Source organism: Rathayibacter sp. AY1F8 (assembly GCF_002932165.1).
GTDB lineage: Bacteria > Actinomycetota > Actinomycetes > Actinomycetales > Microbacteriaceae > Rathayibacter.
The window spans coordinates 1-111,661 of record NZ_PSVB01000004.1; the positions used below are offsets into that span (position 1 = coordinate 1).

A 111,661-nucleotide genomic window follows, 5' to 3' on the forward strand; every position below is an offset into this window, starting at 1 on the left:
CCCGCCCGACCCCGTCGCCCCCGCCCGGCCCCGCGTACACTGGAGCGTCCTCCCGGCCGTCCGTCCTCTGGAGCCCCCGTGACCACGCCCCCCTTCGATCCGCCGTCCGAGCGCGACATCGCGGTCGTCTCCGCCCAGCTGGGCCGTCCCGCCCGGGACGTCGTCGGGATCAGCGCCCGCTGCGTCTGCGGCGACCCGACGGTGGTCTCCACGAGCCCCCGCCTGTCCGACGGCACGCCGTTCCCCACCTTCTACTACCTGACCCACCCCGCCGCGACGGCCGCGATCTCGCAGCTCGAGGCCACCCAGGTCATGGTCGAGTACAACGCGATGCTCGCCGAGGACGAGGAGCTGCGCGAGGCGTACGCCGCTGCGCACCGGGCGTTCCTGGCCGACCGCGAGAGCGTCGGCTCCGTCCCCGAGATCGCGGGCATCTCCTCCGGGGGCATGCCCTCGCGGGTGAAGTGCCTCCACGCCCTCGCCGCGCACGCCCTCGCGGCGGGCCCCGGCGTCAATCCGATCGGCGATCTGGCCCTGGCCCGCGCCGACTGGTCTCCCGAGCGCTGCGCCTGCAGGCCGCTCGACGCGTAGCCGCTCCTACCGGAGCCACGGAGGCGCCACCACCGGCGCGCTCTTCGCTAAGCTGATTCCCAGTCGGGGTCAGTGCTGCCCACCGCATCGAGAGCGGGCACTTCGCATTGCGTGAGGGTGTTCGCATTGTCCATCCCTCTTGGAGAGTCAACCGTGCCCAGAATCCTGATCGTCGGAGGCGGCTACGCCGGCTTCTACACCGCGTGGAAGCTCGAGAAGCAGCTCCGCCCGCACGAGGCAGAGGTCACGATCGTCGACCCGCTGCCCTACATGGCGTACCTGCCCTTCCTCCCCGAGGTCGCCGCGGGGTCGATCGAGCCGCGCCACGCGATCGTGTCGCTCCGCCGCCACCTCAAGAAGACCGCGATCCTCGCCGCCAAGGTGACGAAGATCGACCACGCGAACCGCACCGCGACGATCACCCCGACCGTGGGCGAGCCCTACGAGTTCGAGTACGACCAGATCGTCGTCACCGCCGGCTCCGTCTCGCGCACCTTCCCGATCCCGGGCGTCGCCGACAACGCGATCGGCCTGAAGACGATCGAGGAGGCGACCGCGATCCGCGACCGCATGCTCACGAACTTCGACAAGGCCGCGTCGCTCCCCGCCGGCCCCGAGCGCTCGCGCCTGCTGACCGTCACGGTCGTCGGCGGCGGGTTCGCGGGCATCGAGGTCTTCGCCGAGCTGCGCTCCTTCGCGAGCGCGCTGCTCAAGCGCTACCCCGAGATCGACTTCGAGGAGACGCAGTTCCACCTCATCGAGGCGATGGGCCGGATCATGCCCGAGGTCGCCCTCGAGACGAGCCACTGGGTGCTGAAGAACCTCGACCAGCGAGGCGCCACCGTGCACCTCGACACGCAGCTCAAGTCGGCCGAGAACGGCGTCATCCAGCTGTCGACGGGCGAGAGCTTCGAGTCGGACCTCATCATCTGGACCGCGGGCGTCATGGCGAACCCGTCGATCAAGAACTCCGACCTGCCCATCGAGGAGCGCGGCCGCCTGCGCGTGCGCGCCGACCTCCGCGTCGGCCACGACGACGTGCTCGTCGAGGGCGCCTGGGGCGCCGGCGACGCGACGGCCGTCCCCGACCTCACCGGCGGCGGCGTCGGCGGCTTCTGCGTGCCGAACGCCCAGCACGCCGTCCGCCAGGGCAAGCTCATGGCCAAGAACATCACCGCGGTCCTCCGCGGCGAGGAGCCGGTCGACTACGTGCACAAGAACCTCGGCGCGGTCGCGGGCCTGGGCATCGGCATCGGCGTGTTCCAGTCCGGCAAGATCGCCGTGAAGGGCTTCCCCGCCTGGGTGATGCACCGCGGCTACCACGGTCTCGCCATGCCCTCGTGGGAGCGCAAGTTCCGCGTGGTCTGGGGCTGGTGGAACAACCTCTGGCTCGGCCGCGACATCGCCTCGATCGAGGCCCGCGAGTACCCCCGCGGCTCCTTCGAGACCTACGCGTCGCGTCCGCGTCCGGCGGCCCCGGCCGCCGAGGCTCCGGCCGCGCAGGCCCCGGCGCAGATCCCCGGCCAGGCCGGTGCTCCGGTCCCGGTCGGCGGCGAACCCGCCAAGTCCTGACACCGCCGCCGGGAGGGTCGCTCCACCCGGTGGTCGCCCCCATAGCCCAATCGGCAGAGGCAGACGACTTAAAATCGTCTCAGTCTGGGTTCGAGTCCCAGTGGGGGCACTCCGTCCGACGTGCCGCTCTCTAGGCGGCGCGGGCGTGCGCGCTGCGTCGAGCGGGCTCGAGCAGCCCGGCCTCGAGAGCCTGGGTGATCTCGCCCGGGGTGCAGTCGGCGCAGAGCACGACGAGCTCCTCCTCGGTGTCGCGGCCGCCGGAGCGGTCGAGGACGACGGCGTCGGTTCCGCAGAGTGCGCATTCGATCATGCGGGTACCGTACGTCCGACCTCCGACATGCGCGCGGCAGTGCCCCGGCGCGTCTCGCCCGGATCCGACAGGGCGCCGGGTGCGCCTCCAGACCGGTCGTCCTTCCGGCCGGAGGGGCCCGGTGTTCGGGAATCGGACGAGGATCCCGCGCGCCCGCGCCGCCTCGCCTAGAGTCGTCACCGGGCGGTTCCGCGCCCGGGCGCCCGCGTCCGGATGCGAGCCGCCCGGTCCACGGCGGGCGCCGGAACGGTCCCGCTTCTCGTGCCCGCGGGCACCGTCATGCACCGCCCGGCGACGGGCGGCCGGGAGGCCCCCATGGGGAAGCTGCTCTACGGAGCCTCGGGAGTCGAGATCGAGTTCGACGACCGCACGCTCACGCACGTCCAGATCGTCATCGCCAACAAGCTGCGCCGCCGCGAGAGCTTCTTCTTCTCGTGGCGGGACGACCCCGCGGTCGGCGACGGCCGCTCGAGCATCTGGCTCGACCCCTCCGTGCCCCTCTACTTCAAGTACTTCGGCGGACGGGTCCCCTCGATCAACCGCACCTGGATCGACCTGCTGACCGTCTCGGCGAACTCGTCCGGCGGGCTGCAGCTCGTGCAGGAGCCGGACGCCGCCCCCACCCCGCCGCCGAAGGGCGAGCAGGGCGCCTGACCCCCACCCGCCACGCCCCGGAGAAGAGCCCCATGCAGCGCGACGTCTCGGCCCACCTGACCCTCGACGTCGCGGCTCCGGCCGCCCTCGTCCTCTCGATCGCGGTGGCCGACGCGTACGGGGCGGAGGAGTCGCTGACGCTCACCGTCGACGGCCGCCCGCTCGCCGCTCGCGAGGTGATCGACCAGCACGGCACCCGGCTGCACGTGCTCGACGCGCCGGTCGGGCACCTCGTCGTGGACTACTCCGCGCGCGTCCTGGGACGCCTCGATCCGCTCGAGGGCGACGAGGTGGACCGGCTGCGGTACCTGCGGCCGAGCCGCTACGCCGAGTCGGACGTGCTGTGGGCGACGGCCCGGGCCGAGTTCGCCGGCCTCGCCGGGGCGGACCTCCTGCACGCGGTGAGCTCCTGGGTCGGCACGCGGCTGGCGTACGTCCCCGGCTCGAGCCTTCCGACGGACGGGGCCGAGCGGACGCTGCTCGCCCGCCGCGGCGTCTGCCGCGACTTCGCGCACCTCGTCGTCGCCCTCCTCCGGGCGCTGGACGTGCCCGCCCGACTGGCGGCCGTGTACGCCCCGGGACTGCAGCCGATGGACTTCCACGCGGTCGCGGAGGCCTGGATCGAGGGGGAGTGGCGGGCGGTCGACGCGACGACGCTCGCGCCGCGGTGGAGCCTCGTGCGGATCGCGACGGGACGCGACGCGGCCGACACCGCGTTCCTCGGCGTCTACGGCGGCATAGCGACGCTGCGCGAGCTGACCGTCGGCGCCGTGGCCGACGTGCTGCCGGGCGACGACCTCGACCGGCCCGTCTCGATCGGCTGAGCGGGCCCCCGAGCCCGGCTACTCCGACTCGACGAAGCGCCGCCAGGCCCAGATCGACGTGCACACCGCGCTGAAGGCGACGACGGCGAAGAGCACCGGACCCGCTCCGCCGTCGGTCGACCAGGACGCGATGGTCGGGGTGAGCAGCACGAACAGCACGGTCGTCGCGAGGAGCGTGAGCCCGAGCCAGAGCAGCGGGGACCAGCGCAGGATGCTGCGGCCGGCGGAGCGCCCGACCGGGAACAGCAGCACCACGCTCGAGCCGACCGAGATCAGCGTGGTCGCGCTGAGCACCTCCGCGGCGAGCACGGAGCCGAACGAGCCGTCGGGCGGGACCACGGCGGAGGCGCCCCAGGCGAGTCCGGCGAGACCCAGCAGCGAGACGACGCGGACGGCGGAGAGCTTCGCGCGGTCGACGGCGGACGCGCCCTCGGGGAGGACGAGGCCGATCACCACGCCGAAGAGGAGCGCCGGGTCCAGTCCCGCGAAGCGCGAGACGAGAGCGGCCGCCGCGACCAGGAGCAGCGCGCGCGGAGCGGCGACGACGCCGATCCCGCTGACGCCGATCCGCCGGCCGACCAGCGCGGGGACGGCGGCGGCGACCGCGTTGACCACGGCGACGGCCACGATGACGGCGATCAGCAGGCGCAGGTAGGCGGGCTGGCCGTCGACGCGTCCCGAGAGCAGGACGAGGCCGGCTGCGCAGCCGATCATCCCCACGACCATCAGGCGCGGCGAGGCGGGACCGGTGTCCGGCTTGTCGTCGTACTCGACGGCGGCGCGATTGCGGCCCGTGAGGTGCCAGCTGCGCTCGGCGCGGGGCGCCCGCCCGGCCGCGGCGAGGCGGGCCGGCACGACGACCAGGGCGAGCGAGAGCAGAGCGAGCGCGAGGGAGCGCATCCAGTCGGCCATCGAGACGACGGGCGATCCGGCGGACAGCGCGGTGGTCATCCCGGTCGCCGCGCTCCAGCCGCCCGGCTCCGATCCGGCGTCGGGGGCGGGCTGCGGCGGCACGTCACCGCCGTCCTGGTCGGGAGCCGGGACCGGTGCTGCCGTGGGCTCGGCGGTCGGCTCGTCCTCGGGCGCGGGCGCGGCCTCTCCGGGGCGGACGGGCGACGGGGACGCGGTCGGCGCCGCACTGCTCGGAGCGGGAGACGCGGCGGCCCCGGGCGCGGTGGCCGCGGCTCCGGGGGCGGCCGGCGTCGTCGCGCTGGGCGTGCCGGTGGGAGCGGTCGTCGCCGCCGCGAAGGTCACGTCGATCCAGGGGCTCGGCGGGCTGTAGTTGCCGGCGCTGTCCCCGGCGATGGCGGAGACCCGGTGCGCGCCCGCCGTGATCGTGCCGCCGGTGCAGCTCCAGGTGCCTCCGCTGACCGCCGCGTCGCAGGTGTTGACCCGGTCCACGTACACGTAGGCGCGAGTGCCGTCCACGCCCGTCCCGGAGTAGGACGCGCCGCTGAGCGGCAGGGCGGCGCCGTTCGACGGCGAGGTGAGGGCGGGGGCGGCAGGAGCAGCGGTGTCGACCACGAGGGTCACCGGCGCGCTGGCCGGCGAGGCGGCGCTGCCGGCGAAGGAGGCGGTCTGCGTCGCGGTGACGCGGTAGCTGCCCGGCGCCGGAGTGGGGGCGAGCTGGCAGAACCACGCGCCGCCGGAGTCGGCGGTGGCCAGGCACGCGGCGCCGCCGTTCGAGACCGCGGCGACGCTCGCGCCGGGGTAGGCCGTGCCGCGGACCGAGCCCGCCGAGGTCGCCGAGCCGTCGACCGACTCGATGACGGGGGCGCTGAGGACGGCGATCGGGACGGCGGCCGAGGTGGTCCCGCCGCCGGCGAGGAGCTCCACCGCGACCAGGGTCGCCGGCCCGTCGTCGAGGGAGACGGCGCAGCTCCAGCCGCCGTCGGGGCCCGCGGTGGTGATGCAGAGGGGGTCGCCGCCGCCGCGGAGCCCGATCTGCACCTGGTCCCCGGCCGTCGCCGTGCCGGTGACCGTCGTCGCTCCCGTGCTGAGGACCGCGCCGGAGGAGGGAGCGGTGATCGCGAGAGCGGCGGCCTGCGCGGCCGGCGCGGCCAGCCCGGAGACGGAGGCGACGGCCGCGAGGAGCACCAGCAGCAGGGCGGCCGTGCGCCGCGGGGATCGGCGGAGTCGGGGCACCGGCACGACCGGTGAACCCCCCGGTACTGCCACGTCGACGCCCGATTTCACGATGCGTCCATTGCACGGGGGCAGGGGGGAGCTGTCAAGCGCGCCGCACCACTGTTCCCGGATGTACACCATCCGGAGGAGGCGTCTCAGTCGGTCGGGGGAGTCGGGGAGATCCGGGAGAGCGCTTCCGCGAGAATATACCCGTCGATCAGATCCGGAGGACAGTGGAATGCGCGAAGACGAGGCCCGCGGGCGCGATCGGCGGGAGGTGCGCGTCGAGGCTGCGCGCTTCGACGATCCGCGCGAGCTGGGCGCACTCCTGCCGCCGGGCCTGCGCATCGGACTGGCGCAGAGCGCCTTCCAGACGGAGGGCTCCCTCGAGACGGGCGGCCGTGGCCGGTCGGTGTGGGACGACTTCGCGCTGCGACGGGGGACGATCGCCGAGGAGGCCACTCCCGAGATCGCGACGGACTTCCTCCTGCGCTGGCGCGAGGACCTCGCGCTGCTGATCGATCTCGGCGTCGACGAGCTCCGGCTCTCGGTCTCGTGGCCCCGGCTGCAGCCCGACGGCCGCGGGCCGATCGACCGCGGAGGGCTCGGCTTCTACGACCGCCTGCTCGACGGGCTCGCCGAGACGGGGATCCGGGTCGCGCTGACCCTGCACCACCGCGACACCCCGTCGGCGCTCAGCGGCGGCTGGATGAACCGCGACACCGCGTTCCGGTTCGGCGATCTCGCCTTCGAGCTCGGCGGGCGGTTCGGCGACCGGGTCGCCGACTGGATCACCCTCGACCAGCCGTCGACGGTGATGCTCGAGGGCTACGCGCTCGCGCGGCAGGCGCCGGGCGCCGGCCGGCTGTTCAGCGCCCTGCCGGCGCTGCACCACCAGCTCCTCGGGCACGGCGTGGCGCTGGAGGCGCTGCGGGCGGCGGAGGTGACCGGGAGGATCGGCCTCGTCGACGCGCTCGCGCCCGTCGAGCCCGTCTCCGACGACGACCGGGACCGCGCCTTCGCCTCCCTGGCGGACGTCCTGCGGAACCGCCTGGTGGCCGACGCCGTGCTGACCGGGTCCTACCCGGTCGGACCGGAGGAGCTGCCGCCGTTCCTCGGCGCCCTCGCGCAGGCGGATCCGGTCGACCTCGCCCGCATCTCGGCTCCGCTCGACTTCTACGCGGTCGCGCCGCTGCCGCCGCTGCGGATCGTGGCGGGCCGCGACCCGGCGCTGCCGACCGGGGTGGGCGCTCCTCCCGCGCTCCCCTTCCACACGGCGCCCTGGCCGGAGCTGGACCGCACGGGCGACGGCTCGCCGGTCGCACCCTGGGCGGTGGTCTCGGTGCTGCGGTCCCTCGTGGAGCGCTACGGCGACGCCCTGCCGCCGCTGGTGGTGACCGCGCTCGGCGCGAGCTACCCCGACGAGCCCGATCGCGAGGGTGCGATCGTCGACACGGAGCGGATCCGCTGGCTCGGGGCGCACCTGGCAGCTCTCGCCGAGGCCGTCCACGACGGACTGCCGGTGGAGGCCGTGCAGCTCTGGACCCTGGTCGACGCGTTCGAGTGGCAGCACGGCTACAGCCGCCCGCACGGGCTCGTGGCCGTCGACACGCGCAGCCGGGACCGCGTGCCCAAGGCGTCGTTCGACTGGCTCCGGCGCGTCCTCGACGCCCGCTCCTGACGCGGGGGCGTGCGAGACTGCCGCCGTGCGCAGCATCCTCGCCCTCGCCTCCGTCCTCCACGCCGACCCCGCCCCGGTGCTCGCCGCCCTCGCGGACGTCCTCGCCGCCGACGGCGCGTACGAGCGGCGGGGGAGCGGGCTCGAGCGCCGGCTCCCCGTGCTCGGCGTCGAGCAGTGGCGGGTCCTGGCGGACGAGGAGGGGGCCCGGGTCGAGTGCGAGCTGGTCGCCGCACCCGCCTCGTCGGCGCTCGCCGGGGTCCTCCTCCGGCGACGGATCCGCGAGGCGCCGGACCGGTTCCGCGCGGTCGTGACCGCGGTCGCCGACGCGGTGGAGTGACGCTCCGGGGACGCCCGCGCGGGTCCGCTCCGCAGCCCGCTCTCCGCTCCGCCCGCCGCCCCGCCTCCACCCCGCGCCAGCGCCCCCCGAACGGGGAATGCGCGGGCGCTCGCCGCTGTTGTCTACCGATGACGGGACGGGGCTCGGCGCCCCGCCCACCGGACAGCTCGGAGGAGCCAGAGGCAGATGGCAGGAACAGGGATGAACAAGGGTCGAGGGGCGCGCGGCAGTGACGACGAGATCGTCTACCGCCGCCACGCGAACGGACGCGGCATGGTCGCTCCCGGATCGCGCGTCTCGGCGACCGCGTACGTGGAGACCGGCGCCTACGTGGAGCCCGGCGCGACCGTGGGCGAGCGCGCCTGGATCGGCGCGGGCAGCTGGGTCGACCGCGACGCCATGATCGGGCACAGCGCCTTCATCGGCGCGAACGTGCACGTCGGGCCCGAGGCGATCATCGGACCGGGGGCGCGGATCGGGAGCTACTCCCGCATCGGACGCTCGGCCGTGATCGCGACCGGCGCCCGCATCGACCGCGACACCGTGGTGCCCGACGGCGCCCGGAAGGGCATCGACGAGGCGAGCGAGAGCGGCCGCCGCGCGGCCTGACCCCCACGACCCTGTTCCGCCGGCTCCCCGGAGCGGCGGAATAGGGTCGTTCCATGTTCGAACTCCACCACCTCAGCGCCCAGGAGCAGTGGGACTGGCTGCAGCGCGGAGAGGTCACGCCTCTCGAGCTCGCCGATCACTACCTCGCCCGGATCGAGCGCTGGAACGGGGAGCTGGGCGCCTTCGCCACGGTGACCGCCGATCGGGCGCGGGAGCGGGCATCAGCGCTCGGCACCGGGCCCGGCACCGCTCCGCTCTGGGGCCTGCCGAGCGGCGACAAGGACCTCTGGCGGCGCGCGGGCGTGCGGACCGCATTCGGATCCCGGCTGCGCGAGCACCACGTGCCCACCGCCTCCGACGAGATCGTCGAGGTGCTCGACGCGGCGGGAGCGGTCAGCCTCGGCAAGACCGCGACGCCCGAGTTCGGGATGCCCTCCTACACCGAGACGCGCATCGGCCCGCCCGCCGTCACGCCCTGGGACACCCGCCTCGGGGCCGGCGGATCCAGTGGAGGAGCGGCGGTCGCCGTCGCCGCGGGACTGCTGCCGTTCGCCCCCGCCTCGGACGGCGGCGGGTCCATCCGCATCCCCGCCGCGGCCTGCGGCCTGGTAGGACTGAAGCCCTCCCGCGGACGTGTCGCCGCGCTCTCCGGCATCGGCGGAGTCGGCGGCCTGACGGTCGCCGGGCCGATCACCCGCTCGGTCGCCGACGCGGGCCTCCTGCTCGAGGGCATGCTGGAGCGGACGAACGGCCGCCTCCCGCAGCGCTGGTCGCTCGGCGCGCCCGGTGACGGCGACGGCTCGTTCCTCGGCGCCGCGGTGCGCGGAGAGGGGCGCTTCCAGATCGGCGTGCTGACGGACTCGCCCTGGGACGAGGAGTACGAGATCGCTCTCGCTCCGGAGGCGCGCGCCGCGCTGGACGAGGGGATCGCCGCGCTGGCCGCGCTCGGCCACGGGCTCGAGGAGGCGTCGCTCCCCCCGAGCGCCCCGTACCCCGCCGCGTTCCGGACGCTGTGGCAGAGCGGCGCCGCGACCCTGCCCGTCGAGGGCGCGGACCTCGATCTGCTGGAGCCGCTGACCCGCTGGCTGGTGGAGGAGGGACGCCGGCGCTCCGCCCGCGAGATCGTCGGGGCGGCGTCCTGGCTCTCGGGCTACGAGCGCGCGGTGATCGCGGCGTTCTCCGGCGTCGACGCGGTCCTGACGCCGTCGCTGGCGATGACGCCGCGTCCCGTCGGCTGGTACGACCTCGATGATCCCGAGCGCAATTTCGAGCAGCAGTGCCTCTACACGCCGTACACGTCCTTCGTGAACGTGAGCGGCCTCCCCGCGATCACCCTTCCGCTGAGCACCACGGAGGAGGGCCTGCCGATGGGAGTCCAGCTGATCGGGCGACCCGGCGGCGAGGCGACACTGCTGGCGATCGGCGCGCAGCTCGAGCGGCGGGCGCGCTGGCAGAGGCGGCACCCGCCGCAGTGGTGACGGGGGAGGCTGCAGTGGTGACGGGTCCGGGCGCGGCCGCACGGCGGATGGTCAGGGTCCGGCTCTGGTCACTGAGGTAAGCCTTGCCTATACTCGAACACGATGTGCATGTTCGAGGACCGCGACGGCTCCGCGCCGGTCGACGTGAAGCAGTTCCTGATCGCGGGCGACGAGACCGTCGTGCCGTGGATCCAGAGCATCCTCGACGCCCTTCCCGCGAACGCCCGCGGCCAGGTCTTCGTCGAGGTCGACGACGCGCGCGGACTGCCGCCGCTCGCCGCCCCCGGACGGGTCTGCGTCACCTGGCTCGGCCGCTCCGAGCGCTCGGGCGCCCCCGGCACCGGTGAGCGATGCTCCCGCGGAGTCGCACTCGACCGCGCGGTCCGGGCCTGGGTCGGCGAGATGTCGGTCGTCGACGGCGACTACCCGTGGGCCGACGGCCGCCACGACTTCTGCGCCTGGATCGGCGGGGCCGGCCCCGTCGTCGCCGAGCTCGCCGCCGACGTCGAGGCGCGCCTGCGCACCTCCGCCGAGCACGCCGCGCGCTGACCGTCCGCCGGGCGTCCCGGCTGAGTGTTAGGCAAGGCTTACCTTCTGTGCGAGACTGAGGCGATGCCTCTGACGACCGCCGCCCCCGCCCGACCGGCCTACCGGCCGTACCTCGCGACCGTCGCCGCAGCGACCCGGATCGCCCCGCACTTCATCCGCGTGACCCTCACCGGCACCGGCCTCGACCACGTCGGCTGCACCGGCCCCGACCAGCGCATCAAGCTCGTCGTCCCCACCGCAGCCTCCGACGCCCCCGCCTTCCTCGCCTCCGTCTCGGACCCCGACGGACCCGACGGACTCGACCCCGACTGGTACGGCCGCTGGCGACAGCTCCCCGACGAGCTCCGGAACCCGCTCCGCACCTACACCATCCGCGCCGTCCGCCCCGAGGACGCCGAGGTCGACATCGACTTCGCCGCCCACGGCGACACCGGACCGGCCTCCGCCTGGGTCGAGAGCGCCCGCGCCGGCGACCAGATCGTCATCATCGCGCCCGACACGCGCTCCGACCTCCCCGGCGGCGGAGTCGAGTTCCACCCCGGCGCCGCCACCTCCCTCCTCCTCGCCGGCGACGAGACGGCCGTCCCCGCCATCGCCGCGATCCTCGAGAGCCTCGACGACGACGCCACCGGAGCCGCGTTCCTCGAGGTCCCCACCGCCCACGACCGCCTCCCGCTCCGCCACCCCGCCGGCGTCGACGTCACCTGGATCGTCCGCGCCGACGCGGCAGCCCCCGGAGCGGCCCTCGGCGACGCGGTCCGCGCCTGGGCCACCCGCTTCCTCACCGCCCACCACCGCGGCGTCGACGTCAGCGACATCGACGTCGACCACGAGATGCTCTGGGAGGTCCCCGACGAGAGCACCGACCCCGGCCTCTACGCCTGGATCGCCGGAGAAGCCGGCGCCGTGAAGCTGATCCGCCGCTGCCTCGTCACCGAGCTCGGACTCGACCGGAAGCGGGTGGCGTTCATGGGGTACTGGCGCCTCGGCCGCCAAGAGTCCAACTGACCCGGAGCGCCGCAGGGCGACGTTCTGCGGCGTTGTCGTCGGGCGCGATACCGCCGGTATCGCTTCCTCCTCCGCCTTGCAGAACGACGCCCTGCGACGCTCCGGGCGCTGCTCGTAGAGGATCGGCGCGCCGGGGGCGCGGCCGCAGAGGATGCGGCGCGCCAGGGGCGCGACCGCGGGGGACGATGCTGATCGAGTGGATCTCGCAGAGGGCGTCTCGAGATCCACTCCCGACGGACGTCGCGCGTGATCGAACGGTCCTCGGGTGCCTGGCGAGCCGGGCGACCGCGCCCGGACATGCTGATCGGGCAGCCCTCGGAGAGGGAGTTTCGAGATCCACGCCCGACCGATCTCGCGGCTGATCGAGCAGCTCGCGGGCACAGACCGAGCCCGACGACCGCGCACAGACCTGCTGATCGGGCAGCCCTCGGAGAGGGTGTGTCGAGATCCTCCCGGCGAGCGGGTCGGGTACTCCGCGCCGCCCCCGCGTCGAGTCGGCGGCGGCGGGGAGCGGCAGCGGGCTACAGGGTGGGGGAGACGCCCACGAGGCGGCTGGAGAGGGTCCAGAGGTCGTGGGCGAGAGCGCGGTCGCGGGCCTGGGGGTTCAGGGAGCCGTGCGGTGTCAGCTGGTCGAAGTAGGTGCCGCTGGCGGCACCGACGTCGGGCTCGGAGGCGAGGGTGATCAGCGGCACCGCACCCGCCTCGGCGGAGATCCCGAAGGAGCCGACCGAGAGGCTCGTCATCAGCTTCATCATCGTGCTGCCGGCGCCGAAGCTCGTCGAGACGACGCCCGGGTGGAACGAGTACGCGTCGACCGACGTCGTCAGCAGCCGCTCCGCCAGCTCGCGGATGAAGAGGATCGTCACCAGCTTCGACGTGCCGTACGCCCGCCAGCCGCCGAGCCACGGACCGCGGCGGTTGTCGAGGTCGTCGAGCCTCAGGCGACCGAAGCGGTTCGCGAGGCTCGCAGTGGAGACGACGCGGACGCCGGCCCGCTCCCTCGAGGTCTCGATCATCCGCGGGAGCAGGAGCCGCGTGAGCAGGAACGGCGCGAGATGGTTGCTCTGGATCGTCCGCTCGTGGCCGTCGACCGTCTCGGCGCGGTGGGAGACGAGCCCGCCCGCGTTGTTCGCCAGCACATCGATCCGCTCGTAGCGCTCGAGGAGGCCGTCGGCCAGGGCGCGGACGTCGTCGAGCCGGTCGAAGTCGGCCAGGAACGCGTCCCCTCCCACGTCGGCGGCGACCGCGCGGGTGCGCTCGGGGTTCCGCCCGACCACGGCCACGTGGGCACCGGCGGACGCCAGCGCTCCGGCCGCGACCCGGCCGATGCCGGAGCTCGCTCCGGTGAGGACGACGACGCGCCCCGTCATGTCAGTGACCACGGAGATATCCGCCCTTCTCGAGACCGGCTTCGATCTCGAATCGATTGCGCAGCGGATCGCGACCCGCCACCGTGTACGCGAACGGGAACCACATCCCGTAGAGCCGCCACTGCTCCTTGTGCACGGCCTCGTGCTCGAGGACGCTGTCGGAGACGTTGGTGCCCGTGAGGTAGCTCGTGCCGACGCAGGACCCCCCGCGGCCGAACGCCCAGGAGGGCAGACCGGTGAAGACGACGAGGCCGTGGCTGCGCCGGATCGGGCCCGTGCTCCACAGCGCGCCCCAGGCGAGGCCGACCGCGCACGCGAAGAGGTAGCCCGGCCGGGTGATCGCCGGATCCAGGGCCACCGTCGCGACGGCTCGACGGAGCGCGCTCACGCGCTGTCGCGTCCGTAGGTCTCGAGCAGCCGCAGCCAGACCTCGCTGATCGTCGGATAGGAGGGGACCGCGTGCCAGAGGCGCGAGAGCGGCACCTCGCCGACGACGGCGATCGTCGCGGAGTGGATCAGCTCTCCGACCTCCTTGCCGACGAAGGTGACGCCGAGGACGACCTTCCGGTCCTCGTCCACGACCATCCGCGCGGTGCCCGTGTAGCCGTCGGCGGCGAGGGCGGCGCCGGCGACCGAGCCGATCTCGTAGTCGACGACCCGGGTGCGGTAGCCGGCCTTCTCGGCGGCCGCGGCGGTCAGGCCGACCGACGCGACCTCGGGGTCGGTGAAGACGACCTGCGGCACGGCCTCGTGGTCCGCGGTCGCGACGTGCGCTCCCCAGGGGGCGTCGTGGACCTCGGCACCGGTGGCGCGCGCGACGATCACGTCGCCGGCCGCACGGGCCTGGTACTTGCCCTGGTGCGTGAGCAGTGCGCGGTGGTTCACGTCGCCGACCCCGTAGAGCCACGGACGCCCGCCGCCGAGGGGAGCACCGTCGCCGCCCAGCACGAGCATCGTGTCGTCGACCGTCAGCGAGGAGCCGGGCTCGAGGCCCACCGTCTCGAGGCCGACGTCGCGGGTGTGCGGGGCGCGGCCGGTCGCGGCGAGCACCTGGTCGGCCTCGATGACGTCGCCGCCCTCGAGCGTCACCGCCACGGTGCCGTCGGACCGGCGCTCGACCGAGACGGGCGAGTCGCCGAGGCGCAGGTCGACGCCGAGCTCCTGGAGCGCCGAGCCGACGAGCTCGCCGGCGAAGGGCTCGAACGGCGCGAGGAGTCCGCTGCGGGCGACGAGCGTGACGGAGGAGCCCATGCCGGCGTAGGCGGTCGCCATCTCGGTCGCGACGACTCCGCCGCCGATGACGACGAGGCGCGGCGGCACCTCCTCGGCCGAGGTGGCCTCGCGGCTCGTCCAGGGGGATGCCGCGCGCAGGCCCGGGATGTCGGGGACGACGGCGGTGGTGCCGGTCGCGACGGCGACGGCGGAGCGGGCGCGGAGCACGCGCACCTCGCCGTCGGGTCCGGTCACGGTCACCTCGCGCTCGCCGCTCAGGCGGCCGTGCCCGCGGACGAGCTCGATGCCGGCGCCCTCGAGCCACTGCACCTGGCCGTGGTCGTCGAAGTGGCTGGTGAAGGAGTCGCGGCGGGCCAGGAGCGCGGGCACGTCGACTCCTCCGCTCACCGCCTGCGCCGCGCCGGGGAGATCACGGGCGGCGCGGAGCGCCATCGGCGGCCGCAGCAGCGCCTTCGAGGGCATGCACGCCCAGTAGGAGCACTCGCCCCCGACGAGCTCGCTCTCGACGACGGCCGCGGTGAGGCCGCCCTGGACCGCGCGGTCCGCGAGGTTCTCGCCCACCGGCCCTGCTCCGATGACGATGACGTCGAACTCGTCCGTCGTGCTGCTCATGCTGTCTCCCTGGGGTTCTCGGAGGCGTCGAGCCCCGTCGTCGGTGGGTGCCCGGCGCTCAATGCGCCGGCACGATCTCGGCCCGCCAGCCGTCGTAGCGGCCGCCGTGGCTCTCGACCGCCTCGATCACCTGGCGGAGGAACGCGGTGGTCGACTCCTCGTCGACCGCGGCGTGGTGGCTCGCGACGAGGACCTGCCTCAGCCTCAGCCGCGAGATCGCGATCTGGAAGCCGGAGGCCACGAGGACGCGCCCGGCCCGTCGTGCGGTGCTGCGGCGGGAGAAGACGGCGAAGTGGTCGACCTCGCGCAGCTCCCACACCTGGTCGCCGTAGCGGAGCCGGATCTCGAGCTGCTGCGCGGCGCGCTCCTGCTGCGCCTCGAGGGAGGAGCCGCCGGGCGCCGTGACGGTGGTGCTCTCGTCGCTCATCGTCCGGTGAACTCCGCCGTCGTGCGCTGGAGGAAGGCCTCGGTGCCGATGCGCGCATCCTCGGACGCCGCGAGACGCGCGAGCGCCCCGGGGAGCGCGGCCGCGGCCTCGGCGTCGGACGCGGCGACCGCGAGCCGGGCACTGGCCAGGGCGGCCTGCACGGCGAGCGGCGCCTGCGCGGCGATCCGGGCGGCCAGCGCCCAGGCCGCCTCGGCGACCGTCCCGTCGGGGACGACCTGCTGCACGAGGCCGATGCGGTGGGCCTCCTCGGCGTCGAAGAGGTCGCCGGTGAGGATCCAGCGCATCGCGTCGCCCCAGCCGACGGCGCGGGGGAAGCGCAGCGTCGCTCCGCCGAAGGGCAGGATGCCGCGGGCGACCTCGATCTGGCCGAAGCGGGTGGACCGCTCGGCGAGGACGACGTCGCTCGCGAGCGCGAGCTCGATGCCGAGCGTGAGGCAGGTGCCCTGGAGGCCGATGACCACCGGCTTGCTCACGGGGCGGGTGCGCAGGCCCCAGGGGTCGAGACCGCCCTCGGGCACGAAGTCGAGGCCGTCGGAGCCCAGGCGGGGCCCGATGTCGGCGAGGTCGAGCCCGGCCGTGAAGTGCCCGCCCTCGGCGAGGACGACGCCGGCGCGCAGCTCCGGGTCGCGGTCGAGCTCGCCGTACGCGGACGCCAGCTCCGCGAGCAGCCGCAGATCGGCGGCGTTGCGCTTCTCGGGCCGGTCCAGCACGATCGCGAGCACGGTCCCGCGCCGCTCGGTGCGCACGCGCGGTCTCTCGTCGCTCATCGTTCCTCCGCTCGGTCCCGTCCGACCATCTTGCCGGGTGCCGCCGACACGCGCTCGGGCTTGCGCGCCGATGGCAGGGCTCTCTCAGGCCCCGCGGGACAGAGCGCCGAGGAGGCGGAGGATCGTGGGCAGGTCGTCCTCGGCCGCGGTCGGCGACGACGGGGCGAACGAGGTGACGCCGGCGCCCGCGAGCGGGAAGCGGGACCGGAGGGCGTCGAGGCTCGCGACGAGGCGCGAGGCGGGAACGCCGAAGGGCACCGGGTCGAACAGCCCGGCGAGATCGGCGGGGTCGAGCACGTCCAGATCGAGGTGCACGTAGACGGAGGCGGCACCGGTCGCCTCGACCGCCGCGACGAGCGACTCCGGGTCGAGGGCGTCCGCGGGCAGCACCGCGGCGCCCCGCTCGACCAGCCGCTCGAGCTCGCCGTCGTCGGCGGAGCGGACACCTCCGAGGACGACGCGCTCGTCGGCCACCCGCTCCTCGGCGCCCGCGCTCAGGAGGCCGACGCCGCGTCCCAGCGCGGCCGAGAGGACCATGCCGCAGAAGGCGCCGCTGGGGGAGGACTCGGGAGTGTGCGCGTCCGGGTGGGCGTCGAGCCAGACCAGCGCGACCGGGCCCGGTGCCGAGCGCACGGCGTGCCCGATCGCCGCGAACTCGACGCCGCAGTCGCCGCCGATCGTGATCACGGGACCGGTGCGGCCCGAGAGGGCCTCGCGCACCCGCTCGGCGACGGTGGCGACCGAGGCGTAGCGGCGGATGCCGGTGTCCTGGGCGTCGCCCGCCTCGGCGGGGATGTCGAGGGTCGTGGTGGCGGAGGAGGGCAGATCGCCCCGGATCGCCTCGGCTCCGTCGACGAGGCGCATCGCGCGCGTCGACGCCGAGCCCTGCCACTGGGGGACGACGAGGAAGGAGGCCATGTCCCTCACTATGGCACGCGCGCCGGTGCCGGGTGCCTGCGTGCTCAGGCCGCGGGCAGGCCTCCGGGGACGGCCGCGGGGCGGAGCGACGGGGGTGCGCCGTCGAGGTCGACCAGGGCCTCGTCGAGTGCGGAGCGGGCGCGGTCGGCGGCGGCGCGGGCCTCGTCCAGAGCGCCGGCCGGATCGCCTGCCGCACGGCGCACCGCGGTGTCCAGCTGCCCGAGCGTCTCCTCCGCGAGGATCCGGGGTGCCGCGGTGATGCGCTCGCCGTGCACGGCGGCCAGGAGCAGCACCGACTCGGCGCCGAGCCGGGCCGCGGTGCGCGCCGCCTCGAACAGGAGGAGCTGGCGCTCGGCCTGGGCTCGCGGCTCACGGTACCCGGAGACGACGGCGTCCAGAGCGGAGTCGGCGTCGAGCAGCAGGACCAGCAGCGCGGCCGGATCGTGGCGGGCGCCGGCCGACCGGGCGTCGTCGGCGTCGAGGAGGAGCGACCGTGCCGCGGCGCACGCGACGGCCACGTCGGCGGCGGAGGCGAGCTGCGCCGAGGTGCGCAGGTCCGAGAGGGTGGCGGCCCGCTCCAGGTCGTCCCGCACGGAGCGCTCGACGCCGCTCAGCTGCACCTCGGCGCGGGTCACGAGCCCGACCAGCGAGTCGACCGCGTCGAGCAGGGCGCCGGGATCGGGGGAGCCGCCGGCGGCGACGTGCTCGACGGCCTCGCGCAGCGGTCGGACCCGGCGCTCGGGAGTGGTCCCGGCGAGGACGGAGACCTCGGAGCGCGCCTGCTGCACGCGCTCCGGGAGGGACGGGCTCGGCGAGGTCACTCCGTGATCGTACGGCCGGAGTGTGACACCGCGTGACACGGCGGTTCGACCAGCGGCGGCGGCGTGCCCAGGATGGAGTCATGACCCGCTCGCTCGCCATCGTCGAGGTCGCCCGCGTGCGACCGGGCCGCGAGGAGTACCACGCCTACGTGCAGATCCTGAACGGCCGCATCCTCGCCCTCGCGCACGAGCGCGGCTGGCGGGCGGAGCGCTTCGCCGCCGAGGAGCTGGGCACGGAGGAGCTGCTGGCGCGCACGGCGGGGGCGGATGCCCTCGTCCTCGCGGGCGGCGAGGACATCGCTCCCGAGCAGTACGGCGCCGACCGCGGCTACCCTGCCGAGGGTCCCCACGCGGAGCGCGCCGACGCCGCCCAGATCGCGCTGGTGCACCGGGCGCTGGCCCGCCGGACCCCGCTGCTGGGCATCTGCCGCGGCCTGCAGATCGTCAACGTCGCGCTCGGCGGCACGCTGGTGCAGGACCTGGGGCCGGAGGCGGAGCACGTCAACGCGGCGGCCCCTGCTCACCAGCGCATGCACCGGCACGAGGTCGGGCTCGCGGCGGGCTCCGTGCTCGGCGGGCTCTTCGGGTTAGAGGCGCTCGCGGTGCAGAGCGCGCACCACCAGGCGGTCGACCTGCTCGCTCCGGGGCTGCGGGTCGTCGCCCGGGCGGAGGACGGCGTGATCGAGGCCGTCGAGCACGTCGCGGCCCCCCTCGTGGGCGTGCAGTGGCATCCCGAGGACCCGGACGCTCCCGCCGGTCAGCTGGCGACGCTGCTCGACGGGCTGGCGCTCGCCGCCGCCCGCGGGGAGTTCGCGCTGCCCCTCGCCGCCTGAGCGGCCGGGGCTCCCCGCGGGCGACCGTGCTCAGCGGGCCAGTCGGGCCATCCACGCCTCGATGTCGTCGGCCGAGCGCGGGATGCCGGCCGAGAGGTTCTCGGCGCCGTCGGCGGTGACGAGCACGTCGTCCTCGATCCGGACGCCGATGCCGCGCAGCTCCTCCGGGACCGTGAGGTCGTCGGGCTGGAAGTAGAGGCCGGGCTCGATCGTGAAGACCATGCCCTCCTCGACCAGTCCGTCGAGGTACATCTCGCGCCGTGCCCGGGCGCAGTCGTGCACGTCGAGCCCGAGGTGGTGGCTGGTGCCGTGGACCATGTAGCGGCGGTGCTGCTGGTTGTCGGCCTCGAGCGCCTCCTCGGCGCTGACCGGCAGCAGGCCCCACTCGGCGGTGCGCCGCGCGATGACGGCCATCGCCGCGGCGTGAACCTCGCGGAAGCGGATGCCGGGTCGGACGATCGCGAACGCGGCGTCGGCCGCCTCCCGCACCGTCTCGTGAACCTGGCGCTGGGCGTCCGTGTAGCGGCCGTCCACCGGGAAGGTGCGCGTGATGTCGGCGGTGTAGTAGCTGTCCTGCTCGACGCCGGCGTCCAGCAGCACCAGCTGGCCGGGGCGCACCGGCCCGTCGTTGCGCGTCCAGTGCAGGATGCAGGCGTGGGGGCCCGCCGCGGCGATGGTGTCGTAGCCGACCGCGTTGCCGTCGGCGCGCGCGCGTCCGTTGAAGACGCCCTCGATCAGGCGCTCGCCCTTCTCGTGGGCGATGATGCGCGGCAGGTCGGACAGGACGTCCTCGAAGCCGCGGCCCGTCGCGTCGACGGCGGCGCGCAGCTCGGCGATCTCGTAGGCGTCCTTGACCAGGCGGAGCTCGGCGATGTCGCGCTCGAGCGCCGCGTCGCGGTCCGCCCGCTCGTCGGCCTCGACCGCGTCGAGACGGCCGGTCACCGCCGGGTCGGCCTCGCGCAGCACGGCGAGGGGGACGCCGTCGTGCGCGTCGAGGACCGCGTCGAGCTCGGCGATCCCGCGGGTGGCGAGGCCGAGATCGCTCGCGACCTGCGCGAGCGACGGACGCGGCCCGATCCAGAACTCGCCGATCTCGGGGTTGGCGTAGAACTCGTCGGAGTCGCGGCCCGCGCGCTCGCGGAAGTAGAGCGTCGCGCTGTGGCCGGACCCGGCGGGCTCGAGGACGAGGACCGCGCCGGGCTCGGAGTCGGAGCCCCAGCCGGTGAGCCAGGTGAAGGCCGAGTGCGCACGGAACGGGTAGTCGGTGTCGTTCGCGCGCTGCTTGAGGCGGCCCGCCGGGACGACGATGCGCACGCCGGTGTGCAGCGCGGAGAGGCGCTCGCGGCGGGAGGCGGCGAAGGACGCCTGCTCGCGCGGAGCAGGCAGCGGCTCCTCCCGCTCGGCCCAGCCGGACGCGATGAAGTCGCGGAAGCGGTCGGAGGCGGGGGTCGTCGAGCGGTTCGCGGTGGCGCGGGGGCGCGGGGCGGCGGCGGGGTCGGGAGTCTGAGCGGCGGTCCGCTCCTCCGTGTTCGTCATGACTCCCATTGTCCTCCTCCGCACGGCCGCGGGGGCCGCACGGGCCGGGCGGGGGAGGAGGACGGGGAGTCGGTGCCGGGGAGGAGCGTCAGGACGCGTCCTTCACCATCCCGCGGACCGAGAGCTGGACGACCAGCGGCCGGTGGTCGCTCCCGGCGTCGTCGCGGTCGTCGACGACCTGGTAGCCCGAGACCTCCCAGCGTCCGGAGAAGAGGACGTGGTCGATCGGGGCGCCGAGCGCGGGCGGGACCGAGGACGGCCAGGTGCCCAGGGCGGCGCCGCCCGCGACGGTCCCCGCGTCGCGGCAGCCGCCCAGCGCGGCCGAGCCCGGCAGCCCGGTCCAGTGGTCGACCGTGGAGTTCAGATCGCCGAGGACCACGACGTCCTCCTCCGCGGAGCAGAGCGCGGAGACCGAGAGCAGATCGCTCCGCCACTCCGCGAGGCGCGAGGGGATCGGCGCCATGGTGTGCACCGCGGCGAGGACGGGGCGCTCGGGAGTGTCGGGGCGTGCGACGAGGGACGGTGTCGATCCGGTGACGACCGCGGCGGTGTCGACGCTGTAGCCGCCGAGCGAGGGGGAGAGCAGCAGGGCCGCCCCGTCGTCGGCGCCCGACCCGGCGTAGTGGAGGGTCATCGACATCCCCTGGGCGCTGAGCGCGTTCACGACGTCCTGCGCGTGCGTCTGCGAGACCTCGAGGAGGGCGATGCCGTCGACCGCGCTCTCCCGGGCGAGCGAGGCGATCGTGTCGACGGGCACGCCGTCGTGCAGCACGTTCCAGGTCGCGAGGCGCACGTCGGCGAGGCGGTGGGCGCGCGGAGCGGCGGAGTCGTAGCCCCGCGCTCCCTGCACTCCCGCGAGCACGAGCGCGAAGACGACGCCGAGCGCTGCGAGGGCCAGCGCGAGGCGCCTGACCGGAGCGACGAGGACCGCGATCACGACCAGGACAGCGGCGAGCCCGACGGCCGCCGCGCCCGTCGCGAGCCGGAACGGCACCAGCTGGGCGAAGGGGGCCTCCCGGGCGATCCCGAAGAAGCCGGGCGCCGCGACCACCAGCAGAGCGATCGCCACGATCGCCGCCACCGCGGTCTTCACCAGTCTCGTCCCCATCGCCGCCTAGGCTACTAGGGCATCGGAGGGCTCGCAGGCGGCGCGTCTACGATGAGCGCATGCATGTCGACGGGGGCCGTTACGACCTCCACACCCACTCCGTCGTCTCCGACGGCACCGAGGCTCCGGCCGTCCTGGTGCGGGCCGCGGCTGCGGCCGGGCTCGCCGGAGTGGCGCTCACCGACCACGACACGACCGGCGGCTGGGCCGAGGCGCTCGCCGCGGCCGAGGAGGCGGGCATCGACCTGCTGCCCGGCATGGAGCTCTCCTCCCGCGTCGGCTGGGCCAGCGTCCACGTCCTCGCTTACCTCGTCGATCCGGCGGATCCGGGGCTCGTGGCCGAGACCGCGCGCATCCGCTCGGCCCGCACGCACCGCGCGGAGGCGATCGTCACCGCGATCGCGGCCGACTACGACCTCACCTGGGACGACGTCCTCGCCCAGACCAGCCCGGGCACGACCATCGGGCGTCCGCACATCGCCGACGCGCTCGTCGCCCGCGGCCTGGCCACCGACCGCTCCGCGGCCTTCGCGGGGATCCTCGACTGGCGCGGCGGCTACTACCGCCCGCACTACGCGCCCGACCCGGTCGACGCCGTGCGCCTGGTCCGCGCGGCGGGCGGGGTCCCGGTCATCGCGCACCCGGCCGCGAGCGCCCGCGGGATCGCGGTCGAGTCGATCCTCCCGCAGCTCGTCGACGCCGGCCTGTTCGGCCTCGAGGTCGAGCACCGCGAGAACACGGCCGACGGCAAGCGCCGCCTGCGCGAGCTCGCCGAGCAGTACTCGCTCGTCACCACGGGCTCGAGCGACTACCACGGCACGGGCAAGCCCAACCGCCTGGGCGAGAACACGACTGCGCGCGCGACCGTCGACGCGATCCGCTCCTCCGCCCGCTGAGTCGCGGAGAGCCGCTGACAGGCGGAGAGCCGCCGGATCACCGTGACCGCTGAGGGGCGGAGAGCCGCTGAGTCGCGTGGGGACACCGCCGAGTCGCGGGAGAGCCGCTGAGACGCCGAGAGCCCGCCCTCCCGCGACGGATCGCGGGGGGACGGGCTCGGGGCGCGGAGGCTCAGGCCTGCGCGTCGGGGCGCGGCGAGCGGCGGCGCGACCGGGTGCGGCGGCGCGGCTCGCTGTTGCCGTCGTGGTGCTCCTTGCTCTCGCTCGAGGGAGCGGGGCCGGTCTGCTGCGGAGCGGTCGAGTCGGCGGAGTCGGAGCGGGTGCGGCGACGCGGCGGCCGGTCGCCCCGCTCGGAGCGCTCGCCGCGGTCGGAGCGCTCGCCCCGGTCGGGTCGCGCGTCGGCCTTCGCCTCGGCGGGGATCGGGGTCGGCTTCAGCCGTCCCTTGGTCCCCGCGGGGATGTCGAGGTCGGTGTAGAGGTGCGGCGACGACGAGTAGGTCTCGACCGGGTCGGGCTGGCCGAACTCCAGCGCCCGGTTGATGAGGGCCCACTTGTGCAGGTCCTCCCAGTCGACGAAGGTCACCGCGATGCCGGTCTTGCCCGCGCGCCCGGTGCGGCCGACGCGGTGCAGGTAGGTCTGGTCGTCGTCCGGGATCGTGTGGTTGATCACGTGGGTGACGTCGTTCACGTCGATGCCGCGCGCGGCGACGTCGGTGGCGATCAGGATGTCCTTCTTGCCGGCCTTGAACGCCGCCATCGCGCGCTCGCGCTGCTCCTGGTTGAGGTCTCCGTGCACGGCCGCCGCGTTGAAGCCGCGGTCGTTGAGCTCCTCGACGATGCGGGCCGCGGCGCGCTTCGTGCGGGTGAAGATGACGGTCTTGCCGCGGCCCTCGGACTGCAGGATGCGCGCGATGACCTCGTCCTTGTCGAGCGAGTGCGCCCGGTAGACGATGTGCTTGATGTTCGCCTGCGTGATGCCCTCGTCGGGGTCGGTCGCGCGGATGTGGATGGGCTTGTTCATGAAGCGGCGCGCGAGCGCGACGATCGCGCCCGGCATCGTCGCCGAGAAGAGCATGGTGTGGCGGGTGGGCGGCGTCTGCGCGAACAGCTTCTCGATGTCCGAGAGGAAGCCCAGGTCGAGCATCTTGTCGGCCTCGTCGAGGACCATCACCTGCACGTTGGCGAGCGAGAGCAGGCGCTGCCCGGCGAGGTCCAGGAGGCGGCCGGGGGTGCCGACGACGATCTGCGCGCCGGCCTTCAGCTGCTCGATCTGGCCCTCGTAGGCCTTGCCGCCGTAGATCGAGACGATCTTGGTCGGCCGGTTGGAGGCGGCCAGCTCGATGTCCTCGGTGACCTGCACGGCGAGCTCGCGGGTCGGGACGACGATGAGCGCCTTGACGCCCGGCTCCGGGTCGGTGCCGAGGGCCTGGATGAGGGGGAGGCCGAAGCCGAAGGTCTTGCCGGTGCCGGTCTTGGCCTGGCCGATGATGTCCTGCTTCTGCAGGGCCAGGGGGATCGTCTGCTCCTGGATGGGGAACGGCTCGAGGATGCCCTTGGCGGCGAGTGCGGCGACGATGTCGTCGTCGATGTTCAGATCGGAGAAAGTCACGGAGTGAAGCGCCTGTCGTGTCGAACGGTCTACGCCCCTGTACGACTCCGGGCGCAGGGTCACCGATCCAACGCCGGTGACATCCCGGCGAGTCTACTGCTCCCGGCCCCGCCGGCCCCGGAACCCCGCTCCTCCGGCGCCCTATGCTGAGGAAATGGCTGCCTGGTTCCGACGTCGACGTCCCCTGCTCGAGGTGCCCCGCCTGACGCCCCGCGGGGAGTCGAGCCAGAAGCGCGACCGCGTCGACCTCGCCGACCTCACCCCCGAGGTGCTGCCCTACCTCGGCCAGGTCGCCTACCTCCAGCTCGCGGTGTTCGAGGTGCTGGCGCGCGCCGTCGCCGAGACCGACGACCTCGCGGACAAGGAGGCCATCTCCTCCGCCGCCGGCACGGCGCTCGCGAAGCACCACGCGGTCGTCGCCGAGCTGCGCCGCCGCGACGTGGAGCCCGGCGAGGCCATGACTCCGTTCCGCCCCGCGATCGACACCTTCGAGCGGCTCACCCGCGGTGCGGACCTCCACGAGACGCTGCTCTCGGCGTACATCACGGCGGGCCTGCTCGACGACTTCTTCATCCGCCTCACCGGCGGGCTGCCCACCGACGTGGGGCCGCGCATCGCGCAGACGCTCGGCGCGGACACGGGCGTCGACGGCGTGATCGCGATCCTCCGCCGCGAGATCGCCGCGGACGAGCGCCTGGGCTCGCGCCTGGCCGTCTGGGGCCGCCGCCTGGTGGGCGACACCCTTCTCGTGGCGCGCTCCGCGCTGATGGGGTCGGGCAACCACGACTCCGACGAGTCGCGGATCGAGCCGGTGTTCACCGAGCTCATCGCCTCGCACACGCGTCGGATGGACGCGCTGGGGCTCACGGCCTGACGGTTCGCGGCGTCGCACTGCCCCGGAATCCGGAACGACGGAGGCGCGGAAGTCCGAGGACTCCCGCGCCTCCGGCTCGGATCAGGGGGCGACGCGTCCCGAGAGCATCGCCTGCAGGGAGGCCTCGTCGCGGCGGGCGCGGCTGCGCCCGAGCGAGAGGCCGACCGGGACGACGACTACGGCGGTCGCGACGAGGGACAGGACCCAGATCAGGCCGCCGTCCCACGGCAGGCCCGCCCAGGTCAGTGCGACCCAGACGACTGCGGCGACGAGGCCGCCGATCGCCGGGACCAGCACGGAGCCGTGCAGGTGCCGGTGCGGCAGCCCGTAGCGCGCGGCGAGACCGATCAGGACCCCGAACAGGGTGATGAAGAGGAGCTCCACGACGTGTCCGCCCGGGACGCTCTAGGCGACGAAGCCGACGCGGCGCGACTCCTCGGAGCCGACCTCGACGAAGGCGATGGTGGCGGTCGGGACGATGTAGATCTTGCCCTTCTCGTCGCGGAGGCGGAGGACGGCGGTGCCGGCCTCGAGAGCGGTGGTCACCGTCTTCTCGACCTCGGTCACGGACATCGACGACTCGAAGTTGAGCTCGCGCGGGGTGTTGACCATTCCAATACGGATTTCCACCAGCAGTGCCTTTCGGGAGGGGACGAGGGTGTCAGGATACGGGACCGCGCTCGGACGACCGCGCCGGTTTCGCGGTGAGCGGAGCGGGCGGCCGGGGCTCCCGGCGGGGACGGGCGGGAGTGTCGGACCCGGTGGCTACCGTGGTCGTGTGACCGCTCCCGCGACCCCCGCTCCCTCCACCGCAGCCTCCGTCGGCGAGGCGCTCCCGGGCGAGCCCGCGGTCGTGCTGGACGACTCCCAGCGCGCGGTGCTCGCGCTGCCCGAGGGCCGCAGCGCCGCCGTGCTCGGGGCGCCGGGGACGGGCAAGACCACGACGGTCGTCGAGCTGGTCGCCGAGCGCGTCCTCGAGCGGGGGTACCCGCCCGAGTCGGTCGTGGTGCTCGCGGCCAGCCGCACCGCCGCCACCGCCCTGCGCGACGTGCTCGCCCTGCGGCTGGGAGTGCCGACCCGGGGCCCGCTCGCCCGGACCGCGACCTCGCTCGCGTTCGAGGCGGTCACCTCCTCCGCCAAGGAGCGAGGCCTCGAGCGGCCGACCCTCCTGACCGGCGGCGAGCAGGACGCACTCCTGTCGGAGCTCGTCGAGGGCCACCTCGAGGAGGGGACCGGCCCGCGGTGGCCGGAGGAGTTCAGCCCCGAGGTGCTGCGGCTGCGGACCTTCCGGACCGAGCTCCGCGAGTTCGGGATGCGGGCGACCGAGCACGGGCTCGACTCGGACGCGATCCGCGCCCTCGGGATCGACGCGGAGCGAGGGGAGTGGAGCGCGGCGGCCGACGTGCTCGACGAGCTGCGCGAGGTGGTCGAGTGGATGGCGCCCCAGGCGGGGACCCGCCTGGACGCTGCGGAGTTCGCGGCCTATGCGGCCGAGGCGATCCGCGCGGGCGAGGGCGGCGAGCGGATCGACGCGCTGCGTCTGGTTGTCGTCGACGACCTCCAGGAGGCGAGCGAGTCGACGCTCGTGCTGCTGCGGGCGCTGACGGAGCGCGGGGTGACCGTGATCGCGCTGGGCGATCCGGACGTGGCGACCAGCGCCTACCGCGGCGCGGCCTCCGACACGCTCGGCCGGTTCGCCGCGAGCATCGGCGCGTCCGACGTCGAGACGCTGGTGCTCGCGCGCGTGCACCGCCACTCGGCCGCGCTGCGGGCGGTCGTGTCCGCGGCCACTGAGCGGATCGGCACCGCGGCGGCCGGCCGGCAGCGGGCGGCGGTCGCGGCTCCGGCCCCCGAGGCGGGCCCGGCGCCCGTCCTGGTGCTGCACGCCCCGACGGCGGCGCGGGAGGCGGCGACGGTGGCGCGGCTGCTGCGCGAGCGGCGGCTGCGCGACGGAGTGCCGTGGCGGCGGATGGCGGTCGTCGTCCGCTCCGGAGCCGCGGTCCAGCCGCTGGTGAAGGCGCTCGCGGTGGCGGAGGTGCCGACCCGCTCCGTGCTCGCCGGACGGGCGCTGCGCGACGATCACGCGGCCCGGGCGCTGCTCGTGCTGGTCGGCGTCGCGATCGGCGAGCGGCCCCTCGACGCGGAGCTCGCGGCGGAGCTGCTGCTCGGCCCGTTCGGCGGGGTCGACCGGCTGGGGCTGCGCAGGCTCCGGCTCGCGCTCCGGGCGGAGGAGCTGGCCGGCGGCGGCATCCGCGCGAGCGACCCGCTGCTGGTCGAGGCCCTCGCCGCGCCCGGCCGATTCGCGACCATCGACTCCGCTCCCGCCCGGCAGGCCGAGCGGCTGGCCGTGACGATCGACCGGGTCCGCCGCCTGCACGAGGAGGGGGGCTCGATCGAGGAGCTCCTGTGGTCGGCGTGGGAGTCCAGCCGCGTCGCGTCCTCCTGGCGCGAGCTCGCCCTCGGCACCGGCCTGACCGCCGCCGAGGCCAACCGCAACCTCGACGGCGTGGTCGCCCTCTTCAGCGCCGCGCGCCGGTTCGTGGAGCGGGCGACCGGGCACTCCGCGGTCGGCTTCGTCACCGAGATCCTCGAGGCGGAGGTCCCCGAGGACACGCTCGCTCCGCGCTCCGTCGAGGACGCGGTCCTCATCGGCACGCCCTCCTCCGTCGTCGGCCTCGAGTTCGACGTCGTGGTGGTGGCGCGACTGCAGGACGGCGTCTGGCCCAACCTCCGCCAGCGCGGCTCGCTGCTCGATCCGGACGGCCTGCTGCGGCACGCCCGCGGCGAGGGCGGACTGCCGCTCGACGCCCGCAAGGCCACTCTCGACGACGAGCTCCGGATGTTCGCCCTGGCCGCCTCCCGCGCCCGGCGGCAGCTGGTGCTCAGCGCCGTCGCGGGCGAGGACGAGACGCCCTCCCTCTTCTTCCGGCTCACCCCGCCGGACGCGCCGCGGCTCGATCCGGCCTCCGCAGTGCCGCTCACGCTGCGCGGGGCGGTGGCGGCGCTGCGCCGGACCGCCACCACGCCGGACTCGACCGAGGCTCCCGCCGCCATCCGAGGGCTCAGCGCCCTGGCGCTCGCGGAGGTCCCGGGCGCCGACCCCTCCTCCTGGTCCGGGGTGCTCGAGCCCTCGACCACGGAGCCGCTCTTCGACGTCGGCGACCCCGAGCGGCCCGTCTCCGTCTCGCCGAGCCGGCTCGAGGCCTTCGAGCGGTCTCCTCTGGACTGGTTCGTCGACGCCGTCTCCGGCTCCACGACGAGCACGGCGATGGGGGTCGGCACCCTCGTGCACTGGGTCCTCGAGAACGCCGAGCGGCCCGATCCGCAGGAGCTGTGGGCGGCTCTTGAGTCGCGGTGGCCCGAGCTGGTCTTCGAGTCGCCCTGGCTGGGGGAGCGGCAGAAGCGCGTCACACGGCGGCTGATCGACGGCCTCGCGGGCTACCTCGCCGACTTCGAGCGCGGGGGAGGCGTGGTGCTCGGCCGCGAGCAGCAGTTCGAGCTCGACGTCCCGCCCGCCCGGGTGCGGGGCTCGATCGACCGCGTCGAGCGCGCGGCCGACGGCTCCGTCACGATCGTCGATCTCAAGACGGGCCGCAGCACCCCCCGCAAGGACGACATCGCCGAGCACGCGCAGCTGGGCAGCTATCAGCTCGCCGTCGCCGAAGGGGCGATCGAGGCGGCCGACCCGGCCGACGGGGGAGGCGCGAAGCTGCTCTTCGTGGCGACGGGCGTGCGCGGGAAGCCGTACCGCGAGGTGGTCCAGGAGCGCTTCGGCGAGGAGGAGCTGGAGCGGCTGCGCGATCGCGTCCGCGCCGCGGCCCTGGGCATGGCGGCGGCGGGCTTCTCGGGCCTGCTCGACGCGACCCCGTTCTCCCCCGGCGACGCCCTGCGGTACCGCATCCACGCGGTGCCCGAGGTCCCGGGGGACGGACTCCTAGCGATCGACGAGGTCGACGAGACAGAGGACCCGGAGGACTCCGAGGAGCCGGGTCCCGATGCGCCGGCCGATCCATCCGGCCCCGCCGACCCCGACCCCTCCGCCGTCCTCGAGGAGGAGCTGCCGTGATCGACGCCCTGACCATCGCCGAGCGCCTCGACCTGCGCCCGCCCACCGCCGAGCAGCGCGCCGTCATCGAGGCGCCGCTCGAGCCTGCCCTGGTGGTCGCCGGTGCCGGCAGCGGCAAGACCGAGACGATGGCGAACCGCGTCCTCTGGCTCCTCGCGAACGGCCACGCGGCGCCGTCGGAGGTGCTCGGCCTCACCTTCACCCGCAAGGCGGCGGCCGAGCTCGGCGAGCGCATCGGGCGGAGGATCGACCAGCTCGGCGCGGCGGGCCTGCTCCCGCTCGCGCCCGGGCAGTCGGCGCCCGACCCGTTCGAGGCCGCCACCGTCTCGACCTACAACGCCTTCGCGAACACGATCTTCCGCGACAACGCCGCCCTGATCGGCCGCGAGGGGGACGCGACCGTGCTCTCCGAGGCCTCCGCCTGGCATCTCGCGCGGGGAGTCGTGGCCGACACGGCCGATCCGCGCATCCTCGAGGTGGAGGCGGGGATCGACCGGCTGACCGACCTCGTCGTCTCGCTCGCGCACGACCTCGCCGACAACCTCGCCGATCCGGCCGCGGTCGCCGCGTTCGCCGAGGACTTCCTCCGCCTGGGCGAGCTGCCGCGCGGAGGCAGCGGCTCGGGGCTCTACCGCGAGCTCGAGAAGGCGCTACAGGCCGTGGGCGCGCTGCCGGTGCTGACGGCGCTCGCCGAGCGGTTCCAGGAGGCGAAGGCCGAGCGCGGCTTCGTCGAGTTCTCGGACCAGGTGGCCCTCGCGCTGCGGATCGTCGACCGGGTGCCGCGGATCGTGGACGAGCACCGCGCGAGGTACCGGGTGGTGCTCCTCGACGAGTACCAGGACACCTCCGTGCTGCAGACCCGCCTCCTCTCGCGGCTCTTCGCCGGGCAGGGAGTGATGGCGGTGGGCGACCCGCACCAGTCGATCTACGGCTGGCGCGGTGCGAGCGCCGAGGGGCTCGGCCGCTTCGGCACCGATTTCGGGGGAGCGGGCCGCTTCTCCCTCAGCACGAGCTGGCGCAACGGCCGCCGTGTGCTGACCGCCGCGAACGCGATCGTGGAGCCGCTGTCGGCGGGGAGCGCGGTCGCGGTCGACACGCTGAGCGCGGGGCCTCAGGCCTCCGAGCACCCGGTCGAGCTCACCTTCCCCGAGACGATCGAGGAGGAGGCGGACGACGTCGCCGCCTGGTTCGCCGGGCAACTGCGCGAGAACGCCGAGCCGCCGTCGGCCGCGGTGCTCTTCCGGGTGCGCGCGCACATGGACCGCTTCGCCGCCGCGCTGGCGAAGCACGGCGTCCGGTACCACATCCTCGGCATCGGGGGCCTGCTGCGGCAGCCCGAGATCGCCGACCTCGTCGCCGCGCTCACCGTGGTCGAGGACCCGGCCGCCGGCAGCGAGCTCGTCCGCCTCCTGGCCGGCGCCCGCTGGCGTCTGGGCGTCCGCGACCTCAAGGCGCTGCGCGACCTCGCCTCGTGGCTCGCGGCGCGCGACCACGCCCACCGGCTGCTCCCGGAGGAGGTGCGCGAGCGGATGCGCGCGTCCGTCACCGAGGGCGAGGGCGGCTCGATCGTCGAGGCCCTCGACTTCATCGCGGCGCGCCGCCCCGGCGACGACGGGCGGATCGACCACTCCGCGCTCGGCGGATTCAGCGCCGAGGGCCTGCGGCGCCTGCACGAGGCGGGCGCCCTGTTCGCCCGGCTGCGCGCCCGGGCCGGGCTCGACCTCCTCGACTTCGTCACCCTGGTCGAGCAGGAGCTGGGCCTGGACATCGAGGTCGAGGCGAACGAGTCGCGCGGGGACGGCCGCGCCAACCTCGAGGCCTTCCGCGAGGCGGTGGCCGGGTACCTGCAGACGGACGACCGCGGCGCCGGCACCGGCTCCTCCCTCCGCGGATTCCTCCGCTGGCTCGTCCTCGCGGACAAGCGCGACGGCCTGGCCCCGCGACCGGAGGACCCGGAGCCGGGGACGGTGCAGCTGCTGACGATCCACGGCTCCAAGGGTCTGGAGTGGGACCTCGTCGCCGTCCCGCGGATGGTCGACGGCGAGCTCCCCGGCACGCCGGTCGAGGGCTTCCGCGGGTGGGTCAGACTGGGCGCGATGCCCTACGCGTTCCGCGGCGACGCCGCCGAGCTCCCCGATCTCGCCTGGCGCGGCTGCAGCACGCAGAAGGAGGTCGTCGACGCGATCGGAGCGTTCGGCGACACCCTCCGCGAGCGCAACGAGGCGGAGGAGCGGCGTCTCGCCTACGTGGCCGTCACGCGGGCGCGTCACCACCTCCTGCTCAGCGGCTCGTGGTGGGCCGGCCAGGCCAAGCCGCGCGGACCGGGCGTCTTCCTCCGCGACCTCGAGGAGGCCGGCACGATCCCGCCGCTGCCGACCGAGCCCGCGAACGAGGAGAACCCGCTCGAGCGGGCCCCGCGCACGTTCCGCTGGCCCCACGATCCGCTCGGCTCCCGCGGCGACCGGGTCCGCGCCGCCGCCGCCCGGGTCCGCAGCGCCGAGCCCGCTCTGCTCGGAGCGCGCGGCGACGACATCCGCCTGCTGCTCGCCGAGCGGGCGGTGCGGCTGGCCGGGGGCGAGCGCACGCCGCTGCCCACCCGCATCCCCGCCTCCCGGTTCAAGGACATCGTCAGCACGCCGGACGAGGTCGCCGCGCAGCTGCGCCGGCCGATGCCGGAGCGCCCCTACCGGCAGACCCGGCTCGGCACGACCTTCCACTCCTGGGTCGAGAACCGCTTCGGCGTCCAGGGCGGGGCGGAGGCGGTCGACACCTTCCCCGACGAGCTCGACGACGCCGGCCCCGCGTCCGTCGAGCAGGAGCGGCTCGACGCCCTGATCGCCACGTTCGAGCGCTCGGAGTGGGCCGACCGGCGCCCGGAGGCGGTCGAGATCGAGATCCACCTCCAGCTCGCCGGCCACGTCGTCGTCTGCAAGCTCGACGCGGTGTACCCGACGGAGGACGGCGTGCAGATCGTCGACTGGAAGACCGGGCGGGCGCCGAAGGACGCCGCCGACCTCGAGCTCAAGCAGTTCCAGCTCGCGCTGTACCGGCTCGCCTACTCGCGCTGGCGGGGGGTGCCGCTCGAGAGCGTCGACGCCGTGTTCTACTTCGTCGCCGACGACCTCGTGCTGCGGCCCGAGCGGTTCTACTCCGAGCGCGAGCTCGCGGAGTCGCTCTCCTCGGCGACGGGAGCGAGCCCGCGGCCGTGAGCGGAGGAGCTCGTGCGGGCTCCCGGCGTGCGGTTGAGCAGCTCCTCGACCTCTGAGACCGCCAGCACCGGGCCGGTGTCGGTCGAGAGGGGCGCGGAGAGGTCGCCGAGCACGCTGTCGACCAGCGTGTCGAGCATGGCGACCGCGTCGTCCACGATGGCGGAGTCGTCGGTCTCGGTGCCGTGCAGCAGCCAGCGGGCGAGTTCGAGCTCGGCGTAGAGCTGGGCGCGCTGGCGGATCGTGCGGTCCACTGCTCCCGCGCGCATCCGGGAGTAGGCGGAGAGCGCCGTCTCGGAGCCCGGGGCGCTCAGCAGCCAGTGCAGGTCGCGGGCCGGGTCGCCGACCCGCAGCGCCGCCCAGCCGAGCACGGCCGCGACGACGTCGCCCGAGCGGAGGAAGGAGTCGGCGGTCATCGAGCCGTTCACCACGGTCGGGTCGAACTGCCAGAGCGCCTCGTCGGAGGAGGCCGACTCCCAGCGCGCGACGAGCGCCGCCGGGACGTGGCCGGTGTCGGCCGCGCGCTCGATCACCGCGACCGTCTCGTTCACGCTGTCGCGCGCGGTCGCGATCGGCAGGCCCGCCTCCTGGACGAACGACACCGGGAGCGAGTGGATCGCCCCGACGGCCCGGCCGATCGAGTCCGCGAGCCCGCTCTGCGCGGCCACATCGTCGATGAGGACGCGATCTCCCTCGAGGTACTCGTAGACGACCGCGCGGGTGCCGTCGAACGGCGTCTGACCCACGCTCTCCTGCAGATCGAAGGGCAGGCGGCTGCGGATGCCGGCGGTCAGCGCCCGGAGCGCGACGAGGTCGCCGAGCTGCTCCTGCTCCGCGAGCGCGGACGTGGGCACGCGCACGACGAGGCGGGCGCCTTCGCGCGTCGTCAGCAGGGCGGAGTCGAAGTCGCCGTGCGTCGAGGAGGTGAAGGGGCGCGCGGAGCGGACGTCGAGGCCCTCGACGGCCGAGGTGGCCAGCGCGGCTAGAGTGAGATGGGATCTGGCCATGGTTTCCAGGGTAGGCGGCTCGTGCCCGGCCGGCCCGCCGCCACGCGCTGTCCCGCCGATGCCGTCGAAGGCCCGCGACAGCGGTCCTCGCGGCCCCCGTCACGAAATGAGCCCCGGATGTCACTGCCCTTCGCCGATCGCCTCCCGCTCTCGCGACAGGCGGCCGACCGCGACGGCGTCGGACGCTCGCGGCCCGCGCTCTTCGACGAGCTGCTCGCCGATCCCGCCACCCGCGTGCTCGTCCTGCACCACGACCGGACCCTGGTCGAGGCCGACCGCCTCCTCCTGCGCCGCCCCGAGGACGTGACCGCCGGCACCCTCCGGATCTACCTCGGCCGCACGCTCGCCGAGGCCCCCGGCGAGCCGGTCGGAACCCCCGTCATCGCGACCGTCCTCACCGACGCGGCCGCCGCCGAGCTCGAGCCCGACGAGGAGCGGTGGAGCGGCCTGCGCCCGATCGCCGAGCGCCTGAGCGACCGCGACGCGGGCCTGTTCACCGAGGCTCTCGCCATCGCGAACTGGCACGCCTCGCACGGCTACTCGCCCCGCAACGGCGACCCGACCGTCGTCGAGCAGGGCGGCTGGGTCCGCCGCTCGCCCACCGACGGCAGCCAGGTCTTCCCGCGCACGGATCCGGCGATCATCGTCTGCGTCCTCGACGCGGACGACCGCCTCCTCCTCGGCTCGAACGCGATGTGGGGCACCGGCCGCTTCTCCCTGCTCGCCGGCTTCGTCGAGCCGGGCGAGTCGCTCGAGGCCGCCGTGATCCGCGAGATCGGCGAGGAGTCGGGCATGCGCGTCGTCGACCCGCAGTACCTCGGCTCGCAGCCCTGGCCCTTCCCCGCCTCCCTCATGGTCGGCTTCATCGCCCGCCTCGCCGAGGACCAGTCCCCGGAGGATCTGCTCCCGGACGGCGAGGAGATCGTCGAGCTGCGCTGGTTCACCCGGCAGCAGCTGCACGACTCGCTCGAGTCCGTGCTGCTGCCCGGCCGCTCGTCGATCGCCCGCGCGATGATCGAGGACTGGTATGGAGGCGAGCTGGAGAACGGCCCGATCGCGTGACCCTGCTCGACGGACTCGACGAGGGGCAGCGCGAGGCTGCGGAGGCGCTGCTGGGGCCGGTCTGCGTCCTCGCGGGAGCGGGCACCGGCAAGACCCGGACGATCACGCACCGCATCGCGCACGGAGTGGCGACCGGCGTCTACACGCCCGGTCGCGTCATGGCCCTGACCTTCACCAGCCGCGCCGCGGCCGAGCTGCGCTCGCGCCTGCGGGTGCTCGGCGCCGGGGGCGTCCAGGCCCGCACGTTCCACGCAGCGGCTCTCTCGCAGCTCGGCTACTTCTGGCCGCAGCTGGTGGGGGGCACGATGCCCCAGCTGCTCGACGGCAAGGCCCGCCTGCTCGGGCACGCGGCCGAGCGGCTCCGCCTGAAGCTCGACACGGCGACGCTCCGCGACCTCTCGGCCGAGATCGAGTGGCGGAAGGTGTCCGCCCTCTCGCTCGAGCAGTACGCCGTCGCCGCCCGCACGCGCCCCCTGCCCGGACGGCTCACCCTGGAGCAGACGGTCGCGCTCGTGGACGAGTACGAGGGGCTGAAGGACCAGCGCCGCCAGATCGACTTCGAGGACGTCCTGCTCGTGACCGCCGGGATGCTCGAGTCCGAGCCCGCGATGGCGATGCAGGTGCGCGAGCAGTACCGCTTCTTCGTCGTCGACGAGTACCAGGACGTCTCGCCGCTGCAGCAGCGGCTCCTGGAGCTCTGGCTCGGCGACCGGAGCGACCTCTGCGTCGTCGGCGACGCCAGCCAGACCATCTACTCCTTCGCGGGTGCGCGGGCCGACTACCTCCTCGACTTCCCGTCCCGCTGGCCGGCCGCCACCGTGGTGCGCCTGGAGGAGAACTACCGCTCGGCCGTGCCGATCGTGCAGACCGCGAACCGCCTCATGCGGGGCAGGCCCGGCGCCCTCTCGCTCCACGCCGTCGCCGCCGCCGAGGCGCCGGAGCCCGCGATCGACGCCTACCCGGACGACATCGCGGAGGCGCGCGGGATCGCGGCGCGGGTCGCGGCCGACATCGAGGCGGGGGTGCGCCCCTCCGACATCGCGGTCCTCTTCCGCACCAACAGCCAGTCGGCGGTTATCGAGCACGCCCTGCACGAGCGGGGAGTGAGCGCGCACATGCGCGGCGGCAAGCGCTTCTTCGACCTCCCCGAGGTGAAGCAGGCCGTGATGCAGCTGCGCGCGGCGTCCGTGTCGATCAGCGGCGAGCCGCTGTTCAAGTCGGTGAGCGACGTCCTCCGCTCGCTCGGCTGGAGCGCCGAGCCCCCGTCGGCGCCCGGTGCGGTGCGCGACCGATGGGAGTCGCTGGACACGCTGGCCCGCCTCGTCGACGAGGCCCCTGCCGGTTGGACCTTCCGCCAGTTCACCGACGACCTGATCGCACGACAGCAGATGCACCACGAGCCGGACCGCGGCGCGGTCACCCTCGCCACGCTGCACTCGGCGAAGGGCCTCGAGTGGGAGTCGGTGCACCTGATGGGGCTCGCCGAGGGCCTGCTGCCGATCTCGTACGCCGCCGGCCTCGAGGCGATCGACGAGGAGCGGCGCCTCCTCTACGTCGGCATCACCCGGGCCCGCCGGCGCCTGCGCCTGTCATGGGCGCGCTCGACGGTCGGCCGCCTCACGCGGAGGGAGCCGTCGCGCTTCCTCGAAGAGCTCGGCACGCGCACTCGGGGTGCGGCTCCCGCTCCCGCACGGTGAACGCTCCGGAGGCGTCGCTGTAGACCCGCTCGGCCGCGCGCAATCCTCGCCAGCCCGCGAGCAGCCGCCGCAGCACGGCGTCGGCGGCCGCCACGGCGATCGCGGCGCTCGCGAGCGGCGTGCGGGTGGGGGCTGAGCGGCCGAGCACCTGGATCACGAGGCGCGCGCGATCCGGGTCGAGGTCCATCCGGTCCCGCTCGGCGCAGTGCAGGCACGGTCCCGAACCCGGCTCGACGAGGGGTCCGAGGCGCACCGATTCGTCGCCGAACACCACCGCCAGGTGCGGCACATCGGCCGCGAGCCAGTGCGCGGCGCGGGCGGGGGCGACCGCGAAGTCGGCGATCAGCACGGCGAGGTCCGGCGTCCCGTCGTCGGCGACCAGCGAGCAGCCCTCGCTCCGGAGCAGCGTGCGCAGTGCGTCCGGTGCCGCGCCCGTCCCCTCGACGACGACCCGCGGTGCCGGGGGAGGGTCGCCGGGCTCGACGCTGCGCAGCAGGACCGGCCGGAGCGCCTCGAGCACCTCGTCGACCCGCGCCTCGCTCGCTCCGGCGCGCGCCGCGATCAGGCGGACGGTGCCGGCGCTGGTGCCCACGCGGAGGGCGTCGAGCAGCAGCTCCTCCGGGTAGCCGACGCCGTCCAGGACCGCGTGCGGCCGGTCGAGGCCGAGCTGCACCGCGGTCGCGGAGCGCCAGAGCAGGGGGAGTCGGGGATCGAGCCGGAGCACCATCCGGCGATCATGGCCGAGACCGGCCCGGCGCCGCGCGAGTTGTCCACAGGTGGGCGCCGGACGGGGGGGTCAGACGGGGCGGTCGCCCGTGGGGGAGGAGCCGCGGTCGTCGTCGTCCGGCGAGCCGGCGTCGTCGGTCGTGTCCGGAGCGTCTCCGGAGGCGCCGTCGCCCTCGCGCGGCATCGTGCCGTTCAGCAGGTCCTCCAGCGCGCGGTCCATCTCGTCGGGCTCCGGGGTCTCGCCGCGGGCCTCGGCCGTGAGCCGGGCGACGAGCGCGCTCGGGTCGTCCAGGTCCTCCGAGCCGGGGAGCAGGTCGGGGTGCGACCAGAGGGAGTCGCGGGCCTCGGGCCCGACGGCGTCGGTCACGGCCTGCCACATCGCGGCGGCCTCGCGGAGGCGGCGCGGGCGCAGCTCCAGGCCGACGAGGGTCGCGAAGGCGGACTCGGCCGGGCCTCCGGAGGCGCGACGGCGGCGGACCGTCTCGGCGATCGCCCCGGCGCTGGGCAGGCGGGTGGTCGCCGCCGCGGTGACGACGTCGACCCACCCCTCGATGAGGGCGAGGACGGTCTCGAGGCGGCCGTGCGCGGCGAGCTGCTCCTCCGTCTTCGGCGGGATGAGCGCGCCGGAGGTCATCGCGTCGCGGAGCTCCTCGGGGTTCGACGGGTCGAAGCCCTCAGCCAGCTCCTCGAGGCGGGTGGTGTCGATGCTGATCCCGCGCGCGAAGTCGGTGATCTGCGAGATGAGAGCGAGACGGAGCCACTTGCCGTGCCGGAAGAGGCGGGCGTGCGCGAGCTCGCGGACCGCCAGGTACAGCCGCACCTGGTCCAGCGGGATGTCGAGGCCCTCGCCGAACGCGGCGACGTTCTGCGGCAGGATCGCCGCGTCGTTCTCCTCCAGCAGCGGGATGCCGATGTCGCCGCCCGAGACGACCTCGGCGGCGAGCTGCCCGACGACCTGGCCCAGCTGCAGGGCGAACAGGGTGCCGCCGATCCCGCGCATCATGCCCTCGGCACCGGCGATCATCGCCTGCATCTCCTCCGGGGCCTGCTCGCGGAGCACGCGGGTCAGCGCGTCCGAGATGCTCAGCGCCACCGGCTCGGCGAGCTGGGTCCAGACCGGCATCGTCAGGGAGATCCACTCGAGACGGCTGATCGAGCGCGGCGTGCGGCTCAGCTCGGAGACGTACGCGACCTCGTCGAGCCAGAGCGCGGCGACGCCGAAGGCCGCGTCGATCGGAGCCCGCACGGAGTCGGACACCGGCGCGGACTCGGCGCGCGCGAGCTGCTTCGCCTGCTCGAGCGAGAGCGTCCAGTTGACGCCGCCGTCGCTGTTCTGCTGCATCGCGCTCTGCAGCTGCGAGAGCAGGTTCTGCAGGGCCACCGGGTCGTTCGGCAGTCCCGCCGCTCCGGCGAGCTGCGAGGGGTCGACCGGGCCGTTCCCCGAGAGGAACTGCCGCAGCATCTCCCGGAACTCGTCCTCGGAGCCGCCGCCCGCTCGGTCCGCACTGTCGCCATCGGCCATCGGGATCAGCCCTCCGTCGCTCACGTGAATCCGGTCGCCGCACCGCCTCCGCGGCCCTGCACAGGGCGCCGGTTCCGGCGCGACTCCCAGTCGTGCAAGCTACGTTAGCCCGAGCGCCCGGGGCCTCGGCGTGCAGAGCACCGCTCGGGCCCAGCCCGCTTCCGCCCGCCGCGAACATCCCGGCGGAGCCGCTCCACCCGTTGCCAGAAAGGCCCCCGTGTCGCTGTTCTCCGACGACCCGCGCCCCTCCTCCTCCCCGCGCCGCCCGTGGGTCGGACCGGTCGTCCTCCTCTCGGGTGTCGCCGTCGTGGTCGGTCTGGGCGTCGCGCCCGCCCCCTACGTGATCGAGCAGCCCGGCCCCGTGTTCGACACCCTGGGCAGCAGCAAGGACGTGCCCCTCATCTCGATCCCGGACCGCACCACCTATCCCACGGCCGGCACGCTCGACATGCTTACCGTGTCGGTCGTCGGCAACCCGCAGAGCCTGCCCACCTGGGTCGAGGTCGCGAGCGCCTGGTTTGACAGGACCAAGGCGGTCGTCCCGGTCGACGCGATCTTCCCTCCCTCCTCCACGGTCGAGGAGCGCGACGAGGCGAACCAGGCCGAGATGACCGACTCCCAGCAGGAGGCGATCGCCGCCGCGCTCACCGAGCTCGGCTACCCCGTCGAGCAGCGCGTCTCGGTCGTGCAGGTGCCCGAGGGCTCCCCGGCCGAGGGCGTCCTGGAGGCGGGGGACGAGATCCTCGCGGTCGCGGGCACCCCGGTCGCCGACGCGACCGCCCTGCGCGCGACCCTGCAGACCCTCGGCACCGGCTCCCCGGTGCAGGTCAGCATCGAGCGCGAGGGCGTCCGGCAGGAGGTGGAGGTCACGCCGCGCGACTCGAACGGCGCCGCCGTCATCGGCGTCCTCCCCGGAGCGGCCTTCGACTTCCCGTTCGAGGTCGACATCCAGCTGGACGACGTGGGCGGGCCGAGCGCGGGCATGATGTTCGCCCTCGGGATCATCGACAAGCTCACCGAGGGCGAGCTCAACGGGGGGCGGAGCGTCGCCGGGACCGGCACGATCGACGCGGCCGGCGAGGTCGGCGCCATCGGCGGGATCCGCCAGAAGCTCTACGGGGCGGAGGGCGCCGGAGCCGAGTACTTCCTCGCCCCCGCGACCAACTGCAACGAGGTCGTCGGCCACGTCCCCGACGGGCTCGACGTGCTCGCGGTCTCGACCCTCGACGACGCCCTCGCCGCACTGAAGGGCATCGCCGCGGGCGACACCTCCGGGCTGCCGGACTGCAGCACCGCCGCTCCCCTCGACTGATCCCGCCCGCCGACCCCGGGTCGACGCCCAGGTGAGCCGGACAGCCGTCGCATAGCATGGGTGGCCTCCCCTCACATCTCGACAGCAAGAGGCCCTCACGTGAGTTCCACAGCAACCGAAACCCCGCCGCGGAAGAGACGGAGCGTCCTCGCCGTCACTGTCGTGGTGGTGGCCGTCCTGGTGGTGGCGTTCTTCGTCTTCGCCGGTCTGTACACCGACATCCTCTGGTACGACCAGCTCGGCTTCCTCTCCGTGCTCACGACGCAGTGGGCGGCGGCGGGCGGTCTCTTCGTCATCGGCTTCGTCGCCATGGCGGTGCCGGTGTTCATCAGCCTGATGCTGGCGTACCGCCTCCGGCCGGTCTACGCGAAGCTCAACTCGCAGATCGACCGCTACCAGCAGGTCGTGGAGCCGCTGCGGCGCCTGGCCACCTTCGGGATCCCCGCGGTGCTCGGCCTCTTCGCCGGCGTCTCCTCCGCCACCCGCTGGCAGACGAGCCTCACCTTCTGGAACCGCACGCCCTCGGGCACCACGGATCCGCAGTTCGGCCTCGACACGTCGTTCTACCTCTTCGAGCTGCCCTTCTACCAGAGCATCGTCGGCTTCGCGTCGGCGGTCCTGCTGATCTCGGCGTTCGCGACCCTCGCCACCGGCTACCTCTACGGAGCGATCCGGGTGAACGGCCGCGAGATCCGCATCTCGAAGGCCTCGCGTATCCAGCTGGCGGTCATCGCCGCCCTCTACCTCGCCGTGCAGGCGGTCAGCCTCTGGCTCGACCAGTACGCGACGCTCGCGCAGCAGGGGCCCCGCATCACCGGCGCCACCTACTCCACCGTCAACGCGACGATCCCGGGCCTGCAGATCCTGGCCGGCATCGCGGCGCTGGTCGCGATCCTCTTCGTCGTCACCGCCTTCATCGGCCGCTGGCGCTTCCCGGTCATCGGCACCGCGCTGCTGATCGTGTCGAGCCTGCTCGTCGGCTCCCTCTACCCGTGGATCGTGCAGAAGTTCCAGGTCGAGCCCAACGAGCGCACGCTCGAGCAGCCCTTCATCCAGAACAACATCGACATGACGCGCCAGGCCTACGGCGTCAGCGACGTCGACGTCATCCCCTACGACGCGACCACCGACGCGGAGCCGGGCGCCCTGCGCTCGGACGCCGAGACCACCGCGAACATCCGCATCCTCGACCCCGCCGTCGTCACCGACGCGTTCTCGCAGCTGCAGCAGTTCCGCCAGTACTACAAGTTCGGCGACACGCAGAACGCGCTCGACGTCGACCGCTACTCCATCGACGGATCGACGCAGGACGCCGTGGTCGGCGTCCGCGAGCTGAACCTCAACGGCCTCGGCACCAACCAGACCTGGTACAACCAGACGCTGGTCTACACCCACGGCTACGGCCTGGTCGCCGCGTACGGCAACCAGCGATCGGCCGACGGCGAGCCGGTGTTCATCGAGTCCGGCGTCCCGACGACGGGCGACCTCGGCGACTACGAGCCGCGGATCTACTTCGGCGAGAACTCCCCGCCGTACTCGATCGTGGGCGGCAACGACTCGCGCGACATCGAGCTCGACTACCCCTCGGGCACCGACGGCGCGCAGCAGACCTACACGACCTTCGACGGCGAGGGCGGCCCCGCTCTCGACAACGTCTTCAAGAAGCTCGTCTACGCGATCAAGTTCCAGTCCGAGCAGATCTTCCTGTCGGACGGCGTGAACGACGACTCGCAGATCCTCTACGACCGCGATCCCGTGCAGCGCGTCCAGAAGGTCGCGCCGTACCTCAAGCTCGACTCCGATGCCTACCCGACCGTCGTCGACGGCCGCGTGAAGTGGGTCGTCGACGGGTACACCACCTCGGCCGACTACCCGTACTCGGAGGTGCAGAGCCTCTCGCAGGCGATCGCCGACACGAACACGCAGCAGCAGTTCCCGACCGACGACGTCAACTACATCCGCAACTCGGTGAAGGCGACCGTCGACGCGTACGACGGCAGCGTCACGCTCTACGCGTGGGACACCGAGGACCCGATCCTGCAGACCTGGCAGAAGATCTTCCCGACCACGGTGAAGCCCGTGAGCGACATGTCGGGCGAGCTGCTCAGCCACGTCCGGTACCCGGAGGACCTCTTCAAGGTCCAGCGCGCGGTCCTCGGCACCTACCACGTCACCGACGCGGGCTCCTTCTACTCCCGCGAGGACGCCTGGGCGACGCCGAACGACCCGACGAGCGGAGCCGCGACCACGGCCGCCGCGACCGGCACCAGCCTGCAGCCTCCGTACTACCTGACGCTGCAGACGCCGGATCAGGACGTGCCGTCGTACTCGCTCTACTCGACGTACATCCCGGCGAGCGTCCAGGGCGCGCAGGCCAGCCGCAACGTGCTGACCGGCTACCTCGTGGCCGACTCCGACGCCGGCTCGACGGCGGGCTCCGTGGCCGACGGCTACGGCACGCTCCGCCTGCTCGAGCTGCCGAAGGACGACACGGTGCCCGGCCCCGGCCAGGTGCAGAACGCGTTCACCACCGACCCGACGGTCGCGAACGAGCTGAACATCCTCTCCCGCGGCGACACCACCGTCACGAGGGGCAACCTGCTCACGCTGCCGGTCGGCGGCGGCCTGCTCTACGTCCAGCCGATCTACGTGCGCTCCAACGGAGACACGAGCTTCCCGCTCCTGCAGAAGGTGCTGGTCGCGTTCGGTGACGACATCGCCTTCGAGGACACCCTCGACGCGGCCCTCGACAGCCTCTTCGGCGGCGACTCGGGAGCCGACGCGGGCGACACCGGCACGCCGACGACTCCGGACGCGGGCACCGGCACCTCGGGCGGCGACACCGGAGGCGACGCGGGCGGCACGACCGGCGGCACCGGCTCCACGCCGGCCACGGGCGACCAGACGGCGCTGCAGCAGGCGCTGAACGACGCGCGGGACGCCCTCACGGCTCGCGAGAACGCCCTCAAGGCAGGCGACCTCACCGCCTTCGCGGCGGCGGACGAGCAGCTGACCGAGGCGCTCTCGCGGGCGCTGCAGGCCGAGGGCGGCCAGTAGCCCGCATGGTGCAGGTCGACCGCGGCGAGCACCTCCGCTCGGGGGAGTGGCTCGAGCTGAACCGCACGTACTGGGAGGAGCGCACCGGCGAGGGTGCGCTCCACCCGGAGCTCGTCACCGCGGCGCTCCTCGACCCCGGTCCGAGGATCCTCCAGCTCGGCTCGGGCGACGGGCTCGACGCGCTCGAGCTCGCCGAGCGCGGCGCCCGCGTGGTGGGCGTCGACTTCTCGATGCCCGCCGTGCGCCGAGCACGCGCCGGCGCCGCGGACAGGGACCTCGCCGGCTCCGCCCGCTTCGTCTGCGCGAACCTCTACGAGCTGCGGCACATGCTGCCGGAGCCCGACTCGTTCGACGTCGTGCTCTGCAGCGCCGGCGTCGTCTCGTGGCTCCCCGACCTGGAGGAGTGGGCGCGGCTGGTGGAGTGGTTCGTCGCCCCCGGCGGCGCGGTGCTCGTCGTCCCGTCGTCGTCCGCTCTCGTCGACGCCGACGTCCGCACCTGGTCGCGCACCTCGTCCGAGCTCGCAGCCGCCCTGACGGCGGTCGGGCTGAGCGTGGACGGGAGCGCCGTGCTGCGCGCCGCCAAGCCCGCCTGAGACCGGAGCCCGCTCCCACCGCCGCGTCGATTTGCACCGGCGCCGGAACGCGTGTAATGTCTCTTCTTGTGCCGCGGGGTGGAGCAGTTCGGTAGCTCGCTGGGCTCATAACCCAGAGGTCGTAGGTTCAAATCCTGCCCCCGCAACAAGAAAGCGAAAGCCGGTCCTGAGAAGGGCCGGCTTTCGTCGTTAACGCGGGTCGCGGACGTGATGCCCGCGACTGACAGTGCGTGGGCGGAGACCTCAGTCGCCCTCGATCACGCTCAGCACGTTGCCCGCCGGATCGTGGAACCAGCAGATCGTCGGCCCGTGGCCGCGCATCACTCCGTCCGCATCGGTCGGCAGCGACGGGTCGTCGTAGATCGCCGTGGTGACGCCTGCCGCGTGCAGCTCGGCGACCGCCGCGTCGACGTGCTCCACCGAGAAGTTCAGGATCGTGAACGACGCCGGCTCGTGGTCCGGCTTCGGGTACGCGATCGCGCGGCCTCCGCCCGGCAGCCGGATGTCGAGGATCCCCATCGCGTTCAGCTCGACCTCGAGCCCGAGCACTCCGCCGTAGAAGGCCCGCGCCGCCTCCACGTCGTCCACGCTGAAGCCGCTGAAGGCCCTCTCGCTCCGGATCATCGCCGTCCTCCGTCCCGCGGCCGCCCCGTCGCGCCCGCTCCGCTCCGGACGCTACTCCGGTCGCCCGTCCGCGTCACCGTCGGATCCGCCCGCGGCGCCGCCGACCGCGAGCCGGTCTCGCGCGACCCGCATCCGCGGACCGGCCTCCCGACGCTCCGCGCCGACGCGTGTGCCGGACCGGCCCGCACGTTAGGCTCGACCCCGATGCGAGGGGTGCTGCTGTGAGGGACGAACGCGGAGACGACGGCTCGAACGAGGGGCTCGGCGACCGCCCGACCCGGCGGAGCCCGCGGCAGGCGCCGCACGCGCTGCCCGCGGCACGCGTCGCCACTCCGGTCCTCACGCCCGTCCGCCCCGTGCGGCGCCGCCGGGGCCGTGTCTTCCGTGCGACCGTCAGCACGGTCGCCCTCGCCGCCATCGCGGGCCTCGTGGCGGTCTCCGCGCTCCCCGCCTACTCCTTCGACCCGGCACCCGATTCGCAGGCCGCCGTCGAGGCCGCCGCCCGCGTGCAGGCGCTCGGCAACCAGAAGCTCACCGTCGCGCCGACCGCTGTCCAGGAGCAGGTCATCCGCGACTCCTTCACCGCACCGACCCAGGCCCAGCTCGACGAGGCGGCCGCCCAGGCGCGCGCGCTCGCCGCCGCCGAGCAGGCCGCCCGCGACGCCGAGACCGCCCGCCTCGCCCAGGAGGCGCAGGCCGCGGCAGGCACGACCGGCGCGGACGGCGCGGCCGCGGGCAGCGGCGGCACCAGCACCTCGGTCACGCCCCGCGAGGAGGGCGACGACTACCCCTGGCGCGACCAGCTCACCGACGACCAGGGCGGCGGCCTCTCGCCGCTGCGGTACTACTACCGCGAGTGCGTCGACTTCGTCGCCTGGCGGATCAACCGCGACCAGGGCTCGACGAGCGCACCCTTCAAGTGGACCTGGGGCAACATGACCCCGGGCGGAGGCAGCGCCTACGCGTGGGCCGGCCAGTGGGCCTCACACGGCTGGGTGACCAGCAGCACGCCCGTCCCCGGCGCGGTCGCCTGGTTCACCGGCAACCACGTCGCCTACGTGCAGGCCGTCAACTCCGACGGCACGGTCTCGCTCGAGGAGTACAACTGGGGCAACGACCACGCGTACCACAAGCGCACCATCCCGGCCTCCCAGGTCGCCCTCTTCCTCTACCCGCCGAGCTGATGACCGGCGCCGTCGGCATGGCCGTGGCGCAGTTCGCCCCCTCGACGGACCGGGAGGCGAACATCGCGACGATCGGGCGCCTGGCCCGGATCGCCGCCGAGCGCGGCGCGAGCATGGTGGTGCTGCCGGAGTACAGCTCCGCCTTCACCGATCCGCTCGGGCCCGAGCTGGTCGCGGCGGGCGAGGCGCTCGACGGCCCGTTCGTCACGGCTCTCGCGGCCCTCGCGCGCGAGCTCCGGATCCACCTCGTGGCGGGCATGGTCGAGGCGGTGGACGGGCGCCGCATCGCGAACACGCTCGTCGCGCTCGACCCCGAGGGCGCGCTCGTGGCCCGCTACCGCAAGCTGCACCTGTACGACGCCTTCGGCCAGACCGAGTCGGAGTGGGTCGCCGCGGGGGAGATCGCCGCACCCGAGACGTTCGAGGTCGGCGGCCTCGTCGTCGGGCTGCAGACCTGCTACGACCTGCGCTTCCCGGAGGTCAGCCGCTGGCTGGTCGACGCCGGGGTCGACGTCATCGCGGCACCGGCCGAGTGGGTGCGCGGCCCGCTCAAGGAGGCGCACTGGCGGACGCTGGTCACCGCCCGCGCGCTCGAGAACACGGTGTACCTCGTCGCAGCCGACCAGACCCCGCCGATCGGGGTCGGCACGAGCATGATCGTCGATCCGATGGGCGTCGAGACCGTCACCCTCGGCGAGGTCGAGGATGTCGCCGTCGCCTGGGTCTCGCGCGAGCGGATCGACGCGGCGCGCGCGAAGAACCCCGCTCTGGCGCTGCGGCGCTTCCGGGTGCTGCCGCTCTGACCGCCGCCCCCGGCCCGACGGCGCCGGGCATCCGACCGAATCCGCTGAGGCCGGCTCCTCAGCGCGCCATGCGGGCGAGGCCCGCGACCGCGGTCTCCAGCACCTCGAACCGCTTGCAGAAGGCGAAGCGGACGAGCGAGCGGTAGGGAGCGGCGTCCTCGGGGCGGCAGAACGCCGACACGGGCACCGCCACCACTCCCGCGAGATCCGGGAGCGCTCGGCAGAGCTCGACCCCGTCGTCGTAGCCGAGCGGTGCCGCGTCCGCGACGACGAAGTAGCCGCCCGAGGAGGGCGCGACGCCGAAGCCCGCAGCAGCCAGGCCCGTCGACAGCAGGTCCTTCTTGGCGGCAAGAGTCTGCGCCGCGCCGGTGAAGAAGGCGTCCGGGAGCCCGAGCCCCAGGGCGACGGCCCCCTGGAACGGCGAGCCGCTGACGTAGGTGAGGAACTGCTTCACGGCGAGGACGGCCGTGATCAGCTCGCGCGGGCCCGTGACCCAGCCGATCTTCCAGCCCGTGGTGCTGAAGGTCTTGCCCGCCGAGGAGACGGAGAGCGTCCGCTCGAAGGCTCCGGGAAGGGAGGCCAGCGGGACGTGCGGAGTGTCGAAGCGCAGGTGCTCGTAGACCTCGTCCGTCAGGATCACGGCGTCGTGCCGCTCGGCGAGCCGCACGATCAGCTCGCGGGTCACGGCCGGGAGGACGGCACCGGTCGGGTTGTGCGGGTCGTTCACCAGGATGACGCGCGTGCGGTCGCTCACCGCGGCGGTCAGCTCGTCGTGGTCGACCGCGAAGGAGGGGCCGCGCAGGAGCACGGTGCGGTGCACCCCTCCGGCGAGGGCGATCAGGGCTCCGTAGGCGTCGTAGTGGGGCGTGAAGGTGACGACCTCGTCGCCCGGCTCGAGCAGGCCCAGCAGAGCCGCGGCCAGGGCCTCGGTGGCGCCCGTGGTGACGAGGACCTCGCCGTCGGGGTCGAGGGCGATCCCGGAGAAGCGCAGCCGGTGCGCGGCGATCGCCTCGCGCAGGACGGGGAAGCCGGGACCCGGCGGGTACTGGTTGAGCCCGGACGCGATGGCGTCGCGCGCGGCGTCGAGGATCTCGCGCGGGCCGTCCTCGTCCGGGAAGCCCTGGCCGAGGTTCACCGCTCCGGTGCGCAGGGCGAGCGCGCTCATCTCGCTGAAGACGGTGGCGGCGACCTCGCCGCCGGGGCCGAGGAGGCCGGCGCCCGCCGCGGCGCGGGACCAGGATCCGGGAATGCTCACGTGCCCAGTGTGCCCGCTCGAGCAGTCCGGCCGGTTTCATTTCCCGCTCGCAGGCCCGTCATAAGAAACCCCCAGGTACGATCGCCAAGCTATCCCCGCTTGGAAGGAGCAGCACCCATGACCGAGAGTCACGAGGGTCCTCGTCAGCCGGAGGAACCCACCACGCCGACGGAGTCCGGCGCCCGAGAGGCGACCGAGCGCACCCCCGGCGAGAGCTCCGGAGCGTCGTCCTCGACCACCGGGCCCACCGAGCCGATCCACCGGGGCGGAGCGCACCGCGAGAGCGAGAACCCGACCGTCCCCTACCCCTCCTCCTCGGCCCCCCAGCCGCCGTACACGCCGAACGCGACGGCCGGCAACGAGGCGCAGCCCGTCTCCCAGCCCGCCCGCTACGGGCAGTACGCGCCGCCCGCCGCGAACACCCTGCACGGCTCCGAGGAGCCGCCCTCCTCGAGCCCCTTCGGCCCGGGCGCCGAGTACACCCCCGCCCCCACCGCCACGAAGCGCCGAGCCGGAGTGGGCGTCGTCGCGGCGCTCGCCATCGGCGCGGTCGTGGGCGGAGTCGCGGGAGCCGGCGTGTTCGGCCTCTGGTCCGCCTCCAACGGCGGCGGGACCCGCGTGGTCTCCGCAGGCGGCTCGCAGACGATCACGGTCAACAATGCCGAGGACGCGACGACCGCCACCGCGGTCGCCGCCAAGGCCACTCCGAGCGTCGTCACCATCGCGGTGAGCGGCAGCTCGTCCGCCGGCACCGGCTCCGGCATCGTGCTCTCGAAGGACGGCTACGTCCTGACCAACACCCACGTGGTCACCCTCGACGGCGAGATCGCGAACGGCACCGTCTCGGTCACGACCAGCGACGGCCGGATCTTCGACGCGACCGTCGTCGGCACCGACCCGACCCTCGACCTCGCCGTCATCAAGCTGACCGGCGCGACCGACCTCAGCCCGATGACGTTCGCGGACTCCACCAAGATCAACGTCGGCGACACGGCGGTCGCCATCGGCGCCCCGCTCGGCCTCTCCGGCACCGTGACCGACGGCATCGTCAGCGCGCTCAACCGCAGCATCCAGGTCGCCTCCTCGGCGGCTCCGGACGACTCGGGCGACAGCTCGAGCGGCGGCACCGAGAGCCCGTTCAACTTCGACATCCCGGGCCAGCAGGCGCCGACCCAGGCGAAGAGCACCATCTCGCTGCCCGTCATCCAGACCGACGCGGCGATCAACCCGGGCAACTCCGGCGGCGCGCTGCTCGACAGCGACGGCGAGCTGATCGGCGTGAACGTCGCGATCGCGAGCGCCGGCCAGTCCTCCTCGAGCGGCCAGTCCGGCAACATCGGAGTCGGATTCGCGATCCCCAGCGCGATCGCCGAGCGCATCGCGAAGGAGATCATCGCGAACGGCTCCGCCTCGCACGGCCTGCTCGGCGCGAGCGTCTCCGACTCGACCGCGGACGTCCTCGGCGCCCGCATCGAGGAGGTCTCCGGAGGCGGTGCCGCGCAGGCGGCCGGTCTCACCAAGGGCGACATCATCACCGCGATCGACAGCACTCCGATCACGAGCGCGTCCGACCTCACCGCGCAGGTCCGCGCGCAGGCCGCGAACGCCGCGGTCGAGCTGACCTACGTCCGCAACGGCCAGAGCTACCAGGCGAAGGCGACGCTCGGCCAGATGGCCGCCGGCTGACCCTCCGCCGCCGCGCACAGCCCCTCGAGGATCCGTCCCCGGGGGGCTGTGCTCCGCCACCGCGCACAGCCCCTCGAGGATCCGTCCCCGGGGGGCTGTTCCGCGTCCGGGCCCGGCCCGGGGCGCGGCGCTCCCCGCTGGTAGGGTGGTGGATCCCTGCGCCCGCGCTCCTCCCGCACGAACTGGACCCATGCAGCACGAGATCCCGGAAGACGACCTCTCCGACCTGCCCGGCGTCTCCTACGTCATGCCCGTCCTCAACGAGGTCGCCCACGTGCGCGCCGCGGTCGACTCGCTGCTGCATCAGGACTACACCGGCCCCTTCGACGTCGTCCTCGCCGTCGCCCCGAGCATCGACGGCACGGAGCAGCTCGTCGCCGAGCTGAGCGCGGCCGACCCGCGGATCCGCGTCGTGCCGAACGAGGTCGGCTCCACTCCTGCGGGCCTCAACGCCGCGATCCGCGCCTCGCGCCACCCGGTCGTCGTCCGGGTCGACGCGCACTCCGTCCTGCCGCCCGAGTACGCGCGCACGGCGGTCGAGGCGCTGCAGCGCTCCGGAGCGGCGAACGTCGGCGGAGTGATGGCGGCGGAGGGCCTCACCCCGTTCCAGCGCGCGGTCGCCCGGGCGTACGGCTCCCGCATCGGCCTGGGCGGCACGCCCCACCACGTGGGAGGCGAGGAGGGCCCGGCCGACACGGTGTACCTCGGCGTCTTCCGCCGCTCCGCCCTCGAGCGCGCCGGCCTGTTCGACGAGCGCTTCAAGCGCGGGCAGGACTGGGAGCTGAACCGGCGGCTGCGCGAGCGCGGCGAGGTCGTCTGGTTCACTCCGCGCCTCACCGTCACCTACCGGCCGCGACCCTCGATGCGCGCGCTGCTCCGGCAGTTCCTCTCGACCGGGATGTGGCGCGGCGAGCTCACCCGGATGTTCCCGGCCTCGCGGTCGCTGCGCTACTTCGCTCCGCCCGTGCTCGTCGCCATGCTCGCCATCGGGCTGCTCGTCGGGCTGGCGGGAGTCGTCCAGGCGCTCGCCGGAGCCGCGCCCTGGCTCCTGCTCGGGTTCGCGGTGCCCGCCGCCTACCTCCTCCTGGTGGCAGCGGCCACTCTCGTGGTCGCGCGGCCGGACGGCGCGCGTGCGATGCTGTGGTTCGCCGTGGTCATCCCGGCGGTCCACGTGGCCTGGGGGACCGGCTTCGTGCTCGGCTTCGCCGGGCTGACCAGCAACATCTCCGCCCACCGCCACCAGCCGCGGTCCGACTCGCCGAGGGGCGCATGACCACGACGACGAGACCCCGCTCCATCGCCGAGCTGCGCGCCGTCGCGCAGCCCCCGGAGGTGCGCGGGCGCCGCAACGCCGAGCACTGGACGGCGTCGCTCTACCTGCGCCGCTTCTCGCCCTACCTGACCTGGCTGCTGCTGAAGACCTCGATCTCGGCGAACGGCGTCACCGGGCTGATGATCCTGGTCGGCTGGAGCGCGGCGGCAGCCCTCCTGATCCCGGGGATCGCCGGAGCGGCGCTGGCGCTGCTCCTCGGCCAGCTGCAGATGCTGGTGGACTGCTGCGACGGCGAGGTCGCGCGCTGGCGCCGCACGTCCTCGCCGGCGGGCGTGTTCCTCGACAAGGTCGGGCACTACACGACCGAGGCGCTGATCCCGATCGCGCTCGGGCTGCGGGCGGCGGGCGTCCCGTTCGAGGCGCCGGCGGACTTCCTCTGGACCACGATCGGCTTCGCCCTGGCCCTGGTGATCGTCCTCAACAAGGCGCTCAACGACATGGTGCACGTGGCGCGCGCGAACGCCGGTCTCACGAAGCTGGCGGACACGAAGGGCGAGGCGGTGCCGTCCTCGTCCGGGCTGGCGGGGCTTCGCCGCGCGGCCCGCTTCCTGCCCTTCCACCGCCTCTACCACTCCGTCGAGCTGACGATGCTGGCCTTCGCGACCGCCCTCGTGGGCCTCGTCGTCGGAGCGGGCACGGCCGACCGGGTCCTCGTCGGGGCGCTGCTGCCGCTCGCCCTCCTCGCCCTGGTCGGCCACTTCGTCGCGATCATGGCGTCCAAGCGTGTCCGCTCCTGAGCCGCGGGTCGGCGTCGTCGTCCTGACGCAGGGGACCCGGCCCGACGACCTCGCCGCGGGGCTGGCCGGCGTCCTCGCGCAGGAGGGCGTCGAGCTGGACGTCGTCTGCGTCGGCAACGGCTGGGAGCCGGACGGCCTGCCCGAGGGAGTGCGCGCCCTGGCGCTGCCCGAGAACCTCGGCATCCCGGCGGGCCGGAACGCCGGAGTCGACGCCGTCGCGGGGGAGTACCTCTTCTTCCTCGACGACGACGCCCGGATCCCGTCCCCCCGCTTCCTCGTCGACGCGGTCGCGCTGCTCGCCTCGAACCGCCGCATCGGCCTGGTGCAGCCCCGCGTCGACAGCACGGACGGCACGCCGAGCCCGCGGCGCTGGATCCCGCGGATCCTCAAGGGCGACCCCCGCCGCTCCGGCCCCGTCTTCTCGGTCTGGGAGGGAGCGGTCGTGCTGCGGCGCGACGTGTTCGTCCGGACGGGCGGCTGGGCGGGTCCGTTCTTCTACGCCCACGAGGGCATCGAGCTGGCCTGGCGGGTCTGGGACACGGGTCGCTCCGCCTGGTACGCGGGAGAGCTCGTCGCCCAGCACCCGGTCATCCAGCCGACCCGGCACGCCGACTACTACCGGCTGAACGCGCGCAACCGCGTCTGGCTCGCCCGCCGCAACCTCGCCGCACCTCTGGCGCTCGTCTACGTGGGGTCCTGGACCGCGATCCAGTGCCTCCGCTGGCGTCGCGACCCGGCCGCCCTGCGCGCCTGGTTCGCCGGCTGGCGGGAGGGATGGCGCTCGGATCCGGGCGGCCGGCGCGTCCTCTCGGCCCGCACGGTGCTCCGGATGGCGTTCGCCGGGCGTCCGCCGATCGTCTAGCATCGGGGAATCCGCCCCCGCCGGGGCCCCCGAAAGGACGACGGTGTTCGATTCGACCCAGCTCTCCCCGCCCGAGCGCGCCGAGGCGGAGGCGACCCCTGCCGGACCGGACCTCCTCACGACGGTCCGCGAGCGCCTCGGCGCCGTCGACGACGAGTTCTCCGGCCGCCTCGACGAGCACCTCCCGCGCCTGGTCGATCTGCTCGCCACGGTGTACGCCGGCCGCGACGACCTCGAGGACCAGCTCGTCGCGATCGTCGAGCTCGCCGCCGCCTCCTGGGAGGAGCGGCCCGAGGAGCTCCGCGCGCTCGACCGCGCCCGCGAGCAGCACCCGACCTGGTTCCTCTCGAACAAGGCTCTGGGCGGGGTCTGCTACGTCGACCGCTACGCGGGCGACCTCGAGGGGCTGCGCGCCGAGATCCCGTACTTCCGCGAGATCGGCCTGAACTACCTGCACCTGATGCCGCTCTTCGATGCGCCCGAGGGCGAGTCGGACGGGGGCTACGCGGTCTCGAGCTACCGGCGCGTGCGACCGGGCCTCGGCGACATGGAGCAGCTCCGCGGGCTGGCCTCCGAGCTGCGTGAGCAGGGCATCGCACTCGTGGTCGACTTCGTCTTCAACCACACCTCGAACGAGCACGAGTGGGCGCAGCGCGCGCTCGCCGGCGAGCAGCGCTTCGAGGACTACTACTGGATCTACCCGGACCGGGAGCAGCCCGACGCCTTCGAGCGCACGACCCGCGAGATCTTCCCGGACGACCATCCCGGCTCCTTCGTGCAGCTGGAGGACGGGCGCTGGGTCTGGGCCACGTTCCACCGCTACCAGTGGGACCTCAACTACTCCAACCCCGAGGTGTTCCGGGCGATGGCGGGAGAGATGCTCTTCCTCGCCAATCAGGGCGTCGACGCCCTGAGGATGGACGCGGTCGCGTTCATCTGGAAGGAGCTCGGCACCACCTGCGAGTCGCAGCCGCAGGCGCACCTGCTGCTGCGCGCGTTCAACGAGGTCTGCCGCCTGGCCGCTCCGGCGCTGCTGTTCAAGTCCGAGGCGATCGTGCACCCCGACGAGGTGATCGAGTACATCGACGTCGAGGAGTGCCAGCTCTCGTACAACCCGCTGCAGATGGCGCTCACCTGGGAGGCGCTCGCCACCCGCGACGTCCGTCTCCTCTCGCAGGCCCTCGAGCGCCGGCACGCCCTCCCCGAGGGCACGGCCTGGGTCAACTACGTGCGCGGGCACGACGACATCGGCTGGACCTTCGCCGACGAGGACGCCGCCGAGCTCGGGATCGACGCGGCCGGCCACCGCCGGTTCCTCAACGACTTCTACACGGACCGGTTCGACGGCACGTTCGCCCGCGGAGTGCCGTTCCAGGAGAATCCGCGCACCGGCGACCGCCGCGTCTCGGGCACCACCGCGTCCCTCGCCGGAGTGGAGGCGGGCGACGCCTACGGGATCGACCGCGTGCTGCTCGCGCACTCGATCGCCCTGAGCACCGGCGGGCTGCCGCTGCTCTACCTCGGCGACGAGGTCGGCCAGCTCAACGACCACGGCTACCTCGACGACCCGACGACGGCCGGCGACTCGCGCTGGGTGAACCGGCCGCGCCGCCCCGCGGAGCGCTACGACGAGCGCGAGGTCCCGGGGACGGCCGCGAGCGAGGTCTTCGGCGGGCTGCTGCACCTCATCGCCGTGCGCAAGGCCGTGCCGATGTTCGCGGGCACCGAGCTGAGCGTCTTCGACCCGGTCAACGACCACGTGCTCGGCTACCAGCGCCCCGGCGACGGGGAGTCGGTGCTCGTGCTCGCGAACGTGTCGGACGAGGTCCAGGAGGTCGCGGCCGAGCGGTTCGGCGGGTTCGCCGCGGAGGCGGTCGACCTGGTCACCGAGATCGCGGTCGACCTGCGCGAGGGCTTCCGTCTCGCTCCGCTGCAGTTCGTCTGGCTGAGGGTGACCCCGGCCTGATCGGCCCGCGCGACGCCCCCGGCGCGGGGGCCGTCGCCGGTACCCTGGGGCGGATGACTCCCGCTCCCCGTGCCCTGCTCGCCCGCCTCCGCACCGACGCGCGACTCGCGCGCAAGGTGGGCGGCGAGCTGCTCGCGGCCCGGCGGGCCCGCCACGCGGTGACCCGGCTGCTCGCGGAGCGCGGGCCGCTGCCCGAGGGCCGGTTCGAGATCGGCGTCTACTTCGCCGACGGCGACATCAACCTGTACCAGCTGCGGCAGTGGTACCGGCCGCTGGCCGAGCTGGCGGAGACGCACCCGGTCGTGCTGCTCAGCCGCAACGCCGGCGCCGCGGAGGTGCTGCTGCGCGAGAGCCCGGTCCCCGTCGCCTACGTCCGCTCCGTCGCCGACCTCGAGAGCACCATCGCGAGCCAGCCGCTGCGGATCGTGCTCTACGTCAACCAGAACGCCCGCAACTTCCAGATGATGCGCTACGGGCGCCGCTGGCACGTCTTCGTCAACCACGGCGAGAGCGACAAGATGTACATGACGACGAACCAGTTCAAGGCGTACGACTACAGCATGATCGCCGGGGACGCCGCCCTGGCCCGGCTGCGCCGCGTGCTCTGGGACTACGACTTCGACAGGCGCGCCCTCGCCATCGGCCGTCCTCAGGCGGACCACTTCGCCGGCGCCGTGCCGTTCACGCCCGACGAGCGCCGCGTGGTGCTCTACGCGCCGACCTGGGAGGGCGACCGCCCCGCCGCGGGCTACGGCTCGATCCGGAGCCACGGCACGGCCCTCGTGCGCGGGCTCCTGGCCGACCCGCGGTTCCGGCTCGTCTACCGCCCGCATCCCCGCAGCGGCGCGGTCGACTCCGACTACGCCGCGGCCGACCGGGCGATCGTCGCGATGATCGCCGCCGCCAACGCGGCCGATCCGCGCGCCGGTCACGTGCACGACACCGGTGCCGAGCTCGGCTGGCAGCTCGCCGCCGCCGACCTCGCGATCCTCGACGTGTCGGCGATGGTCTACGACCGGCTGGCCACGGGGCGCCCGCTGCTGGTCACCCGGCCCGTCAGCGCCGAGGCCGAGGTCGACGAGAGCGGCTACCTCGGCGACGCGGAGTGGCTGCACGCCGAGGACGCCTCCGCGATCATCGCGCGGATCGACAGCGCCGAGCACGATCCGGAGTCGGTCGAGCGGCTGGAGCGCTGGGTGCACCGCTACTTCGGCGACACGTCGCCCGGAGCGGCCACGCGGCGCTTCCACGAGGCGATCGAGCACCTGCTCACCGAGTGGGAGCGGCACGCCGCTCTGCACCGGGGCGACGGCGCGGTCGACGACCACGATCCGGAGGGCTGAGCGGGCGGGAGCACCGCTCGAACGGCCGCGTCAAGGGTGGGCCGGTCGCCGGGCGGCCTCCCGGCGCCCCGCTACGCTCGTCCCATGATGACCCCGCGCGCCTTCGCCCGCTCCCGCCGGCGCTGGTCGGCACCCGCCCAGCCCGCGGTCGAGCCGGACATCGTGGTCTCCGCCGACCCGGAGAAGCCGGTCTTCACGATCCGCTCCTTCCGCATCGGCCTGTTCGGCGCGCTCGGCGTGCTGGTGGCGCTCGTCCTGGGCGGCCTCGTCGTGCAGCTGGGCACGGTGCTGACCTACATCTTCGTGGCGCTGTTCTTCGCGCTCGGCCTCGATCCGCTGGTCTCCTGGCTCGAGAGCAAGCGCCTGCCGAGGCCGCTCGCGATCACAGCGGTCTTCGCCGCGGTGGTGCTGATCTTCGCCGGCCTGCTGGTCTACATCATCCCGATCCTGGTCGAGCAGCTGACGATGTTCGTCACGAGCGCCCCGCAGATCGTCACCGACATCGCCTCGCAGCAGTGGGTGCTCGACCTCGAGCAGCAGCTGCGCGGCGTGATCGACATCGACGAGCTGATCGAGAGCGTCCAGAGCTTCATCGGCAACCCCAACAACCTGCTCTCGCTCGGCGGCGGACTGATCGCGGTCGGGACCGGCATCGCCAGCGGCGTGACCGGCGCCGTCATCGTGCTGATCCTGACGCTGTACTTCCTCGCGTCGCTGCGCTCGATGAAGGCCGTCGCCTACCGCTTCGCCCCCGCCTCGCACCGCGCGAAGGCGCACGAGGTCGGCGACGAGATCACCGGCGCCGTGGGCCGCTACGTGGTCGGCCAGGTCTCGCTCGCCGGCGTGAACGGCGTGCTCACGTTCATCCTGCTGCTCTCGATCGGCGCCCCGGTGCCGGCGCTGCTGGCCTGCGTCGCGTTCCTCGGCTCCCTGATCCCGCTGGTCGGCACGCTCTCGGGCGCCGTGATCATCTCGCTCGCCTGCCTCCTGGCCTCGCCGCTGACCGCGCTGGTCGCCGCGATCTACTACCTCGTCTACATGCAGGTCGAGGCGTACCTCCTCAGCCCCCGCATCATGAACAAGGCCGTCTCCGTCCCCGGTGCGGTCGTCGTGATCGCGGCGGTGGCGGGCGGCACCATCGCGGGCGTGCTCGGCGCCCTGGTCGCGATCCCGGTCGCGGCCTCGGTGATCATCGTCGTGCAGAAGGTCGTCTTCCCCCGTCAGGACGCCAAGTAGCGGACCGCACCGCGACGGCCGGTCCGCTCAGCGCCAGGGCGGCACCGCGCCGTCGACCGCAGCGCTGAAGCGGCGGACCGACTCCGGGACCGCGACGCCCTCCTCCGCCGGCACCGGCGCGAGCGTGCGGGTGACCAGCGGCACGACGCCCGCCCAGACCCCGGCCTCCGGCTCGTCGCCGGCTCCGTACGCGCGCACCTTCAGGCTCGCCTCGGCCAGGGGGAGGCGCAGCACCAGCGTCGCCGCGATCTCGCGGGCGGAGCTCGCTCGCACCTCCTCGTCGCGCCCCGGGAGGAGGCGTGCCACCAGCAGATCGAGGGCCCGCGCCTTCTCCTCGCCCTCCAGCGCCTCGGCCCGGCCGATCACCATCGCCGAGCGGTAGTTCATCGAGCTGTCGAAGGTGGAGCGGGCGACGACCAGTCCGTCGACCAGCGTGACCGAGGCGGTGAGGAGCGAGTGCCGCGCCGCCTCCCGCAGCAGTCCTCCGCCGCTCGACCCGTGAAGCAGGAGGGAGTCGCCGTCGCGGGCGAAGAGGATCGGCAGCACGATCGCGGCGCCGTCCCGCACGACGGCGACGTGGGCGACGAGCGCCTCGTCGAGCAGGGCGTGCAGCTCGGCGGGATCGGTGCGCTGGCGGTCGCGGAGACGGGAGACGCGGGTGCGGTCGGTGACGGGGAGGCTGTCCATGTCGGAATCGTCCCGCGCCGACTGGATCTGCCAGGATGCCACTGGGCCGCGATCGGAGTGGTCCAGAGCGGAGCGGTCGATGGCGTCGGGCGATCTGGAGATCCCGCTCCTCCTCGGGCCGTCGCCGCGCGGCTCGGTCCGCGCCGGGCTCGCCGAGGCGCTGCGCCAGGCGGTGCTGGACGGGCGCTACCGGGCGGGCGATCCGATCCCGTCGAGCCGCGTGCTCGCCGAGCGGCTCGGCGTCTCGCGGGGCTCCGTCGTCGCCGCGGTGGATCAGCTGGTGGGGGAGGGCTACCTCGTCGCCCACCCGCGCGCAGCGGTGACGGTCGCCTCCGACGGACTGCTGGCGACGGCGCCGCAGGAGCCGCGGCCGGAGTCCCGGGAGACCGTCGTCCCGCCCGCCGCGGCGGACCTGAGGCCGGGCCGGCCGGACACCCGCGCCCTCGACACCCCGGAGTGGCGGGCCGCCTGGCGCCTGGCGCTCGCCTCGCCGCCCTCGGCGCCTCCTCGGGGTTCCGGGGACCCGGCCCTGCGGGAGCAGATCGCCGAGCAGCTGCGCCGGTCCCGCGGCGTCGACGTGCAGGCGTCGGACGTGGTGGTGACCAGCGGCACCGCGGGCGCCGTCGCGCTCCTGGCCCGCGCCGCCTCGGCCTCGCTCGGACGCGAGGTGCGCGTCGCCGTCGAGGACCCCGGCTACCCGGCCGTCCGGCGCCGCCTGCGCGCCGACGGGCACGAGGTCGTCGGCGTCCCGGTGCGCGGCGACGGCATCGACCTCGACGCTCTCGCGAGCTCCGGCGCGGACGTGGTCGTCGTGACTCCGTCGCACCAGTACCCGACCGGAGGCAGGCTCGCCCTCGCCGAGCGCCTGGAGCTGGTGCGCCGCGCGTCGGCCGGCCCCCTGCTCGTGGTGGAGGACGACTACGACAGCGAGTTCCGCTACGTCGGCGCCCCGCTGCCCGCGCTCGCCTCGCTCGACTCCGGCGGCGGAGTCGCCCATGTCGGGTCGTTCTCGAAGACCGTCTCGCCGTGGCTCCGCATCGCCTACCTGGCCGTTCCGCGGGCGTCCTGGCTCCGCGGGGCGCTGGCCGGCCTCGACGACGAGAAGGACGCCTCCGCCTCGGGTCCGACGCAGGCGGCGCTCGCGCAGTTCATGGCGAGCGGGGCGTTCCGGAGGCATCTCACGCGCTCGAGACGGCGCTACGCCCACCGCCGTGAGCTGGTCCACGCCTTCGGGGAGTCGGTGCCGTGGGGGCGCGCGAGCGGACTCGACGGGGGTCTGCACGTCGTCCTCTCCCTGCCCGCGCCTCTGGACGCGCACGCCGTCGCGGCCGCGCTGCTCCGGGAGGGACTGCTCGTCGCCACTCTGCACGAGTACGCCCTGTCGGGACGGGCTGCGACCGAGGCGCTGGTCCTCGGCTACGGCCATGTCGGCGACCTCGAGCTCGCTGCGGCGCTGGACCTCGTCGACCGGACCGTCCGCGCGCTCGCCGCCGGGGCCGTCCGTGGTATCCCTGGAGGATGACCCGCGACTCCGCCCTGCACATCACCGACGATCCCGACGCCGACGCGCTGCTCAGCCGCGACCCGCTGGCCCTGCTGATCGGGATGCTCCTCGACCAGCAGGTCGCGATGGAGACGGCCTTCTCCGGGCCCCGCAAGATCGAGGAGCGCCTCGAGGCGGAGGGCGCCTCCTTCGACGCCGCGTCGATCGCGGGCTTCGACGAGGACGCGTTCTCGGAGCTCTGCCGGACTCCGCCCGCGATCCACCGCTACCCGGCGAGCATGGCGGGGCGCGTGCAGGTCCTCTGCCGCGCTCTGGTCGACGACTGGGACGGCGACGCCGCGGCGGTCTGGACGCGCGACGAGCCCGACGGCCGCACGGTCCTCGCGCGTCTGAAGGCGCTGCCCGGCTTCGGCGAGCAGAAGGCGCGGATCTTCCTCGCCCTGCTCGGCAAGCAGCGCGGATTCTCGGGGGAGGGCTGGCGCTCGGCCGCGGGCGCCTACGGAGAGGAGGGCGCCTTCCGCTCGGTCGCCGACATCGTCTCTCCGGAGTCGCTGACGAAGGTCCGCGCCACCAAGCAGGCTGCGAAGGCCGCCGCCAAGGCGGAGAAGTAGGGCCGGGGGCGGCGGCCGGATGGATCGAGCGCTCGACGACGGTCCCGGTCGCCGTCTCCGCAGTCGCAGGCCGAGCAGCCCCACCCGATGATCCCCGCCGCCACCGCCCGGCTGCGCTTCCGCGAGATGACCGCCGAGGACCTCCCCGACATGGCGGACCTGCTCGGCGACCCGGTCGTGATGCGGTACTACCCCGCGCCGAAGGACCGCGAGCAGGCAGCCGCCTGGATCGAGTGGAACCGGCGCAACTACCGCGAGCACGGCTTCGGGCTGTGGATCGTCGAGACCCTCGACGGCGAGTTCGTCGGCGACGGCGGGTTGACCTGGCAGCGCGTCGACGGCGGGATCGAGCTCGAGGTCGGCTACCACGTGCGGGCCGGTCTGCACGGCCGCGGCTACGCCACCGAGGCGGCTGCGGCCTGCCGCGACCTCGCGATCGCCCACCGCCTCGCGGGACGACTCGTGGCGCTCGTGCACCCGGACAACGCCGCCTCGAGGCGCGTCGCCGAGAAGACCGGCCTCCGCGTGATCGCCGAGGACCGCGACGGCGGCGGACTCGTCCGCACCGTGCTCGGGATGCCGCTCGTCGGGCCCGGGCACCGGCCTCGGGAACGCTGACCGAACGCCTCCGACGGCTCCGGACCACCGCGCGCGGAGCAGGCCCTGGGCTGGAGCAGATCCTGAGCTAGAGCCGGTCCTCCAGCGTCGCGATCAGCGCCGCGCGGTCCTCGCGGAGGATCGAGGCCCCGCCCCCCGGCACGGTCCGCACCTCGACGCCGCGGCCGGCGAGGACGCCGCCCAGCGAGCCGTGGCCCAGCGGGTCCTCCGGCATCACGGCGAGCGTCGCCACGGGGAACGTCTCGGGGGCCTCGGCCGCACCCCGTGCCGTCAGCCCGACGGCGGAGTCCTGCTCCCAGAGCGCGTGGGCCGACACGTCGAGCTCGATCTGCTCGTCCGTCCAGATCGGGTGGCGGTGGCGGAGGGAGTCGGCGTCGCCCTTCTCGACGTGCGCGACCGAGCCGCCGCGGTGGAGCGCGCTCGTCAGTCCCCGGGCGTCCGAGAACGCGGGGTCGAGCAGGACGAGCCGGTCGGCGCCGTACTCGGGGGCGAGCCGGGCGGCGACGACGGCGCCGAGGCCGTGGCCGATGACGAGGTCGGGGGTCTGCAGCACCGAGGCGCGGACGTCCGACGCCCAGCGCTCCGGCGAGTACACGGGCGATGCCGGCGAGCCGCCGTGACCGGCGAGATCGGGGGCCACCACGCGGTAGCCGTGCTCGTGCAGCGTCGGGACCAGGGCGTACCAGATCCGGGAGTCGGAGCCGAGGCCGTGGAGGAGGAGCGCCGTCCGCTCGCCCGTTCCGCCGTAGTCGCGGACGAACAGCGCCAGCGGCTCGGCCGGCGCGGCGGCCAGCGCCTTCCGCTCGGCGCGGGTCGGCTCGAGCACGAGGGTGTTGCCGAACGCCTGCGGTGCCGGCCCGAACGCATCGCGCGCGCTGTGGATCACCTTGCGGCCGAGCATCGCGTTGCCGACGCCGCCCAGTGCCGCTCCGATCCCGAACGGCATCGCCCGGCCGACCAGGCCCGCGCCCTGCTGGGCGAGGAAGTGCTTGGCGAAGGACTTCTTCGCGCGGTCCGCCAGCTCGCCCACGAGGAAGGACGGCAGGCCCTTCGTGACCACCGAGCCCCAGTACTGGTTGAGGCCGCTGCCCCCGCCGACGGCCTGCCCGGCCACCTGGCGCACCATCTCGCTGCCGGAGGAGCCCATCATCAGCGTGAGCACGAGTACCCGCGCGCGGTCCGGGTCCTCGAGCGGGATCCCGTGCACCTCCGTCACCGACTGCGCGAAGAGCGCGCTCGCCTCCAGGAACCCCGCCGCTCCCGCGCCGGAGAGGGCCACCGAGGCGGCCGTGCCGATGCCGGGGACGACGGCGGTCGCCCCGATCGCCGCGCCTCCCGCGGCCACGCTCGAGAGGTACTGCCGCTCGAGCGACGTGATGATCTGCTCCGGAGTCGCCCCGGGACGCCGGCGCCGCAGCAGGCGGATGTTCGCCAGCACGGCCGGGCGCTGCACCGCGAGGAGCCGGTCGAGCAGCTTCGCCAGCTGCGCGTTCTCGGAGCCGTCGGCCTGCTCCACCTCGCCGGCCCTCTCCACGGCGCGCTCGCGCTTGCGGTCCTTCTGGGCCATGTCGTGCACTCCTGCGTCCTCGGGCGCCGCGTGCGGGAGGGGTCAGTCGTCGGAGACGGTGCCCTGGACGGGCGGGCCCTCGGCCGGCGCCGTGCTGCTCCGCGGTGTCGGCGCGTAGTCCTCAGCGTAACGCGCGAGCACCTCCTCGATCGGCGCGTCCAGCACCAGGCGGCCCTTGTCCAGGTAGAGGCCGCGCGTGCAGAAGCGGCGGAGGTCGCGCTCGTTGTGCGAGACGAAGAAGAGGGTGCGGCCGGAGGCGAGCAGCTCCTCGATCCGCGCGTAGCACTTCTCGCGGAACGCCCTGTCGCCGACCGCGAGCACCTCGTCCACCAGGATGATCGGCTCCTCGAGCCGCGACACGACGGAGAAGGCGATGCGCACCTTCATCCCGCTCGAGAGGTGCTTGTAGGGGGTGTCGAGGAAGTCGCCGATCTCGGCGAACTCGATGATCGAGTCGAAGCGCGCGTCGACCTCGCGCTTGGACATCCCGTGGAGACCCGCGGTCAGGTAGACGTTCTCGCGGACGCTCAGGTCGGCCACGAAGCCGCCGGTGATCTCGATGAGCGGAGCGACGCCCCCGCGCACCTCCACCGCACCCTCGTCCGGCAGCACGACGCCGGCGACGAGCTTGAGCAGCGTCGACTTGCCCTGACCGTTCCGGCCGACGACACCGATGGCCTCGCCCGCCCGCACCTGCACGTCGAGCCCGCGCAGCGCCCAGAACTCGCCGGGCCGCGAGCGGCGGGAGCGGCCGGCGAAGAGGTCCTTGAAGGAGCGGCGGCCCCGCCGGTTGCGGCGGAAGCGGATCCCGAGGCCGCGGCACTCGATGACCACCGGGGCGTCGGCCATCACAGCTCCTTCAGCACCGCGCGCTCGGAGCGGCGGAAGACGACGAGGCCCAGCGCCAGCACGAGCACCGAGATGCCCGCGGAGGCGAGGATGAGCGGGACGTCGAGCTCGCTCTCGAAGAACGCGGAGCGGTAGAGGGCGAAGATCCCGCTGAGCGGGTTGAGCGCCGCGAGCGGCCGGATCTGCTCCGGCAGGTTGGCCGTGGAGTAGATGATCGGCGACGCGTAGAAGAGGAACCGGAGGACGAGCTTCACGGCCCGCTCCAGATCGCGGAAGAACACCACGAGGGGGGCCACCAGCAGACCCACGCCGAGCGTGAGCACCGCCTGCAGCAGGATCGCCACGGGGAACAGCAGCGCCGCCCAGGTCAGGTGCGCGCCGGCGATCACGGCGAAGAGCACCAGCACCGGCAGGCTCGCCACGAACTCGATGCCCTTCGAGAGCACGATCCGCCCGACCCAGATGGTCCGCGGGATCGACGTCGACCGCACCAGCTTCGCCTCGCGGAGGAACGCGCGGGTCGCGTCGGAGGTCGCCTGGTTGAACCACATCCACGGCAGCAGGCCTGCGAGCAGGAAGACGATGTACGGGTCCTCGCCGACGGTCCGCTGGAAGACGACGGTGAAGACGAAGAAGTAGATGCCCGACATCACGAGCGGGTCGAGAACCGACCAGACGTAGCCGAGCGCGCTCGTGGCGTACCGGACGGTGAGGTCGCGCCTGGTGAGCAGCCAGAGGGAGTGGCGGTAGCGCCAGGCCCGGGAGCGCCGGTGGCGCAGGGCCGTCTCGGTCGCGAGGGTGTCGGCCGTGCTCACTGCGCGACTCCTCCCGTCGGCTCCGCCCGAGCCGGGGGAGGAGCCGGGAGCGTCAGACGAAGAGGTTCGCGCGCTCGAGGTCCTCGGCGAAGTCCACCTCGACGGCGTAGAGGTCGGAGATGTCCATCGGCTCGACGAGCAGGCGGTCCTGCTCGATCGCCAACTCTATGCCACGCTCGAAGTAGTCCTGGGCGTCGACCCGGGCGAGCTGGCGCACCAGCGCGGCCTTGTCGGAGGCGGACACGTAGTTGATCCCGACCGCCTCGCCGAGGCCGCCGCGCACCGTCTTGGAGAGCTCCTGGATGAAGCCCTCGGCGCTCGTCGTGTACTTGACCTCCTCGTCCGACACCTTCGAGGTGTTGACGGTGACGAAGGAGACGTCCTTCGCGATCAGCGCGGCCGCCCGGTCGAGGATGCGCGGGTCGAAGACGACGTCGCCGTTCATCCAGAGCACGCCGCCCTGCCCGCTCGCCTGCAGCGCGCGGAGGAGGCTCTTGGAGGTGTTGGTCTGGTCGTACTGCTCGTTGTAGACGAACGTCGCCGAGGGGAAGGCCTCGATGATGTGCTCGAGCTTGTAGCCGACGACGATGCTCACCGGGACCTTCGTGCCGAAGGCGTGGTGGATGTTGTCGAACTGCTGCTGCATGATCGTGCGCCCGTCGCTGAGCGGCGTGAGCGGCTTGGGGAGGGAGCGGCCGAGCCGGCTGCCCATCCCTGCGGCGAGGATGACGACGGTGGCGGGGCTGCTGCTCGTCGAACCTGTGTGCATCATCGTGTGTTCTCCTCGAATTAACCGCTGCGTCTCGATCTGATCGACTCCTCGGGTAGAGACCTAGTGTACAGTTCACGCCCCCCGGGGCCAGGGTGGTTGACCTCTCGCCGTGTCGCCGGGTGTCGGCGCGGGCGCCGGGGGCCTGCGGGCGAGTTGGTACCGTAGCCGGATGACGTCCGTGACGAACGCCGAGCCCGCTGAGGGTGCCGCGGATCCGGACGGCGCCTCGCCCGTCGTCTTCGAGCTGCACCAGCTGACCCGGACCTTCGGGAGGACGGTGGCGGTCGACCGCATCGACCTGGCCGTCCGCGCGGGGACCTTCTACGGGATCATCGGCCCGAACGGCGCGGGCAAGACCACCACGCTCTCGATGATGACGGGCCTCCTGCGACCCGACACCGGCCGCGTCCTCGTGCACGGCGTCGACGTCTGGAAGGACCCGTCGGCCGCGAAGCCGCTGATCGGGGTCCTGCCCGACCGCCTCCGGCTGTTCGACCGGCTCACCGGCGCCCAGTTCCTCGCCTACTCCGCCGCGCTGCGCGGCATCGACCTCGCCACGGCGAAGCAGCGCACGGTCGAGCTGGCCGAGGCGCTCGGCCTCTCCGACGCGCTGGAGCGCCTGATCTCGGACTACTCCGCGGGGATGGCGAAGAAGGTCGCCCTCGCGGCGGCGATGATCCACGCCCCGCGCGTGCTGGTCCTCGACGAGCCGTTCGAGTCGGTGGACCCGGTCTCGTCGGCCGCCGTGATCACCGTGCTGCGCCGCTTCGTCGAGGGCGGCGGCACCGTCGTCCTCTCCAGCCACGGGCTCGACTTCATCGAGCGCGTCTGCGACGACGTGGCCGTGATCGTCGGCGGGCGCGTGCTCGCCTCCGGGACGGTCGCGGAGGTCGCCGGCACCGCGACGCTGGAGGAGCGCTTCCTCGAGCTCGCGGGCGGCAAGCAGATCGCCGAGGGGCTGCAGTGGCTGCACGACTTCTCCGGCTGAGGATCGACGTCCTCCTGGGCGCGTTCCGCTCCGGGCCCGCGCGCTCGGCCGGCGCGGTCCTGGGCGTGCTCGTGGTCGTCGCGGTGACGGCCCTGCTGATCGCGGCGATCGGCGCTCTGCGCTCCTCGGACGCGGCGGCGGGCGCTCTCGTGACCGCCGGTGGCCTCGTCTCCGTCGGCTTCCTGGTGCTGCCCTTCCTGCTCGGCCCGCTCGACCCGATGGATCCGCGCGCGTTCCGCCTCTTCGGCCTTCCGCCGCTCCGCCTCGCCGGGGCGCTCGCCCTGGCCGGCCTCGTCTCGGTCCCCACGCTCGCCCTGCTGGTGGTCGGGCTCGCGAGCGCGCCGCTCGTCCCGGGCGCAGGCGCCTTCGCCGTGGTCGGCCCGCTCCTCGCGGTGGCGACGGCCTCGCTGTTCGCGCGGATCGGCCTCGCCGCCTCCTCCGCCCTCGTCCCCTCCCGGACCGCCCGCGAGCTGCTGGCCGTCCTCGGCCTGGTGCTGATGCTGGGCGGTCCCGCAGCCCTCGGCGCCGCCGCGCTGGTCGACACGGGGGACACCCCGGTGCTCGAGCGCTGGGGCGCGGCGATGGGGGCCACTCCGTTCGGCGCGGCGTGGATGATCGCCCCGGCCGCCCGGACCGGCGACGCGCTCGGCCCGCTCCTGCTGGCACTGGCGACGCTCGTCGCGGCGGGCGCGCTCTGGTGGCTCGTCGTCCGCCTGCTGACGGAGCGCCCCGAGCGCACGCACCGGCCGCCGCGCGGCCTCCGGCTGGGCTGGTTCGACGTCCTCGGCTCGACCCGGACCGGCGCGATCGCGGCGCGCAGCATCACCTACTGGCTCCGGGATCCGCGCTATCAGGCGTCGCTCGTCGCCGTGCCGGTGCTGCCGGTCGCGGCCCTGCTGCTGCTCGCGGTCGTCGGCGTCCCCTTCCCGCTGCTCTCGCTGCTCCCGGTCCCGCTGATCGCGCTGTTCCTCGGCTGGTTCCTGCACAACGACGTCGCCTACGACGGCTCGGCGTTCTGGCTCCACGTGGCCGCGGGCGTCCGCGGATGGTCGGACCGGCTCGGCCGCGCCTTCCCGACCCTCCTGCTCGGCGTGCCGGTCGTCGTGCTCGGCTCGCTGATCAGCAGCGCGACCTCGGGTCTCCCCGATGCGCTGCCCGTCGTGCTCGCGGTGAACACCTGCCTCCTGCTCGTCCCCGCCGGCGTCGCCAGCGCCGTCTCTGCACGGCTCGCCTATCCGGCTCCGCGCCCGGGCGACAGCGCGTTCACGCAGCCGCAGGCCCCCGGAGCCAGCGGCGCCGGTCCGCAGTCCCTGGCGTTCGGCCTGGGGCTGCTCCTCTCGGCTCCGGCCGTGGTGCTCGGCGTCCGGGCCCTGTTCGTCGACCCGGAGGCGGCGGGCGACGCCGTGCTCGTCGGCTTCGGCAGCGCCGTGGTCGTCTTCGCCCTCGGCGTGCTCCTCGGCGGCCGGCTGTTCGAGCGCCGCGCGACCGAGCTGGTCGCGTTCACCAGCCGCTACTAGCGCCGCCCGATCCGGAGCGCACGGCCGCGGGCCCGGGCTCCGCGCGTAGGATCGTCGGCATGATTCCGCGCGTCCAGAACAGCAGCACCGACCCCCTCGAGGGAGGCGGAGGAACCGCCACGCTCGACCGCGAGCTCGAGGAGCTCCTCAACCAGGAGTCCATCGAGCCGGGCGACCACGAGCGCTTCTCCCACTACGTGCCGAAGGACAAGATCCTCGAGAGCGCCATCACCGGCAAGCCGGTCCGCGCGCTCTGCGGCAAGAAGTGGCTCCCTGGCCGCGACCCGGAGAAGTTCCCGGTGTGCCCGGCCTGCAAGGAGATCTACGCGAAGATGAAGTGAGCTCCCGCCCCGCTCACTCGTAGCGGGTCGGGATGACGGGCTCGCCGCGGCCGAGCCGGAGCGCGTCGATCGGCAGCTCGAGGACCGCGTTCGCGTGGTGCGCGCGGGCGGCCGCCACTCCCTCGATGCCGAGGTGCTCGGGACGGATCGTCCCGTCCTCGATCAGGGGGACGAGCAGCGCCCGCTCGCCCTCGCCGACGGCGCCCTCGGGGCCGGCGCCCACGTGCACGACCTCGGCCTCGGCGATCCCGTCGTCGGAGAGCAGACGGCCGGCGGCCTTCCGTCCGCCGATCGACGCCTTCGAGACCGACTTCTTCGCCACCGCGACCCACTCGCCCGCGTCGTCCTCGTGCGCGACCAGCTTGTAGACCATGCCCGCCGTCGGGTGGCCCGAGCCCGTCGCCACCGAGGTGCCGACGCCGTAGGAGTCGACCGGTGAGGCCGCGAGCGCGGCGATCCCGTACTCGTCGAGGTCGTTGGTGACGGTGATGCGCGTGCCGGTCGCGCCGAGCGCGTCCAGCTGCTGCCGGACGGCGGCCACCTGCTGGGGGAGGTCGCCGGAGTCGATGCGCACAGCGCCGAGGCCGGTGCCGGCGACGCGGACCGCCAGGTCGACGGCGGCTGTCACGTCGTAGGTGTCCACCAGGAGGGTCGTGCCGGGGCCGAGCGCGGCGACCTGCGCGCGGAACGCCTCCTCCTCCGAGTCGTGGAGGAGGGTGAAGGAGTGCGCGGAGGTGCCCATCGTGGGCACGCCGAAGCTGCGGCCCGCCTCCAGGTTCGAGGAGGCGCCGAATCCGGCGATGTAGGCGGCGCGAGCCGCGGCGACGGCGGACCGCTCGCCGGCGCGGCGCGAGCCCATCTCGGCGAGCGGTCGCCCGTCGGCGGCCGAGACCATCCGCGCGGCGGCGCTCGCCACGGCGCTGTCGTGGTTGAGGACGCTGAGCACCAGGGTCTCCAGCAGCACGCCGTCGGCGAAGGGCGCCTCGACGATGAGCACGGGGGAGCCCGGGAGGTAGACCTCGCCCTCGCGGTAGCCCCAGACGTCGCCCCGGAAGCGGTAGTCGGCGAGCCAGTCCAGCGTGCGGGAGTCGACGACGCGGTTCTCGCGGAGCCAGGACAGCTCGTCGTCGCCGAAGCGGAAGCGCGAGATCAGCTCGAGGAGCCGGCCGGTGCCCGCGAGCACGCCGTAGCGGCGTCCGGGCGGGAGGCTCCGGGCGAACACCTCGAACATGCAGCGGCGGTCGGCGGTGCCGCTGCCGAGGGCGCCCTCGACCATCGTGAGCTCGTACCGGTCGGTGAGGAAGGCCGTGGAGTCCATCCGCTCAGTGTTCCACGGCCGCCGCCGCGCGGCCCAGGCGCGGGTGCCGGGGCTTGCGCACGCCGCCGGGCCCGGGAGCGGCGTGCGGCCGGGACCGGGCCGCAGGGCGCGGGTAGGCTGTTCCTCCGTGACGGACGCACCGCTGGGCATCTTCGACTCCGGAGTCGGCGGGCTCACCGTCGCCCGCTCCGTGATCGATCAGCTGCAGAACGAGTCGATCGTCTACCTCGGCGACACCGCGCACTCGCCCTACGGCCCCAAGCCGCTCGCCGACGTCCGCGCCTACGCCCTCGACACCCTCGACACCCTGGTCGACCAGGGCGCCAAGCTGCTCGTCATCGCCTGCAACACCGCCTCGGCCGCGATGATGCGCGACGCCCGCGAGCGCTACACGCTCGGCCGCGGCATCCCGGTGATCGAGGTCATCCAGCCCGCCGTCCGCAGCGCTGTCCGCGACACCCGCAACCGCCGCGTCGGGGTGATCGGCACGGTCGGGACGATCCGCTCCCGCGCCTACGACGACGCCTTCGTCGCCGCGCCGGACCTGCAGCTGTTCACCGCCGCCTGCCCGCGCTTCGTCGAGTTCGTCGAGGCGGGCGTCACCTGGAGCGACGAGCTGCTCGCGGTGGCGGAGGAGTACCTCGCGCCGCTCAAGGCCGCGGGGGTCGACACGCTCGTCCTCGGCTGCACCCACTACCCGCTGCTGCGCGGTGCCATCGCGTACGTGATGGGGCCGGACGTCCGCCTCGTCTCGAGCGCCGAGGAGACCGCGCTCGACGTCTACCGGACCCTCGTGGCGCACGGCCTGCAGCGCACCTCCGCCGCCCCTCCGACCTACCGGTGGGAGGAGACGGGCTCGAGCGACTTCGTCCGCCTCGCCCGCCGCTTCCTCGGTCCGGAGGTCTCGAGCGTCGACCTCGTCGAGACCGGCACCATCAACCTGCGCGAGCTCGACCGGGCCGCGCTCCCGCACGATCGAGGGAGACCCGAGTGACCGACAGCACCGCATCGAAGGCCGCGCGCAAGGACGGGCGGGCGCCCGACGAGCTGCGCACCGTGACGATCGAGCGCGGCTGGAGCACCCAGGCGGAGGGCTCCGCGCTCGTCTCGTTCGGGAACACCAGGGTGCTCTGCACCGCCTCCTTCACGAACGGCGTGCCGCGCTGGCTGCAGGGCAAGGGCAAGGGCTGGGTCACCGCCGAGTACGCGATGCTGCCCCGCTCCACCAACTCCCGCATGGACCGCGAGTCGGTCAAGGGGAAGGTCGGCGGGCGCACGCACGAGATCTCGCGGCTGATCGGCCGGAGCCTCCGCGCGGTGGTCGACACGAAGGCGCTCGGCGAGAACACCCTCGTGATCGACTGCGACGTCCTCCAGGCCGACGGCGGCACCCGCACCGCGGCGATCACCGGCGCCTACGTGGCGATGGCCGACGCGATCGAGTGGGCGCGCGGCAAGAAGTACGTGGGGCAGAAGGCGCAGCCGCTGATCGACAGCCTCTCGGCCGTGTCCGTCGGCATCATCGACGGCGTGCCGATGCTCGACCTGGCCTACGTCGAGGACGTGCGCGCCGAGACCGACATGAACGTCGTCGTCACCGGACGAGGCCTGTTCGTCGAGGTGCAGGGCACCGCCGAGGGGGCCCCGTTCGACCGCCGCGAGCTCGACGCCCTGCTCGACCTCGCGGTCGCCGGTGCCTCCGACCTCGCCCGCATCCAGGCCGAAGCGCTCGCCGCGGAGCCCGGAGCGTGAGCCTGGACCTCGTCCTCGCCACGCACAACGCGGGCAAGGTGGAGGAGTTCCGCGCCATGCTGGCCGGCGCGCTCCCCGGAGTCGGCGTCCGCGCCTACGACGGACCCGAGCCCGTCGAGGACGGCGTGAGCTTCGCCGAGAACGCGCTGACCAAAGCGCGCGCGGCGGCGGCGCACACCGGCCTCGTGGCGCTCGCGGACGACTCCGGGATCTGCGTCGACGTCCTCGGCGGCGCGCCGGGCATCTTCTCGGCCCGCTGGTCGGGACGCGCGCACGACGCGACGGCCAACCTCGAGCTCCTCCTGGCGCAGCTGCACGACGTGAAGGCGGAGCACCGCGGTGCGCACTTCAGCTGCACCATCGCCCTCGTGGTGCCGGACTCCGTGCTCCCCGGCGGGCAGGAGACGGTGGTCGAGGGCCGCTGGGACGGCGCGATCGCGACGGCGCCGCGCGGTGCGAACGGCCACGGCTACGACCCGGTGTTCGTCCCCGAGGCCGGGGCGCTCACGGCGGCCGAGCTCGCTCCTGAGCAGAAGAACGCCCGGAGCCACCGCGCCCGCGCCTTCACCGCGCTGCGCGCCGAGCTCGCCGCCCTGTCCGCCCGGCTCTGAGCCGGCGGGTTCCCACCGCGGGATGCCACTCCGGTGCACGCCTGCCGGCGTGCGGTGTGCCGGAGTGGCGTCTCGCGGAGGCGGAGGTCAGGACTTCGGGTGCTTGTCGTCCAGGGTGTCGGCGTCGAGCACGTAGGCGGCCGACTCGGTCGAGTCGGTCTCGGGGTCGGCGGCGAGCTTCGCCTTGCGCTGCTGCTGGAAGAAGTGGAACAGCGTCGGCACCAGCGCGAGCACGACCGCGCCGATCAGGATCACGTCGATGTAGTGCGAGACGAAGTCGGCGACCGGCGGGATGAAGGCGAGCAGCCACCCGATCAGGGTGACCCCGCTGCCCCAGATCAGGGCGCCGATGAGGTTGTAGAGGCTGTACTTGCGGTAGTTCATGTGAGCCACGCCGGCCGCGATCGGCGCGAAGGTGCGGACGATCGGCACGAAGCGCGCGAGGATCACGGCGAGGCCGCCGAAGCGCTCGAAGAACGCGTTGGTCCGCTTCACGTTCTCGATGCTGAAGAAGCCGGACTCCTTGCGCTCGAAGATGCGCGGGCCGGCCTTGTGCCCGATCAGGTAGCCGACCTCGCCGCCGACGAAGGCCGAGAACCCGACGGCCAGGCAGATGAGCCAGATCGGGACGCCGAGGCCGCCGTTCGACGCGTTCTCGTGCGCCAGCAGGCCCGTGATGATCAGCAGCGTGTCGCCCGGGAAGAGGAAGCCGATCAGCAGTCCGGTCTCGGCGAACACGATGAGGCAGACCACGAGCACGCCCCAGGGGCCGAACGAGGTCAGGATCGTCTCCGGATCGAGCCAGGGGACGAGGGCGGCGTGGTTCAACGGATCTCCAGTCGACGGGGGCCGGTGGCCGGTCGGCGGTCACGCGAGCGCGCTCAGCGTACCGGCCGATCCCGTGCGGAAGGAGGGACTCGAACCCTCACGCCTCTCGGCACAGGAACCTAAATCCTGCGTGTCTGCCATTCCACCACTCCCGCGTGCGGGCTCCAGTGTAGGAGGAGGGCTCCGCGCCTCAGCCGCGGGAGGCCGCCCGGGGGAGGTACCGCGGGATCCAGCGGGCGAGCGCCCCCGCTCCGCCCAGACCGAGCACCCCCATCACGACGGCGGCGAAGGGGAGGGAGACGAGGGCGGTGAGCGCCGACACGACGATCGGGGCGGCGGCGTTGCCCGCGTCACCGGTGAAGCGGAACGCGCCGAGGAACGGGGCCGGATCGGCCGGGGGCGCGAGATCGGCGCCGATGGTCATCAGGATCCCGGAGCCGATGCCGTTCGCGGCCGCGAGCACGCAGGCCACGGCGACGAACCAGGGCACCGGATCGAGGGCGAGCACCGAGGCGGCGAGGGCGAGGTGGCCGAGCCCGAGGCCGATCATCGAGGGGATCGCGGTGGCGCCCCGGCCGAAGCGGTCCATCAGCTGGCCGCCGGCGTAGAAGAGGGCGAAGTCGAGCGCGCCGGCGATGCCGATGATGATCGCGGTGTCGGTCTCGGCGAGCCCGATGCTCACAGCCCAGAGGGGGAGGATCAGCGTCCGGCTCGCCCGCAGCGCCCCGATCACGGCGGCGCCGGTCCCCATCCGAGCGAGGACCCCGCGGTGCTCGCGCAGCGTCCCGAGCAGCGACTGCGGCGACTCCGGGACGGTCGCCGACGCCTCCGCGGCGACCACGTCCTCCGGAGCGGCGCGGTCGGCCGCGGCCTGCGCCCGCCGCAGCACCGTCGCGGGGTCGGGCACGAGCAGCAGAACCACGACCGCCGCCACGCAGCAGACGATGTGCACCCAGAAGACGGACTCGACGGAGCCGGTGAGGTGCACCACCCCGGCCGCCAGGAACGGGCCGATCAGCCAGCCCGCGCGGAACGCCCCGGCGAGGGCGCTGAGCGCGCGGGCGCGGTGCGTGATCGGGACGAACGACGTCATGAACGCGTGGCGCGCCAGCGCGAAGACCGCGGTCGCGAGGCCGATCACGAAGACGCCGATCGTCAGCCCGACCCACGACGTCGAGAGCAGGCACACCACGAGCCCCAGGATCGACGCGGCCGAGGCTCCGAGCATCGCGCCGCGCTCGCCGATCCGCGAGACGATCCAGCCGCTGGGGATGTCGCCCGCCAGCTCGCCGATCATGATCATCCCGGCCACGAGGCCCGCCAGGGCCAGCGTCGCGCCGAGGTCGCCGGCCGCGGCCGGCAGGAGGGGGATGATCGCCCCCTCGCCGATGGAGAAGAGGAGGGTGGGGAGGAAGGTCGACAGCAGCAGCGGCCCGACGGGGAAGGGGCGCGGAGCGGTGCTGGTCACCGTCCCCAGGGTACGCCCGGGCCGGAGGGCGGCCCCCGGCCCCCGGTAGTCTGGACGCACCATGCTGGACAACGACTTCACCGAGCAGATCACTGCTCTCCGCTCCACCTTCGCCGACATCCGCGCCGTCATCGACGTGGACGGCCTCCGCTCGAAGATCGCCGAGCTCAGCGAGCAGGCCGGCGCCCCCGACCTGTGGGACGACACGGCCAACGCGCAGAAGGTGACCAGCGCCCTCAGCCACCGCCAGTCCGAGCTCGCGCGGATCACCGCGATCGACCGGCGCTTGGACGACCTCGAGGTGCTCGTCGAGATGGCGAACGAGGCCGAGGACGCCGAGTCCGAGCAGGAGGCGATCGCCGAGCTCTCCTCCCTCCAGAAGGTCATGGGCGAGCTCGAGGTGCAGACCCTGCTCGACGGCGAGTACGACGACCGCCCCGCCGTGGTGACCATCCGCGCGGGAGCGGGCGGCGTCGACGCCTCCGACTTCGCCGAGATGCTCATGCGCATGTACCTCCGCTGGGCCGAGAAGCACAAGTACGCGGCGACCGTCATGGACGCCAGCTACGCGGAGGAGGCGGGCATCAAGTCGGCCACCTTCCAGATCGACGCCCCCTACGCCTTCGGCACGCTCTCGGTCGAGGCCGGAACCCACCGCCTCGTGCGGATGAGCCCCTTCGGCGCCGCGGGCAAGCGCCAGACCTCCTTCGCCGCGGTCGAGGTCATCCCGCTGATGGAGGAGGCCGGGGCGATCGAGATCCCGGACAACGACATCCGCGTGGACGTCTTCCGCTCCTCCGGCCCCGGCGGCCAGTCGGTGAACACCACCGACTCCGCGGTGCGCCTCACCCACCTGCCCACCGGCACCGTCGTGTCGATGCAGAACGAGAAGAGCCAGATCCAGAACCGCGCCGCGGCGATGCGCGTGCTCCAGTCGCGGCTCCTGCTGCTGCAGAAGGAGCAGGAGGCGGCCACCAAGAAGGAGCTCGCCGGCACCATCACCGCGAGCTGGGGCGACCAGATGCGCAGCTACGTCCTCGCTCCGTACCAGATGGTGAAGGACCTGCGCACCGACCACGAGGTCGGCAACCCCTCGCACGTGTTCGACGGCGATCTGGACGGCTTCATCGCCGCCGGGATCCGCTGGCGGAAGTCCTCCTAGCGCGGCTCGGGCGCGTCCCCACCGACGCGCCGCGCGCCCCCTCGGCGGACTCTTCGGGATCGTCGCTTACCCTCGTACCGACATGATTCGCTTCGACAACGTCTCCAAGCAGTATCGGGGCGGCACGAGACCCGCCCTCAACGCCATCGATCTCGAGATCCTCCGGGGCGAGTTCGTCTTCCTCGTCGGCGCCTCCGGCTCCGGCAAGTCGAGCTGCCTCCGCCTGATCCTCAAGGAGGAGCGCCCCTCCTCCGGGTCGATCCACGTGCTCGGGCAGAACCTCGGCAAGATCTCGAGCCGCAAGGTCCCGTACTTCCGCCGCAACATGGGCGTGGTGTTCCAGGACTTCCGGCTGCTGCCGAACAAGTCCGTCTTCGACAACGTCGCGTTCAGCCTCCAGGTGATCGGCAAGTCGAAGGGCTACATCCAGGAGGCCGTCCCGGACACGCTCAAGATGGTGGGCCTCGCGGGCAAGGCGTCGCGCCTGCCCCACGAGCTCTCCGGCGGCGAGCAGCAGCGCGTGGCGATCGCCCGTGCCGTCGTCAACAAGCCGGCCGTCCTGCTGGCCGACGAGCCCACGGGCAACCTCGACCCGACCACGAGCGCCGGAATCATGGCACTGCTCGAGCGGATCAACGCGGGCGGCACGACCGTGATCATGGCGACCCACGAGGCCGGCATCGTCGACCAGATGAAGCGCCGCGTCATCGAGCTCTCGGCAGGCAGCATCGTCCGCGACGAGAGCCAGGGCGGCTACGGCCAGACCGAGAGCATCACCGTTGTCCACGACGGCGTCGTGGTCGTGGCGGCCGACGACCACGCGGTCGCCGAGCAGCCCGCGCCCCCGGCGATCATCGACAGCGAGCTCGCGCCCGCCGAGGTCCCCGAGATCGACCTGCGCCAGGAGGCCCCGGCCCCGCCGCCCGAGCCGGCCCGCCTCTCGCAGACCGCCGCCCAGCCCCGCGTCCCCGAGGGCCGCCGCTCCGCCGCCGTCGAGCCGGAGCGCGAGCCGGAGCCGGCCGCCGAGCCCGCCGCCGCCCCGCGCGTCGTCGAGCTGCAGAGCCAGACCGGTCCGATCTTCCTCCCCGCCGACACCGGCGCCCTGCCCGAGGAGTCGCTCGCCGCGCGCCTCGGCCTCCGCGCCCACGCGGGCGAGGGCGACGAGACCGGCGACGACCAGCAGAACGTAGGACCCGTCAAGTGAGATTCGCACTGATCTGGTCGGAGGTCGCCAGCGGCCTCCGGCGCAACGTCTCCATGGTCGTCTCGGTGATCCTGGTGACCTTCATCTCCCTCACCTTCGTCGGCACGGCGATCCTGCTCCAGATGCAGATCGGCCAGATGAAGAACTTCTGGTACGACAAGGCGCAGGTCGCGGTGTACATGTGCACCGCCACCTCCGGCGGCTCGAACTGCAGCGGCTCCGACGCCACCGCCGAGCAGATCGACGCGGTGCAGGGCCAGCTCGAGGGCGCCACGCTCGCGCCGTACATCGACCGCTCCTACTTCGAGGACCACGACCAGGCCTACGCGAACTTCCAGGAGCAGTTCGCGGGCAACCCGGTCGCCGAGTACGTCACTCCCGACCTGCTCAACCAGACCTTCTGGATCAATCTGAAGGACCCGACCCAGTCGGACGTCATCGTGGAGAGCCTGTCGAGCGTCTCGGGAGTCGAGAGCGTCACCGACCAGCGGCAGTACCTCGACCAGATCTTCTCGATCCTCAACGCGGCGAGCTACACAGCGATCGGCATCGCCGTCCTGATGCTCGTCGCGGCCGTGCTGCTCATCGCCACCACGATCCGCCTCTCGGCGTTCTCGCGGAGACGGGAGCTGGGCATCATGCGGCTCGTGGGGGCCTCGAACCGGTTCATCCAGACCCCGTTCATCCTCGAGGGGGTCTTCGCCGCGCTGGTCGGCTCGATCCTTGCGGGAGTCGCGGTGGTCGCCATCGTGCAGGTCTTCGTGCAGGGGTTCCTGGCGTACCGGATCCCGCTGACCTCCTTCGTGGGACTCGACGACGCTCTGATCGTCGTGCCGATCCTGATCGTGGTCGGCATCGTCCTGGCCGCCGTCTCGGCGAACGTCGCGATCGCGCGGTACCTGCGGGTCTGATCCCGGACCGGACGTATACTGGTGGGCTGTCCCGTTCGGGGCGGCCCACCGGTGCATCGCCCCGACGATGCCCGCCCCCTTCATCCGCTCGCGACCCGAGGAGCAGCCGTGCCCAGAGAACAGGGACAGAAGGTCGTCGCGACCAACCGCAAGGCGCGCCACGACTACCTCATCGAGGACACCTACGAGGCGGGCCTCGTGCTCACCGGCACCGAGGTGAAGTCCCTCCGGGCCGGCCGCGCCTCGCTGGTCGACGGCTACGCGTTCGTCGACGGGGGAGAGGCGTGGCTCGACGCCGTCCACATCAACGAGTGGGCCCAGGGCACCTGGACGAACCACCCGCCGCGCCGCAAGCGCAAGCTGCTGCTGCACAAGGCGCAGATCCTCAAGATCCACAACAAGGTGAAGGAGGGCGGGTACACGCTGATCCCGCTCTCGCTGTACTTCAGCGACGGCAAGGCCAAGGTCGAGCTGGCCGTGGCCAAGGGCAAGAAGGACTACGACAAGCGCCAGGTCCTCCGAGAGCGCCAGGACCGCCGCGAGGCGGACCGTGCGATGTCGACCCGCCGCCGCCTCGGCGAGTAGGCCCCGGCGGGCACTGTCCGACGGGTGCCGCGCAAGCCTCTTCTTCGCGCCCCGTGCTTTGGGAGACTGGGGCGCGTGACCTCCCCCGAGAACAGCGCCCCCGCCGCCCTGAGCGCCGCCGACGAGAAGACGCGGTGGCGCGCCTTCGCGGTGAGCGTCGGAGTCGCGGCCATCACGATCCTCGACCTCTCGAAGGTCAACGTCGGCCTGCCGTCGATCGAGCGCTCGCTCGGAGCGGACGCGAGCCAGCTGCAGCTGATCGTCGCGGGCTACGCGCTCGCCTTCGGACTGGCGCTCGTGCCGGCCGGTCGGCTGGGCGACATCCGCTCGCGCCGCCTGCTGTTCCTCATCGGGCTGACCGCGTTCACGGTGACGAGCCTGCTCTGCGCGCTCGCGCCGTCGATCGAGCTGCTCGTCGTCGCGCGCTTCCTGCAGGGCGTCGCCGCGGGCATCCAGATGCCCCAGGTCCTCGGGCTGGTGCAGCAGATGTTCACCGGCGCCGAGCGGGCCCGGGCCTTCGGGGTCTTCGGCGCGACCATCGGCCTGTCGACCGCCTTCGGCCCGACCCTCGGCGGCCTCCTGATCGCGATCGGCGGCGAGCAGGACGGCTGGCGCCTGCTGTTCTGGATGAACATCCCGCTGGGCGTCGCCGCGCTGGTCTTCGCCTGGAAGCTCATCCCGAAGAAGCGCTCGCGGCCCGAGGGAGACCGGTCCCTCGACCCGGTCGGCCTGCTCCTGCTGGCGGTCGCGATCTTCGCGTTCATGCTGCCGTTCCTGCTGACCACGGGCTCCTCCTCGGACTCGCCCTACCGCTGGTTCTGGCTGGTGCTCGCCGCGGCCGCCGCCGCCGTCTTCGTGCGCTGGGAGGCGCACTACGCCGCGTCGGGGCGGACGCCCGTCATCGACTTCCGCATCTTCCGGACCAGCTCCTATCGCAACGGCATCCTGGTCGCGACCTCCTACTTCGCCGCGATCCCGGCGACCTTCCTCCTCACCACGCTCTTCCTCCAGCAGGGGCTCGGCCTCGAGCCGGTGTTCGCCGGCATGGTGAGCATCCCGTTCGCGCTGACCTCGGCGGTGACCGCCTGGTACGGCGGCAAGCTCGTGCAGCGCTACGGCCGCGCACTGGTGGTGCTCGGCATCGTGCTCGTGGTCATCGGCTTCACGCTCGTGCTGCTCGCCGCCGAGCTCCTCCCGGCCGAGACCGCCGCCTACGGCATGGGTGCCGCGATGCTCGTCGCCGGGGCCGGAGGCGGCTTCGTCGTGTCGCCGAACCAGACGCTCACCCTCGCCGAGATCCCGCCGGCGCAGGGCGGCGTGGCGGGCTCCGTGGGCCAGCTCGGCCAGCGCGTGGGCACCGCGGTCGGCACCGCCTGCGCCTCCGCCGTCTTCTTCGCGACCCTGGCGAGCGAGCAGGGGATGGCGGAGGGGCTGGACCGGTACCACGACGCCTTCCGCAACGGCTACTTCGTCACCCTCGGGCTGATCGCGCTCGCGCTCGTGCTGGGTCTGCTCGATCTGCGCCGCCGCCGGGTGACCGCCCGCGGAGCTGAGGTAGACTAGGACCCGTAACTCCACAGTGTGCGACGAACGACCCACTCCAGCGGCCTCCGGGCCGTCGAGTGCTCGCGGGGATGATCGGTTTCGACATTGCCTGCGAAACTGCGAGAAGCGGGTCGAGGATCCAGGGTCATCTCGTCAACGATCCCTGGAAAACACAGGTGCCGAACAGAAGCGCACCGACTTCGCTCTCGCTGCCTAAGCCAGAGTAGATAGTCCGTCAGCCCGTGGGTGCGTCCTCGCCCCGGATCCTGGCGTCATCTAGAGGACTTGCTGCGTCGTTACGCCTGAGGGCGACGCGGGACTTGCACTCGGGCTGGGCCCGTCGACCGATGCGCCGATGGTAACGGTCGGGGCCGAGCAGAACGCTCTCATCGGCTACACCCGTAGAAGGCGCAGAATCACAGCGATGGACGGGGGTTCGATTCCCCCCATCTCCACCACCGGTCGTCGTCGCACACTGGGAGCTCCGCTCCGCCGCCCTCACGACGGTCGCACGTCGAGCTGTCTGATCCGCCCGTAGAGGGTGAGCATCGCCAGCCGGTCGTCGTCGTCGTGCGCCGGGCCGGCGAGAGCCTGCGGCGGGGCCCAGTCCCGGTAGAGCACGCCCGGCGCCAGCACGGCGACGGCGGTGCCGGCCGGGTAGTGGGCGCTGCGGTCCACCGGCAGCTCGGCGAACGCGTCGGGCAGGAGCCGGTGCAGCACGTCCAGCAGAGGACGGAGCCGTGCTGCTCGCGCCTCGTGCACGGAGAGGGTCACGGCGTTCATCGCGGCGAGCGCGGCCACCAGGTGCTCGGCGGCGTCGTCGTCGTCGCACCGCTCGGTGACCAGCAGCGAGACCACACCGCGCGGCTTCAGCCAGCCGAGCGTGGCGGCCTCGTCGTCGCCGTCCACCGAGACGACGCGGTCGAAGGCGTGGGCGTAGTCGTGCAGGAGCCGCGACCAGACGTCGCCCGGGCCGGGCCCGTCGACCTGCGCGACCGCCTCCGCCGCGGCGAGCAGGGAGCTCTGCCGGCGGAGCCTCGGGAACAGGCTGTCCGCCGGTCCCCAGTGCTGCTCGGCCGTGCGCGAGCGCTCGGGGGGTTCCTGGTCGTGCCGGTCCTGCATGTCGACTCCTGAGCCGCCGGTCTCCGCGCCCCCTCGCGCCTGCCGTTCGTCCCTTCACCCTGCGCTCCGACGGAGCGCGTGTCAATGAGCCGAACGGGGGTCGATCGGAGCCGTGGTCAGCGAGCTGAGCCGAAGAGGCTGCCGGTGGTGGAGTCGTCGGCCGGATCGAGGACCGCGCAGACGATCGTGCGGTCTCCATGGCGCCAGCCGACCTCGGAGGGGACGAGCGAGCGGTACTCGAGGGCGGAGTCGCCGTAGGCGATCCCCATCACGGCGCCGAACTCCGGCTCGCAGCCCGCCTCGGCCTGGGCGAGCAGCGTGTTGCGGCTGGAGTAGCGGTCTCCGGGCTGCGCGAACGTGTGGAAGACCTCCAGTGCGTGCTCCTCGGCGCACGGGACGACGTCCACGTCGGCGATGCGGTCGTCGCCCGGGTCGGCCAGGCAGTCGCCGCGCCGCAGCGAGAACACGTCGGTGACGCCGGCGGTCGCCACCGTGCCGCCCTCGTCACGCACGGCCTCCGGGCCGTCCGGCCCGACGACGGAGGAGCAGCCCGAGAGGAGCAGGAGGAGCGCCGCCGAGGCGAGCGCGGCCGTCCGGCTCCTCATCGCGGCGCCACGATCGCGAGCACCTCGTCGTGCAGCAGGCCGTTGGTGGCGACGGCGCTGCCGTGCCACGGCCCGTCCTCCCCGTCGGCGGAGGTGAAGCGGCCGCCCGCCTCCTGCACGATCGGCACCAGGGCCGCCAGGTCGTAGGGCTTCACGTCGAACTCGCCCGCACCGTCGAGGAGACCCTCGGCGACGAGCATGTAGGGCCACGCGTCCCCGTACGCCCGGTCGCGCCAGACGGCGCCGGCGAGCTCGAGCAGCTGCGGGAGACGGCCCGCGCCCTCCCACTGCTGAATGCTGTTGTAGCTGAAGGTCGCCGAGGCGAGCGTGTCGATCCCCGAGACGCGCAGCGGTCGCGGCTCGGCCCCGGCCTCCAGCTCGACGGCCCAGGCGCCGGAGCCCTCGGCCGCCCACCAGCGCGTGCCGAGAGCGGGAGCGGAGACGACTCCGACGACGGGGACGCCGTCGACCGCGAGCGCGATCAGGGTCGCCCAGATCGGGACGCCGCGGAGGAAGTGGGCGGTGCCGTCGATCGGGTCGAGGATCCACTGCCGCGAGGCCTCGCCCGAGGTGCCGAACTCCTCGCCGAGGATCGCGTCGTCCGGACGCTCGGCGGCGAGCAGCGCGCGGATCGCCTCCTCGACGGCGCGGTCGGCGTCGGTGACCGGGGTGCGGTCGAGCTTCGTGTCCACGACGAGGTCGAGCGCGCCGAACCGCTCCCGCGAGATCGCATCGGCCGCGTCCGCCAGGCGGAGGGCGAGTCGGAGGTCGTCGTCGAAGCTCTGGTCACTGCTCTGCGGGGTCACGCGACCACGATACCGGTGGGTCCCGCGGAGCCTCCGATCGCTGCCGCGGGCGTTCCGTCGCGCTCGATTTGACGAGACGGGGGGAGACGCTGGTAATGTGATCCCTCGGTTCGGCACGCACGATCAGCCGGCCGGAACGCACCTCTAGCTCAATCGGCAGAGCAACTGACTCTTAATCAGTGGGTTCTCGGTTCAAGTCCGAGGGGGTGCACCACCAGCCCCGCACCTCCTCGTGAGGTGCGGGGCTTCGTCGTTCCCGGTCCGAGTCCGTTCCCGACCTCCTCGGAGCGCCCGCGGGGGGAGCGCCGGCCCGTGCTCACTCGCTGGAGGGTGCGGCGGTCGACGGGTCGAAAGGCGGCAGGACTCCGCGGAAGCCGGCGCTCGTGGAGCCGATCCCGACGTCGAGCGCGTCTAAGGCCCGGGCCTGGTCGTCTGCGGCGGCGGTCAGGCTCAGGGTGATGCCCGTCCGCGTGAAGGTCCGGGCGACGGTGCTCCAGGCGAGGTCGACGTCTCCGTCCGCCGACGCCAACAGGCGCCTGAGCATCCGCACGGTGTCCGGCGCAGAATGCGGACCGACCCCCGTTCGCGTGGCAGGATCTCCGTTCGCTTCCGTTTCCCCTCCAGAAAGGACCGATGTGCCCGAAGACGTCCTCCCCGTGATCGGCTCGATCGCGCTCGCCGTGGTGATCGCGGTCGTGATCGCCGTGGTCGCGACCGCCGTCGTCGCCCTCGTGCTGCGCTCGGTCGGCAAGCGCAAGACCTGGGCGCGCCTGCTGATCCGGCGTCTGCGCATCCCGTTCCGCGTGCTGCTGATGACCATCGCGGTCTGGGCCGCGCTCGCCGCCACCGTGTCGGGCGACCCCTGGCCGGGTCTCGTGCAGCGGGTGTTCCAGATCGCCACGATCGGCGCGGCGGCGTGGGTGATCGGATCCCTGTTCGTGTTCCTCGAGGACCTGGGCGCCGAGCGCTACCGGACCGACACGGCCGACAACCGCCGGGCACGCCGCCTCCGCACGCAGATGACGATCATCCGGAGGGTCGCCGTGGCGGCCGTCGTGGTCATCGCGATCGGCGCCTCGCTGCTGACCTTCCCCGAGGCCCGTACGGCCGGTGCGAGCCTCCTGGCCTCGGCCGGCGTGCTCTCGATCGTGGCGGGCCTGGCCGCGCAGTCGAGCCTCACGAACATCTTCGCCGGGATGCAGCTCGCCTTCAGTGACGCCATCCGCCTGGACGACGTGGTGATCGTCGAGACCGAGTGGGGGCGGATCGAGGAGATCACGCTGACCTATGTCGTCGTCCACCTCTGGGACGACCGCCGCCTGGTGCTGCCCACGAACTACTTCACGACCCAGCCGTTCCAGAACTGGACCCGCACCGGGTCCGAGCTGCTCGGCGCCGTCGAGCTCGACCTGGACTGGCGGGTGAGCCCCGAGCAGATGCGCGACGAGCTGCACCGCATGCTCGAGGAGACGGACCTCTGGGACCGGCGCACCAGCGTGCTGCAGGTGACCGACGCGACGGGCGGCTTCGTCCGGATCCGGGTGCTCGTCACCGCGAAGGACGCGCCGACGCTCTTCGACCTGCGCTGCTACGTGCGCGAGCGGCTCGTCTCGTGGCTGCACGAGAACGACCCCGTCGCCCTGCCGCGTCAGCGCGTCGAGATGGAGCGGGAGCCCGCTCGCGCCGCGACCCCGCGCCGGCACGGGTCCTCCGCCCCGGACAACCTGTTCTCGGGCGACGAGCGCTCGAACGAGCGGGGGGCGATGTTCACAGGTCTCATCGACCTGCGGGACACCCCGAAGCGGGACACCCCGAAGCGGGAGCTGCCGCCGCGGGACTGACTCCTGCGAGGACGCCGCTCGCACGGCCGCGCCCGGGGTGCGCGCGGCGAGCGGCGTCCCGCAGGGCGGTCAGCGGTTCACGGAGCTCATGTCGGCGTAGCGGTCGCCGATGGGGGCCTCGAGCGCGCCGAGGACGTCGAGCTGCTCCGCGGTCAGCACGAGGGCGTCCGCGGCCGCGTTCTCCTCGATGCGCGAGACGCGCTTGGTGCCCGGGATCGGAGCGATGTCCTCGCCCTGGGCGAGCAGCCAGGCGAGCGCCACCTGCGCGGCGGTCGCGTCCGCCTCTGCCGCCACACGGTCGACGGCCTCCACGATGCGGAGGTTCGCCTCCAGCGCTCCGTCGGCGAAGCGGGGGTTGTCGCGGCGGAAGTCGTCGCTGCCCAGCTCGGCGACCGAGCGGATGCTGCCCGTGAGGAAGCCGCGGCCCAGCGGCGAGTACGGGACGAAGCCGATGCCGAGCTCGCGGAGGACCGGCAGCACCTCCCCCTCGGGGTCGCGGGTCCAGAGCGAGTACTCGGACTGCACAGCGGTGACCGGGTGCACGGCGTGAGCGCGCCGGATCGTCGCTGGCGCCGCCTCCGAGAGGCCGTAGCCGCGGAGCTTGCCCTCCTGGATCAGCTCCGCGAAGGCCCCGGCGGTCTCCTCGACCGGGACGCCCGGGTCCATGCGGTGCTGGTAGTAGAGGTCGATGCGGTCGGTGCCGAGGCGCGCGAGCGAGCCCTCGACGGCGAGCCGCAGGTTCTCCGGGGAGCCGTCGAGTCCGCGGCCCCCGTCGCCGCGGTGGCGGATCATGCCGAACTTGCTCGCCAGCACCACCTCGTCGCGGCGGCCTGCCAGCGCGCGGCCGAGCAGCTCCTCGTTGGTGTACGGGCCGTAGATCTCGGCGGTGTCGAGGAACGTGACGCCGAGCTCGAGGGCGCGGTGCACGGTGCGGATCGACTCCGCGTCGTCGGTGCCGGCGCCGGTGTAGAACGCCGACATGCCCATCGCGCCGAGACCGAGGCGCGAGACCTCGAGAGCGGCGACGTCGGATCCGAGGGTGATCGTCTTCATCAGTAGGTGGTCCTCTCCTGGTACGCCGCGATCTTGATGTCGATCGCAGCGAGGCTGGCGTGTGTCCGGGCGAGCTGCGCCTCGACCTCCTCGCGGTGCGTCCGGAGCAGCGCGAGGCGCTCCGGCTCCGTGGCGGGCCCGATCCGGAGGAGCCGGGCGTACTCGCGGATCCTCGCGATCGGCATCCCGGTCGCGCGGAGCTTGGTGAGGAAGTCGACCCAGCCGACGTCGGCCGGCCGGTAGCGGCGGTGCTGCGACGAGGCGCGCTCGACCGGGTCGAGCATGAGCCCGGCGCGCTCGTAGTAGCGCAGGGTGTGCACGGTGAGACCGGTGACGGCGGCGACCTGCGAGATCGACAGCACCTCCGGCTCGGCCGGGGCGGCGGTGGCGGTGGACATGGCGTCAACCTACGACTTCGAGTGCGCTCGAGGTCAAGCGGGAGCGGGCGACTCAGCCGACCTCGCGGCTGAAGCCCAGGAGGGCCTCGGCGATGCGGGCGTCCGCCTCCTCGTGGCTGATGGTCGCCTCGCCGTCGCCCGCCTGCGGCCCGTACCAGCCGAAGTCGGCGTGGTTGGCGCCGTCGATCTCGACGAGGTCGGCGGAGGAGGGCAGCCGGACGCTCGCGTCGGCGACCTTCTCCGGCGTGCTGAGCCCGTCCTCCGATCCGCTGACACTGAGGACGGGGAGCCCGGAGCCCGAGAGGTCGTTCGCGCAGTAGCTGCCGAGCAGCACCAGGCCCGCCACCGCCGGGTCCTCGGCCCACTGGCAGGCCTTCACGCCGCCGAGGGAGTGGCCGCCGACGAGCCAGCGGTCGACGCCCTCGGCCTGGCTGGTGAAGGTCTCGAGCGAGCGGAGATCGAAGAAGGCCAGGTGCAGGATCGGCCGCGTGATCACGACGGTCGCCCCGGCCTCGACCAGCGGAGCCAGGGTCGCCTCGTAGGAGGAGGCGTCGACCTTCGCTCCGGGGATGAAGACCAGGCCCGTGCCGGCCAGCTCACCGGTCGAGGTCGGCGTCATCACGAGCGCGTCGTCCGTGCGCTCGACCGCGATCGCCGGATCGGCGCGCACGCGGGCGAGGGCGTCCTCGTCGGGGCCGCTGACGATCGAGCTCCAGGTGAGGAAGCCGAGGACCGCGACTCCGAGGACTCCGCCGATGCTCGCGAGAACGACGCGGCGGCGCCTCATCGGGCTGCCGCGATCGCGTCGGCCGCCTGCACCAGGGCGAGGTGGGAGAGGGCCTGGGGAGTGTTCCCCGCGTGCCGGCGGCCCTCGACGTCGTACTCCTCCGAGAGGAGGCCCACGTCGTTGCAGAGCCCGACGAGCCGGTCCATCAGGGTCCGCGCGTCATCGATCCGGCCGGAGTCGGCGTACTGCCGGACGAGCCAGAAGGAGCAGGCGAGGAACGGGTGCTCGCCGCCGGCGAGGCCGTCGACCGAGGACTCGGTCCGGTAGCGGTGCAGCAGGCCGTCCTGCAGGAGCACGCGCTCCAGCTCGGCGACGGTGCCCAGCATCCGCGGGTCGTCGGCGGGGACGAACCCGACCATCGGCAGCACGAGGAGCGACGCGTCGACCTCGGGCGAGCCGTAGGACTGCACGAAGTGGCCGCGCTCGGCGTCGAAGCCCTGGGCCTCGATCTCGGCGCGCACCTCGTCGCGGAGGCGCTCCCAGGTCTCGACCGGACCGGGCAGGCCGTTCTCGCGCACGGCGCGGACGCCCCGATCGAGCGCGGCCCAGATCATGACCCGCGAGTGCGTGAAGTGCGGCGGCTCGCCCCGGATCTCCCAGATGCCGTTGTCCGGCCGCTGCCAGTTGGTCTCGACGAAGCCCAGGAGCGCGCGCTGGAGCGGCCAGGAGAACTCCGTCTCGTCCACTCCGGCCACGCGGGCCTCGTGCAGAGCGACCATCACCTCGCCGATCACGTCCGCCTGGTACTGGTCGACGGCGGCGTTCCCGATCCGCACGGGGGAGGCGCCGTCGTAGCCGGGCAGGCTCGGCATCTCCCGCTCGGGCAGGTCGCGCTCGCCGGCGAGGCCGTACATGATCTGCACGTCCTCCGGCGCGCCCGCGACCGCGCGGAGCAGCCAGGCCCGCCACTTCTGCGCCTCCTGCTCGAACCCGTGCGCGAGCAGGGCCTGCAGGGTGAGCGAGGCGTCGCGGAGCCAGACGTAGCGGTAGTCCCAGTTGCGGGCGCCGCCGAACTGCTCCGGGAGCGAGGTGGTCGCCGCCGCGACGATGCCGCCGGTCTCGTCGTCGGTCAGGGCGCGGAGGGTCAGCAGCGAGCGGACGACGGCGTCGCGGTGCGGCCCGTCGTAGTCGATCGCCGACGCCCACTCGGACCACCAGGAGAGCGTGCGCTCCAGCGCGCGGTCGACGTCGAGGCGCTTCGGCGCCCGCTGGTGCGAGGGGAACCACGCCATCGAGAGGTCGACGACCGCGTCCGCGTCGACGTCGAACTCCGCCGCGTGGGCGTGGTCGACGGCCTTCAGCCGCACTCCGCGCACCACGACCGCGTCGGGCCCGGCGACGGCGACGAGCAGCGGATCCTCGTCCGTCCCCTCCTGCCGCACCCACGGCATGGTGCGGGCGTAGTCGAAGCGGATGCGCAGCTCCTGCCGCATCCGGACGGTCCCCGACACTCCGCGCACCCGGCGCACCAGCTCGGCGCGCTCGTCGCGCAGCGGCATCACGTCGACCACCTCGACGACGCCGGTGGGAGTCGTCCACCGGGTGACCAGCGCGAGCGTGTCGCCGAGGTAGTGGCGCTCGCTCGTCGCCTCCCCGTCCACCGGCCGCAGCGACCAGCGCCCCTGGTCGTCGCCGCCGAGGAGGGCGCCGAAGACGGAGGCGGAGTCGAAGCGCGGCAGGCACAGCCAGTCGATCCCCCCGTCGCGGGAGACGAGAGCGGCCGTGCGGCAGTCGGAGAGGACGGCGTAGTCCTCGATCGGGGAGACCATGCGGCGATCCTCTCAGGTGCGGCTGTGGCCTCCCAGTCAAGGCGGAGCGGGGCTCTTCAGCGCCGCCGTAGGGTGAGCCGCATGGCACAGACCGTCTCGACCCTGCTCATCCTCGGAGCGACGGGGGACCTGTCCTCGCGGCTCCTCCTCCCCGCCGTCGGCCAGCTGCTGACCCGCGAGACCGACCGGCGGGTCCACCTCGTCGGCGCGGGACGCGAGGACTGGACCCAGGAGCACTGGCACGAGGTGCTGACCGCCTCCTTCGCCACCGTCGAGGCGCAGGGCGAGGGCGTGGACGCGCTCACCTCCGGCACGCGCTACCAGCAGGTCGACGTCACCGATCCGGAGGCGCTCGCCGCACTGCTCGCGAGCTGCGCCGGTCCGGTGGCGGTCTACTTCGCCCTCCCGCCGGCGATCGCGGCGAAGGCCTGCGAGGCGCTCGCCGCCCACGACCTGCCGGAGGGCACCGTGCTGGCGCTGGAGAAGCCGTTCGGGACCGACGAGGCGAGCGCGCACGCCCTCAACCAGCGCCTCGCCGCGCTGGTCCCCGAGGACCGCATCCACCGCGTCGACCACTTCCTCGGCCGCGCGACCGTGATGAACGTGCTCGGCCTGCGCTTCGCGAACCGGATCCTCGAGCCGCTGTGGTCAGCCGAGCACATCGAGAGCGTCGAGATCGTCTACGACGAGCAGCTGGCCCTCGAGGGGCGGGCGAGCTACTACGACGGCGCGGGCGCGCTGACCGACATGATCCAGAGCCACCTGCTGCAGGTCCTCGCGGTGATCGCGATGGAGCCGCCGTCCTCGCTCGACGCGGCCGACCTCCGGGACGCGAAGTCGATCGTCCTGCGCGCCACCCGCCTGCACGGCGACGACCCCGCCGCGAGCTCGCGCCGCGCCCGCTACACGGCGGGGACGATCGACGGGCGCGAGCTGCCCGCCTACGCGGACGAGAAGGGCGTGGACCCCGCTCGCCGGACCGAGACGCTGGCCGAGCTGGTCGTCGAGATCGACACCTGGCGCTGGGCAGGCGTGCCGTTCACCCTCCGCTCCGGCAAGGCGCTCGGGGAGCGGCGGCGCGAAGTGGTCATCCGCTTCAAGCCGGTGCCGCACCTGCCCCGCGGCTTCGTCGGCACCGAGGCGCCGTCCGTGCTGCGGCTGTTCCTCGCGCCCGACCAGATGTCGCTCGAGCTGAACATCAACGGCCCCGGCGACCCGTACACGCTCGAGCGCGCCTCGCTGGAGGCGACCTTCGGCGCGGGCGAGCTGCTGGCGTACGGCGAGGTCATCTCGGGGATCCTCGACGACGACCCGTCGCTCTCGGTCCGCGGGGACGCCGCCGAGGAGTGCTGGCGCATCGTGCAGCCCGCGATCGACGCGTGGCACGCGGACCGGGTGCCGCTCGACGAGTACCCGGCGGGCAGCGAGGGACCCGGGAGCTGGCCGACGCTCTGACGGGCGGCCGAGGCAGGGGCGGCCGCGGGGGATCTCGAGACGGCGGCTGCGCCGCCTCCTCGATCAGCGGGAAGCGCGACGTCGCTCGTCGGGTCGGCCGGAGGGCGAGCCCGCCGGCCGACCGCTCGGGTCAGGAGCGGGTCGCGACGGGGGTGTCGACGGCGACGTCGGCGGGGGCCGGCTCCGCCCAGACGGCGATCGGCTTCGGCTCCCAGGTGAGGGCGGCCGGCTCCACCGGGGGAGTGGAGGCGCGCATCACGGGGATCGCCTCGGTGACCGGGGACGACGTCCGCTCGGCGCCGGCGCGGAGCTGCTCCTCCTGGATGGCGGCGGAGAGCTCGTGGGCGAGGGAGCGCGCGAGCATCCCGTGGAAGATCGGGTCGCGGTCGTCGTGGCTGCGGCGCGTGACGACCCAGGCGCCCTCGGATCCGACGAAGGCCGCGAGCCGCTCGTGGACGACGGCGAAGAGCTCGTCCTGCGTGAGGACGGGGGCCGCCTCGACGACCTCGGGGGCCGCCTTGCGACGCCTCAGACGAAACCTCATGACGAACCCCGTTTCCCGTGCCGGCAGCGACTGGGAACAGTGTCGCCGCCACCGGGTCGGGAGACCGGCTGACACGCCGCCCCGCGGGGAGGCGGCGCGTCAGGAGGGCCTAGCGGTCGCGCTTCCTGCCGCGCTCCTCCTTGACGATCTCCTTCGAGTCGTAGGACACGGAGCCCAGGGCGACGGTGACCGAGATGGCCCAGCTGACCCACTGGAGGGCCAGGCGCCAGTCGCGCGGGCCCTTGCGCGTGGTCTGCAGGATCGACCAGCCGCCGACGATCGCGCTGATGACGCTGGAGTTGAGGATGAACTTGCGCATGCGTGTGCCTCCCGTGTTCACCCCGACGCTAGCGGGTGCGAAAGCTCTCAGAGGAACGCTTGACAGCACCGAGGGGTTGTCCCGCTACGGTGGACCGCCGCCGGGACCCGAATCCTCGAGCCGGGGCACGCCGAGGAGAACGGGAACGACATGCGCACGGCTGTGATCGGGGCGGTGCTGCTCGTCGTCGGGGCGGTGGCCGTCGTCACGGGGGTCCTCCCGATGGACGCGCTGGGCGAGCTGGTCGAGCGGACGGCGCCGATCCTCGGCTTCGTGGTCGCGGTGACCGTGGTCGCCGAGCTGGCCTCCGAGGCCGGCGTCTTCACCGTGGTCGCCGAGCGCTCCGCCGAGTGGGGCCGCGGGCGGACCGCGGTGCTCTGGCTGCTGGTGGTGGCGATGGCCGTCGTCAGCACGGTGTTCCTCTCGCTCGACACGACCGCCGTGCTCCTGACCCCGGTCGTGGTCCTGCTCGCGGCGCACGTGCGCGTCCCGCCCCTGCCGTTCGCGATGGCCACGGTCTGGCTGGCGAACTGCGCCTCCCTCCTCCTCCCCGTCTCGAACCTCACCAACCTGCTCGCGCAGCGGCGCCTGGGGGTCGAGGGCCCCTTCGCCTTCGCCGCGCTGACCGCGGTGCCCGCGCTCGTCGCGGCCGTCGTGCCCGTGCTGATCCTCGCGATCCGCTACCGGCGCGAGCTGGCCGGGCGCTACACCCCGGGGGAGCGGACGCCGGTGGAGGACCGGGTGCTGCTCATCGGCGCGGGGACCGTCGTGGCGCTGCTCCTGCCGGCGCTCGTCTCGGGCCTCGAGGTGTGGATCCCGGCGACGGTCGCCGCGGTCGCGCTGATCGTCCTCTTCGCGGTGCGCCGTCCCGCGGCGCTCACGCCCGCCCTCCTGCCGTGGCAGCTCGTCGTCTTCGCGGCGGGCCTCTTCGTGGCGATGGAGGCGGCGCACCAGCTCGGGCTGGGCGCGGCGCTCGCCGTGGTCGCGGGGGAGGGGAGCGGGACGCTCGACCTGCTGCGCCTCGCCGGCTCCGGCGCGGTCGCCTCCAACCTGGTCGACAACCTGCCCGCCTACCTCGCCCTCGAGCCCGTCGCGGCGGATCCGCTCCGCCTGGTCGCCCTGCTGATCGGCGTGAACGCCGGACCGTTGATCACCCCGTGGGCCTCGCTCGCCACCCTGCTCTGGCACCAGAGGCTGACCGCGCTGGGCGTGCACGTCTCGTGGCGCCAGTACGCGCTCCTCGGACTCGTCGCGGTCGTCCCGACGGTGGGCGGAGCGACGCTCGCCCTCGCCCTCGTGCAGGGCTGATCCCCCGTCCCCCGAGCGGGGCCGGCTGATAGCCTCGACGGGCACGACGACGGCTCGACCGACGAAAAGGGACCACCATTCCTCCGCACTCCGCCTCCGCCTCCTCCGCCGCTGACAGGACCGACGCCGGGACCTCGGGAGGAACCGAGCGCAACGCGTTCGTGGTCGTCTCGAACCGCCTCCCCGTGGACCGCGTCGTGGCCGAGGACGGCACCGCCTCCTGGAAGACCTCGCCCGGCGGGCTGGTCACCGCGCTCGAGCCCGTGATGCGTGCGAACGAGGGCGCCTGGGTCGGCTGGCCCGGCGTGGCCGACGAGGAGGTCGCCCCGTTCGTCGACAACGGCGTGCAGATCGTCCCGGTCGCCCTCAGTGCGCAGGAGCTCGAGGACTACTACGAGGGCTTCTCGAACGACACGCTCTGGCCGCTGTACCACGACGTGATCGCGCCCCCGACCTACCACCGCGACTGGTGGGACGCCTACGTGCGGGTCAACCAGCGCTTCGCCGAGGCGGCCGCGGCCGTGACGGAGGAGGACGGCGTGGTCTGGGTGCAGGACTACCAGCTCCAGCTCGTGCCCAAGATGCTGCGGGAGCTCCGGCCCGACGTCACGATCGGCTTCTTCAACCACATCCCGTTCCCGCCCTACGGGATCTTCGCGCAGCTCCCGTGGCGCCGGCAGATCGTCGAGGGCCTGCTCGGCGCCGACGTGATCGGCTTCCAGCGCCAGGGAGACGCGGGCAGCTTCCTCCGCGCGGTCCGGCGCCTGCTCGGCTACGACACCCGCAGCACGGTCGTCGAGGTCCCGGTCGAGGAGGAGGCCGTCGGCGGCACCCGCCGCGTCAACCGCTCGCGGCGCGGGGCGAGCGTGCGCCCGGTCGTCGCCCGGCACTTCCCGATCTCGATCGACTCCGCGTCGTTCGAGGCGATGGCGCGCACCCCCGAGATCCAGGCCCGCGCCGCCGAGATCCGCGCCGAGCTGGGCAACCCCGCGACGATCATGCTCGGCGTCGACCGGCTCGACTACACCAAGGGGATCGGCCACCGCCTGAAGGCCTTCGGCGAGCTCCTGGCGGACGGCCGCCTCACCTCCGAGGACGCGGTGCTGGTGCAGGTCGCGAGCCCGAGCCGCGAGCGCGTGGACACCTACCGGCAGCTGCGCGACGACATCGAGCTGCAGGTCGGCCGGATCAACGGCGACTACAGCACGCTCGGGCACCCGGCGATCAGCTACCTCCATCACGGCTACCCGCGCGAGGAGATGGTGGCGCTCTACCTCGCCGCCGACGTCATGCTCGTGACGGCGCTGCGCGACGGGATGAACCTCGTCGCGAAGGAGTACGTCGCGTCCCGCTTCGACAACGACGGCGTGCTCGTGCTGAGCGAGTTCGCCGGAGCGGCCGACGAGCTCAAGCAGGCCGTGCAGGTGAACCCGCACGACATCTCGGGGCTGAAGGACGCGATGGAGGCCTCGGTGCGGATGCCGCGCGTCGAGCGCACCCGGCGCATGCGCGCGCTCCGTCGCCGCGTGCTCGAGAACGACGTGGCGCGCTGGTCCGAGTCGTTCCTCTCCGCTCTCGCGGAGCACGCGGCCGGCCAGCAGCTCGACGTGCGGCCCGCCGCCCGCGGGCAGGAGGCGCCGCACGGCCAGGAGGCCGAGCACCGCGACGACGCGGCCCACGGACAGGCGGCCGAGCTCGAGCGGGAGGCCGCCGACGACCGCGCGCTCGACGGCGGCGCGCGATGAGCGAAGGAGTGCCCGAGCGGCTCGCGGCGGCGCTGCGGGAGCTCGCCGCGACCGAACGGCTCCTGGTGGCCCTCGACTTCGACGGCACCCTCGCGCCCGAGGTCGACGACCCCGCCCGCGCGCGGGCGCTCCCCGAGGCGCGCGAGGCCGTGCTGCGGCTCCTCGCCCTCCCCGGCACCCGGGTCGCGCTGGTCTCCGGCCGGGCGCTCGGGAGCCTGGAGGAGGTCTCGCAGCTGCCGGACGAGGCGCTGCTGGTCGGCTCCCACGGCATCGAGATCCGCCTCGACCCCGAGGAGGACGCGGTCCGGCTCGACGACGACGAGCTCGAGAAGGTGGGAGTGCTCGAGGACGTCCTGAAGGGCATCGCCCGCGGGATCGACAACGTCTGGATCGAGGACAAGCCGGCCGGCTTCGCCCTGCACACCCGCCTCGCGACCGAGCGCCACAGCCGCGTCGCCCACGTCGTCGCCCTCTCCGAGGCGCGCGCCGAGGTGCAGGGGGTCACCGTCCGCGAGGGGAAGAACGTCCTGGAGTTCTCGGTCCGCTCGACCACCAAGGGCGAGGCCGTGCAGCACCTCCGCCGCTACACCGGCGCGACCGCCGTCCTCTACGCGGGCGACGACGTGACGGACGAGGACGCCTTCGCGGTCCTCGGCTCCGGCGACGTCGGCATCAAGAGCGGCGAGGGCACCACCGCGGCCTCCTACCGGGTCCGCGGTCCCGAGCAGGTCGCGCACGCACTCCGGCTGCTGGCCGACCTGCGCGCGGAGTAGCAGCCCCCTTCCGGCGGTCAGCGTCGGCGGGTCCCGGATCGCCGACTCGCCGAGGACGGCCGTCCGCCGACGCGGGGAGCGGCCGTTCGCGACGAGTCGGAGATCCGCGGGGACGTCCGCATCCGGTGCCGCTGCCGGAGGCCGGGGCAGGAACGGGTGCGCGGGCCGGTCCGGGTCCGCCCGGCGAGCAGGGGCACCGCGCGCGAGGCGGTAGCCTCATCGCATGCCGGAAATCGATTGGAAGCCCCGCTCGCGCACCGTCACGGACGGCATCGAGGCCACGACGTCGCGCGGGATGCTGCGGGCGGTCGGGATGGGCGATGACGACTGGGAGAAGCCCCAGATCGGCATCGCGTCCTCGTGGAACGAGATCACCCCCTGCAACCTCTCGCTCGAGCGCCTCGCGCGCTCCGCGAAGGAGGGCGTGCACTCCGGCGGCGGCTACCCGCTCCAGTTCGGCACCATCTCCGTCTCGGACGGCATCTCGATGGGCCACGAGGGCATGCACTTCTCGCTCGTCTCCCGCGAGGTCATCGCCGACTCCGTCGAGACCGTGATGATGGCCGAGCGCCTGGACGGCACCGTCATGCTGGCCGGCTGCGACAAGTCGCTGCCCGGCATGCTGATGGCCGCGGCCCGCCTCGACCTCGCCGCCGTGTTCGTCTACGCCGGCTCGATCGCCCCGGGCTGGGTCAAGCTCTCGGACGGCACCGAGAAGGACATCACGATCATCGACTCCTTCGAGGCCGTCGGCGGCGTCAAGGCCGGGATCATGTCCGAGGAGGACGCCAAGCGCATCGAGTGCGCCTTCGCCCCGGGCGAGGGCTCCTGCGGCGGCATGTACACCGCCAACACCATGGCCAGCGTCGCCGAGGCGCTCGGCATGAGCCTGCCCGGCTCCGCCTCGCCCGCCGCCGCCGACCGCCGCCGCGACTACTTCGCCCGCAAGTCCGGCGAGGCCGTCGTCGAGCTGCTGCGCAACGGCACCACGGCCCGCGACATCCTCACCAAGAAGGCGTTCGAGAACGCGATCGCGGTGGCGATGGCCTTCGGCGGGTCGACCAACGTCATCCTGCACCTGCTCGCGATCGCCAACGAGGCCGAGGTCGACCTCACGATCGACGACTTCAACCGCATCGGCGACACGATCCCGCACATCGGCGACCTCAAGCCCTTCGGCAAGTACGTCATGAACGACGTCGACCGCCACGGCGGCGTCCCGGCCGTGATGAAGGCGCTCCTGGACGCCGGGCTGCTCCACGGCGACTGCCTGACGGTCACCGGGAGGACGGTCGCCGAGAACCTCGCCGCGATGGACATCGCACCGCTGGACGGCGAGGTCATCCGCACCCTCGACAACCCGATCCACGCGACCGGAGGGCTCACCATCCTCAAGGGCTCGCTCGCCCCCGAGGGCGCGGTCGTCAAGACCGCCGGCTTCGACGCCTCCGTCTTCGAGGGTCCGGCCCGCGTGTTCGAGCGCGAGCGCGCCGCGATGGACGCTCTGACCGAGGGCCGGATCGAGAAGGGCGACGTGGTGGTCATCCGCTACGAGGGTCCCAAGGGCGGTCCCGGCATGCGCGAGATGCTCGCCATCACCGCCGCCATCAAGGGGGCCGGGCTCGGAAAAGATGTACTACTGTTGACGGACGGACGATTCTCAGGCGGCACAACCGGCCTGTGCATCGGCCACATAGCTCCCGAATCGGTGGACGCAGGTCCCATCGCATTCGTTCGTGACGGAGACCCGATTCGGGTCGACATCGCCGCTCGCTCGATCGACCTACTCGTCGACGAGTCCGAGCTCGCCGCCCGCCGAGAAGGCTGGGCACCTCTCCCTCCGCGCTACACCCGCGGTGTCCTCGCCAAGTACGCCAAGCTCGTCCGCTCGGCAGCCGAGGGCGCCGTCACCGGGTGACCCGGCCCGCTCCGGCCGGCCGCGCACTCGCGTTCCCGGGCACTCGCCTCCGGCTCTGCCCGCCGCCGCACCACCTCCTGAAGGAATCGACACCCGCATGACTCCGGATCCGTCCGCCGTGCAGCCCGCACCGACGCCCCAGCCACCCCGACCCGCCCACGCTCCCGGGGCCGCCCCCGCGGCCGAGGTCCTCACCGGAGCGCAGGCGGTCGTCCGCTCGCTCGAGATGCTCGGGATCGAGGACGTCTTCGGCCTGCCCGGCGGCGCGATCCTCCCGGTCTACGACCCGCTGATGGACTCCTCGAAGATCCGGCACATCCTGGTCCGCCACGAGCAGGGCGCCGGCCACGCCGCCGAGGGCTACGCCTCGGCGACCGGCAAGCTCGGCGTCTGCATCGCGACCTCGGGCCCCGGAGCGACCAACCTGGTCACCGCGATCGCGGACGCCTACATGGACTCGGTCCCGATGCTCGCGATCACCGGCCAGGTGTTCTCGACGCTCATGGGGACCGACGCGTTCCAGGAGGCGGACATCGTCGGCATCACGATGCCGATCACGAAGCACTCCATCCTCGTGACGCGCCCCGAGGACATCCCCTCGGCCCTCGCCTCCGCCGCGCTGATCGCCACCACCGGCCGCCCCGGCCCCGTGCTGGTCGACATCACGAAGGACGCGCAGCAGGACCAGGCGCCGTTCCTCTGGCCGCCGAAGATCGACCTGCCCGGCTACCGTCCGGTCACGAAGGCCCACGGCAAGCAGATCCAGGCCGCGGCCCAGCTGCTGGTCGAGTCGCGGAAGCCGGTGCTCTACGTGGGCGGCGGCATCATCCGCGCCCGCGCGGCCGCCGAGCTGAAGGCGTTCGCCGAGGCCTGCGGCGCCCCCGTGGTGACCACGCTGATGGCGCGCGGAGCGTTCCCGGACTCGCACGAGCAGCACCTGGGCATGCCCGGCATGCACGGCACCGTCCCCGCGGTGCTCGCGCTGCAGGAGGCGGACCTGATCCTCGCGCTGGGCTCGCGCTTCGACGACCGCGTGACCGGCAAGGCGGCGCTCTTCGCGCCCCACGCCAAGGTCGTGCACGTCGACATCGACCCGGCCGAGATCTCCAAGATCCGCACCGCCGACGTGCCGATCGTGGGCGACCTCAAGGACGTCCTCCCGGACCTCACCGACGCGTTCGCCAAGGCCTCCGCCGACGGCCGCGCCGACACCTCCGAGTGGTGGAGCTACCTCAAGGGCCTGCAGACGGAGTTCCCGCTCGGCTACACCGAGCCGAACGACGGCCTGCTCTCGCCGCAGTACGTCATCAAGCGCATCGGCGAGATCACCGGCCCCGAGGGCGTCTTCGCCTCCGGCGTCGGCCAGCACCAGATGTGGGCGGCGCAGTTCATCAAGTACGAGCGCCCCAACTCGTGGCTGAACTCCGGCGGCGCCGGCACCATGGGCTACTCCGTGCCCGCGGCGATGGGCGCCAAGGTCGGCGCGCCCGAGCGCACCGTGTGGGCGATCGACGGCGACGGCTGCTTCCAGATGACCAATCAGGAGCTCGCCACCTGCACGATCAACGACATCCCGATCAAGGTCGCGGTGATCAACAACTCCTCGCTCGGCATGGTGCGCCAGTGGCAGACCCTGTTCTACGAGGGCCGCTACTCCAACACCGACCTCAACACGGGTCACGACACCGTCCGGGTGCCCGACTTCGTGAAGCTCGCCGACGCCTACGGCGCGCTCGGCATCCGCGTCACGAAGCCGGAGGAGATCGACGACGCCATCCGCCTCGCCATCGCCACCAACGACCGGCCCGTGGTGATCGACTTCGTCGTCAGCCGCGACTCCATGGTCTGGCCGATGGTCCCGCAGGGCGTCTCCAACAGCTACGTCCAGTACGCCCGAGACCACAGCCCGACCTGGGACGACGAGGAGTAGACCCGCATGACGCACCACGTTCTCTCCCTGCTCGTCGAGGACAAGCCGGGACTGCTCACCCGTGTCGCCGGGCTGTTCGCCCGCCGCGGCTTCAACATCGAGTCGCTGGCGGTCGGTCCGACCGAGCTGGCCGGGCTCTCGCGCATCACGGTCGCCGTGGACGTCGAGGACCTGCCGCTCGAGCAGGTCACGAAGCAGCTCAACAAGCTCGTCAACGTGATCAAGATCGTCGAGCTCGACACCGACCAGTCGGTCCAGCGCGAGCACCTGCTCGTCAAGGTCCGCGTCGACAACGTCACGCGCTCGCAGGTGCTCGAGGCCGTCACGCTCTTCCGCGCCCGCGTGGTCGACGTCGCGACGGACGCCCTGGTGATCGAGGTCACCGGCGACACCGGCAAGACCAATGCGTTCCTGCGGGTGATCGAGCCCTACGGCATCAAGGAGATCGCGCAGTCGGGCCTGCTCGCCATCGGGCGCGGCTCCAAGTCGATCACCGAGCGCGTCTTCAAGAACTGACCGCGAACTCTCCACTACAGAAAAGGACTCACCACGTGACCGAGCTCATCTACGACGCCGACGCCGACCTCTCCATCATCCAGTCCAAGAAGGTCGCGATCGTCGGCTACGGCTCGCAGGGCCACGCGCACGCGCAGAACCTTCGCGACTCCGGCGTCCAGGTCGTCATCGCGCTGAAGGAGGGGTCGAAGTCGACCGCCAAGGCCGAGGACGACGGCTTCGAGGTCAAGAGCGTCGCCGACGCCGCGGCCTGGGCCGACCTGATCATGATCCTCGCGCCGGACCAGCACCAGCGCGCGATCTACAGCGAGCAGATCGCCTCCGCGCTGACCGAGGGCAAGACCCTCGCCTTCGCGCACGGCTTCAACATCCGCTTCGGCTACATCGAGGCGCCCGCGGGCGTCGACGTCATCCTCATCGCGCCGAAGGCCCCCGGCCACACCGTGCGCCGCGAGTTCGTCGCCGGCCGCGGCATCCCGGACATCATCGCCGTCGAGAACGACGCGACCGGCACCGCCTGGGAGACCGCGAAGTCCTACGCGAAGGCCATCGGCGGCACCCGCGCCGGCGTCATCAAGACCACCTTCACCGAGGAGACCGAGACCGACCTGTTCGGCGAGCAGGCCGTGCTCTGCGGCGGCACCTCGCAGCTCGTCCAGTACGGCTTCGAGACCCTCGTCGAGGCCGGCTACCAGCCCGAGATCGCCTACTTCGAGGTGCTGCACGAGCTCAAGCTCATCGTCGACCTCATGTGGGAGGGCGGCATCGCCAAGCAGCGCTGGAGCGTCTCCGACACCGCCGAGTACGGCGACTACGTCTCCGGCCCGCGCGTCATCGACCCGCGCGTGAAGGAGAACATGAAGGCCGTCCTCGGCGACATCCAGAGCGGCGCCTTCGCGAAGCGCTTCATCGGCGACCAGGACGCGGGCGGACCCGAGTTCCAGGAGCTGCGCGCCAAGGGCGAGAAGCACCCGATCGAGGAGACCGGCCGCGAGCTGCGCAAGCTCTTCGCCTGGAAGCAGACCGACGAGGACTACACCGACGGCAGCGTCGCGCGCTAGTCGCACCGCGTCGACCGGGGGAGCCCCGGTCCGACGAGGGACCCGTCCACCGGGATCCCCTCGCCGGGCCGGGGCTCCTCCGCGTCCGGGGCGCGCCTACCGCTCGAGCTCGCGGACGAGACGGCGGAGACCGCCCTTCGGCGGGACGAGGACGGGGTCCGGCCACCGGGGCGAGAGGTGGTCGCCGAGCGTCACCCGGCGCAGCTTGCGGCCGACGAGGGGGAGGACCCAGTCGGCCGCCCAGCGGCGCTGCTCGCGCAGCCGTGCGCGGAGGCGGAGCGGCTCGGGAGCGTCCCAGGGCCCGGTCGAGATCGTGTGCGGCACGCCGAGCGTGTCGAGCACGCGGCCGGCCAGGACGCGGTGCCCGCGCTTGGAGAGGTGCATCCGGTCGGGCGACCAGAGCACGGGGGAGTGGAACTCCCGCATCGCCCAGTAGTCGACGAGGATCGCGCCCCGCTCGCGGGCGATCCGGCGGACGGCGCTGTTGTAGAGGTGGTTGCGGCGCAGGAACATCCGCGGGGCGGGCAGTCCCGGGATGTCGACGCCGGTGAAGAGCACGAGGGAGGCGCCGGTGGTCGCGAGCGCGTCGACGAGCGCCTCGTAGCGGGTGATCAGATCGACGGTGTCGGTGCCGAGGTCGAGGATGTCGTTGCCGCCGGCGTACAGCGTGATCAGGGTGGGGCGGAGCGCGAGGGTGGGCGCGAGCTGGTCCTCGGTGATCTGGGCGAGGCGCTTCGAGCGGACGGCGAGGTTCGCGTACTCCCAGCCCGGCTCGGCCTTCGCCAGGCGCTCGGCGACGCGGTCGGCCCAGCCGCGCACTCCGTTCGGCAGGCGCGGGTGCGGGTCGCCGACCCCCTCCGTGAAGGAGTCGCCGAGGGCGACGAAGCGGCGGCGGCGGTCGTCCATCCGCTCAGCCTCGCCCCCGGGGGAGGACGCGGGGTGTCCGCCGGGTGTCGGGGAGGCGGCGGCGGGCTCCGAGCCTCCTGCGAGGTGCGCGCGGCTAGGGTGTTGCGGTGATCGATGGTGGACCGGGCCGCTCCCCGGAGGACGACGACGCGGCGACCCCGCCGGTGGACCGCGGGCCGGACGCCGGCCCGGAGGACGACGCCGACGACGAGGCCCTGGAGTGGGCGGGCGAGGGCGCGGACCCGACGCTCGCCGCGGGGACGGCGCGCGTGCGCCGGACGCCCCGCGCGGTCGCGGGGGCGGGCCCGGCGGACGACGGCTCGGACGACGACGACCCCGAGGTCGAGGACCCCGCCGACGAGGCCGCGTCCTCGTCCGCTCTGCTGATCGCCGCGGGCATCGCGGCCGGCCTCTACCTCCTGTACGCCATCGCCTGGGCGATCACGGCGACGCGGCAGTCGCCGGTCGCCACGGCCGGCTTCGCGGGCGATGCGCTCGGCGGCGCCCTCTACTCGCTCGGGCTCTGGCTGGCGGTCCTGGCGCCGCCGGTGTGGTTCGCCGTGGTGCTCCTCGCCACCCGCGACTCCCGGGTGCGCACCCGCGTGCTCTGGCTGGTCGCCGGACTCGTCCTCCTCTCTCCGCTGCCGTTCCTGAAGGGGGCCTGATGACCGACTCGACCCGGGCCACCCTCGGCGGGACCGGCCGGCGCGACCGGCCCGGCCGGCGCCTGGCCGCCTCCGTCCTCGTCGCCGTGGTGTTCGCGCTCTTCTTCGCCTGGGACGTCTGGGAGGCGGTCGGCAACCTGATCGGCCTGCGCAGCGCTGCTGCACTTTTGGGCACCGACCTCAATCCGACCGGGTGGGCAGTGCTGCTGGTGGCCTTGTGCATGCCGGTGCTCTGCTTCACCGTCGCCGTGATGCTCGGGCGGAGGCGGGGGGTATTAGCGAGGACGGGTTTGCTTGCGGCCGCCCTGTGTCTCTCCGCCGTAATAGCCCTCGATGTGCAGCTCATATTCGGCGGCATGAATCTCTTCTCGCTGAGCTGACCGGCGGCGTCACACGGCGCGGGGCGCGCGCACCCCTCCGCTACAGTGACGGGGGGCTGCCGACGCCCCCGCCTCGGTGCCCGCTCCGTCCCCTCTCCGAAGGAAGCGCCTCTCGTGACAAAGCCGGTCGTCCTGATCGCCGAAGAACTCTCGCCCGCCACCGTGGACGCGCTCGGTCCCGACTTCGAGATCCGCTCCGTGGACGGCACCGACCGCCCGGCGCTGCTCGAGGCCCTCGCCACAGCGCACGCGATCCTGGTGCGCTCCGCGACGCAGGTCGACGCGGAGGCGATCGCCGCGGCCCCCTCGCTCCAGGTGATCGCCCGCGCCGGTGTGGGCCTGGACAACGTCGACATCACCGCCGCGACCGCCGCGGGCGTCATGGTCGTGAACGCGCCGACCTCGAACATCATCTCGGCCGCCGAGCTCACCGTCGGCCACATCCTGAGCCTCGCCCGCCACATCCCCGCCGCGCACAGCGCGCTCGCGCAGGGCCTCTGGAAGCGCTCGAAGTACACGGGCGTCGAGCTCTACGAGAAGACCGTCGGCATCATCGGCCTCGGCCGCATCGGCGCGCTGATCACCGCGCGCCTGCAGGCCTTCGGTGTGAACGTCGTCGCCTACGACCCCTACGTGACCAGCGCCCGCGCGCAGCAGCTCGGCGTCACGCTCCTCTCCCTGGAGGAGCTGCTGGCCGAGAGCGACTTCATCACGATCCACATGCCGAGGACCCCCGAGACGACGGGCATGATCTCGGACGATCAGCTGGCGCTGATGAAGCCGTCGGCGTTCATCGTGAACGTGGCCCGCGGCGGCCTCATCGACGAGGACGCGCTGCACCGCGCGCTCGTCGCGAAGACCATCGCCGGCGCCGGACTCGACGTGTTCGTGAAGGAGCCGCCGACCGGATCGCCGCTGCTCGCCCTCGAGAACGTGGTCGTCACTCCGCACCTCGGAGCCTCGACCGACGAGGCGCAGGAGAAGGCCGGCGTCTCGGTCGCCCGCTCGGTGCGCCTCGCGCTCTCGGGCGAGCTCGTGCCGGACGCCGTGAACGTCGCCGGCGGCGTGATCGACGAGTACGTGCGCCCCGGCATCCCGCTGGTCGAGAAGCTCGGCCAGGTCTTCTCGGGCCTCGCGGACTCGCCGGTCACCTCCATCGACGTCGAGGTGCGCGGCGAGCTCGCCGGCTACGACGTGAAGGTCCTCAAGCTGGCGGCTCTCAAGGGCGTGTTCACCAACGTGGTCTCGGAGACGGTGTCCTACGTCAACGCGCCGGTGCTCGCGGAGCAGCGCGGCATCGAGGTGCGCCTGATCACGGAGCCGGTCTCGGACGAGTACCGCAACGTGATCACGCTGCGCGGCGCGCTCTCGGACGGCTCGCAGATCTCGGTCTCGGGCACGCTGACCGGCACCAAGCAGGTCGAGAAGATCGTGGCGATCAACGGCTACGACGTCGAGGTCCCCCTCGCGAAGCACCTCGTCGTCATGAGCTACGTCGACCGCCCCGGGATCGTCGCGGTCTACGGCCGCGAGTTCGGCGACGCCGCGGTCAACATCGCGGGCATGCAGATCGCGCGCACCGAGGCGGGCGGCAAGGCGCTCTCGGTGATCACCATCGACTCGCCCGCCCCCGACGGCCTGCTCGAGAAGGTCCGCGTCGCGATCGACGCCGACCTCATGCAGGAGATCGACATCACCGAGCAGTGAGCACGCGGCGGTTCGCTCAGGTCGACGTCTTCGGCGCCGCGCCGTTCCGGGGCAACCCGGTGGCGGTCGTCGTCGACGGCGACGGCGTGGGCGACGCCGCGATGGCGGAGTTCGCGCGCTGGACGAACCTCTCCGAGACGACCTTCCTCCTCCGCCCGAGCGACCCCGCGGCCGACTACCGGCTGCGGATCTTCACGCCGGGCGGGGAGCTGCCCTTCGCCGGGCACCCGACCCTCGGGAGCGCGCACGCCTGGCTCGCGGCCGGAGGGACGGCCCGCGCGGCGGGGGAGCTCGTGCAGGAGTGCGCCGCGGGTCTCGTCCGACTGCGGGTGACGGAGGAGGGCATCGCCTTCGCCGCCCCGCCCCGCCGGCGGACCGGACCGGTCGACGAGGCGACGCTCAAGCGGGTGGCTGCGGCTCTGCGGATCCCGCGCGCGGAGATCCTCGACCACGAGTGGGTCGACAACGGTCCCGGCTGGCTGGCCGTGCGGCTCGCGTCGGCGGAGCAGGTCCTCGCGCTGCGGCCGGACCAGGCTCTCCTCGCCGGGCTCCCCGTCGGCGTCGTGGGCGAGCATCCGGCGGGAGGCGAGTGCGCGGTCGAGGTGCGGGCGTTCATCCCCGACGCCGGTGTGTCCGAGGATCCGGTGACGGGGAGCCTCAACGCGGGGATCGCCCAGTGGCTGATCGGCAGCGGCGTGCTGCCCGAGCGCTACACGGCCGCTCAGGGGGCGGCGCTGGGCCGAGCCGGGCGCGTGCGCGTCGAGAGCACGGACGGCGCGATCTGGATCGGCGGCGCGACGGTGACCCTGATCGACGGCGTCGTCGAGCTGTAGCGGGTCCGCCGGGGCGGCGCGGTTCAGCTCCCGAGGAGGCGCTGGACGACCGCGAGGACGTCCTCGGCCTCGCCGCGCGACTGCGAGCCCGTGGGGAGCAGGGCGGAGTTGTAGTAGAGCCCGTCGCTCATCAGGACGATCGCCCGGGCGACGAGCGGGTCGCCCACGGCGTCGGCGACCACCTCGTTCCAGCTGTCGTGGATCCGCGCGAGGCCCCCGCTGGCGCGCTCGTCGTGCCCCTGCGCGATGCGCGACACGGCGAGGATCGTGCGGTCGAAGGCCGAGTCGGCGGCGAAGGAGGTGCGCAGCAGGTAGGCGACCACGCCCTCGGGAGCAGCGAGGCTCTGCGCGACGTCCGCCTCCCGCCGCGCGTCGAGGCGCTGCAGGAGCCCGTCGACGAGGGCGTCCTTCGAGGGGAAGTGGTAGAGCAGCCCGCCCTTGGAGACTCCGGCCTCGCGGGCGACGGCGTCGAGGGTCGCGGCGCGCTCGCCCTGCTCGATGAGGAGCTGCTCGAACGCGTCGAGGACGCGGTCGCGGGCGGGGGCAGGAGGCACGGCGACCATCCTACGGCGGATCAGTGGCGACTGTACCGGCTGGACGGTATACTCTCTCCGTTCTCCTCTGAAAGGTCGTCCCCGTGTCCGCGCGCACCGCTCCCGTCTCCACCCACGACACCGCCGGCGCCGCCGACCGGGTCGGGCGACGCGCCTGGGTGGCGCTCGCGGTGCTGATGCTCCCGGTGCTGCTGGTCTCGGTCGACAACACGGTGCTGAACTTCGCGCTCCCCTCGATCGCCGAGGATCTGGGGCCCTCCGGCACCGAGCTGCTGTGGATCGTCGACGCCTACCCGCTGGTGCTCGCGGGCCTGCTGGTGGCGATGGGCAGCCTCGGCGACCGCGTCGGGCGGCGGCGCCTCCTGCTGGTCGGCGCGGTCGGCTTCGCCGCCGTCTCGGTCGTGGCCGCGTTCGCTCCCACCGCCGCGGCGCTCATCGGCGCCCGCGCGGCACTGGGCTTCTTCGGCGCGATGCTGATGCCCTCGACGCTCTCGCTCCTGCGCAGCGTCTTCCCCGACCGCGACCAGCGCCGCCTCGCGATCGCGATCTGGGCGACCGGCTTCGCCGTGGGCTCGGGCATCGGCCCGCTGGTCGGCGGCGTGCTGCTCGAGCACTTCCCCTGGGGGTCGGTGTTCCTGCTCGCGGTGCCCGTGCTGCTCCCGCTGGTCGTCCTGGTGCCGATCCTGGTGCCGGAGTCGCGCGACCCGCAGCCCGGCCCGGTCGACGTGGTCAGCATCCTGCTGTCGCTGGCGACCATGGCGCCGGTCGTCTACGCGGTGAAGTCCTTCGCCGAGCACGGGATCGACGCGGTCGGCGTCGCGGCGCTCGTCGTGGGCGTCGTCTCGGGAGTTCTGTTCGTCCGCCGCCAGCAGCGCCGGGCCTCGCCGATGCTCGATCTCTCGCTCTTCCGCCGCGGCTCGTTCAGTGCGGCGATCGTGGTCAACCTCCTCAGCGTCACCGCGCTGGTCGGCGGGCTCTTCTTCCTCTCGCAGCACCTGCAGCTCGTGGTCGGGCTCTCGCCGCTGGAGGCGGGCCTCGTGCTCGTGCCGGGCCTCGCCGTGATGATCCTGGCCGGGCTCGGCGTGGTGCCGATCGCGCGCCGCGTCGCTCCGCGCCTCGTCGTCCCGGCCGGACTGCTGGTCTCGGCCGTCGGGTACATCCTGCTGGCACTCGGCAGCGGGGCGCCCGGAGGAGCGTCCGCCCTCACCGTCGCTGTCGCCTTCGCGTTCCTCGGCCTGGGCATCGGCGCGGCCGAGACGGTGTCGAACGAGCTGATCCTGGCCAACGCGCCCGCCGACAAGGCCGGTGCGGCCTCCGCCGTCTCCGAGACCGCCTACGAGCTCGGCGCCGTCCTCGGCACCGCGACGCTCGGCACCGTCCTCACCGCCGTGTACCGCGGGGGAGTCGTGCTGCCCGAGGGCCTCGACGCCGCGCAGGCGCAGCGGGCCGGGGAGACCCTCGGCGGCGCCGTCTCGGTCGCCGGCGAGCTGCCCGCCGACTCCGCCGCGAGCCTCGTCGCGTCGGCGAGCGCGGCGTTCGACTCGGGCGTCGGCTGGTCGGCCTGGCTCGGTGTCGTCCTCGTGCTGGCCGCCGCCGCGGTCGGCGCCTGGCGCCTCCGCCGGAGCTGACGCTCCTCCTCTCCTCCCGAGGGAGGCCGCCCGGGACGCGCAGCGCCTCCCGGGCGGCCCTCGCCAGCCCGACGGGGGGCGCGTGCCCCGGACCGCGGCGCGGGCGGGCCGCGAGTACGCTGGGGGGACTCCGACCCCGTACGCCTGAGGACCGCCATGCCCCGCACCGTGAAGCTCGCCGTCATCCCCGGAGACGGGATCGGGCCCGAGGTGACCGCCGAGGCCGTCAAGGTCCTCGACGCCGTCACCGCCGACTCCGATCTGGTGCTCGAGACGACCACCTTCTCGCTCGGCGCCGCCCGCTACCTCGAGACCGGCGACGTCCTCACCGACGAGGACCTCGCGGCGATCGCGGGGCACGACGCGATCCTCCTGGGCGCCGTCGGCGGAGCACCGGGCGACCCGCGCCTCCGGGACGCGAACATCGAGCGCGGGCTGCTGCTGCGGCTGCGCTTCGAGCTCGACCACTACGTCAACCTGCGGCCCACCCGTCTCTACGCGGGCGTCCCCTCGCCGCTCGCGGCTCCCGGCGAGGTCGACTTCGTGGTCGTCCGCGAGGGCACGGAGGGGCCCTACGTCGGTACCGGCGGCTCGATCCGGCAGGGCACCCCGCACGAGATCGCCAACGAGGTGTCGGTCAACACCGCCTACGGGGTCGAGCGCGTCGTCCGACACGCGTTCGAGCTCGCCCGCACGCGCCGCTCCCGGCTGACGCTCGTCCACAAGACGAACGTCCTCGTCTTCTCCGGCTCGCTCTGGAAGCGGATCGTCGACGAGGTGGGGGCCGCCTTCGAGGACGTGGCCGTCGACTACCTCCACGTGGACGCCGCCACGATCTTCCTCGTGACCGACCCTGCTAGGTTCGACGTCATCGTCACCGACAACCTCTTCGGCGACATCCTGACCGATCTGGCCGGCGCGATCAGCGGCGGCATCGGACTCGCGGCCTCGGGCAACATCAACCCCGACGGCGCGTTCCCCAGCATGTTCGAGCCGGTCCACGGATCCGCGCCCGACATCGCCGGACGGCAGCTCGCCGACCCGACCGCCGCGATCCTCTCGGCCGCGATGCTGCTGGACCACCTCGGCCGGAGCGACGAGGCCGCCCGCGTCACCGCGGCCGTGACCGCCGACATCGAGTCGCGCGACGGCACCCCGCGCTCCACGGCCGCGATCGGCGACTCCGTCGTCGCCCGCCTCCGCTGATCCCCCGCAGAAGGACACCACCACGATGAGCACCGACTCCGCCCCCGCCGACCTCGCGTTCGAGGTGACCGCCGCCCCCGCGCCCCGCTCCGCCGAGGAGCGCGCCCGGATCCTCGCGAACCCCGGCTTCGGCATGCACTTCACCGACCACATGGTCGGCCTCCGCTGGACCCGCGCGGACGGCTGGCACAGCGCCCGCGTCGAGCCCTACGGCCCGCTCGCGCTCGACCCCGCCGCCGCCGTCCTGCACTACGCGCAGGAGATCTTCGAGGGGATGAAGGCCTACCGCCACGAGGACGGCTCCGTCTGGACCTTCCGCCCGGAGGCGAACGCGCGCCGCCTGCAGCGCTCGGCCCGCCGTCTCGCGCTGCCGGAGCTCCCGACGGACCTCTTCGTCGAGTCGCTGCGGCAGCTGATCGCGGTCGACGGCGACTGGGTCCCCTCGGAGCCGGAGACCAGCCTCTACCTGCGCCCGTTCATGTTCGCGCAGGAGGCGTTCCTCGGCGTGCGCGCGGCCGAGGACGTCGGCTACTACGTGATCGCCAGCCCCGCCGGCGCCTACTTCTCGGGCGGCGTCGCCCCCGTGTCGATCTGGCTCTCCACCTCCTACGCCCGGGCGGGCAAGGGCGGCACGGGAGCGGCGAAGACGGGTGGCAACTACGCCTCCTCCCTCCTCCCGCAGCAGGAGGCCTACAGCCACGGCTGCGCGCAGGTCCTCTTCCTCGACTCGCAGGAGTCGCAGTGGATCGAGGAGCTCGGCGGCATGAACGTGGTGCTGGTGAAGAAGGACGGCACGCTGGTCACCCCGGAATCGGACTCGATCCTCGAGGGCATCACGCGCGACAGCGTCCTGCAGCTCGCCGAGGACCGCGGCCACCGCGTCGAGCGGCGCCGCGTGAGCATCGACGAATGGCGCGACGGAGTGGCCTCCGGCGACGTGGTCGAGGTGTTCGCCTGCGGGACCGCCGCCGTGATCACCCCGATCGCCGAGCTCAAGGGCGAGGGCTTCTCCGTCGGCCGCGAGAGCGCGCCCGCCGGGGAGCTCACGATGTCGCTCCGCGAGGAGCTGACCGGCATCCAGTACGGACGCCGCGAGGACACGCACGGATGGATGACGAGGCTGGACGCATGAAGATCGCACGATTCGCCACGCAGCGCGACGGGGACAACGGGGGAGCGATCCACTTCGGGATCGTGGACGAGGACGACCTGGTCGTGCTCGCCGGCGACCCGATGTTCGCCGGGTTCGACACCACGGGGGAGCGCATCCCGATCGCGGAGGCGAAGCTCCTCGCGCCGGTGATCCCGCGCTCCAAGATCGTCGGCATCGGGAAGAACTACGCCGACCACGCGGCCGAGATGGGCGGCGACGCCCCGGCGGAGCCGCTGGTGTTCCTCAAGCCGAACACGTCGGTCATCGGCCCGGACGAGGCGATCGTCCTCCCCGAGGACAGCCAGCAGGTGGAGTTCGAGGGCGAGCTGGCGATCGTGATCGGCGCCGTGGCCCGCAACGTCCGCGCGGAGGACTACGAGGACGTGGTCTTCGGGTACACGATCGCCAACGACGTCACCGCACGCGACCTCCAGCGCTCCGACGGCCAGTGGGCGCGGGCGAAGGGCTACGACACCTTCTGCCCGCTCGGACCGGTCATCGAGACCGAGTTCGTCTGGAACGAGAGCGCGATCGAGACCCGCGTCAACGGGCGCGTGCAGCAGTCGGGCAGCACCGGCGACATGATCCACGGGGTGCCCGAGCTCGTGGCCTACGTCTCGCGCATCTTCACGCTGCTCCCCGGGGACGTGATCCTCACCGGGACGCCCGCCGGCGTCGGGCCGATCGCGAACGGCGACACCGTCGCGGTGGACGTCGAGGGCATCGGCACGCTGTTCAACCCGGTGGTCGTCCGGCGCTGAGCCCGGGCCCTCCTCCGCGGAGGGACGAGCGCCTCCGGCCCGCAAGGATCCTCGGATCCGGCGGGCCGGACGCGTCCGAGCGGGACGTCAGTCGGCGCTCGCCGGGTCGCTGCCGACCGCGCCCTCGGTCTCGTCCGGCAGGTCGGCGTCGCCGGAGACGGTGTCCCCTCCGCTGTCGCCGTCGGTCACGGCGTCCGTGACACCGCGGTCGATCGCGGTGCCCCCGGGAGCGGCCCCCGCGGCGGAGGCGTCGGCCGCGTCCTCGCCGGGCAGCACCGTCTGCGCGCCGCCGGTGTTCGGGGCGGCGTCGCCTCCGGATCCGGGAAGGTCCTCGTTCACGTTCTGGTCGGCCATGTCGGCTCCTCTCGTCGGGGCTCCAGCCCAGCACGCGACGGGCCCCTCCGCAGGACGTTGACAGCGCGGGGACGAGGGGGCAGAGGCGGGCCGTGAGGCCGGGCGACGCGCCTTCACCGTGCTCCCCGGCGCTGTCAAGCGGACTGCCTCCGGGGCCGTCTGGTCGTAGCGTCGAGCTATGAACTCCTCCCGCACCGACTCTGTCAGCCGCATCGCCCGGGAGGACTTCGGCTGGTCGTCGCTGCTCCCCGGTCAGCGCGAGGCGATCGAGTCGGCGGCCTCCGGGCGCGACACGCTGCTGGTGCTGGCGACGGGCGGCGGCAAGTCCGCGGTCTACCAGATCGCCGGAGCCGAGCGCGGCGGCGTCGTCCTGGTCGTCTCCCCGCTCGTCGCCCTGCAGGCCGACCAGCTCGCCGCGATCGAGGCGGCTCCGGCGGCCCCGCCCGCCGTCGCGATCAACTCCTCCCAGGGCGCCGCGGCCGTCGCCCGCGCCTGGGACCGGATCGACGAGGGCGGCCCGCTCTACGTGCTCCTGGCGCCCGAGCAGCTCGCCAAGCCCGAGAACGTGGCGCGTCTGGCGGCCGCGGGAGTGTCGCTCCTGGTCGTCGACGAGGCGCACTGCGTCTCCTCCTGGGGCCACGACTTCCGCCCCGACTACCTCCGCCTGGCCGATGTGCGCGGCGAGCTCGGAGACCCGCCGGTGCTCGCGATGACCGCCACCGCCTCCGGGCCGGTGCGCGACGAGATCATCGAGCGCCTCCGGATGACCGACCCCGAGATCCAGGTGCACGGCGTCGACCGTCCGGAGATCCGGCTGGTGGTGCACCGCCACGAGAGCGAGAACGAGAAGCGCGCCGCCGTGGTCGAGGAGGCCCGCAGCTGGACGGCTCCGGGCCTGGTCTACGTCGCCACCCGCAAGGAGACGGAGGCCTACGCGGCCGACATCGCGGCGGAGGGGCGCCGGGTCGCGGCGTACCACGCCGGACTCAAGGTGTCCGAGCGCAAGGTCGTGCACGAGCAGTGGCGCGCTGGCGAGCTCGACGTCGTCGTCGCGACCTCGGCCTTCGGGATGGGCATCGACCGGGCCGACGTCCGCTTCGTGCTGCACGCGACGACCACCGAGTCGCTCGACGCGTACTACCAGGAGATCGGCCGCGCGGGCCGCGACGGCGAGCCGGCGACGGGCGCGCTGCACTACCGCGCCGAGGATCTGGGTCTCCGCCGCTTCTTCGCCAAGCGCTCGGTCGACAAGGCCGCGCTGCGCGTGATCTGGGCGGCCGTCTCGGAGCAGCCGGGGCTCGACTCCGCGGCTCTCGCGAAGGAGCTGGGGAAGCCGGCCCGCACGATCGCCCGGATCGTCAACGATCTCGCGGACGCGGGGCTGGTGGAGACCGGCTCCGGTCTGCGCGGGACGCGCGAGGCCTCCGGCGACGAGGCCGTGCACGCGGTGAAGGAGGCTCTGGCCTCCCGCGAGCGGATCGCGGAGTCGCGCCTGTCGATGATGCGCGCGTACGCGGAGACCAGCCAGTGCCGCCGCCGAGTCCTGCTGGACTACTTCGGCGTGGAGTCGGCCGAGTGGTGCGGCAACTGCGACGGCTGCGAGCGGCACGAGGCGAGCGGCGAGACCGTCGAGGCGCCCGTGGACGCCCCTCTGAGCGTCGACGAGTCGGTGGAGCACCGCGAGTGGGGCGCCGGCACCGTGATGAGCGTGGAGGCCGACCGGGCGACGATCTTCTTCGAGTCCGAGGGCTACAAGGTGCTGTCGTTCCAGGCGCTCGAGTCCGGCGTCCTGCGCGAGCACGAGCACGCCTCCGCCTGACCCCGGCTCTCCGCGCCGGCCGATCGCCGCTCGCGGGACGCCGCTCCGGTACGGCAGGCACGGCGTGCCGTGCACCGGAGCGGCGTCCCGCGGAGGGGGTCAGACCTTCGAGACGGCCGAGCTCACGTCGGTGGGCTTCTCGTAGTCGCCGTCCGGGATCGCACGGAGGGCCTCGAGGACGTCGCCGTCCGCGCCCTCCGTCTCCGCGGTCTCGACGATCGTGTCTTTCGAGGCGGGGTAGTCGATGCCCGAGAGGTACTTCTGGATCTGGATCGGGTTGGGTGCGTCCATCGTGCTGTCCTTTCGTCGCCTTGCTGAGTGTTACGAGTGCTCTTCGGCGAAGAGCCGGTCGAAGGCGTCGACGCGCCGGTCGGTGACCGTCGTGGGCGTCTCGAGGTGCACGGCGCCGCTGGGCACGAGGCCCGCGCCACCGAAGCGCTCCATGACGCGCCACTGCGCGGCGACGTCCTCACCGCTGTGCTCCGGGGGCAGCTGCTCCCAGAAGTCGAAGCCGCCGACGGCCAGGAGGGCGTCGCGGCGGTAGAGGACGCACGCGCCCAGCCAGGCGACCCGGTACGCGCGCCAGGCGCCCTCCGGGACGTCGAGGCGGGCGGCGACGTGCGTGAGATTCGCCGCGTTGTGCAGCGGCCAGCGCTCGAACTCCGGGGTTCCGCGCCGCACCCGCTCGGGCTCCACGCGCTCCTCCCAGGTCTCGAACGACTCGGTCTCGTGCGGGCGCACGTCCTCGAGGTAGGACAGGCCCTGCACCGCGGAGCCGACGAAGCCGCAGTCGAGGCGCTCGAGGGCCTCGTGCAGCCGCGAGAGCGTGCCCGGCTCGAGCCACACGTCGTCGTCGAGGAAGAGGACGGCCGGGGCGGTGGCGAGGGAGAGGAGGTAGTGCCTCTGCTCCGCGAGCCCGCGCCGGGGCAGGTGCCGGCGCACCACCGGAGCCCGGCCCTGCGCCTCCAGCACGCGCAGCATCGCGAGGATCGTCGGGTCGCTCTCGGCGACCGCGTCGTCGGACTGGTCGCTTACGATCACGCGGAAGGGCGGGTCGTCCTGGGCGGCGAGTCCGGCGAGCGTGGCGGCGAGCTCGGCACGGCGGCCGACCGTCGGCACCAGTACGTCGATCAGCGGCTGCCGGGGAGCCTCCGGGACCCCCCAGCGCCCGGACCACCGGCGGCTGGTCACGGCGCGGCCGATCGGATGCGCTGGACCATCTCGGTCGTGGAGTGCTCCGAGACGTAGCCGACCGTGGTGACGACGCCCCCGTAGGAGCGGACGACGGCCGCCTCCGCGAGCATGTCGGGGTTGTAGTCCCCGCCCTTCACGTAGACGTCGGGCTGCACGCGCTCGAGCAGCGGGATGGGGGTGTCTCCGCCGAAGAGAGTCACGTAGTCGACGCAGCCCAGCTCGGCGATCACGCCCGCGCGGTCGCCCTCCGGGTTGATCGGCCGTCCCTCGCCCTTCAGCCGCCGGACGGAGTCGTCGTCGTTCACCGCGACCACGAGCACGTCGCCGAGCTCGCGGGCCTGGCGGAGGTAGGCGGTGTGGCCGCGGTGCAGGACGTCGAAGCAGCCGTTGGTGAACACCACGCGGCGACCGCGGCGCGCCTGCTCCGCGAGCACCTCGACGAGGGCGTCCTCGCCGAGCACGACGGCGCCGGGAGCGGCGAGGGAGGCGAGCAGGTCGTCGCCCGAGCAGACGGAGGTGCCGGGGCGCTGCACGACCACGTCGGCGGCGGCCTGCGCCAGATCGACGGCGGTGGCCAGGGAGCGGCCGGCGGCGAGGGCGAGGGTGGCGGTCGCGGCGAAGGTGTCGCCGGCGCCGGACGCCTGCTTCTCCTCCGCGGGCTGAGCGAAGGTGCGGCTGACCGTGCCGTCGGCGTCGAGCGCGGTGGAGCCGTCCCGGTCGAGGGTGACCACGACGTGCCGGGCGCCCGAGCGGGCGCGCAGGTCGTCCGCCGCGTCGCGCACGGCGGCAGCCCGCTCCGTCCCGCGGCCGAGGGAGCCGCCGAGCAGCCGCTCCGCCTCCTTGGCGTTCGGAGTGA

104 protein-coding genes, 4 tRNA genes and 1 other RNA gene (1 of these 109 cut by a window edge) are annotated in these 111,661 nt (G+C 73.5%); 65 read left to right on the plus strand and 44 right to left on the minus strand.

Annotated features, from left to right (window positions below; all coding sequences use genetic code 11):
- The first annotated feature begins 78 nt into the window (after positions 1–78).
- From C5C35_RS04510 to C5C35_RS04520, 3 genes are all read left to right on the plus strand, one after another.
- Positions 79–591, plus strand: coding sequence for a DUF501 domain-containing protein (locus tag C5C35_RS04510; RefSeq protein ID WP_104227430.1), 513 nt, complete (start codon positions 79–81; stop codon positions 589–591).
- Between the two features lie 153 nt (positions 592–744).
- Positions 745–2,163 (plus strand): NAD(P)/FAD-dependent oxidoreductase, encoded by a 1,419-nt coding sequence (locus C5C35_RS04515; RefSeq protein ID WP_104225019.1) that lies wholly within the window; start codon positions 745–747, stop codon positions 2,161–2,163.
- A 35-nt stretch (positions 2,164–2,198) separates the two neighbouring features.
- Positions 2,199–2,272 (plus strand) — tRNA-Leu (locus tag C5C35_RS04520).
- A gap of 21 nt (positions 2,273–2,293) precedes the next feature.
- Here the strand turns inward: C5C35_RS04520 and C5C35_RS04525 are convergent.
- A complete protein-coding gene (locus C5C35_RS04525; RefSeq protein WP_104225020.1) occupies positions 2,294–2,473 on the minus strand; it encodes a hypothetical protein in 180 nt (59 codons plus the stop codon).
- A 315-nt stretch (positions 2,474–2,788) separates the two neighbouring features.
- Between C5C35_RS04525 and C5C35_RS04530 the strand changes: the two genes are divergently transcribed.
- Together C5C35_RS04530 and C5C35_RS04535 are read left to right on the plus strand one after the other, a co-directional pair.
- Complete coding sequence (locus C5C35_RS04530; protein WP_068211888.1) at positions 2,789–3,127, plus strand: ATP-dependent DNA ligase; 339 nt, start codon at positions 2,789–2,791, stop codon at positions 3,125–3,127.
- Positions 3,128–3,159: 32 nt separating this feature from the next.
- Positions 3,160–3,951, plus strand: a complete 792-nt coding sequence (locus C5C35_RS04535) for a transglutaminase family protein (RefSeq protein ID WP_104262655.1) — start codon at positions 3,160–3,162, stop codon at positions 3,949–3,951.
- 18 nt (positions 3,952–3,969) lie between these two features.
- On the opposite strand, the gene C5C35_RS04540 is transcribed toward C5C35_RS04535, so the two are convergent.
- Positions 3,970–6,096, minus strand: coding sequence for a hypothetical protein (locus C5C35_RS04540; protein WP_181134082.1), 2,127 nt, complete (start codon positions 6,094–6,096; stop codon positions 3,970–3,972).
- Positions 6,097–6,316: 220 nt separating this feature from the next.
- On the opposite strand from C5C35_RS04540, the gene C5C35_RS04545 reads away from it, so the two are divergent.
- From C5C35_RS04545 to C5C35_RS04570, 6 genes are all read left to right on the plus strand, one after another.
- The gene (locus tag C5C35_RS04545) at positions 6,317–7,759 is read left to right on the plus strand and encodes a glycoside hydrolase family 1 protein (protein ID WP_181127339.1); all 1,443 of its coding nucleotides are present in this window, start codon (positions 6,317–6,319) and stop codon (positions 7,757–7,759) included.
- Positions 7,760–7,784: 25 nt separating this feature from the next.
- On the plus strand, positions 7,785–8,096 hold the full coding sequence (locus C5C35_RS04550; protein ID WP_104250106.1) for a hypothetical protein: 312 nt from the start codon (positions 7,785–7,787) through the stop codon (positions 8,094–8,096).
- A gap of 201 nt (positions 8,097–8,297) precedes the next feature.
- A complete protein-coding gene (locus tag C5C35_RS04555) occupies positions 8,298–8,705 on the plus strand; it encodes a transferase (protein WP_104334124.1) in 408 nt (135 codons plus the stop codon).
- Between the two features lie 53 nt (positions 8,706–8,758).
- Positions 8,759–10,183: an amidase gene (locus tag C5C35_RS04560; RefSeq protein WP_104262658.1), complete on the plus strand. Its 1,425-nt coding sequence runs from the start codon at positions 8,759–8,761 to the stop codon at positions 10,181–10,183.
- A 108-nt stretch (positions 10,184–10,291) separates the two neighbouring features.
- Positions 10,292–10,732 carry an SIP domain-containing protein gene (locus tag C5C35_RS04565; RefSeq protein WP_160034004.1) on the plus strand — a complete coding sequence of 147 codons (441 nt, stop codon included), beginning with the start codon at positions 10,292–10,294 and terminating at the stop codon, positions 10,730–10,732.
- A gap of 63 nt (positions 10,733–10,795) precedes the next feature.
- Complete coding sequence (locus tag C5C35_RS04570) at positions 10,796–11,740, plus strand: siderophore-interacting protein (RefSeq protein ID WP_104262659.1); 945 nt, start codon at positions 10,796–10,798, stop codon at positions 11,738–11,740.
- A 521-nt stretch (positions 11,741–12,261) separates the two neighbouring features.
- Here the strand turns inward: C5C35_RS04570 and C5C35_RS04575 are convergent.
- From C5C35_RS04575 to C5C35_RS04605, 7 genes are all read right to left on the minus strand, one after another.
- Positions 12,262–13,122, minus strand: a complete 861-nt coding sequence (locus C5C35_RS04575) for an SDR family NAD(P)-dependent oxidoreductase (RefSeq protein ID WP_258068999.1) — start codon at positions 13,120–13,122, stop codon at positions 12,262–12,264.
- Positions 13,112–13,498, minus strand: a complete 387-nt coding sequence (locus C5C35_RS04580) for a Fe-S oxidoreductase (protein WP_104227423.1) — start codon at positions 13,496–13,498, stop codon at positions 13,112–13,114. Before C5C35_RS04580 ends, C5C35_RS04575 begins: the two co-directional genes overlap by 11 nt.
- Positions 13,495–14,955 carry an NAD(P)/FAD-dependent oxidoreductase gene (locus C5C35_RS04585; RefSeq protein ID WP_104225031.1) on the minus strand — a complete coding sequence of 487 codons (1,461 nt, stop codon included), beginning with the start codon at positions 14,953–14,955 and terminating at the stop codon, positions 13,495–13,497. Before C5C35_RS04585 ends, C5C35_RS04580 begins: the two co-directional genes overlap by 4 nt.
- 58 nt (positions 14,956–15,013) lie before the next feature.
- Positions 15,014–15,382 carry a ribonuclease E inhibitor RraB gene (locus C5C35_RS04590; protein ID WP_104225032.1) on the minus strand — a complete coding sequence of 123 codons (369 nt, stop codon included), beginning with the start codon at positions 15,380–15,382 and terminating at the stop codon, positions 15,014–15,016.
- On the minus strand, positions 15,379–16,170 hold the full coding sequence (locus C5C35_RS04595) for a crotonase/enoyl-CoA hydratase family protein (RefSeq protein WP_104256199.1): 792 nt from the start codon (positions 16,168–16,170) through the stop codon (positions 15,379–15,381). The genes C5C35_RS04590 and C5C35_RS04595 overlap by 4 nt, the downstream gene beginning before the upstream one ends.
- An 84-nt stretch (positions 16,171–16,254) precedes the next feature.
- On the minus strand, positions 16,255–17,088 hold the full coding sequence (locus C5C35_RS04600) for an arginase family protein (RefSeq protein ID WP_104248221.1): 834 nt from the start codon (positions 17,086–17,088) through the stop codon (positions 16,255–16,257).
- Positions 17,089–17,132: 44 nt separating this feature from the next.
- Positions 17,133–17,909 carry a hypothetical protein gene (locus C5C35_RS04605; protein WP_104239623.1) on the minus strand — a complete coding sequence of 259 codons (777 nt, stop codon included), beginning with the start codon at positions 17,907–17,909 and terminating at the stop codon, positions 17,133–17,135.
- Between the two features lie 80 nt (positions 17,910–17,989).
- On the opposite strand from C5C35_RS04605, the gene C5C35_RS04610 reads away from it, so the two are divergent.
- Complete coding sequence (locus C5C35_RS04610; protein WP_104262661.1) at positions 17,990–18,742, plus strand: gamma-glutamyl-gamma-aminobutyrate hydrolase family protein; 753 nt, start codon at positions 17,990–17,992, stop codon at positions 18,740–18,742.
- Between the two features lie 30 nt (positions 18,743–18,772).
- On the opposite strand, the gene C5C35_RS04615 is transcribed toward C5C35_RS04610, so the two are convergent.
- Positions 18,773–20,278, minus strand: coding sequence for an aminopeptidase P family protein (locus C5C35_RS04615; RefSeq protein WP_258063451.1), 1,506 nt, complete (start codon positions 20,276–20,278; stop codon positions 18,773–18,775).
- An 88-nt stretch (positions 20,279–20,366) separates the two neighbouring features.
- Positions 20,367–21,386, minus strand: coding sequence for an endonuclease/exonuclease/phosphatase family protein (locus C5C35_RS04620; RefSeq protein ID WP_146084563.1), 1,020 nt, complete (start codon positions 21,384–21,386; stop codon positions 20,367–20,369).
- 59 nt (positions 21,387–21,445) lie between these two features.
- On the opposite strand from C5C35_RS04620, the gene C5C35_RS04625 reads away from it, so the two are divergent.
- Positions 21,446–22,282, plus strand: a complete 837-nt coding sequence (locus C5C35_RS04625) for a PHP domain-containing protein (RefSeq protein WP_104224845.1) — start codon at positions 21,446–21,448, stop codon at positions 22,280–22,282.
- Positions 22,283–22,454: 172 nt separating this feature from the next.
- Here the strand turns inward: C5C35_RS04625 and C5C35_RS04630 are convergent, their stop codons facing one another.
- On the minus strand, positions 22,455–23,891 hold the full coding sequence (locus tag C5C35_RS04630) for a DEAD/DEAH box helicase (protein ID WP_104224844.1): 1,437 nt from the start codon (positions 23,889–23,891) through the stop codon (positions 22,455–22,457).
- 154 nt (positions 23,892–24,045) lie between these two features.
- Between C5C35_RS04630 and C5C35_RS04635 the strand changes: the two genes are divergently transcribed.
- Positions 24,046–24,765 (plus strand): ferritin-like fold-containing protein, encoded by a 720-nt coding sequence (locus C5C35_RS04635; RefSeq protein WP_104224843.1) that lies wholly within the window; start codon positions 24,046–24,048, stop codon positions 24,763–24,765.
- 81 nt (positions 24,766–24,846) lie between these two features.
- Here the strand turns inward: C5C35_RS04635 and C5C35_RS04640 are convergent, their stop codons facing one another.
- Positions 24,847–25,149, minus strand: a complete 303-nt coding sequence (locus C5C35_RS04640; RefSeq protein WP_104226942.1) for a hypothetical protein — start codon at positions 25,147–25,149, stop codon at positions 24,847–24,849.
- A 21-nt stretch (positions 25,150–25,170) separates the two neighbouring features.
- Positions 25,171–25,395, minus strand: coding sequence for a DUF3107 domain-containing protein (locus C5C35_RS04645; protein ID WP_104224841.1), 225 nt, complete (start codon positions 25,393–25,395; stop codon positions 25,171–25,173).
- 148 nt (positions 25,396–25,543) lie between these two features.
- Between C5C35_RS04645 and C5C35_RS04650 the strand changes: the two genes are divergently transcribed.
- Both C5C35_RS04650 and C5C35_RS04655 read left to right on the plus strand, forming a co-directional pair.
- On the plus strand, positions 25,544–28,831 hold the full coding sequence (locus C5C35_RS04650) for an ATP-dependent DNA helicase (protein WP_104262663.1): 3,288 nt from the start codon (positions 25,544–25,546) through the stop codon (positions 28,829–28,831).
- Positions 28,828–32,040, plus strand: coding sequence for an ATP-dependent DNA helicase (locus tag C5C35_RS04655; RefSeq protein ID WP_104262664.1), 3,213 nt, complete (start codon positions 28,828–28,830; stop codon positions 32,038–32,040). The genes C5C35_RS04650 and C5C35_RS04655 overlap by 4 nt, the downstream gene beginning before the upstream one ends.
- Here the strand turns inward: C5C35_RS04655 and C5C35_RS04660 are convergent.
- Entirely contained in the window at positions 31,977–33,044 is a 1,068-nt protein-coding gene (locus tag C5C35_RS04660; RefSeq protein WP_104262665.1) for a phosphotransferase, read from the minus strand. The two genes, C5C35_RS04655 and C5C35_RS04660, sit on opposite strands and share 64 nt — an antisense overlap.
- A 117-nt stretch (positions 33,045–33,161) precedes the next feature.
- On the opposite strand from C5C35_RS04660, the gene nudC reads away from it, so the two are divergent.
- The gene (gene nudC / locus C5C35_RS04665) at positions 33,162–34,106 is read left to right on the plus strand and encodes an NAD(+) diphosphatase (RefSeq protein WP_104262666.1); all 945 of its coding nucleotides are present in this window, start codon (positions 33,162–33,164) and stop codon (positions 34,104–34,106) included.
- Positions 34,103–35,803, plus strand: coding sequence for an ATP-dependent helicase (locus C5C35_RS04670; RefSeq protein ID WP_104262667.1), 1,701 nt, complete (start codon positions 34,103–34,105; stop codon positions 35,801–35,803). The genes nudC and C5C35_RS04670 overlap by 4 nt, the downstream gene beginning before the upstream one ends.
- Here the strand turns inward: C5C35_RS04670 and C5C35_RS04675 are convergent.
- Positions 35,724–36,530, minus strand: coding sequence for a hypothetical protein (locus tag C5C35_RS04675; RefSeq protein WP_104262668.1), 807 nt, complete (start codon positions 36,528–36,530; stop codon positions 35,724–35,726). The two genes, C5C35_RS04670 and C5C35_RS04675, sit on opposite strands and share 80 nt — an antisense overlap.
- Before the next feature lie 69 nt (positions 36,531–36,599).
- Entirely contained in the window at positions 36,600–38,051 is a 1,452-nt protein-coding gene (locus C5C35_RS04680; RefSeq protein ID WP_104262718.1) for a zinc-dependent metalloprotease, read from the minus strand.
- A gap of 217 nt (positions 38,052–38,268) precedes the next feature.
- Here C5C35_RS04680 and C5C35_RS04685 point away from each other — a divergent pair, with 217 nt between their 5' ends.
- The 4 genes from C5C35_RS04685 (at position 38,269) to C5C35_RS04700 (ending at position 43,159) form a co-directional block, all read left to right on the plus strand.
- The gene (locus tag C5C35_RS04685; RefSeq protein ID WP_104233183.1) at positions 38,269–39,363 is read left to right on the plus strand and encodes a PDZ domain-containing protein; all 1,095 of its coding nucleotides are present in this window, start codon (positions 38,269–38,271) and stop codon (positions 39,361–39,363) included.
- A gap of 99 nt (positions 39,364–39,462) precedes the next feature.
- Entirely contained in the window at positions 39,463–42,420 is a 2,958-nt protein-coding gene (locus C5C35_RS04690) for a UPF0182 family protein (protein WP_181027225.1), read from the plus strand.
- A gap of 5 nt (positions 42,421–42,425) precedes the next feature.
- Positions 42,426–43,013 carry a class I SAM-dependent methyltransferase gene (locus tag C5C35_RS04695; RefSeq protein ID WP_104261194.1) on the plus strand — a complete coding sequence of 196 codons (588 nt, stop codon included), beginning with the start codon at positions 42,426–42,428 and terminating at the stop codon, positions 43,011–43,013.
- A 72-nt stretch (positions 43,014–43,085) separates the two neighbouring features.
- A tRNA-Met gene (locus C5C35_RS04700) sits at positions 43,086–43,159 on the plus strand.
- A gap of 97 nt (positions 43,160–43,256) precedes the next feature.
- Here C5C35_RS04700 and C5C35_RS04705 read toward each other — a convergent pair.
- Positions 43,257–43,637 carry a VOC family protein gene (locus C5C35_RS04705; RefSeq protein WP_104262669.1) on the minus strand — a complete coding sequence of 127 codons (381 nt, stop codon included), beginning with the start codon at positions 43,635–43,637 and terminating at the stop codon, positions 43,257–43,259.
- Between the two features lie 221 nt (positions 43,638–43,858).
- On the opposite strand from C5C35_RS04705, the gene C5C35_RS04710 reads away from it, so the two are divergent.
- Both C5C35_RS04710 and C5C35_RS04715 read left to right on the plus strand, forming a co-directional pair.
- Positions 43,859–44,821: a CHAP domain-containing protein gene (locus tag C5C35_RS04710; RefSeq protein ID WP_104262670.1), complete on the plus strand. Its 963-nt coding sequence runs from the start codon at positions 43,859–43,861 to the stop codon at positions 44,819–44,821.
- A complete protein-coding gene (locus C5C35_RS04715; protein WP_104262671.1) occupies positions 44,821–45,624 on the plus strand; it encodes a carbon-nitrogen hydrolase family protein in 804 nt (267 codons plus the stop codon). The genes C5C35_RS04710 and C5C35_RS04715 overlap by 1 nt, the downstream gene beginning before the upstream one ends.
- Positions 45,625–45,682: 58 nt before the next feature.
- Here the strand turns inward: C5C35_RS04715 and C5C35_RS04720 are convergent, their stop codons facing one another.
- Complete coding sequence (locus tag C5C35_RS04720) at positions 45,683–46,879, minus strand: aminotransferase class I/II-fold pyridoxal phosphate-dependent enzyme (RefSeq protein ID WP_104262672.1); 1,197 nt, start codon at positions 46,877–46,879, stop codon at positions 45,683–45,685.
- A 117-nt stretch (positions 46,880–46,996) separates the two neighbouring features.
- Between C5C35_RS04720 and C5C35_RS04725 the strand changes: the two genes are divergently transcribed.
- From C5C35_RS04725 to C5C35_RS04755, 7 genes are all read left to right on the plus strand, one after another.
- Entirely contained in the window at positions 46,997–48,565 is a 1,569-nt protein-coding gene (locus C5C35_RS04725) for a S1C family serine protease (protein WP_104262673.1), read from the plus strand.
- Positions 48,566–48,755: 190 nt separating this feature from the next.
- Positions 48,756–49,838 (plus strand): glycosyltransferase family 2 protein, encoded by a 1,083-nt coding sequence (locus C5C35_RS04730; protein WP_181027226.1) that lies wholly within the window; start codon positions 48,756–48,758, stop codon positions 49,836–49,838.
- Positions 49,835–50,635, plus strand: coding sequence for a CDP-alcohol phosphatidyltransferase family protein (locus C5C35_RS04735; protein WP_104223579.1), 801 nt, complete (start codon positions 49,835–49,837; stop codon positions 50,633–50,635). Before C5C35_RS04730 ends, C5C35_RS04735 begins: the two co-directional genes overlap by 4 nt.
- Positions 50,622–51,497, plus strand: a complete 876-nt coding sequence (locus tag C5C35_RS04740) for a glycosyltransferase family 2 protein (RefSeq protein ID WP_104262674.1) — start codon at positions 50,622–50,624, stop codon at positions 51,495–51,497. Before C5C35_RS04735 ends, C5C35_RS04740 begins: the two co-directional genes overlap by 14 nt.
- 43 nt (positions 51,498–51,540) lie before the next feature.
- A complete protein-coding gene (locus tag C5C35_RS04745) occupies positions 51,541–53,463 on the plus strand; it encodes an amylosucrase (RefSeq protein ID WP_104262675.1) in 1,923 nt (640 codons plus the stop codon).
- Positions 53,464–53,516: 53 nt separating this feature from the next.
- Entirely contained in the window at positions 53,517–54,806 is a 1,290-nt protein-coding gene (locus tag C5C35_RS04750) for a hypothetical protein (RefSeq protein WP_258059840.1), read from the plus strand.
- Positions 54,807–54,890: 84 nt separating this feature from the next.
- Positions 54,891–56,042: an AI-2E family transporter gene (locus C5C35_RS04755; protein WP_258066335.1), complete on the plus strand. Its 1,152-nt coding sequence runs from the start codon at positions 54,891–54,893 to the stop codon at positions 56,040–56,042.
- A 27-nt stretch (positions 56,043–56,069) separates the two neighbouring features.
- Here the strand turns inward: C5C35_RS04755 and C5C35_RS04760 are convergent, their stop codons facing one another.
- Positions 56,070–56,729 carry a pyridoxamine 5'-phosphate oxidase family protein gene (locus tag C5C35_RS04760; RefSeq protein WP_104262676.1) on the minus strand — a complete coding sequence of 220 codons (660 nt, stop codon included), beginning with the start codon at positions 56,727–56,729 and terminating at the stop codon, positions 56,070–56,072.
- Between the two features lie 79 nt (positions 56,730–56,808).
- Here C5C35_RS04760 and C5C35_RS04765 point away from each other — a divergent pair, with 79 nt between their 5' ends.
- The 3 genes from C5C35_RS04765 (at position 56,809) to C5C35_RS04775 (ending at position 59,462) form a co-directional block, all read left to right on the plus strand.
- Positions 56,809–58,251, plus strand: coding sequence for a PLP-dependent aminotransferase family protein (locus C5C35_RS04765; protein WP_181134094.1), 1,443 nt, complete (start codon positions 56,809–56,811; stop codon positions 58,249–58,251).
- Positions 58,248–58,844 carry an HhH-GPD-type base excision DNA repair protein gene (locus C5C35_RS04770; RefSeq protein ID WP_104223574.1) on the plus strand — a complete coding sequence of 199 codons (597 nt, stop codon included), beginning with the start codon at positions 58,248–58,250 and terminating at the stop codon, positions 58,842–58,844. The genes C5C35_RS04765 and C5C35_RS04770 overlap by 4 nt, the downstream gene beginning before the upstream one ends.
- Before the next feature lie 87 nt (positions 58,845–58,931).
- Positions 58,932–59,462, plus strand: a complete 531-nt coding sequence (locus C5C35_RS04775) for a GNAT family N-acetyltransferase (RefSeq protein WP_104262678.1) — start codon at positions 58,932–58,934, stop codon at positions 59,460–59,462.
- Positions 59,463–59,529: 67 nt separating this feature from the next.
- Here C5C35_RS04775 and C5C35_RS04780 read toward each other — a convergent pair whose 3' ends face one another.
- The 4 genes from C5C35_RS04780 to C5C35_RS04795 are packed head-to-tail and all read right to left on the minus strand — an operon-like array spanning position 59,530 to position 63,462.
- Positions 59,530–61,029 carry an alpha/beta hydrolase gene (locus tag C5C35_RS04780; protein WP_104262679.1) on the minus strand — a complete coding sequence of 500 codons (1,500 nt, stop codon included), beginning with the start codon at positions 61,027–61,029 and terminating at the stop codon, positions 59,530–59,532.
- 42 nt (positions 61,030–61,071) lie between these two features.
- Positions 61,072–61,878 (minus strand): ABC transporter ATP-binding protein, encoded by an 807-nt coding sequence (locus C5C35_RS04785; protein ID WP_104223571.1) that lies wholly within the window; start codon positions 61,876–61,878, stop codon positions 61,072–61,074.
- A complete protein-coding gene (locus C5C35_RS04790; protein ID WP_374953048.1) occupies positions 61,878–62,693 on the minus strand; it encodes an ABC transporter permease in 816 nt (271 codons plus the stop codon). The genes C5C35_RS04785 and C5C35_RS04790 overlap by 1 nt, the downstream gene beginning before the upstream one ends.
- A gap of 52 nt (positions 62,694–62,745) precedes the next feature.
- A complete protein-coding gene (locus tag C5C35_RS04795; protein ID WP_104226983.1) occupies positions 62,746–63,462 on the minus strand; it encodes an NTP transferase domain-containing protein in 717 nt (238 codons plus the stop codon).
- Between the two features lie 172 nt (positions 63,463–63,634).
- Here C5C35_RS04795 and C5C35_RS04800 point away from each other — a divergent pair, with 172 nt between their 5' ends.
- From C5C35_RS04800 to C5C35_RS04810, 3 genes are read left to right on the plus strand one after another with little or no spacing between them, the layout of a single operon-like run.
- The gene (locus C5C35_RS04800; RefSeq protein ID WP_104223570.1) at positions 63,635–64,453 is read left to right on the plus strand and encodes an ABC transporter ATP-binding protein; all 819 of its coding nucleotides are present in this window, start codon (positions 63,635–63,637) and stop codon (positions 64,451–64,453) included.
- Complete coding sequence (locus C5C35_RS04805) at positions 64,429–65,970, plus strand: ABC transporter permease (RefSeq protein WP_104262680.1); 1,542 nt, start codon at positions 64,429–64,431, stop codon at positions 65,968–65,970. Before C5C35_RS04800 ends, C5C35_RS04805 begins: the two co-directional genes overlap by 25 nt.
- A 59-nt stretch (positions 65,971–66,029) precedes the next feature.
- A complete protein-coding gene (locus C5C35_RS04810) occupies positions 66,030–66,311 on the plus strand; it encodes a DUF3039 domain-containing protein (protein WP_104223568.1) in 282 nt (93 codons plus the stop codon).
- A gap of 13 nt (positions 66,312–66,324) precedes the next feature.
- Here C5C35_RS04810 and C5C35_RS04815 read toward each other — a convergent pair whose 3' ends face one another.
- Positions 66,325–67,629 carry a nicotinate phosphoribosyltransferase gene (locus C5C35_RS04815; protein ID WP_104262681.1) on the minus strand — a complete coding sequence of 435 codons (1,305 nt, stop codon included), beginning with the start codon at positions 67,627–67,629 and terminating at the stop codon, positions 66,325–66,327.
- Between the two features lie 127 nt (positions 67,630–67,756).
- Between C5C35_RS04815 and murI the strand changes: the two genes are divergently transcribed.
- From murI to rdgB, 3 genes are read left to right on the plus strand one after another with little or no spacing between them, the layout of a single operon-like run.
- Complete coding sequence (gene murI / locus C5C35_RS04820; protein ID WP_104223566.1) at positions 67,757–68,623, plus strand: glutamate racemase; 867 nt, start codon at positions 67,757–67,759, stop codon at positions 68,621–68,623.
- The gene (gene rph / locus C5C35_RS04825; protein WP_104233199.1) at positions 68,620–69,381 is read left to right on the plus strand and encodes a ribonuclease PH; all 762 of its coding nucleotides are present in this window, start codon (positions 68,620–68,622) and stop codon (positions 69,379–69,381) included. The genes murI and rph overlap by 4 nt, the downstream gene beginning before the upstream one ends.
- The gene (gene rdgB, locus C5C35_RS04830) at positions 69,378–69,992 is read left to right on the plus strand and encodes an RdgB/HAM1 family non-canonical purine NTP pyrophosphatase (protein WP_104262682.1); all 615 of its coding nucleotides are present in this window, start codon (positions 69,378–69,380) and stop codon (positions 69,990–69,992) included. The genes rph and rdgB overlap by 4 nt, the downstream gene beginning before the upstream one ends.
- 87 nt (positions 69,993–70,079) lie before the next feature.
- Here the strand turns inward: rdgB and C5C35_RS04835 are convergent, their stop codons facing one another.
- The 3 genes from C5C35_RS04835 to C5C35_RS04845 form a co-directional block, all read right to left on the minus strand.
- Positions 70,080–70,820: a DedA family protein gene (locus tag C5C35_RS04835; RefSeq protein ID WP_104238166.1), complete on the minus strand. Its 741-nt coding sequence runs from the start codon at positions 70,818–70,820 to the stop codon at positions 70,080–70,082.
- Positions 70,821–70,894: 74 nt separating this feature from the next.
- Positions 70,895–70,975 (minus strand) — tRNA-Leu (locus tag C5C35_RS04840).
- Positions 70,976–71,010: 35 nt separating this feature from the next.
- Positions 71,011–72,288 carry an MFS transporter gene (locus C5C35_RS04845; RefSeq protein ID WP_244230655.1) on the minus strand — a complete coding sequence of 426 codons (1,278 nt, stop codon included), beginning with the start codon at positions 72,286–72,288 and terminating at the stop codon, positions 71,011–71,013.
- Between the two features lie 61 nt (positions 72,289–72,349).
- Here C5C35_RS04845 and prfB point away from each other — a divergent pair, with 61 nt between their 5' ends.
- From prfB to ssrA, 6 genes are all read left to right on the plus strand, one after another.
- Positions 72,350–73,450 (plus strand): peptide chain release factor 2, encoded by a 1,101-nt coding sequence (gene prfB, locus C5C35_RS04850; RefSeq protein WP_104226967.1) that lies wholly within the window; start codon positions 72,350–72,352, stop codon positions 73,448–73,450.
- 82 nt (positions 73,451–73,532) lie between these two features.
- A complete protein-coding gene (gene ftsE / locus C5C35_RS04855; protein WP_104233202.1) occupies positions 73,533–74,654 on the plus strand; it encodes a cell division ATP-binding protein FtsE in 1,122 nt (373 codons plus the stop codon).
- On the plus strand, positions 74,651–75,565 hold the full coding sequence (gene ftsX, locus C5C35_RS04860) for a permease-like cell division protein FtsX (RefSeq protein WP_104223559.1): 915 nt from the start codon (positions 74,651–74,653) through the stop codon (positions 75,563–75,565). The genes ftsE and ftsX overlap by 4 nt, the downstream gene beginning before the upstream one ends.
- 108 nt (positions 75,566–75,673) lie before the next feature.
- Complete coding sequence (gene smpB, locus C5C35_RS04865; protein WP_104223558.1) at positions 75,674–76,150, plus strand: SsrA-binding protein SmpB; 477 nt, start codon at positions 75,674–75,676, stop codon at positions 76,148–76,150.
- Between the two features lie 75 nt (positions 76,151–76,225).
- Positions 76,226–77,713, plus strand: coding sequence for an MFS transporter (locus tag C5C35_RS04870; RefSeq protein ID WP_104223557.1), 1,488 nt, complete (start codon positions 76,226–76,228; stop codon positions 77,711–77,713).
- Positions 77,714–77,780: 67 nt separating this feature from the next.
- Positions 77,781–78,153, plus strand: a transfer-messenger RNA (tmRNA) gene (ssrA, locus tag C5C35_RS04875).
- Between the two features lie 40 nt (positions 78,154–78,193).
- Here ssrA and C5C35_RS04880 read toward each other — a convergent pair.
- From C5C35_RS04880 to C5C35_RS04890, 3 genes are all read right to left on the minus strand, one after another.
- Complete coding sequence (locus C5C35_RS04880) at positions 78,194–78,817, minus strand: hypothetical protein (protein WP_104262683.1); 624 nt, start codon at positions 78,815–78,817, stop codon at positions 78,194–78,196.
- A 116-nt stretch (positions 78,818–78,933) separates the two neighbouring features.
- A complete protein-coding gene (locus tag C5C35_RS04885; RefSeq protein ID WP_104223555.1) occupies positions 78,934–79,422 on the minus strand; it encodes a septum formation family protein in 489 nt (162 codons plus the stop codon).
- Positions 79,419–80,228, minus strand: a complete 810-nt coding sequence (locus C5C35_RS04890) for an inositol monophosphatase family protein (protein ID WP_104223554.1) — start codon at positions 80,226–80,228, stop codon at positions 79,419–79,421. The genes C5C35_RS04885 and C5C35_RS04890 overlap by 4 nt, the downstream gene beginning before the upstream one ends.
- A gap of 138 nt (positions 80,229–80,366) precedes the next feature.
- Here C5C35_RS04890 and C5C35_RS04895 point away from each other — a divergent pair.
- Positions 80,367–80,442 (plus strand) — tRNA-Lys (locus tag C5C35_RS04895).
- A 102-nt stretch (positions 80,443–80,544) separates the two neighbouring features.
- Here the strand turns inward: C5C35_RS04895 and C5C35_RS16905 are convergent.
- Positions 80,545–80,772 (minus strand): hypothetical protein, encoded by a 228-nt coding sequence (locus C5C35_RS16905; RefSeq protein WP_181127348.1) that lies wholly within the window; start codon positions 80,770–80,772, stop codon positions 80,545–80,547.
- A 91-nt stretch (positions 80,773–80,863) separates the two neighbouring features.
- On the opposite strand from C5C35_RS16905, the gene C5C35_RS04905 reads away from it, so the two are divergent.
- Positions 80,864–82,069 carry a mechanosensitive ion channel family protein gene (locus C5C35_RS04905; RefSeq protein WP_258063236.1) on the plus strand — a complete coding sequence of 402 codons (1,206 nt, stop codon included), beginning with the start codon at positions 80,864–80,866 and terminating at the stop codon, positions 82,067–82,069.
- 69 nt (positions 82,070–82,138) lie between these two features.
- Here C5C35_RS04905 and C5C35_RS04910 read toward each other — a convergent pair whose 3' ends face one another.
- Genes C5C35_RS04910 through C5C35_RS04925 form a run of 4 tightly spaced genes read right to left on the minus strand, consistent with a single transcriptional unit; the run spans position 82,139 to position 86,076 of the window.
- A complete protein-coding gene (locus tag C5C35_RS04910) occupies positions 82,139–83,122 on the minus strand; it encodes an aldo/keto reductase (protein WP_104262685.1) in 984 nt (327 codons plus the stop codon).
- Entirely contained in the window at positions 83,122–83,520 is a 399-nt protein-coding gene (locus tag C5C35_RS04915) for a MerR family transcriptional regulator (protein WP_104262686.1), read from the minus strand. The genes C5C35_RS04910 and C5C35_RS04915 overlap by 1 nt, the downstream gene beginning before the upstream one ends.
- Before the next feature lie 52 nt (positions 83,521–83,572).
- Complete coding sequence (locus C5C35_RS04920; RefSeq protein ID WP_104223550.1) at positions 83,573–84,307, minus strand: alpha/beta hydrolase; 735 nt, start codon at positions 84,305–84,307, stop codon at positions 83,573–83,575.
- Positions 84,304–86,076 carry a glycoside hydrolase family 15 protein gene (locus tag C5C35_RS04925; RefSeq protein ID WP_104262687.1) on the minus strand — a complete coding sequence of 591 codons (1,773 nt, stop codon included), beginning with the start codon at positions 86,074–86,076 and terminating at the stop codon, positions 84,304–84,306. Before C5C35_RS04925 ends, C5C35_RS04920 begins: the two co-directional genes overlap by 4 nt.
- Before the next feature lie 81 nt (positions 86,077–86,157).
- Between C5C35_RS04925 and C5C35_RS04930 the strand changes: the two genes are divergently transcribed.
- Entirely contained in the window at positions 86,158–87,531 is a 1,374-nt protein-coding gene (locus tag C5C35_RS04930; RefSeq protein WP_181065465.1) for a glucose-6-phosphate dehydrogenase, read from the plus strand.
- Positions 87,532–87,661: 130 nt separating this feature from the next.
- Here the strand turns inward: C5C35_RS04930 and C5C35_RS04935 are convergent, their stop codons facing one another.
- Positions 87,662–88,075 (minus strand): hypothetical protein, encoded by a 414-nt coding sequence (locus C5C35_RS04935; RefSeq protein ID WP_104233213.1) that lies wholly within the window; start codon positions 88,073–88,075, stop codon positions 87,662–87,664.
- Between the two features lie 109 nt (positions 88,076–88,184).
- Positions 88,185–88,394, minus strand: a complete 210-nt coding sequence (locus tag C5C35_RS04940; RefSeq protein WP_104226242.1) for a hypothetical protein — start codon at positions 88,392–88,394, stop codon at positions 88,185–88,187.
- Between the two features lie 150 nt (positions 88,395–88,544).
- Here C5C35_RS04940 and C5C35_RS04945 point away from each other — a divergent pair, with 150 nt between their 5' ends.
- The 7 genes from C5C35_RS04945 (at position 88,545) to ilvC (ending at position 97,645) form a co-directional block, all read left to right on the plus strand.
- A complete protein-coding gene (locus C5C35_RS04945) occupies positions 88,545–89,702 on the plus strand; it encodes an SLC13 family permease (RefSeq protein WP_104247451.1) in 1,158 nt (385 codons plus the stop codon).
- A 161-nt stretch (positions 89,703–89,863) separates the two neighbouring features.
- On the plus strand, positions 89,864–91,447 hold the full coding sequence (locus C5C35_RS04950; protein WP_104262688.1) for a trehalose-6-phosphate synthase: 1,584 nt from the start codon (positions 89,864–89,866) through the stop codon (positions 91,445–91,447).
- Complete coding sequence (otsB, locus tag C5C35_RS04955) at positions 91,444–92,220, plus strand: trehalose-phosphatase (protein WP_104262689.1); 777 nt, start codon at positions 91,444–91,446, stop codon at positions 92,218–92,220. Before C5C35_RS04950 ends, otsB begins: the two co-directional genes overlap by 4 nt.
- Positions 92,221–92,443: 223 nt before the next feature.
- Complete coding sequence (gene ilvD / locus C5C35_RS04960) at positions 92,444–94,138, plus strand: dihydroxy-acid dehydratase (protein WP_104250142.1); 1,695 nt, start codon at positions 92,444–92,446, stop codon at positions 94,136–94,138.
- Positions 94,139–94,235: 97 nt separating this feature from the next.
- The gene (locus C5C35_RS04965; protein ID WP_104261562.1) at positions 94,236–96,068 is read left to right on the plus strand and encodes an acetolactate synthase large subunit; all 1,833 of its coding nucleotides are present in this window, start codon (positions 94,236–94,238) and stop codon (positions 96,066–96,068) included.
- Positions 96,069–96,074: 6 nt separating this feature from the next.
- Positions 96,075–96,584, plus strand: a complete 510-nt coding sequence (gene ilvN, locus C5C35_RS04970) for an acetolactate synthase small subunit (protein WP_104223540.1) — start codon at positions 96,075–96,077, stop codon at positions 96,582–96,584.
- Between the two features lie 35 nt (positions 96,585–96,619).
- Positions 96,620–97,645, plus strand: coding sequence for a ketol-acid reductoisomerase (ilvC, locus tag C5C35_RS04975; protein ID WP_104223539.1), 1,026 nt, complete (start codon positions 96,620–96,622; stop codon positions 97,643–97,645).
- A 96-nt stretch (positions 97,646–97,741) separates the two neighbouring features.
- Here the strand turns inward: ilvC and C5C35_RS04980 are convergent, their stop codons facing one another.
- Positions 97,742–98,551 (minus strand): SGNH/GDSL hydrolase family protein, encoded by an 810-nt coding sequence (locus tag C5C35_RS04980; protein WP_104261560.1) that lies wholly within the window; start codon positions 98,549–98,551, stop codon positions 97,742–97,744.
- 107 nt (positions 98,552–98,658) lie between these two features.
- On the opposite strand from C5C35_RS04980, the gene C5C35_RS04985 reads away from it, so the two are divergent.
- From C5C35_RS04985 to C5C35_RS05000, 4 genes are all read left to right on the plus strand, one after another.
- Positions 98,659–99,216, plus strand: a complete 558-nt coding sequence (locus C5C35_RS04985) for a hypothetical protein (RefSeq protein WP_104261559.1) — start codon at positions 98,659–98,661, stop codon at positions 99,214–99,216.
- Positions 99,216–99,596, plus strand: coding sequence for a hypothetical protein (locus C5C35_RS04990; protein WP_104226250.1), 381 nt, complete (start codon positions 99,216–99,218; stop codon positions 99,594–99,596). The genes C5C35_RS04985 and C5C35_RS04990 overlap by 1 nt, the downstream gene beginning before the upstream one ends.
- A 114-nt stretch (positions 99,597–99,710) precedes the next feature.
- Complete coding sequence (gene serA / locus C5C35_RS04995) at positions 99,711–101,303, plus strand: phosphoglycerate dehydrogenase (RefSeq protein WP_104223535.1); 1,593 nt, start codon at positions 99,711–99,713, stop codon at positions 101,301–101,303.
- A complete protein-coding gene (locus tag C5C35_RS05000; protein ID WP_104261558.1) occupies positions 101,300–102,136 on the plus strand; it encodes a PhzF family phenazine biosynthesis protein in 837 nt (278 codons plus the stop codon). Before serA ends, C5C35_RS05000 begins: the two co-directional genes overlap by 4 nt.
- Positions 102,137–102,159: 23 nt before the next feature.
- Here C5C35_RS05000 and C5C35_RS05005 read toward each other — a convergent pair whose 3' ends face one another.
- Positions 102,160–102,699 carry a TetR/AcrR family transcriptional regulator gene (locus C5C35_RS05005; RefSeq protein WP_208543367.1) on the minus strand — a complete coding sequence of 180 codons (540 nt, stop codon included), beginning with the start codon at positions 102,697–102,699 and terminating at the stop codon, positions 102,160–102,162.
- Positions 102,700–102,773: 74 nt separating this feature from the next.
- Here C5C35_RS05005 and C5C35_RS05010 point away from each other — a divergent pair, with 74 nt between their 5' ends.
- The 4 genes from C5C35_RS05010 to C5C35_RS05025 all read left to right on the plus strand — a co-directional run bounded on the left by C5C35_RS05010 (position 102,774) and on the right by C5C35_RS05025 (position 107,438).
- Positions 102,774–104,318: an MFS transporter gene (locus C5C35_RS05010; RefSeq protein WP_258059394.1), complete on the plus strand. Its 1,545-nt coding sequence runs from the start codon at positions 102,774–102,776 to the stop codon at positions 104,316–104,318.
- Positions 104,319–104,474: 156 nt separating this feature from the next.
- Positions 104,475–105,524 carry a 3-isopropylmalate dehydrogenase gene (locus C5C35_RS05015; protein ID WP_104261557.1) on the plus strand — a complete coding sequence of 350 codons (1,050 nt, stop codon included), beginning with the start codon at positions 104,475–104,477 and terminating at the stop codon, positions 105,522–105,524.
- Between the two features lie 25 nt (positions 105,525–105,549).
- Positions 105,550–106,656, plus strand: a complete 1,107-nt coding sequence (locus C5C35_RS05020) for a branched-chain amino acid aminotransferase (RefSeq protein ID WP_104247447.1) — start codon at positions 105,550–105,552, stop codon at positions 106,654–106,656.
- The gene (locus C5C35_RS05025; RefSeq protein ID WP_104247446.1) at positions 106,653–107,438 is read left to right on the plus strand and encodes a fumarylacetoacetate hydrolase family protein; all 786 of its coding nucleotides are present in this window, start codon (positions 106,653–106,655) and stop codon (positions 107,436–107,438) included. Before C5C35_RS05020 ends, C5C35_RS05025 begins: the two co-directional genes overlap by 4 nt.
- Before the next feature lie 87 nt (positions 107,439–107,525).
- On the opposite strand, the gene C5C35_RS05030 is transcribed toward C5C35_RS05025, so the two are convergent.
- A complete protein-coding gene (locus tag C5C35_RS05030; protein WP_104247445.1) occupies positions 107,526–107,792 on the minus strand; it encodes a hypothetical protein in 267 nt (88 codons plus the stop codon).
- Between the two features lie 178 nt (positions 107,793–107,970).
- Between C5C35_RS05030 and C5C35_RS05035 the strand changes: the two genes are divergently transcribed.
- Entirely contained in the window at positions 107,971–109,611 is a 1,641-nt protein-coding gene (locus tag C5C35_RS05035; protein ID WP_104247444.1) for a RecQ family ATP-dependent DNA helicase, read from the plus strand.
- A 99-nt stretch (positions 109,612–109,710) separates the two neighbouring features.
- On the opposite strand, the gene C5C35_RS05040 is transcribed toward C5C35_RS05035, so the two are convergent.
- The 3 genes in view from C5C35_RS05040 to rfaE2 are tightly spaced (at most 30 nt apart) and all read right to left on the minus strand, a layout consistent with a single transcriptional unit that may run on beyond the window.
- The gene (locus C5C35_RS05040) at positions 109,711–109,902 is read right to left on the minus strand and encodes a DUF2795 domain-containing protein (RefSeq protein WP_104262690.1); all 192 of its coding nucleotides are present in this window, start codon (positions 109,900–109,902) and stop codon (positions 109,711–109,713) included.
- A gap of 30 nt (positions 109,903–109,932) precedes the next feature.
- Complete coding sequence (locus C5C35_RS05045) at positions 109,933–110,802, minus strand: glycosyltransferase family A protein (protein WP_219812158.1); 870 nt, start codon at positions 110,800–110,802, stop codon at positions 109,933–109,935.
- Positions 110,799–111,661: the 3' portion of a D-glycero-beta-D-manno-heptose 1-phosphate adenylyltransferase gene (gene rfaE2 / locus C5C35_RS05050; protein WP_104261711.1), read on the minus strand. It continues 610 nt past the right edge of the window; the window shows 863 of its 1,473 coding nt (coding positions 611–1,473); its start codon lies off the right edge, out of view — the gene reads right to left on this strand; the stop codon is at positions 110,799–110,801. The genes C5C35_RS05045 and rfaE2 overlap by 4 nt, the downstream gene beginning before the upstream one ends.

Bases quoted from the DNA above. Each gene is read 5' to 3' on its own strand.
- C5C35_RS04525 (WP_104225020.1), bottom strand. From the start codon at position 2,473: ATGATCGAATGCGCACTCTGCGGAACCGACGCCGTCGTCCTCGACCGC.
- C5C35_RS04530 (WP_068211888.1), top strand. From the start codon at position 2,789: ATGGGGAAGCTGCTCTACGGAGCCTCGGGAGTCGAGATCGAGTTCGAC.
- C5C35_RS04535 (WP_104262655.1), top strand. From the start codon at position 3,160: ATGCAGCGCGACGTCTCGGCCCACCTGACCCTCGACGTCGCGGCTCCG.
- C5C35_RS04545 (WP_181127339.1), top strand. From the start codon at position 6,317: ATGCGCGAAGACGAGGCCCGCGGGCGCGATCGGCGGGAGGTGCGCGTC.
- C5C35_RS04555 (WP_104334124.1), top strand. From the start codon at position 8,298: ATGAACAAGGGTCGAGGGGCGCGCGGCAGTGACGACGAGATCGTCTAC.
- C5C35_RS04560 (WP_104262658.1), top strand. From the start codon at position 8,759: ATGTTCGAACTCCACCACCTCAGCGCCCAGGAGCAGTGGGACTGGCTG.
- C5C35_RS04565 (WP_160034004.1), top strand. From the start codon at position 10,292: ATGTTCGAGGACCGCGACGGCTCCGCGCCGGTCGACGTGAAGCAGTTC.
- C5C35_RS04570 (WP_104262659.1), top strand. From the start codon at position 10,796: ATGCCTCTGACGACCGCCGCCCCCGCCCGACCGGCCTACCGGCCGTAC.
- C5C35_RS04585 (WP_104225031.1), bottom strand. From the start codon at position 14,955: ATGAGCAGCACGACGGACGAGTTCGACGTCATCGTCATCGGAGCAGGG.
- C5C35_RS04590 (WP_104225032.1), bottom strand. From the start codon at position 15,382: ATGAGCGACGAGAGCACCACCGTCACGGCGCCCGGCGGCTCCTCCCTC.
- C5C35_RS04595 (WP_104256199.1), bottom strand. From the start codon at position 16,170: ATGAGCGACGAGAGACCGCGCGTGCGCACCGAGCGGCGCGGGACCGTG.
- C5C35_RS04600 (WP_104248221.1), bottom strand. From the start codon at position 17,088: ATGGCCTCCTTCCTCGTCGTCCCCCAGTGGCAGGGCTCGGCGTCGACG.
- C5C35_RS04610 (WP_104262661.1), top strand. From the start codon at position 17,990: ATGACCCGCTCGCTCGCCATCGTCGAGGTCGCCCGCGTGCGACCGGGC.
- C5C35_RS04615 (WP_258063451.1), bottom strand. From the start codon at position 20,278: ATGACGAACACGGAGGAGCGGACCGCCGCTCAGACTCCCGACCCCGCC.
- C5C35_RS04620 (WP_146084563.1), bottom strand. From the start codon at position 21,386: ATGGGGACGAGACTGGTGAAGACCGCGGTGGCGGCGATCGTGGCGATC.
- C5C35_RS04625 (WP_104224845.1), top strand. From the start codon at position 21,446: ATGCATGTCGACGGGGGCCGTTACGACCTCCACACCCACTCCGTCGTC.
- C5C35_RS04635 (WP_104224843.1), top strand. From the start codon at position 24,046: ATGGCTGCCTGGTTCCGACGTCGACGTCCCCTGCTCGAGGTGCCCCGC.
- C5C35_RS04660 (WP_104262665.1), bottom strand. From the start codon at position 33,044: ATGGCCAGATCCCATCTCACTCTAGCCGCGCTGGCCACCTCGGCCGTC.
- nudC (WP_104262666.1), top strand. From the start codon at position 33,162: ATGTCACTGCCCTTCGCCGATCGCCTCCCGCTCTCGCGACAGGCGGCC.
- C5C35_RS04675 (WP_104262668.1), bottom strand. From the start codon at position 36,530: ATGGTGCTCCGGCTCGATCCCCGACTCCCCCTGCTCTGGCGCTCCGCG.
- C5C35_RS04680 (WP_104262718.1), bottom strand. From the start codon at position 38,051: ATGGCCGATGGCGACAGTGCGGACCGAGCGGGCGGCGGCTCCGAGGAC.
- C5C35_RS04695 (WP_104261194.1), top strand. From the start codon at position 42,426: ATGGTGCAGGTCGACCGCGGCGAGCACCTCCGCTCGGGGGAGTGGCTC.
- C5C35_RS04705 (WP_104262669.1), bottom strand. From the start codon at position 43,637: ATGATCCGGAGCGAGAGGGCCTTCAGCGGCTTCAGCGTGGACGACGTG.
- C5C35_RS04715 (WP_104262671.1), top strand. From the start codon at position 44,821: ATGACCGGCGCCGTCGGCATGGCCGTGGCGCAGTTCGCCCCCTCGACG.
- C5C35_RS04725 (WP_104262673.1), top strand. From the start codon at position 46,997: ATGACCGAGAGTCACGAGGGTCCTCGTCAGCCGGAGGAACCCACCACG.
- C5C35_RS04730 (WP_181027226.1), top strand. From the start codon at position 48,756: ATGCAGCACGAGATCCCGGAAGACGACCTCTCCGACCTGCCCGGCGTC.
- C5C35_RS04735 (WP_104223579.1), top strand. From the start codon at position 49,835: ATGACCACGACGACGAGACCCCGCTCCATCGCCGAGCTGCGCGCCGTC.
- C5C35_RS04750 (WP_258059840.1), top strand. From the start codon at position 53,517: ATGACTCCCGCTCCCCGTGCCCTGCTCGCCCGCCTCCGCACCGACGCG.
- C5C35_RS04755 (WP_258066335.1), top strand. From the start codon at position 54,891: ATGATGACCCCGCGCGCCTTCGCCCGCTCCCGCCGGCGCTGGTCGGCA.
- C5C35_RS04760 (WP_104262676.1), bottom strand. From the start codon at position 56,729: ATGGACAGCCTCCCCGTCACCGACCGCACCCGCGTCTCCCGTCTCCGC.
- C5C35_RS04765 (WP_181134094.1), top strand. From the start codon at position 56,809: ATGGCGTCGGGCGATCTGGAGATCCCGCTCCTCCTCGGGCCGTCGCCG.
- C5C35_RS04770 (WP_104223574.1), top strand. From the start codon at position 58,248: ATGACCCGCGACTCCGCCCTGCACATCACCGACGATCCCGACGCCGAC.
- C5C35_RS04775 (WP_104262678.1), top strand. From the start codon at position 58,932: ATGATCCCCGCCGCCACCGCCCGGCTGCGCTTCCGCGAGATGACCGCC.
- C5C35_RS04780 (WP_104262679.1), bottom strand. From the start codon at position 61,029: ATGGCCCAGAAGGACCGCAAGCGCGAGCGCGCCGTGGAGAGGGCCGGC.
- C5C35_RS04785 (WP_104223571.1), bottom strand. From the start codon at position 61,878: ATGGCCGACGCCCCGGTGGTCATCGAGTGCCGCGGCCTCGGGATCCGC.
- C5C35_RS04795 (WP_104226983.1), bottom strand. From the start codon at position 63,462: ATGCACACAGGTTCGACGAGCAGCAGCCCCGCCACCGTCGTCATCCTC.
- C5C35_RS04800 (WP_104223570.1), top strand. From the start codon at position 63,635: ATGACGTCCGTGACGAACGCCGAGCCCGCTGAGGGTGCCGCGGATCCG.
- C5C35_RS04810 (WP_104223568.1), top strand. From the start codon at position 66,030: ATGATTCCGCGCGTCCAGAACAGCAGCACCGACCCCCTCGAGGGAGGC.
- C5C35_RS04815 (WP_104262681.1), bottom strand. From the start codon at position 67,629: ATGGACTCCACGGCCTTCCTCACCGACCGGTACGAGCTCACGATGGTC.
- prfB (WP_104226967.1), top strand. From the start codon at position 72,350: ATGCTGGACAACGACTTCACCGAGCAGATCACTGCTCTCCGCTCCACC.
- ftsE (WP_104233202.1), top strand. From the start codon at position 73,533: ATGATTCGCTTCGACAACGTCTCCAAGCAGTATCGGGGCGGCACGAGA.
- C5C35_RS04880 (WP_104262683.1), bottom strand. From the start codon at position 78,817: ATGCAGGACCGGCACGACCAGGAACCCCCCGAGCGCTCGCGCACGGCC.
- C5C35_RS04885 (WP_104223555.1), bottom strand. From the start codon at position 79,422: ATGAGGAGCCGGACGGCCGCGCTCGCCTCGGCGGCGCTCCTCCTGCTC.
- C5C35_RS16905 (WP_181127348.1), bottom strand. From the start codon at position 80,772: ATGCTCAGGCGCCTGTTGGCGTCGGCGGACGGAGACGTCGACCTCGCC.
- C5C35_RS04910 (WP_104262685.1), bottom strand. From the start codon at position 83,122: ATGAAGACGATCACCCTCGGATCCGACGTCGCCGCTCTCGAGGTCTCG.
- C5C35_RS04915 (WP_104262686.1), bottom strand. From the start codon at position 83,520: ATGTCCACCGCCACCGCCGCCCCGGCCGAGCCGGAGGTGCTGTCGATC.
- C5C35_RS04920 (WP_104223550.1), bottom strand. From the start codon at position 84,307: ATGAGGCGCCGCCGCGTCGTTCTCGCGAGCATCGGCGGAGTCCTCGGA.
- C5C35_RS04925 (WP_104262687.1), bottom strand. From the start codon at position 86,076: ATGGTCTCCCCGATCGAGGACTACGCCGTCCTCTCCGACTGCCGCACG.
- C5C35_RS04930 (WP_181065465.1), top strand. From the start codon at position 86,158: ATGGCACAGACCGTCTCGACCCTGCTCATCCTCGGAGCGACGGGGGAC.
- C5C35_RS04935 (WP_104233213.1), bottom strand. From the start codon at position 88,075: ATGAGGTTTCGTCTGAGGCGTCGCAAGGCGGCCCCCGAGGTCGTCGAG.
- C5C35_RS04940 (WP_104226242.1), bottom strand. From the start codon at position 88,394: ATGCGCAAGTTCATCCTCAACTCCAGCGTCATCAGCGCGATCGTCGGC.
- C5C35_RS04945 (WP_104247451.1), top strand. From the start codon at position 88,545: ATGCGCACGGCTGTGATCGGGGCGGTGCTGCTCGTCGTCGGGGCGGTG.
- otsB (WP_104262689.1), top strand. From the start codon at position 91,444: ATGAGCGAAGGAGTGCCCGAGCGGCTCGCGGCGGCGCTGCGGGAGCTC.
- ilvD (WP_104250142.1), top strand. From the start codon at position 92,444: ATGCCGGAAATCGATTGGAAGCCCCGCTCGCGCACCGTCACGGACGGC.
- C5C35_RS04965 (WP_104261562.1), top strand. From the start codon at position 94,236: ATGACTCCGGATCCGTCCGCCGTGCAGCCCGCACCGACGCCCCAGCCA.
- ilvN (WP_104223540.1), top strand. From the start codon at position 96,075: ATGACGCACCACGTTCTCTCCCTGCTCGTCGAGGACAAGCCGGGACTG.
- C5C35_RS04980 (WP_104261560.1), bottom strand. From the start codon at position 98,551: ATGGACGACCGCCGCCGCCGCTTCGTCGCCCTCGGCGACTCCTTCACG.
- C5C35_RS04990 (WP_104226250.1), top strand. From the start codon at position 99,216: ATGACCGACTCGACCCGGGCCACCCTCGGCGGGACCGGCCGGCGCGAC.
- C5C35_RS05005 (WP_208543367.1), bottom strand. From the start codon at position 102,699: ATGGTCGCCGTGCCTCCTGCCCCCGCCCGCGACCGCGTCCTCGACGCG.
- C5C35_RS05015 (WP_104261557.1), top strand. From the start codon at position 104,475: ATGCCCCGCACCGTGAAGCTCGCCGTCATCCCCGGAGACGGGATCGGG.
- C5C35_RS05020 (WP_104247447.1), top strand. From the start codon at position 105,550: ATGAGCACCGACTCCGCCCCCGCCGACCTCGCGTTCGAGGTGACCGCC.
- C5C35_RS05025 (WP_104247446.1), top strand. From the start codon at position 106,653: ATGAAGATCGCACGATTCGCCACGCAGCGCGACGGGGACAACGGGGGA.
- C5C35_RS05030 (WP_104247445.1), bottom strand. From the start codon at position 107,792: ATGGCCGACCAGAACGTGAACGAGGACCTTCCCGGATCCGGAGGCGAC.
- C5C35_RS05035 (WP_104247444.1), top strand. From the start codon at position 107,971: ATGAACTCCTCCCGCACCGACTCTGTCAGCCGCATCGCCCGGGAGGAC.
- C5C35_RS05040 (WP_104262690.1), bottom strand. From the start codon at position 109,902: ATGGACGCACCCAACCCGATCCAGATCCAGAAGTACCTCTCGGGCATC.